The sequence below is a fragment of the Ruegeria sp. G12 genome (genome assembly GCF_056533565.1).
Map to the genome: position 1 here is coordinate 170,523 of NZ_JBQFOO010000007.1, position 115,343 is coordinate 285,865.

108 protein-coding genes (1 of these 108 only partly in view) are annotated in these 115,343 nt (G+C 59.3%); 55 read left to right on the forward strand and 53 right to left on the reverse strand.

Features of this window, described 5'->3' with window-relative positions:
- The 5 genes in view from ureC to ACR0JN_RS16455 are tightly spaced (at most 15 nt apart) and all read right to left on the reverse strand, a layout consistent with a single transcriptional unit that may run on beyond the window.
- Positions 1-19 carry the beginning of an urease subunit alpha gene (gene ureC / locus ACR0JN_RS16435; RefSeq protein ID WP_480887218.1) on the reverse strand. It extends 1,742 nt beyond the left edge of the window, so 19 of the gene's 1,761 nt are visible here — the first part of the coding sequence; the start codon lies at positions 17-19; its stop codon lies off the left edge, out of view.
- Positions 19-324, reverse strand: coding sequence for an urease subunit beta (locus ACR0JN_RS16440; protein WP_480887219.1), 306 nt, complete (start codon positions 322-324; stop codon positions 19-21). Before ACR0JN_RS16440 ends, ureC begins: the two co-directional genes overlap by 1 nt.
- Positions 321-482: a peptidase M23 gene (locus tag ACR0JN_RS16445; protein WP_480887221.1), complete on the reverse strand. Its 162-nt coding sequence runs from the start codon at positions 480-482 to the stop codon at positions 321-323. The genes ACR0JN_RS16440 and ACR0JN_RS16445 overlap by 4 nt, the downstream gene beginning before the upstream one ends.
- 15 nt (positions 483-497) lie before the next feature.
- Entirely contained in the window at positions 498-800 is a 303-nt protein-coding gene (locus ACR0JN_RS16450; RefSeq protein ID WP_152460019.1) for an urease subunit gamma, read from the reverse strand.
- Position 801: 1 nt separating this feature from the next.
- Positions 802-1,680: an urease accessory protein UreD gene (locus tag ACR0JN_RS16455; RefSeq protein ID WP_480887223.1), complete on the reverse strand. Its 879-nt coding sequence runs from the start codon at positions 1,678-1,680 to the stop codon at positions 802-804.
- 340 nt (positions 1,681-2,020) lie between these two features.
- On the opposite strand from ACR0JN_RS16455, the gene urtA reads away from it, so the two are divergent.
- The 5 genes from urtA (at position 2,021) to urtE (ending at position 7,984) form a co-directional block, all read left to right on the forward strand.
- Positions 2,021-3,301 (forward strand): urea ABC transporter substrate-binding protein, encoded by a 1,281-nt coding sequence (gene urtA, locus ACR0JN_RS16460; RefSeq protein WP_480816409.1) that lies wholly within the window; start codon positions 2,021-2,023, stop codon positions 3,299-3,301.
- A 61-nt stretch (positions 3,302-3,362) separates the two neighbouring features.
- Positions 3,363-5,315 carry an urea ABC transporter permease subunit UrtB gene (gene urtB, locus ACR0JN_RS16465; RefSeq protein WP_480887225.1) on the forward strand — a complete coding sequence of 651 codons (1,953 nt, stop codon included), beginning with the start codon at positions 3,363-3,365 and terminating at the stop codon, positions 5,313-5,315.
- 3 nt (positions 5,316-5,318) lie between these two features.
- A complete protein-coding gene (gene urtC, locus ACR0JN_RS16470; RefSeq protein ID WP_480887228.1) occupies positions 5,319-6,548 on the forward strand; it encodes an urea ABC transporter permease subunit UrtC in 1,230 nt (409 codons plus the stop codon).
- Positions 6,545-7,285, forward strand: coding sequence for an urea ABC transporter ATP-binding protein UrtD (gene urtD, locus ACR0JN_RS16475; RefSeq protein WP_480887231.1), 741 nt, complete (start codon positions 6,545-6,547; stop codon positions 7,283-7,285). Before urtC ends, urtD begins: the two co-directional genes overlap by 4 nt.
- 3 nt (positions 7,286-7,288) lie before the next feature.
- Positions 7,289-7,984 (forward strand): urea ABC transporter ATP-binding subunit UrtE, encoded by a 696-nt coding sequence (gene urtE, locus ACR0JN_RS16480; protein WP_480887234.1) that lies wholly within the window; start codon positions 7,289-7,291, stop codon positions 7,982-7,984.
- Positions 7,985-8,002: 18 nt separating this feature from the next.
- Here the strand turns inward: urtE and ACR0JN_RS16485 are convergent, their stop codons facing one another.
- From ACR0JN_RS16485 to ACR0JN_RS16510, 6 genes are all read right to left on the reverse strand, one after another.
- Positions 8,003-8,815, reverse strand: coding sequence for an IclR family transcriptional regulator (locus ACR0JN_RS16485; RefSeq protein ID WP_480887237.1), 813 nt, complete (start codon positions 8,813-8,815; stop codon positions 8,003-8,005).
- A 112-nt stretch (positions 8,816-8,927) separates the two neighbouring features.
- Positions 8,928-9,884 (reverse strand): substrate-binding domain-containing protein, encoded by a 957-nt coding sequence (locus ACR0JN_RS16490; protein ID WP_480534397.1) that lies wholly within the window; start codon positions 9,882-9,884, stop codon positions 8,928-8,930.
- An 84-nt stretch (positions 9,885-9,968) separates the two neighbouring features.
- Positions 9,969-11,252 carry an ABC transporter permease gene (locus ACR0JN_RS16495; RefSeq protein WP_480887239.1) on the reverse strand — a complete coding sequence of 428 codons (1,284 nt, stop codon included), beginning with the start codon at positions 11,250-11,252 and terminating at the stop codon, positions 9,969-9,971.
- Between the two features lie 28 nt (positions 11,253-11,280).
- Positions 11,281-12,831, reverse strand: a complete 1,551-nt coding sequence (locus ACR0JN_RS16500; RefSeq protein ID WP_480887241.1) for a sugar ABC transporter ATP-binding protein — start codon at positions 12,829-12,831, stop codon at positions 11,281-11,283.
- 155 nt (positions 12,832-12,986) lie between these two features.
- On the reverse strand, positions 12,987-14,711 hold the full coding sequence (locus tag ACR0JN_RS16505; protein WP_480887242.1) for a phosphoenolpyruvate hydrolase family protein: 1,725 nt from the start codon (positions 14,709-14,711) through the stop codon (positions 12,987-12,989).
- Positions 14,708-15,349: a phosphoenolpyruvate hydrolase family protein gene (locus tag ACR0JN_RS16510; protein ID WP_480887244.1), complete on the reverse strand. Its 642-nt coding sequence runs from the start codon at positions 15,347-15,349 to the stop codon at positions 14,708-14,710. The genes ACR0JN_RS16505 and ACR0JN_RS16510 overlap by 4 nt, the downstream gene beginning before the upstream one ends.
- A 189-nt stretch (positions 15,350-15,538) precedes the next feature.
- Between ACR0JN_RS16510 and ACR0JN_RS16515 the strand changes: the two genes are divergently transcribed.
- From ACR0JN_RS16515 to ACR0JN_RS16550, 8 genes are read left to right on the forward strand one after another with little or no spacing between them, the layout of a single operon-like run.
- Entirely contained in the window at positions 15,539-16,405 is an 867-nt protein-coding gene (locus ACR0JN_RS16515) for a branched-chain amino acid ABC transporter permease (RefSeq protein WP_480816419.1), read from the forward strand.
- Positions 16,402-17,370, forward strand: a complete 969-nt coding sequence (locus tag ACR0JN_RS16520; protein ID WP_480887246.1) for a branched-chain amino acid ABC transporter permease — start codon at positions 16,402-16,404, stop codon at positions 17,368-17,370. The genes ACR0JN_RS16515 and ACR0JN_RS16520 overlap by 4 nt, the downstream gene beginning before the upstream one ends.
- 27 nt (positions 17,371-17,397) lie before the next feature.
- A complete protein-coding gene (locus tag ACR0JN_RS16525) occupies positions 17,398-18,636 on the forward strand; it encodes an ABC transporter substrate-binding protein (protein ID WP_480887247.1) in 1,239 nt (412 codons plus the stop codon).
- Entirely contained in the window at positions 18,627-19,400 is a 774-nt protein-coding gene (locus tag ACR0JN_RS16530) for an ABC transporter ATP-binding protein (RefSeq protein ID WP_480887249.1), read from the forward strand. The genes ACR0JN_RS16525 and ACR0JN_RS16530 overlap by 10 nt, the downstream gene beginning before the upstream one ends.
- Entirely contained in the window at positions 19,390-20,106 is a 717-nt protein-coding gene (locus ACR0JN_RS16535) for an ABC transporter ATP-binding protein (protein ID WP_480887251.1), read from the forward strand. The genes ACR0JN_RS16530 and ACR0JN_RS16535 overlap by 11 nt, the downstream gene beginning before the upstream one ends.
- Positions 20,107-20,121: 15 nt before the next feature.
- Complete coding sequence (locus ACR0JN_RS16540; protein ID WP_480887253.1) at positions 20,122-21,330, forward strand: Tm-1-like ATP-binding domain-containing protein; 1,209 nt, start codon at positions 20,122-20,124, stop codon at positions 21,328-21,330.
- Between the two features lies 1 nt (position 21,331).
- Entirely contained in the window at positions 21,332-22,195 is an 864-nt protein-coding gene (locus ACR0JN_RS16545) for a phosphoenolpyruvate hydrolase family protein (protein ID WP_480887255.1), read from the forward strand.
- Positions 22,192-22,638: an SRPBCC family protein gene (locus ACR0JN_RS16550; protein WP_480887257.1), complete on the forward strand. Its 447-nt coding sequence runs from the start codon at positions 22,192-22,194 to the stop codon at positions 22,636-22,638. The genes ACR0JN_RS16545 and ACR0JN_RS16550 overlap by 4 nt, the downstream gene beginning before the upstream one ends.
- A gap of 126 nt (positions 22,639-22,764) precedes the next feature.
- On the opposite strand, the gene sstT is transcribed toward ACR0JN_RS16550, so the two are convergent.
- Positions 22,765-23,994 (reverse strand): serine/threonine transporter SstT, encoded by a 1,230-nt coding sequence (sstT, locus tag ACR0JN_RS16555; protein WP_480887259.1) that lies wholly within the window; start codon positions 23,992-23,994, stop codon positions 22,765-22,767.
- Positions 23,995-24,296: 302 nt separating this feature from the next.
- Here sstT and ACR0JN_RS16560 point away from each other — a divergent pair, with 302 nt between their 5' ends.
- Entirely contained in the window at positions 24,297-25,241 is a 945-nt protein-coding gene (locus tag ACR0JN_RS16560; protein WP_480887260.1) for a class I SAM-dependent methyltransferase, read from the forward strand.
- A 152-nt stretch (positions 25,242-25,393) separates the two neighbouring features.
- Complete coding sequence (locus ACR0JN_RS16565; protein ID WP_480887262.1) at positions 25,394-26,536, forward strand: calcium:cation antiporter; 1,143 nt, start codon at positions 25,394-25,396, stop codon at positions 26,534-26,536.
- 52 nt (positions 26,537-26,588) lie between these two features.
- On the opposite strand, the gene ACR0JN_RS16570 is transcribed toward ACR0JN_RS16565, so the two are convergent.
- Positions 26,589-27,281: a GntR family transcriptional regulator gene (locus ACR0JN_RS16570; protein ID WP_480816430.1), complete on the reverse strand. Its 693-nt coding sequence runs from the start codon at positions 27,279-27,281 to the stop codon at positions 26,589-26,591.
- A 142-nt stretch (positions 27,282-27,423) separates the two neighbouring features.
- Here ACR0JN_RS16570 and ACR0JN_RS16575 point away from each other — a divergent pair, with 142 nt between their 5' ends.
- From ACR0JN_RS16575 to ACR0JN_RS16585, 3 genes are read left to right on the forward strand one after another with little or no spacing between them, the layout of a single operon-like run.
- Positions 27,424-28,509, forward strand: coding sequence for a TRAP transporter substrate-binding protein (locus ACR0JN_RS16575; protein WP_480887263.1), 1,086 nt, complete (start codon positions 27,424-27,426; stop codon positions 28,507-28,509).
- A gap of 50 nt (positions 28,510-28,559) precedes the next feature.
- On the forward strand, positions 28,560-29,060 hold the full coding sequence (locus ACR0JN_RS16580) for a TRAP transporter small permease subunit (RefSeq protein WP_480816432.1): 501 nt from the start codon (positions 28,560-28,562) through the stop codon (positions 29,058-29,060).
- The gene (locus ACR0JN_RS16585; RefSeq protein WP_480887264.1) at positions 29,053-30,603 is read left to right on the forward strand and encodes a TRAP transporter large permease; all 1,551 of its coding nucleotides are present in this window, start codon (positions 29,053-29,055) and stop codon (positions 30,601-30,603) included. The genes ACR0JN_RS16580 and ACR0JN_RS16585 overlap by 8 nt, the downstream gene beginning before the upstream one ends.
- On the opposite strand, the gene ACR0JN_RS16590 is transcribed toward ACR0JN_RS16585, so the two are convergent.
- On the reverse strand, positions 30,600-31,496 hold the full coding sequence (locus tag ACR0JN_RS16590; RefSeq protein WP_480887266.1) for a LysR family transcriptional regulator: 897 nt from the start codon (positions 31,494-31,496) through the stop codon (positions 30,600-30,602). The two genes, ACR0JN_RS16585 and ACR0JN_RS16590, sit on opposite strands and share 4 nt — an antisense overlap.
- A 215-nt stretch (positions 31,497-31,711) precedes the next feature.
- Between ACR0JN_RS16590 and ACR0JN_RS16595 the strand changes: the two genes are divergently transcribed.
- Positions 31,712-32,224 carry a YybH family protein gene (locus tag ACR0JN_RS16595; protein WP_480887268.1) on the forward strand — a complete coding sequence of 171 codons (513 nt, stop codon included), beginning with the start codon at positions 31,712-31,714 and terminating at the stop codon, positions 32,222-32,224.
- A gap of 50 nt (positions 32,225-32,274) precedes the next feature.
- On the opposite strand, the gene ACR0JN_RS16600 is transcribed toward ACR0JN_RS16595, so the two are convergent.
- The 5 genes from ACR0JN_RS16600 to ACR0JN_RS16620 are packed head-to-tail and all read right to left on the reverse strand — an operon-like array spanning position 32,275 to position 37,548.
- Entirely contained in the window at positions 32,275-33,378 is a 1,104-nt protein-coding gene (locus tag ACR0JN_RS16600; RefSeq protein ID WP_480887270.1) for an N-acetylglucosamine-6-phosphate deacetylase, read from the reverse strand.
- 10 nt (positions 33,379-33,388) lie between these two features.
- Positions 33,389-34,654: a class II D-tagatose-bisphosphate aldolase non-catalytic subunit gene (locus ACR0JN_RS16605; RefSeq protein WP_480887272.1), complete on the reverse strand. Its 1,266-nt coding sequence runs from the start codon at positions 34,652-34,654 to the stop codon at positions 33,389-33,391.
- Between the two features lie 4 nt (positions 34,655-34,658).
- A complete protein-coding gene (locus ACR0JN_RS16610; RefSeq protein WP_480887275.1) occupies positions 34,659-35,600 on the reverse strand; it encodes an ROK family protein in 942 nt (313 codons plus the stop codon).
- The gene (locus tag ACR0JN_RS16615) at positions 35,581-36,666 is read right to left on the reverse strand and encodes an SIS domain-containing protein (RefSeq protein WP_480887277.1); all 1,086 of its coding nucleotides are present in this window, start codon (positions 36,664-36,666) and stop codon (positions 35,581-35,583) included. The genes ACR0JN_RS16610 and ACR0JN_RS16615 overlap by 20 nt, the downstream gene beginning before the upstream one ends.
- Before the next feature lie 3 nt (positions 36,667-36,669).
- A complete protein-coding gene (locus ACR0JN_RS16620) occupies positions 36,670-37,548 on the reverse strand; it encodes a DeoR/GlpR family DNA-binding transcription regulator (protein WP_480887279.1) in 879 nt (292 codons plus the stop codon).
- 187 nt (positions 37,549-37,735) lie between these two features.
- Here ACR0JN_RS16620 and ACR0JN_RS16625 point away from each other — a divergent pair, with 187 nt between their 5' ends.
- The 11 genes from ACR0JN_RS16625 (at position 37,736) to ACR0JN_RS16675 (ending at position 50,017) form a co-directional block, all read left to right on the forward strand.
- The gene (locus ACR0JN_RS16625; protein ID WP_480887282.1) at positions 37,736-39,013 is read left to right on the forward strand and encodes an ABC transporter substrate-binding protein; all 1,278 of its coding nucleotides are present in this window, start codon (positions 37,736-37,738) and stop codon (positions 39,011-39,013) included.
- A 60-nt stretch (positions 39,014-39,073) separates the two neighbouring features.
- Positions 39,074-39,958: a carbohydrate ABC transporter permease gene (locus ACR0JN_RS16630; protein ID WP_480887284.1), complete on the forward strand. Its 885-nt coding sequence runs from the start codon at positions 39,074-39,076 to the stop codon at positions 39,956-39,958.
- 3 nt (positions 39,959-39,961) lie between these two features.
- Entirely contained in the window at positions 39,962-40,786 is an 825-nt protein-coding gene (locus ACR0JN_RS16635; RefSeq protein WP_480887286.1) for a carbohydrate ABC transporter permease, read from the forward strand.
- A gap of 12 nt (positions 40,787-40,798) precedes the next feature.
- Positions 40,799-41,872: an ABC transporter ATP-binding protein gene (locus tag ACR0JN_RS16640; protein WP_480887288.1), complete on the forward strand. Its 1,074-nt coding sequence runs from the start codon at positions 40,799-40,801 to the stop codon at positions 41,870-41,872.
- Positions 41,873-42,001: 129 nt separating this feature from the next.
- Entirely contained in the window at positions 42,002-42,751 is a 750-nt protein-coding gene (locus tag ACR0JN_RS16645; RefSeq protein ID WP_480887290.1) for a FadR/GntR family transcriptional regulator, read from the forward strand.
- Positions 42,744-43,895, forward strand: coding sequence for an aminotransferase class I/II-fold pyridoxal phosphate-dependent enzyme (locus ACR0JN_RS16650; RefSeq protein ID WP_480816445.1), 1,152 nt, complete (start codon positions 42,744-42,746; stop codon positions 43,893-43,895). The genes ACR0JN_RS16645 and ACR0JN_RS16650 overlap by 8 nt, the downstream gene beginning before the upstream one ends.
- A 41-nt stretch (positions 43,896-43,936) precedes the next feature.
- On the forward strand, positions 43,937-45,196 hold the full coding sequence (locus tag ACR0JN_RS16655) for an ABC transporter substrate-binding protein (protein ID WP_480887293.1): 1,260 nt from the start codon (positions 43,937-43,939) through the stop codon (positions 45,194-45,196).
- Positions 45,193-46,128, forward strand: a complete 936-nt coding sequence (locus ACR0JN_RS16660; protein WP_480887295.1) for a carbohydrate ABC transporter permease — start codon at positions 45,193-45,195, stop codon at positions 46,126-46,128. The genes ACR0JN_RS16655 and ACR0JN_RS16660 overlap by 4 nt, the downstream gene beginning before the upstream one ends.
- A complete protein-coding gene (locus ACR0JN_RS16665; protein WP_480887297.1) occupies positions 46,128-46,970 on the forward strand; it encodes a carbohydrate ABC transporter permease in 843 nt (280 codons plus the stop codon). The genes ACR0JN_RS16660 and ACR0JN_RS16665 overlap by 1 nt, the downstream gene beginning before the upstream one ends.
- A gap of 9 nt (positions 46,971-46,979) precedes the next feature.
- Complete coding sequence (locus tag ACR0JN_RS16670) at positions 46,980-48,044, forward strand: ABC transporter ATP-binding protein (protein ID WP_480887299.1); 1,065 nt, start codon at positions 46,980-46,982, stop codon at positions 48,042-48,044.
- 149 nt (positions 48,045-48,193) lie between these two features.
- On the forward strand, positions 48,194-50,017 hold the full coding sequence (locus ACR0JN_RS16675; RefSeq protein ID WP_480887301.1) for a caspase family protein: 1,824 nt from the start codon (positions 48,194-48,196) through the stop codon (positions 50,015-50,017).
- A 21-nt stretch (positions 50,018-50,038) separates the two neighbouring features.
- Here ACR0JN_RS16675 and ACR0JN_RS16680 read toward each other — a convergent pair whose 3' ends face one another.
- Positions 50,039-51,841: a caspase family protein gene (locus tag ACR0JN_RS16680; protein ID WP_480816451.1), complete on the reverse strand. Its 1,803-nt coding sequence runs from the start codon at positions 51,839-51,841 to the stop codon at positions 50,039-50,041.
- Between the two features lie 211 nt (positions 51,842-52,052).
- Here ACR0JN_RS16680 and ACR0JN_RS16685 point away from each other — a divergent pair, with 211 nt between their 5' ends.
- The 7 genes from ACR0JN_RS16685 to ACR0JN_RS16715 all read left to right on the forward strand — a co-directional run bounded on the left by ACR0JN_RS16685 (position 52,053) and on the right by ACR0JN_RS16715 (position 60,518).
- Positions 52,053-52,664, forward strand: coding sequence for a DUF928 domain-containing protein (locus ACR0JN_RS16685; RefSeq protein ID WP_480887304.1), 612 nt, complete (start codon positions 52,053-52,055; stop codon positions 52,662-52,664).
- The gene (locus ACR0JN_RS16690; RefSeq protein ID WP_480887306.1) at positions 52,661-54,562 is read left to right on the forward strand and encodes a CHASE2 domain-containing protein; all 1,902 of its coding nucleotides are present in this window, start codon (positions 52,661-52,663) and stop codon (positions 54,560-54,562) included. Before ACR0JN_RS16685 ends, ACR0JN_RS16690 begins: the two co-directional genes overlap by 4 nt.
- Positions 54,563-54,909: 347 nt before the next feature.
- Positions 54,910-55,899 carry a glycosyltransferase family 2 protein gene (locus ACR0JN_RS16695; protein WP_480816454.1) on the forward strand — a complete coding sequence of 330 codons (990 nt, stop codon included), beginning with the start codon at positions 54,910-54,912 and terminating at the stop codon, positions 55,897-55,899.
- The gene (locus ACR0JN_RS16700; protein WP_480887307.1) at positions 55,892-57,568 is read left to right on the forward strand and encodes a hypothetical protein; all 1,677 of its coding nucleotides are present in this window, start codon (positions 55,892-55,894) and stop codon (positions 57,566-57,568) included. The genes ACR0JN_RS16695 and ACR0JN_RS16700 overlap by 8 nt, the downstream gene beginning before the upstream one ends.
- A 71-nt stretch (positions 57,569-57,639) precedes the next feature.
- The gene (locus ACR0JN_RS16705) at positions 57,640-58,749 is read left to right on the forward strand and encodes a glycosyltransferase (protein ID WP_480887309.1); all 1,110 of its coding nucleotides are present in this window, start codon (positions 57,640-57,642) and stop codon (positions 58,747-58,749) included.
- Between the two features lie 13 nt (positions 58,750-58,762).
- Positions 58,763-59,596 (forward strand): class I SAM-dependent methyltransferase, encoded by an 834-nt coding sequence (locus ACR0JN_RS16710; RefSeq protein ID WP_480887413.1) that lies wholly within the window; start codon positions 58,763-58,765, stop codon positions 59,594-59,596.
- Positions 59,577-60,518 carry a hypothetical protein gene (locus ACR0JN_RS16715; RefSeq protein ID WP_480887311.1) on the forward strand — a complete coding sequence of 314 codons (942 nt, stop codon included), beginning with the start codon at positions 59,577-59,579 and terminating at the stop codon, positions 60,516-60,518. Before ACR0JN_RS16710 ends, ACR0JN_RS16715 begins: the two co-directional genes overlap by 20 nt.
- Positions 60,519-60,688: 170 nt before the next feature.
- Here the strand turns inward: ACR0JN_RS16715 and ACR0JN_RS16720 are convergent, their stop codons facing one another.
- The 10 genes from ACR0JN_RS16720 to ACR0JN_RS16765 all read right to left on the reverse strand — a co-directional run bounded on the left by ACR0JN_RS16720 (position 60,689) and on the right by ACR0JN_RS16765 (position 70,999).
- Positions 60,689-61,597: a carbon-nitrogen hydrolase family protein gene (locus tag ACR0JN_RS16720; RefSeq protein ID WP_480887313.1), complete on the reverse strand. Its 909-nt coding sequence runs from the start codon at positions 61,595-61,597 to the stop codon at positions 60,689-60,691.
- A gap of 77 nt (positions 61,598-61,674) precedes the next feature.
- Positions 61,675-62,088 carry a GFA family protein gene (locus tag ACR0JN_RS16725; protein WP_480887314.1) on the reverse strand — a complete coding sequence of 138 codons (414 nt, stop codon included), beginning with the start codon at positions 62,086-62,088 and terminating at the stop codon, positions 61,675-61,677.
- A 31-nt stretch (positions 62,089-62,119) separates the two neighbouring features.
- On the reverse strand, positions 62,120-62,830 hold the full coding sequence (locus ACR0JN_RS16730; protein WP_480887316.1) for a glutathione S-transferase family protein: 711 nt from the start codon (positions 62,828-62,830) through the stop codon (positions 62,120-62,122).
- Positions 62,827-64,008 carry a CaiB/BaiF CoA transferase family protein gene (locus tag ACR0JN_RS16735; protein WP_480887318.1) on the reverse strand — a complete coding sequence of 394 codons (1,182 nt, stop codon included), beginning with the start codon at positions 64,006-64,008 and terminating at the stop codon, positions 62,827-62,829. The genes ACR0JN_RS16730 and ACR0JN_RS16735 overlap by 4 nt, the downstream gene beginning before the upstream one ends.
- Positions 64,009-64,096: 88 nt before the next feature.
- Entirely contained in the window at positions 64,097-65,002 is a 906-nt protein-coding gene (locus ACR0JN_RS16740) for a LysR substrate-binding domain-containing protein (RefSeq protein WP_480887320.1), read from the reverse strand.
- 304 nt (positions 65,003-65,306) lie between these two features.
- Positions 65,307-66,920, reverse strand: a complete 1,614-nt coding sequence (locus ACR0JN_RS16745; protein ID WP_480887322.1) for an N-acyl-D-amino-acid deacylase family protein — start codon at positions 66,918-66,920, stop codon at positions 65,307-65,309.
- An 8-nt stretch (positions 66,921-66,928) separates the two neighbouring features.
- Positions 66,929-68,218 carry a TRAP transporter large permease gene (locus ACR0JN_RS16750; protein WP_480887324.1) on the reverse strand — a complete coding sequence of 430 codons (1,290 nt, stop codon included), beginning with the start codon at positions 68,216-68,218 and terminating at the stop codon, positions 66,929-66,931.
- The gene (locus ACR0JN_RS16755; RefSeq protein ID WP_480887327.1) at positions 68,215-68,754 is read right to left on the reverse strand and encodes a TRAP transporter small permease; all 540 of its coding nucleotides are present in this window, start codon (positions 68,752-68,754) and stop codon (positions 68,215-68,217) included. Before ACR0JN_RS16755 ends, ACR0JN_RS16750 begins: the two co-directional genes overlap by 4 nt.
- Positions 68,755-68,819: 65 nt before the next feature.
- Entirely contained in the window at positions 68,820-69,818 is a 999-nt protein-coding gene (locus ACR0JN_RS16760) for a TRAP transporter substrate-binding protein (protein ID WP_480816466.1), read from the reverse strand.
- 242 nt (positions 69,819-70,060) lie between these two features.
- Positions 70,061-70,999, reverse strand: coding sequence for a LysR substrate-binding domain-containing protein (locus tag ACR0JN_RS16765; RefSeq protein WP_480887328.1), 939 nt, complete (start codon positions 70,997-70,999; stop codon positions 70,061-70,063).
- A gap of 98 nt (positions 71,000-71,097) precedes the next feature.
- Here ACR0JN_RS16765 and ACR0JN_RS16770 point away from each other — a divergent pair, with 98 nt between their 5' ends.
- Both ACR0JN_RS16770 and ACR0JN_RS16775 read left to right on the forward strand, forming a co-directional pair.
- Positions 71,098-72,726: an amidohydrolase gene (locus ACR0JN_RS16770; protein ID WP_480887330.1), complete on the forward strand. Its 1,629-nt coding sequence runs from the start codon at positions 71,098-71,100 to the stop codon at positions 72,724-72,726.
- Entirely contained in the window at positions 72,723-73,604 is an 882-nt protein-coding gene (locus ACR0JN_RS16775; protein WP_480816469.1) for a CobW family GTP-binding protein, read from the forward strand. Before ACR0JN_RS16770 ends, ACR0JN_RS16775 begins: the two co-directional genes overlap by 4 nt.
- A gap of 28 nt (positions 73,605-73,632) precedes the next feature.
- Here the strand turns inward: ACR0JN_RS16775 and ACR0JN_RS16780 are convergent, their stop codons facing one another.
- Positions 73,633-75,186 carry a winged helix-turn-helix domain-containing tetratricopeptide repeat protein gene (locus ACR0JN_RS16780; RefSeq protein WP_480887331.1) on the reverse strand — a complete coding sequence of 518 codons (1,554 nt, stop codon included), beginning with the start codon at positions 75,184-75,186 and terminating at the stop codon, positions 73,633-73,635.
- Positions 75,187-75,368: 182 nt separating this feature from the next.
- On the opposite strand from ACR0JN_RS16780, the gene mddA reads away from it, so the two are divergent.
- From mddA to ACR0JN_RS16810, 6 genes are all read left to right on the forward strand, one after another.
- Entirely contained in the window at positions 75,369-76,127 is a 759-nt protein-coding gene (mddA, locus tag ACR0JN_RS16785) for a methanethiol S-methyltransferase (protein WP_480887333.1), read from the forward strand.
- A gap of 29 nt (positions 76,128-76,156) precedes the next feature.
- Entirely contained in the window at positions 76,157-76,903 is a 747-nt protein-coding gene (locus ACR0JN_RS16790; protein WP_480887335.1) for an alpha/beta fold hydrolase, read from the forward strand.
- Between the two features lie 114 nt (positions 76,904-77,017).
- Complete coding sequence (locus ACR0JN_RS16795) at positions 77,018-77,497, forward strand: GFA family protein (protein WP_480887337.1); 480 nt, start codon at positions 77,018-77,020, stop codon at positions 77,495-77,497.
- A 21-nt stretch (positions 77,498-77,518) separates the two neighbouring features.
- Positions 77,519-77,884, forward strand: coding sequence for a phospholipase D-like domain-containing protein (locus ACR0JN_RS16800; RefSeq protein WP_480887338.1), 366 nt, complete (start codon positions 77,519-77,521; stop codon positions 77,882-77,884).
- Positions 77,884-78,072, forward strand: coding sequence for a hypothetical protein (locus tag ACR0JN_RS16805; protein WP_480887340.1), 189 nt, complete (start codon positions 77,884-77,886; stop codon positions 78,070-78,072). The genes ACR0JN_RS16800 and ACR0JN_RS16805 overlap by 1 nt, the downstream gene beginning before the upstream one ends.
- Entirely contained in the window at positions 78,065-78,343 is a 279-nt protein-coding gene (locus tag ACR0JN_RS16810) for a hypothetical protein (protein ID WP_480887343.1), read from the forward strand. The genes ACR0JN_RS16805 and ACR0JN_RS16810 overlap by 8 nt, the downstream gene beginning before the upstream one ends.
- 225 nt (positions 78,344-78,568) lie before the next feature.
- On the opposite strand, the gene arcC is transcribed toward ACR0JN_RS16810, so the two are convergent.
- The 7 genes from arcC to ACR0JN_RS16845 form a co-directional block, all read right to left on the reverse strand.
- Positions 78,569-79,498: a carbamate kinase gene (gene arcC, locus ACR0JN_RS16815; protein WP_480887344.1), complete on the reverse strand. Its 930-nt coding sequence runs from the start codon at positions 79,496-79,498 to the stop codon at positions 78,569-78,571.
- 4 nt (positions 79,499-79,502) lie between these two features.
- Complete coding sequence (gene argF, locus ACR0JN_RS16820) at positions 79,503-80,504, reverse strand: ornithine carbamoyltransferase (protein ID WP_480816478.1); 1,002 nt, start codon at positions 80,502-80,504, stop codon at positions 79,503-79,505.
- 30 nt (positions 80,505-80,534) lie between these two features.
- Entirely contained in the window at positions 80,535-81,761 is a 1,227-nt protein-coding gene (locus ACR0JN_RS16825; RefSeq protein ID WP_480887346.1) for an arginine deiminase, read from the reverse strand.
- A 3-nt stretch (positions 81,762-81,764) separates the two neighbouring features.
- Positions 81,765-83,117: an amino acid permease gene (locus ACR0JN_RS16830; RefSeq protein ID WP_480887348.1), complete on the reverse strand. Its 1,353-nt coding sequence runs from the start codon at positions 83,115-83,117 to the stop codon at positions 81,765-81,767.
- A 4-nt stretch (positions 83,118-83,121) separates the two neighbouring features.
- Complete coding sequence (locus ACR0JN_RS16835) at positions 83,122-84,528, reverse strand: YfcC family protein (protein ID WP_480887349.1); 1,407 nt, start codon at positions 84,526-84,528, stop codon at positions 83,122-83,124.
- A 623-nt stretch (positions 84,529-85,151) separates the two neighbouring features.
- Positions 85,152-86,663 (reverse strand): M81 family metallopeptidase, encoded by a 1,512-nt coding sequence (locus ACR0JN_RS16840; protein WP_480887351.1) that lies wholly within the window; start codon positions 86,661-86,663, stop codon positions 85,152-85,154.
- A 42-nt stretch (positions 86,664-86,705) separates the two neighbouring features.
- Positions 86,706-87,404, reverse strand: coding sequence for a GntR family transcriptional regulator (locus ACR0JN_RS16845; RefSeq protein ID WP_480887353.1), 699 nt, complete (start codon positions 87,402-87,404; stop codon positions 86,706-86,708).
- A 107-nt stretch (positions 87,405-87,511) separates the two neighbouring features.
- Between ACR0JN_RS16845 and ACR0JN_RS16850 the strand changes: the two genes are divergently transcribed.
- From ACR0JN_RS16850 to ACR0JN_RS16880, 7 genes are all read left to right on the forward strand, one after another.
- Positions 87,512-88,216 (forward strand): RraA family protein, encoded by a 705-nt coding sequence (locus tag ACR0JN_RS16850; protein WP_480887355.1) that lies wholly within the window; start codon positions 87,512-87,514, stop codon positions 88,214-88,216.
- Positions 88,213-89,040, forward strand: coding sequence for a creatininase family protein (locus ACR0JN_RS16855; RefSeq protein ID WP_480887357.1), 828 nt, complete (start codon positions 88,213-88,215; stop codon positions 89,038-89,040). Before ACR0JN_RS16850 ends, ACR0JN_RS16855 begins: the two co-directional genes overlap by 4 nt.
- The gene (locus ACR0JN_RS16860; protein WP_480816486.1) at positions 89,016-89,999 is read left to right on the forward strand and encodes a tripartite tricarboxylate transporter substrate binding protein; all 984 of its coding nucleotides are present in this window, start codon (positions 89,016-89,018) and stop codon (positions 89,997-89,999) included. Before ACR0JN_RS16855 ends, ACR0JN_RS16860 begins: the two co-directional genes overlap by 25 nt.
- 66 nt (positions 90,000-90,065) lie before the next feature.
- Positions 90,066-90,593, forward strand: coding sequence for a hypothetical protein (locus tag ACR0JN_RS16865; protein ID WP_480887358.1), 528 nt, complete (start codon positions 90,066-90,068; stop codon positions 90,591-90,593).
- Between the two features lie 34 nt (positions 90,594-90,627).
- Positions 90,628-92,154 (forward strand): tripartite tricarboxylate transporter permease, encoded by a 1,527-nt coding sequence (locus tag ACR0JN_RS16870; RefSeq protein ID WP_480887360.1) that lies wholly within the window; start codon positions 90,628-90,630, stop codon positions 92,152-92,154.
- A 73-nt stretch (positions 92,155-92,227) separates the two neighbouring features.
- A complete protein-coding gene (locus tag ACR0JN_RS16875; RefSeq protein WP_480887362.1) occupies positions 92,228-93,409 on the forward strand; it encodes a M20 aminoacylase family protein in 1,182 nt (393 codons plus the stop codon).
- 89 nt (positions 93,410-93,498) lie between these two features.
- Entirely contained in the window at positions 93,499-93,915 is a 417-nt protein-coding gene (locus ACR0JN_RS16880; protein WP_480887415.1) for a hypothetical protein, read from the forward strand.
- Between the two features lie 175 nt (positions 93,916-94,090).
- On the opposite strand, the gene ACR0JN_RS16885 is transcribed toward ACR0JN_RS16880, so the two are convergent.
- The 9 genes from ACR0JN_RS16885 to ACR0JN_RS16925 form a co-directional block, all read right to left on the reverse strand.
- The gene (locus ACR0JN_RS16885) at positions 94,091-94,999 is read right to left on the reverse strand and encodes a zinc-dependent alcohol dehydrogenase (RefSeq protein ID WP_480887363.1); all 909 of its coding nucleotides are present in this window, start codon (positions 94,997-94,999) and stop codon (positions 94,091-94,093) included.
- A gap of 120 nt (positions 95,000-95,119) precedes the next feature.
- Positions 95,120-95,941 (reverse strand): RibD family protein, encoded by an 822-nt coding sequence (locus ACR0JN_RS16890; protein ID WP_480887365.1) that lies wholly within the window; start codon positions 95,939-95,941, stop codon positions 95,120-95,122.
- On the reverse strand, positions 95,928-96,758 hold the full coding sequence (locus tag ACR0JN_RS16895) for a class I SAM-dependent methyltransferase (protein WP_480887367.1): 831 nt from the start codon (positions 96,756-96,758) through the stop codon (positions 95,928-95,930). Before ACR0JN_RS16895 ends, ACR0JN_RS16890 begins: the two co-directional genes overlap by 14 nt.
- On the reverse strand, positions 96,742-97,137 hold the full coding sequence (locus tag ACR0JN_RS16900) for a 6-pyruvoyl trahydropterin synthase family protein (RefSeq protein WP_480816494.1): 396 nt from the start codon (positions 97,135-97,137) through the stop codon (positions 96,742-96,744). The genes ACR0JN_RS16895 and ACR0JN_RS16900 overlap by 17 nt, the downstream gene beginning before the upstream one ends.
- A 46-nt stretch (positions 97,138-97,183) precedes the next feature.
- Complete coding sequence (locus ACR0JN_RS16905) at positions 97,184-98,221, reverse strand: glycosyltransferase family 4 protein (protein WP_480887368.1); 1,038 nt, start codon at positions 98,219-98,221, stop codon at positions 97,184-97,186.
- A complete protein-coding gene (locus ACR0JN_RS16910) occupies positions 98,221-99,120 on the reverse strand; it encodes a lysylphosphatidylglycerol synthase transmembrane domain-containing protein (RefSeq protein ID WP_480887369.1) in 900 nt (299 codons plus the stop codon). Before ACR0JN_RS16910 ends, ACR0JN_RS16905 begins: the two co-directional genes overlap by 1 nt.
- Positions 99,117-100,652: a sulfatase-like hydrolase/transferase gene (locus ACR0JN_RS16915; RefSeq protein WP_480887371.1), complete on the reverse strand. Its 1,536-nt coding sequence runs from the start codon at positions 100,650-100,652 to the stop codon at positions 99,117-99,119. Before ACR0JN_RS16915 ends, ACR0JN_RS16910 begins: the two co-directional genes overlap by 4 nt.
- 74 nt (positions 100,653-100,726) lie before the next feature.
- Positions 100,727-101,473 carry a CDP-alcohol phosphatidyltransferase family protein gene (locus ACR0JN_RS16920; RefSeq protein ID WP_480887373.1) on the reverse strand — a complete coding sequence of 249 codons (747 nt, stop codon included), beginning with the start codon at positions 101,471-101,473 and terminating at the stop codon, positions 100,727-100,729.
- 75 nt (positions 101,474-101,548) lie between these two features.
- Positions 101,549-102,283 carry an endonuclease/exonuclease/phosphatase family protein gene (locus tag ACR0JN_RS16925; protein ID WP_480887375.1) on the reverse strand — a complete coding sequence of 245 codons (735 nt, stop codon included), beginning with the start codon at positions 102,281-102,283 and terminating at the stop codon, positions 101,549-101,551.
- An 85-nt stretch (positions 102,284-102,368) separates the two neighbouring features.
- Between ACR0JN_RS16925 and ACR0JN_RS16930 the strand changes: the two genes are divergently transcribed.
- Positions 102,369-102,953 (forward strand): YceI family protein, encoded by a 585-nt coding sequence (locus ACR0JN_RS16930; protein WP_480887377.1) that lies wholly within the window; start codon positions 102,369-102,371, stop codon positions 102,951-102,953.
- A gap of 182 nt (positions 102,954-103,135) precedes the next feature.
- Here the strand turns inward: ACR0JN_RS16930 and ACR0JN_RS16935 are convergent, their stop codons facing one another.
- Together ACR0JN_RS16935 and ACR0JN_RS16940 are read right to left on the reverse strand one after the other, a co-directional pair.
- Complete coding sequence (locus tag ACR0JN_RS16935) at positions 103,136-105,196, reverse strand: adenylate/guanylate cyclase domain-containing protein (RefSeq protein ID WP_480887379.1); 2,061 nt, start codon at positions 105,194-105,196, stop codon at positions 103,136-103,138.
- A gap of 220 nt (positions 105,197-105,416) precedes the next feature.
- Positions 105,417-106,061: a glutathione binding-like protein gene (locus ACR0JN_RS16940; RefSeq protein ID WP_480887382.1), complete on the reverse strand. Its 645-nt coding sequence runs from the start codon at positions 106,059-106,061 to the stop codon at positions 105,417-105,419.
- A gap of 161 nt (positions 106,062-106,222) precedes the next feature.
- Between ACR0JN_RS16940 and ACR0JN_RS16945 the strand changes: the two genes are divergently transcribed.
- Positions 106,223-107,359, forward strand: a complete 1,137-nt coding sequence (locus tag ACR0JN_RS16945) for an efflux RND transporter periplasmic adaptor subunit (protein WP_480887383.1) — start codon at positions 106,223-106,225, stop codon at positions 107,357-107,359.
- Between the two features lie 8 nt (positions 107,360-107,367).
- A complete protein-coding gene (locus ACR0JN_RS16950; RefSeq protein WP_480887385.1) occupies positions 107,368-110,487 on the forward strand; it encodes an efflux RND transporter permease subunit in 3,120 nt (1,039 codons plus the stop codon).
- Positions 110,488-111,027: 540 nt separating this feature from the next.
- Here ACR0JN_RS16950 and ACR0JN_RS16955 read toward each other — a convergent pair.
- The 4 genes from ACR0JN_RS16955 to ACR0JN_RS16970 form a co-directional block, all read right to left on the reverse strand.
- Positions 111,028-111,918, reverse strand: coding sequence for a carbohydrate ABC transporter permease (locus ACR0JN_RS16955; protein WP_480887387.1), 891 nt, complete (start codon positions 111,916-111,918; stop codon positions 111,028-111,030).
- Between the two features lie 7 nt (positions 111,919-111,925).
- Entirely contained in the window at positions 111,926-112,837 is a 912-nt protein-coding gene (locus ACR0JN_RS16960; protein ID WP_480887388.1) for a carbohydrate ABC transporter permease, read from the reverse strand.
- Positions 112,838-112,900: 63 nt separating this feature from the next.
- Positions 112,901-114,178 (reverse strand): ABC transporter substrate-binding protein, encoded by a 1,278-nt coding sequence (locus ACR0JN_RS16965; protein ID WP_480887390.1) that lies wholly within the window; start codon positions 114,176-114,178, stop codon positions 112,901-112,903.
- Positions 114,179-114,206: 28 nt separating this feature from the next.
- Entirely contained in the window at positions 114,207-115,316 is a 1,110-nt protein-coding gene (locus ACR0JN_RS16970; protein WP_480887391.1) for an ABC transporter ATP-binding protein, read from the reverse strand.
- Positions 115,317-115,343 lie beyond the last annotated feature (27 nt).

Consider the following 115,343-nt stretch of genomic DNA (forward strand, 5'->3'; position numbering starts at 1 on the left):
GTTTGATTTGTGCTGGCATCAGAGCGGCCCCATGACCTTTTGATTGAACCCGTAAACCTTGCGCGCGCCACTGATCGGGATCAGCGAAACCTCGCGCGCTTGCCCCGGTTCGAACCGCACAGCGGTACCGGGGGCGATGTCCAGACGCAGGCCATGGGCGGCGGTGCGGTCGAACTCCAGCGCCGGGTTGGTCTCGGCGAAATGGTAATGCGAGCCGACCTGAACCGGGCGGTCGCCGGTATTGGCCACCATCAGCGTCACCGGTTCAGCGCCCGGGTTGAGCGTGATTTCGCCCGCGGCAGGGAACAGCTCGCCGGGGATCATTTGTTCAGCTTCACCATCAGGGCAACGGCGGCCAGCGCGACCACCGCCAGACCAACGCCCAAAGTGGCATAATCCATGCCATGCGCGTGGATATGCGTGCCGTTATGGGCGGCGGCGGGGCCGGCCAAGATCAGGGCAGGGAAGAGCATACGGGTCATATCAGTGTTCCTTTGTCAGCGAATGGGATTGTGAACAGTCACCAGCTTGGTGCCGTCGGGAAAGGTAGCCTCGACCTGAACCTCGTGAATCATCTCAGGCACGCCTTCCATGCATTGCGCGCGGGTGATCACCTCGGCCCCGGCCTGCATCATGTCGGCAACCGACCGCCCGTCGCGGGCACCTTCGACCACGGCGTCGGTGATCAGGGCAATCGCCTCGGGGTGGTTCAGCTTGACGCCACGGGCCAGCCGCTTGCGAGCGACCTCGGCGGCCATGGCGACCAGCAGTTTGTCTTTTTCTCGGGGCGTCAGGTTCATGTCAGAGCATCCAGCATCGGGGGAGGGTATTGTTGTTCAGCCGCTGCAATATCGGCATAAGTGCGCGGCGCAGGGCAAAACTGTTGTCGGCGAGCAGGCGGATCACCAGCAGATCATCGTGCAGCAGGCTGGCCCCTCCGGCATCCGGCAGCAGGTCGCGGACCGGCGTCAGCTGGCCACCGGCGGTGTCCGAAGCAAATACGACCAGGGCCATCGCACCCGCGCCGTTGGCGATTGCAGGTTTGGCGAGGTGGGCGTTCAGATCGCCCGAAGTGTTCACGGCATCAAGGAATACGGGCATCCCTGCGCGGCGCAATTCGATCCGGTCCCGAAGCTGAATATCGGTCAGGACCTCGCCCATCGCAGGGCGTCCAAAAACCAGCGGCTCAACCATCAGCGCCGAGGCTTCTGGTGCTAGGTCGATCGTCAAACGCCGGTCAAGGGCGCTACCGTTAAACAGAATCGTTTCCTGCGGCAGCCAGTTCACGCGCGCCTGCGGGGCAACCGTCAAGGCATTCCTGACCGTGCCAATCTGTCCCGGTTGCGCCTTGTAGGCCCGCTCGCAGGCCTGCGTGGTCAGCGTCATCGTCGTGCCCGAGGCCACCTTGCCCGAGAACAGAAACCGGTCGCCCCCTGTCACGCCCCCTGCCGTGTTCAGCAATACAGCATCCAGAGGGGTACCGGCGCCGCGCGGAAACAGGCATTTGAACGATCCGGACTGCCGGAACCCGTCAATAACACTGCGTTTCCCCAGAGGCTTGGAGCTAAGCGCGATTCTCCCCTCGGCACGTGGCGGTAAGGCCGCTTTTGCGGGCGTTATCGAGGACAGGTGTGTGATCGCAGCAACTTTCGGGTCTTCAACATCTGGCGCTTTTTTCACCGCTGCGATGTCGAATCTCTATGGCGCATTGCCGGTTTTGAACAATGCGCGGTCCCGTTAGTTCATTTTTTAATCACGCATCCAGCATGTAGGTTAAAAATTGGGCAGTGCGGGTGGGTCTGGCGAATTCCTGCGCCCCCGGATTTGCTTAATTCGCTGCGATGCAGAAACCGTATGGATGCCCATTACGGGGACAACCCCGAAGGGTGTGTGACGGCTGCGCGAATTGGACCTCGGACACAACCGCCACACGAAACGCAACAACAGTTGCGGGGATCAGGTAGAAGAGAAACGCGCATCTGCGCAAGCCCTCTCTCCCGGCCCCGCCCAGGAGGATTACATGAAATCTCTCAAATCCACGCTCGCCGGATCGGTTTTCTTTGCTGCCATGGCCACGACCGCGCTGTCGGCTGAAGACACGATTAAGGTCGGTGTATTGCATTCGCTGTCGGGGACTATGGCGATCTCGGAAACCACGTTGAAAGACACCATGCTGATGCTGATCGACCAGCAAAACGCCAAGGGCGGCCTGCTGGGTAAGCAGCTTGAGGCGGTTGTGGTCGACCCTGCATCCGACTGGCCGCTTTTTGCCGAAAAAGCGCGTGAGCTGCTGACCGTGCATGAGGTGGATGTGATCTTTGGCAACTGGACATCCGTCAGCCGCAAGTCGGTTCTTCCGGTGATCGAGGAACTGAACGGTCTGCTGTTCTATCCGGTTCAGTATGAGGGTGAAGAATCGTCGAAAAACGTCTTCTACACAGGTGCCGCGCCGAACCAGCAGGCGATCCCTGCGACTGACTATTTCCTCGACGAGCTGGGCGTCGAGAAATTCGCGCTGCTGGGCACCGACTATGTCTATCCCCGCACCACAAACAACATTCTGGAAAGCTATCTGAAGCAGAAGGGCATCGCGGACTCGGATATCTTTGTCAACTACACTCCGTTTGGCCATTCCGACTGGTCCAAGATCGTGGCAGACGTTGTTGCGCTGGGTGCGGATGGCAAGAAGGTCGGTGTGATCTCGACCATCAATGGCGACGCTAACATTGGTTTCTACAAGGAACTCGCTGCGGCGGGCGTCTCGGCAGACGATATTCCGGTCGTTGCCTTCTCGGTGGGTGAGGAAGAATTGTCGGGTCTGGATACCACCAACCTCGTAGGCCATCTGGCGGCATGGAACTATTTCCAGTCGGCCGATACCGATGCGAACGCCGAATTCGTTGAAACATGGAAAGCCACCATGGGCGATGAGCGCGTGACCAACGACCCGATGGAGGCGCACTACATCGGCTTCAACATGTGGGTGAACGCCGCGACCGCTGCCGGTTCGACCGAGGTCGACGATGTGCGCGCCGCGATGTACGGGCAGGAATTCCCGAACCTGACCGGCGGCACCGCGGTCATGCTGCCGAACCACCATTTGGCCAAGCCGGTGCTTATCGGTGAGATTCAGGAAGACGGCCAGTTCGACATCATCAGCGAAACCGACGTTGTGCCGGGCGACGCTTGGACCGACTTCCTGCCGGAATCGGCGGTTCTGATCTCGGATTGGAAAGAACTGGGTTGCGGTATGTACAACACCGAGACCAAGACCTGCGTTCAGACCCTGTCGAACTATTAAACGACACGCAAGGTGGGCGATCACGCCCGCCTTGCCCTCAAGACATCTCGGGTTTCACCAAATGTTACGACTATACCTTGCGGGCCTCGCAATCCTGTGCGCCTGCCTGACGGCCGACGCGCAAGAGGCCGGCCTGCAACCGATCCTGCAAGAGCATCAGCAGATCATCGCCAAAAGCTCTCGCAAGACCATCGGGCCCGCGATTGACGCGATTGCCAGCAGCGGGTTGCCGCAGGCGCAGGTGATGCTTGAGACATGGGCCGCCAAGAACGTGTGGATGCGCAAGTCGGATGGTCTGTTCTTTGCCGGCAAGAAGGGCGAAGGGCGGTCTTATGAGCTGACCGATTTCGACACCGGCGCAGTCGTCGGCACGTTCGAGAAATCCGACCTGAAACAGTTGAAACCCAACAGCGGCATCCGCGCGATGATCGGCACGGCGCTGGTGCAATTCCAACTGACCGACCCGGATCGCGGCAAACGACTGGCCGCTTTGACATCTATCCAACGTGATCCCGAGGGGGCCTTGCTGGAACCGCTGCGCGCGTCAATCGAAGGCGAACCCGCCGCGGATTTAAAGGCGCAGAAACAGCGTTTGGAACGGTTGCTGACGATTGGTTATGACGCGGACACCGCGGCCCGAGTGGCTGCGATTGAAGAGATGTCAGGTGATCTGGGCGTCGATGTCCGCGCCGCGCTGAACCCGCTGGTCGTGACCAAACGCCAAGCCGCGATAGACCTGCCTTCAGAGGCGAATATCGCCACTGTGCTGCAGCCCGGCTCGGATGACCTGTCGCGGGATGCGGCTTATGACCTGCTGGTTGCCAACGATCTGGCCGCGCCGCGTGTTTCGGCAGCCGACATTCGCGCCGCGCTGGCCGCCAATATCGACGGAGGCCGCGTAGGTGGCGTTCCGGTTGCGCAACTGAATTCGGACGCCGCCCGCGCGCAGGCGTATGAGGCGTTGGCCGAGGCCGGGGCCGTTCCGGCCTTGATCACGCAGGCCGATATCGATGCAGCACTTGCCGCGCATGTTTTCTTTGATACCTACGCAGAGCCTTCGCCCGCTGTGACCGCGGCCGCCGAAAAGGCGTTGGAACAGATCGAGTTGAAGGTCGGCCTGAACCAGACCCTCGACCTGACGTTGGACGCGATTTCTCTGGCCTCGATCTATTTCCTCGCCGCTATCGGTCTGGCCATCACCTTTGGCGTTATGGGCGTGATCAACATGGCCCATGGTGAGTTCATCATGATGGGCGCTTACACCGGCTATGTGGTGCAGCAATTCATCCCCGACCATACGCTGTCGATCATCGTCGCCATCCCGATGGCCTTTGCCGTCACCTTCGCCATGGGCGTCGCGATGGAGCGGCTGGTGATCCGTTGGCTGTATTCACGCCCGTTGGAGACGCTGCTGGCGACCTTCGGTATCTCAATTGCTTTGCAACAGCTGGCCAAGAACATCTTCGGCACGCAGGCCCGCCCGCTAACCGCGCCCGGCTGGCTGGACGGGGCATGGGTGCTGAACGATGTGGTCTCGATCAGTTACATCCGCATCGCGATCTTCGTGCTGGCGATGATCTTTCTGGGGCTGTTCCTCTACATCATGAAACGCACAAGGCTGGGGCTTGAGATGCGCGCAGTAACGCAGAACCCACGAATGGCCGGGTCGATGGGGATCAATCCGGGGCGCGTGAATATGCTGACCTTTGGTCTTGGCTCCGGCATTGCCGGGATCGCCGGGGTTGCGATTGGTCTCTTCGCCAAGGTCACGTCTGATCTGGGCAGCGACTATATCGTGCAAAGCTTCATGACTGTGGTTGTCGGCGGCGTCGGCAACATCTGGGGCGCGCTGGCGGGGGCAGGCATGATCGGCTTCCTGCAAAAGGGGATCGAGTGGATGAACCCGTCGAACACTCTGGCCGCGCAGACCTACATGATCATCTTCATCATCATTTTCATCCAGTTCCGGCCAAGGGGCATCATCGCCCTCAAAGGCCGCGCGGCGGGGGATTGAGCCATGGAACGTAGCTTTGTCGCCAAGAACCCATCCGTTTTGGTCTTTCTGGCCATCCTGTCTCTGTTCACTTTGGGCGTCACCGTCCTGTCCGAAGGGTTCGGGATCGGCGTGATCTCGACCAGTTTCGTCAAGACGCTGGGTAAGACCCTGTGCCTTTGCCTTATTGCCGTAGCGATGGATCTGGTCTGGGGTTTTACGGGCATCCTGTCGCTGGGCCATTTCGCGTTCTTCGGGCTGGGCGGCTATATGATCGGTATGTGGCTGATGTACGAACGCACCCGCCTGATCGTGGTCGAGTCATTGTCCCAAGCCGATATCCCGCCAACCCCGTCCGAGGTCGTGGATGCCATCGGCACGCAAATCTTCGGCGTCGTCGGATCGTCGGAATTCCCGCTGATCTGGGCCTTTTCGGACAGCCTGTTCCTGCAACTGGCGCTGGTCGTGCTGGTACCGGGCCTGCTGGCGTTGATCTTCGGCTGGCTCGCCTTCCGCAGCCGGGTCACGGGCGTGTACCTGTCGATCCTGACCCAAGCCATGACATTGGCGCTGGCGTTGTACCTGTTCCAGAACGACAGCGGCTTGCGGGGCAACAATGGCCTGTCGGGCCTGCAGAACCTGCCGGGCGTCACCGCCTCGCAAGACGTGGTGTCGATCTGGTTCCTCTGGGCCTCGGCGCTTGCCTTGGGGCTGGGATACATGCTGGCGGCATGGATCGTGTCGGGCAAGTTCGGCTCGGTTATTCGCGGCATCCGCGACAACGAGGCGCGGGTGCGGTTCCTCGGCTACTCGGTCGAGGTCTATAAGCTGGCCGTCTTCACCCTGACCGCCTGCATCGCGGCCATCGCGGGCGCGCTGTATTATCCGCAGGCGGGCATCATCAACCCCGAAGAGATGGCCCCCATCGCCTCGATCTACCTCGCCGTCTGGGTCGCCATCGGCGGGCGTGGTCGCCTGTACGGCGCCGTCATCGGCGCAGCGTTCGTCAGCCTGCTGAGCACATGGTTCACCGGCGGGCAGGCCCCGGACATTCCGCTGGGGTTCTACACGGTCAAATGGGTCGACTGGTGGCAGGTGCTGCTGGGCGTGTCCTTCGTTCTGGTCACGCTGTTCGCCCCGCAAGGGATCGGAGGGTTGTTTGACCTCTGGACCAACCGCCGCGCGCCGCAGCGCCACGGCGCGGCGCTCGGTCCTGATGACGGCGCGTTGCGCGAAAAGGAGGCAACGGAATGAACACTCTGCTAGAAGTCAGCGGCGTTTCGGTCACCTTCGACGGGTTCCGCGCCATCAACAACCTGTCGTTCCAGATCGGCAACGCCGAGCTGCGCGCCGTGATCGGGCCGAACGGGGCGGGCAAGACCACCTTCATGGATATCGTCACCGGCAAGACACGCCCCGATGAAGGCCGCGTGATCTGGGGTGAGAAGTCTGTCTCTCTGCTGCGCATGAGCGAGGCCAAGATCGCGCAGGCGGGTATTGGGCGGAAGTTCCAGAAACCCACGGTGTTCGAGGATCAGACCGTACAGGAAAACCTGCTGATGGCGCTAAAGAACAAACGTGGCTGGCTGGGTGTTCTGTTCTATCGCCCTTCGTCAGATGATCTGGAGAAGGTCGAGGACCTAGCCGCCGAGATCGGTCTGCAGGATGAGTTGACCCGCAAATCCGGCGAACTCAGCCACGGGCAGAAGCAATGGCTTGAGATCGGAATGCTGCTGGCGCAGGAGCCGCGTCTGCTGCTGGTTGACGAACCCGCCGCCGGAATGACCCGGCAGGAACGCGAACACACGACCGATTTGCTGGTGCAAGCCGCCAAGACCCGCGCTGTGGTGGTGGTGGAACATGACATGGAATTCGTGCGCCGCCTGAATTGCAAAGTCACGGTGCTGCACGAAGGCTCGGTTCTGGCCGAGGGCTCGCTGGATCATGTGACATCAAATCAGGACGTCATCGACGTCTATCTGGGACGCTAGGCAATGCTGAAACTGACCGATTTGACCCTGCATTACGGGCATTCGCAAATCCTCAACGGTATCTCGTTAGAGGCCGCGCGGGGCGAAGTCACCTGCGTGATGGGCACCAATGGCGTGGGCAAAACCAGCCTGATCAAGGCGATCTCGGGTACACACCCTCGGTCCGGAGGTGATCTGCGGCTGAACGGCGAGGCCCTGCCACCTCTGCCAGCCCATCGCATGGCGTGGAAAGGCGTGGCTTATGTGCCGCAGGGGCGCGAGATTTTCCCGCTGCTGACCGTGCGCGAAAATCTGGAAACCGGTTTTGCCTGCCTGCCAGCAAGTGAACATTTCGTTCCCGATGAGATCTTCGATCTGTTCCCGGTGCTGAAGAAAATGCAAAACCGGCGCGGGGGCGATCTGTCGGGTGGCCAGCAACAGCAACTTGCCATCGCCCGGGCGCTGATCACCAAGCCCCAGCTTTTGCTATTGGACGAACCGACCGAAGGCATTCAGCCCAACATCATCCAGCAGATCGGAGAGGTCGTCCGCCATCTGAGAACCAAGGGCGAGATGGCGATCATTCTGGTCGAGCAGTATTTCGATTTCGCCTATGATCTTGCCGACAAGTTCATCGTCTTGCGGCGCGGTGCCGTCCTGATGCAAGGCACGCGGGACGAGTTGTCGCGCGATCAGGTCCTGCAGGGGGTAACAGTTTGAAGCGGAACAGCAAAAAACTCAGATCGCCTGATACCACGGCGTGCGGGGCAGGGGCATATGTGTCGCAATGCTCTCTTGCAATTGCAGGGCCGTGGTGCGCAGCGCGTTGATCACAAGCTCGCGCCGATTGTCGATAAGGACATTCGCCAGATGGGGGATGGTCAGTGCCGCGATCACCATCTTTCCAGGGGCATGACGAATGGGGGCCGATACCTCGTTGATCGCCTGACTTTCCGGGCTGCCAAGCGAGATATAGCCTTGTTGCGCGCAGTCCGCGGCGTGGTCCGAGAAGGCCTGAAGGTCGCCCTGACTCTGCTTGGGGGCGATCGTGCCCAGCAGTTTGATGCGGTCCGCTTCAACATCCAGTTCGGACAGAAAACAGGCCCCCACCGATGTCGCAAAGACCGGGGTTCTGTATCCCACCTGAACCGTCACGCCATAGTTTTGCGATGACGAGACGCTGTTGATGACGATCAGTTCACCTGTATCGCTGGGCACCCAGAGGTGGTTGGACAGCTCGGTTTCTTCCGCAAGGCGCTCCATATAGGGCCCCGCCAGTTCGGCCAGCTTGCTGTTGTCGGTTCTGTCCCCGCCCAGCAGGGCGAGTTTGCCGGTCAGTTTGTACAGATCACCGTCCTGCCGGACGATATAGCCGCGTTCTTCGAGCACGATCATCATGCGGAAGATTTCGTTCTTGGACCGACCGATCCCGCTGGCCAGTTGCGACAGGCTGGGGGTGACATCCGACAAAGACAGAAACTCCAGAATATCCAGACCCTTCTCAAGTGCAGGGGCCGAGTATTTCTGTAGTTTGGTCTTGGTTTCGGACATTCACTGAACCTTTGCTGCGTGTTGTCTTACGAGAAAGCAGCAGGGGCGCAAGCCCCTGTCTGCTCTGCCGGCGCTTCTGCGGGAGAAGGAGGAATGCCGGCGGGGAGAGCCGTTACAGCCCGTTTTTCTTGAGGATCTCACCCGCATTCTCTGGTGTGATCGCCTCGGTGCCCAGAACCACCGATTTCTCGACCTCTTCGCCTTTGAGATGTTTCAGCGCCTGACGCAGCCCTTCGGCCCCCGGCGTGGGATAGAGGAAGGTCGCAGCCAGTTCACCATTGGCAACCCAGGTTACACCTTCGCCCGGCAGGCCATCGACACCGATAAAGATGATGTCATCCGCGCGGCCCGCATCCTTGGCGGCCAGATAGGCGCCATAGGCCATCGGGTCGTTGTGGCCATAGACCATGGTGATGTCTTCATAGTTGCGCAGGGCGGTCGACATGATGTCATAGGCCTGATCCTGCTTCCAGTCGCCCGACTGCTTGTCCAGCAGGAAGGTCACGCCTTCTTCGCCTTCAAACGCGGCGTGGAATGGGTCTGACCGGTCAAAGGTGGCCTGCACGCCAAGCCCGCCATAGATTTCGACGATATTGCCTTTGGCGTTGCCTTTGCCGCCCAGCAGTTCCAGCGCGTATTCACCGGCGGCCTCACCGATCAGCACGTTGTCACCGCCGACCCACTGCACGAACTTGTCGGTGTCCACGTTGCGGTCCAGAACAAAGACCGGAATGCCCGCATCGGTGGCTTGCTCAACCACACCGGTCAGACCGGCGGATTCCTTGGGCGAGATCAGGATGGCATCAACCTCCTGACGGATGAAGTTCTCGACATCCGCGACCTGCTTGTCGGTGCGGTCATTGGCGTCGGAAATCAGCAGTTCGACATTGTCGTGCAGATCAGCCTCGGCGCGCAGGTCCTTGTTGAACTGAACCCGCCACGGCTCGACCGTTGTTACCTGAGAGAAGCCGATCACATATTTGTCTTCGGCCCATGCTGCGCTGGCCGTCAAAGCCATCGACATGGCGGTGGCCGTCAGCAGGCCCTTGCCAAATGTTCTTCTTTTCATAGTCTACTCCTTGGTCATGATGCGGGTTATTTCGATGTCCCGCGTTCTGATTGCGCTCTGACCTTGGTCCGCCAAGATTTAAGGTCAGAGCCTCCTCCCTCTGCCCAGGCGTTCTTTTGCCATGACAAAGATCTCTTCAAATCGCCCTTCCTGAAGCAGGACGGCGACCACGATGATGATGCCCTTGAGGATCAGCTGCGTGTTGCTGTCGATGTTGTTGAGTTGCAGGATGTTGCTGAGGAAACCAAAGATCAGCACGCCCACAAATGTCCCCATGATCGCGCCGCGCCCGCCCATCAGGCTGGTGCCGCCGATGACCACGGCTGCGATGGCGTCCAGTTCCAGACCAAGCCCCGCATCCGGCTTGCCCTGCCGGAATTGCGCCACGTAAAGCACCCCGGCCAGCGCCGAGAGGCCCCCGGCCAGCGCATAGGTGATGATCTTGTTGCGGCCCACATTGATGCCCGCCAGCCGCGCGGCCTCTTCATTCCCACCAATCGCCATCAAGTAGCTGCCGAAGGTGGTGAAGCGGGTGATCAGGAAGAACAGCAGCAGCACGGCAAGGAAAAACAGGCCCGGCACCGGCAGGACGCCCCACAGCAGCTCGCGCAGAACCTCGAAGTTCTCGGTTGCGTTGCTGCCGGTATAGACCGGATAGACTGCCGTATCCTGCCCAGCGACGACGCGGGCCAGACCCAGCGCGCCGACCATCATTGCCAAGGTCACGATGAAGGGCTGCAACCGGCCATAGACGATCAACGCGCCGTTCACTGTTCCCATGACAGCGCCGATACAAGGCACGACGATCAGCACCGCCAGCACGCCGAATTTCGGCATCACCTGACCGGCCAGCCAGACCATGACGCCAATGGCGATTGCCGCCGCAACCAGACGGCTGAGCATCCGCGACGGCGCACTGGCCGTCGGATTGTCCGAGCTGCGGCTCAGGTTACTTTGCACGAAATAGATCAACGCTGCGATACAGACGAACAGCACGACCCCCGTGGCTGGAACCCCGAAATAGCTGGCCGCCGTCCATCCCTCCTGCGTCAGCAGCATGGCGCAGATCACCGTGCCCAACGCCATAACCGAGCCAACGGACAGATCGATCCCGGCGATGAAAATCACCATGGTCATGCCCACCGCCACAATCCCCGTGACCGAGACCTGACGCAAGATGTCCGTCAGATTGCCCAGCGACAGAAAGATGTTGTTGCCCTTGGACGACAACGGCGAGGTCAGCGCCCCGAACAGGATCAGCGCAAACAGTCCCCAGTAAAGCTTGGTCTTGTTCAAAAGCCGCATGAACATCGCGGTGCCCGGATGTTCCTGTTTCACTGTCTGGCTGTTCGGTTCCATAACGGTCATATCTTTTCTCATGTTGAGGTCGCGGCGGTCAGCGGAACTGCATCGCCAGGGCCTTGATCGAATCCACGGTCATCTCGGCGCGCGAAAGCTCTCCGGCCAGTTGCCCTTCGCACAGCACGATCATGCGGTCGCAGACGGCCATGAATTCCGACAGCTCCGAGCTGGCAAACAGGACCGAGATGCCCTGATCCGCCAGCCGTCCGACCAGATCGTAAATCTCATCCTTGGCACCGATATCGATGCCCCGGGTGGGTTCATCCAGCAGCAGGACACGGGGCTGCGTTGCCAGCCATTTGCCCAGAACCACCTTTTGCTGATTGCCGCCGCTTAAGTTGCCCACGGCGTGCTCGGGCCCGGTGGCCGCCACCTTGAGCGTTTCGATGGCCTTCAGGGCCTGCTTGCGCTGCTCGGCCTCGGAGTAGCGGCCAAAACGCGATTGCAGCGGCATCAGCGGCAGGGCGACATTCGAGGCGATCGACCGATCCAGGATCAGCCCGTTGCCTTTGCGATCCTCGGTGATCAGCGCCAGCCCGTTGCGCACCCCATCCTGAGGTTTGACCGGGCGCAGGGGCTTGCCCTCCAGCGTGATATCTCCGCGATAGGATTCACCGCGCGCGCCAAAAAGCGTCTCAAGCAGCTCGGTACGGCCAGCGCCCAGCAGGCCGCCGATGCCCAGCACCTCGCCGCGTTTCAGATCGAACGAGACATCGTCCAGCACCTTGCGATGACCCGCCCAGGCCGACAGGTCTTCGACCTGTAACACAACCTCATCGGAGGCCGGGGTCTGGCGGTCAACCGCGTTGATCTCGACCGTGCGACCGACCATCATGCGGATCAGTTCCGCCGGCGTGGTCTCGGAGGCCAGCCGTGTGCCGATCAGGTTGCCATCGCGCAGAACGGTGACGCGGTCCGAGATTTCGAACACCTCATCCATCCGGTGCGAGATATAGACGACCGCGACGCCCTGAAGGGCCAGATCGCGCACGACCTCCATCAGAATATCCGCCTCGGCCTGCGACAGGGCCGAGGTCGGCTCATCCATGATCAGCAGCCGCGCGTTCATCAGCAGGGCGCGGGCGATCTCGACCAGCTGTTGCTCGCCCACGCGCAGATTCTTGACCGGGGTATCGATATCCAGCGTGAAGCCAAACCGCGACAGCGCTTGGCGCGCCTTCTGCCGCAGCGCTTTGCGATCGATGAAAGTGCCGAATTTTCGCGGCTCATGCCCCAGCAGAACATTTTCGGCCACGGTCATCTCGGGGATCAGGCTCAGTTCCTGATGCATGATGACGATGCCGTGGTTTTCCGCATCGCGCGGCGAGTCGAACGCGACCGTTTCACCGTCGATCTGGAAGGTGCCGAATGTCGGTTTCTGCACGCCGCTGATGATCTTGACCAGCGTGCTTTTGCCCGCGCCGTTTTCCCCCATCAGCGTGTGAATCTCACCGCCATCAAAGGTCAGGTCCACATCGCGCAGCACCGAAATGCCTGAAAATGACATCCCGATCCCGTTCAGCGACAGGGTGATCTGGCTTTCCGTTCCGCGCTGTGCGCGCAATGCCGATTGCAGTTTCGTCATTACAGCGCCTCCCTTCGCCGCTCTTAACGAGTCGTTTGAAACCGTTTCATATACGAAACCATGCGTGCTGGTGAAGCGTCAAGGATTTTTTTCGGAGCACATTCGGGCTGCCATGCCTGGCGTGCGCGCGGGCAGAATTGGCCTCCAAAAGGAGCTCAGGCCTGAAGGCCGAACTTCTTGATTTTGTTGTAAAGCGTGCGCGTGGTCATGCCCAATTCCTCGGCGGTTTGCGCGCGGCGAAAGCCGTTTCGCGCCAGCGCCTCGGCAATCCAGTCGCGCTCAGACACGGCGACTCGGGCCGGCGTTTCATCCGTCTGCACCTTTGGGGCAGCCGCTGGTTTTCGGCGCAGAAAGTCGATCGCCTTGAGGTCGATCGTCGCCCCGCCCGACCGGCGCACCGCGCGCTGGACGGCGTGGTACAGCTCTCGCACATTGCCGGGCCAGTCGTGTTCCAGCATCAATCGCAACGCCGCGTTCGAGAACTTCGGAGGCTCGCCGCTGACCTGTCGGCCCAGATACAAGGCCAGTTCGGGGATATCGTCCACACGGTCGCGCAATGGCGGCAGGGTGATTTCGTGGCCCGAGATCCGATAATACAGATCCCGTCGAAACGCGTCCCTCTCGATCTGGTCAAGCAGATCCTGCGTTGTGGTCGAGATGATCCGGGCGTCCGCACGCCTAAGCGTATGGTCCCCGATCCGCTGCACCGTTTTTTCATCGGTGAATTTCAGAATCTTGCCCTGATGCTCGGGCTGCAATGCGGTGATTTCGTCAAAGATGATGGTGCTGCCCGACGCCTGTTCCAGCGCGCCGCGCTGCGTGCCCGTACTGCCCAACGCCCCGGGCGCTTTGCCCAGCAAATGCACACCGCCTTCCTCTCCGCCCAGGGCCGGGCAATCCACGACCACGGGGTGCCGCCGGGCCGCGGGGCCTGCCTCGTGCAGCCTGAGGGCCGCGCGGCTTTTGCCCGTCCCGGTCTCGCCGATCAGCAGGACGGGGATGTCTTCATAGGCCAGATCGTCCAGTTCCTCGCGGATCGTCTGCATGGCATAAGACGAGCCGACCAGATCATTTTCGGTGTTCGACGGGGCCTGTTTAATGCGTGACAGGCTGGGGATCGCGGTAAAGCCTTTGGTGACCTCGCTGAGGGTCTGTTCAACCGGCAGCCGGTCAAGCGTCGAGCCGGCAACAAACCCCTGCACACCGCAGATACGGGTGATGGCCAGCGCCTCTTCGGGCGAGGTGATGGGGCCGCCGTGGCACAGTTTGTCGACCGAGGCCGGTACGCCTTCCAGAACCCGCTCGATCTGCGCCGCTGCGGTTTCCAGCGTCAGGTGCGTACTGACGCCCGTCGCGCCGCTGGTAAAGCCCACATTGACACAGATGGCTGTTGCACCCGCATCGACCATCTTGCGGGCCTGCGCGTTGGTGTGGACATAGACGAAAGTGCCCAGACCGGCCGCCGTCGCCTCTTGCACCAGCGCAATTTCGCGGTCGAACCCCAACCCCTCGCGCTCCATCAATGCGCCCAGCCGTCCGTCGATCAGCGTCGTTGACGGGAAATTGCAGACACCCGAGAAGCCAAGCGCTTTGGTCCTTTGCACCAGCGCGCCAATGTCCAGATCGGGGTCACTAACCGAGAATCCCGCATAGATCGGTGCCGAGCAACGGCCCAGCATCTCGCGTTCGGCAAATTCGATGACCCAGTCATTGGCGGCCCGGACCGGCAGAAAGCTGGTCAGGGATGAGGCCCCCTGCACCCGGAAACGTCCCGCGTTCAACGCCAGCAGATAGTCGGCCCCGGCCTTGTCTGCCGCTTTTGCCGTCAGGCCCGACCCGACAACCGCCGCAAAGAGAAAACTCTTGTCGCGATTTGTCATGCCGCACCCTCGCACCAGATCAGACCATCCACATCAAGCGTGCTGAGCGGAACCATGCGTTCGTGCCATGCCGAGGTATAGGCAAACACGCTGACCTGCTCTGCCTCATCCCTGATCGTCTCAATCACCCTTTGCAATGAGCCCAGAACAAGTGCGCCGCTGTCGGGGCTGTCCACATCCAACAGGCCGGGATGCAGGGCAAGGTGATCCAGCCCGGCCTTTACCGCGGCGCGGGCCTGCGCCAGCGAGATGAAGAAAGCCAGCGTCTGAAACCCGGCGGCCTTGGCGCGGGCCAGAAACGCGTATTCGAACTCGGGCGAGGCCGGGATGGTCGACATCGACTGGCGCAGACTGCCATCCAGCAGGATCGACGAGGGCCAGTTCACCACACCGCGATACCCTTTCTCGTAAAGCTGCGAGAGCATGGTCGCCTCGGACCCGAACGGATCGCTGGCCAATATGGCCGCCCAGTCGCCCTGTTTCGGCGCCTCGCGCAGCGCGCGGTTGTGGTCAAGCCGGGGCATCACAAAGGCCAAATCCGCCTGAGAAACACTCAGACCACCCAAAGCAGGACAGTAAATGCGGTCGATCTGGTCCGGATCGGCCGAGGGTGTGCCGGTCAGTGTCAGGTTTTGCATGACTCTGTATAGGAAGAGATTTCCGCATTTGAGAAGAGAATTCTCATTTTTTCTCACTCTTCGGGAGGCCTTTAAACGTCACTTTGCGTTAAGGCGATGAAAAATAATAATATTTTTCTTCAACAGAAATCGACCCAACGCTGTGCCGATTTCTGAAATTCGGACATTGTCGTCTCAACGGGAGGAATCATGACCTTATTTCTGATCGTCACCCTGAACGGGTTGACGCTAGCAGCACTCTACTTTTTGGCCGCCAGCGGCTTCAGCCTGATCTTTGGGCTGATGCGGACGGTGAACATGGCCCATGGGGCGCTGCTGCTGTTGGGCGGCTATGTCGGGTACAGCATTGTCGAAGTAACCGGATCTTGGGGTCTGGGCGTGTTGGGCGGTGGATTGGCGGCGGCCTTGGCCGGTGCCATCGTGCAGGCCGGAATTCTGGGCTGGATGCAGGGGGATGAGCTGCGCCAGACGCTTGCCTCGATTGCGATCTCGATCATCATGGCTGATCTGATGTTGTGGTACTGGGGCGGGCTGACCTATCAGGTCGAGCTGCCCGATGCCTTGGCCGGGGGGCAACGCCTGCCGGTTCTAGGCGTGGGGTACGCCAATATCCGTCTGGCGCTGATGGGTTTTGCGCTGGTGGTCGGGATCGGCCTGTGGTTCCTGATCCAACGCACGCGGTTTGGCGCGGTGATCCGTGCGGGCGTGGACGATCAGGACATGCTGCGCGCGCTTGGCTATCCGATCAACCGCATCTTTGTTCTTGTCTTTGCCTTGGGCGGCATGCTGGCCGGAATGGCCGGAGTCGTCGCCGCCAGCGCGCTGTCCATAGCGCCGGGAACGGACCTGCAATTCCTGCTGTCCTCGCTGGTGGTGGTGATCGTCGGCGGCATGGGCTCGATCGGAGGGGCCGCCTTGGGCGCGCTGCTGGTCGGTCTGGCCGAGCAATACGGGCTGGCCTATGCGCCCACCTACGGCGTGGTCTTTACCTTTGCGATCATGGTGTTGGTGCTGGCGGTGCGGCCGCAAGGCCTGCTGGGAAAGGCCGAGCAATGAAACAGGCGCTGATCTTTATCCCGCTGCTGATCCTGCCGGTTGTGCTGAACGATTTCTGGCTGACGCAGGTCGCCACGCGGTCGCTGATCCTTGGCATCATGGCGCTGAGCCTCAGCTTTCTGGCCACCTATCTGGGCGTTGTCTCGTTCGCGCAGGCGACCATGGCCGGGATCGCGGGCTACACCCTCGCGTTTTTCGGCCCGAACACGGTGGGGATCGGGGTTCCGCTGCCGTTCTGGGTCTCGATCCCGCTGGCGCTGATCCTTGCGACCGTTTCGGGCGCTCTGGTCGGTCTGATCGCGCGCCGGTCGCGCGGGATCTATGCCATCATGATCACACTGGCGATTGGGGTGGCGTTTTTCTACTTCACGCGCCAGAACTATACCTTCTTCAACGGCTGGACCGGCTTTTCCGGCGTCCGCGCGCCCGAGATTGCGGGCCTCAGCCTGCGCGATCCGCTGCCGCTGTACCTGTTGTCTCTGGGCATGGCCGCATTGGCGCTTGCACTGGTCAGCGGCTTTGTCCGCTCGCCGCTGGGCCTGACCATTCAGGCCGTCCGCGACGCGCCGGGGCGCGTGCTGGCGCTGGGGATTTCCGTCACCACGCCCATCGTTGCCGCCTTTGCCTTCTCGGGCCTGCTGGCCGGGGCGGGGGGCATCCTGAACGTCTGGTATCAGGAACGCATCTCATCCTTTTCGGTCGGGCTTGGGCCCATCATCGACATCCTCATCATCTCGGTCATCGGCGGGTTGCGCCATCCGGGCGGGGCGTTCGTCGGTGCGGTGGTCTTTGTCCTGCTGGACACCTTCGCCGTCGACCTGATCGACCGCGAGCGGTTCAACATGCTGATCGGCGTTGTGCTGCTGCTGATCGTGATCGTGGCCCCGGGTGGGCTGCAACAACTGGCAAGCGACTGGATGGCGCGGCTGCGCCGTCCGGAAATCAAAGAAAAATCAACTGTCTGAGCACACTCATAGGGAGGAACCTGAAAAATGAATAAGCTCAAAATGGCCGCATCGGCGCTGGCGCTCTGCGCAATGGCGGTGCCTGCATCTGCCGAAGACGTCAAGATCGGCGTGATTTCGATCCTGGAAGGCGCGTTTGCCGCGCTGGGTCAGGACGGCATCCGCGGCGCGGAACTGGCGGTTCTGGAAGCCGGTGGAGAGGTTGATGGCAACAAGATCGAAGTCATCACTATATCCTCGGACGCCAGCCCCGACAGCGCCGTGAATGCGGCACGCAAGCTGATCGAGCAGGACGGCGTGGACATCATCGTCGGCCCTCTTTCGGGTTCCGAAGGTCTCGCCCTGCGCGACCTGTCGAAATCCTACCCTGCCGTGACATTCATCAATGGCTCGTCAGCGGCACAGGACACCACGCTGCGCGACAGCTCGGACAATTTCTTCCGCTTTGGCGGCGATGGTGCCCAGTGGATGGTCGGCGTTGGCGATTATGCCTATAACGACATGGGCTACAAATCCGTGGCCGTGATCGCCGAAGACTATTCTTTCCCCTACACACAGGTTCTGGGCTTCATGTCCGAGTTCTGTTCGGCAGGTGGCAAGGTCCCTGAGAAGTTCTGGACCCCGATCGGCAACAAGGACTACTCCTCGGTTGTTTATTCGATCCCGCAGGATGTCGACGCGATTTTCGTGGCCCTTGGCGGCGCGGATGCGGTCAACTTCTTGACCCAGTACAGCCAGGCGGGCGGCGACAAGCCGATCATCGGCGGTTCGATCACCATCGACCAGTCGATCCTGGACAGCAAAGGCCCCTTCAAGAAGCTTCTGGTTGGCGCGCCTGCGGGCACACCCACGGTCAGCGACTATGACGGTGCCGAGTGGAAAGAGTTCTCGGCCAGCTACACTGACGCCTTCCCGGATGGTTTCTCGGCCCCTTCGATCTTTGCCCATCACTACTACATGGCAGCAAAGGCAGGTCTGCTGGCGCTGGATGAAGTCGATGGCGATCTGTCCAATGATCAGGCCGCCTTCCGCGAAGCGCTGACCAACCTGACCTTTGTCACCCCGACAGGCGGTACCATGCGGCTGGACAAGAACCGCAACGGTGTCGTCGACAACTTTGTGACCGAAGTGTTTGAACGCGAAGACGGCACGCTGGGCAATCGCGTGGTCAAGGTTGTGCGCGATGTCGATCAGCTTCTGGGCCAGGACGAGGCCACTTTCCTCGCCGCAGGTCCAGTCAGCCGGGACAACCCTTCGTGCCCGTAAACCACTCACATAACACCGCCAATGCCCTGGAGGTCCGGGGCATTGGCAAACGCTTCGGCGGGTTCTGGGCGGTGCGGGATATCGATCTGACCGTCCGCCCCGGCGAGCGTCGCGCGATCCTCGGGCCGAACGGGGCGGGCAAGACCAGCCTGTTCAACGTGTTGACCGGGGATACCAGCGCCACGACCGGCCAGATCACCCTGTTTGGCGACAGCGTGACGCGCGAGCCGATCAACAAGAGAATTCAACGCGGGCTGCGCCGGACCTATCAGCACGCCCACCTGTTCAATGGCCTGACCGTGCGCGACACGCTGTTTCTGGCCGTGGCCGGGGTGCGCGGCGGCTGGCGGCAGGTGCTGCCCTTGCGGAGCGGCGATGACCGGCTGGCCGAGGCCGAACGTCTGGCCGAAGTGGCTGGCGTGACCGATGTGCTGGACCGCGAAACCTCGGAACTCAGCCACGGGCAGCGGCGGCAGCTTGAGATCGGGATTGCGTTGGCTGAGAACCCCAAGATTCTGCTGCTGGATGAACCGGCGGCGGGGTTGTCGCCTGCTGAACGTCCGAAGCTCAGCGCTTTGCTGATGTCTTTGCCCAAGGATGTGACGGTCGTGCTGATCGAACACGATATGGATATCGCCCTGCAGACCTCGGAAAGCGTTTCGGTTCTGTATAACGGGCGGATGCTGGCCGAGGGCTCACCCGACGACATCATGCGCAACGAAGACGTGCATCGCGTCTATATCGGAGGTGCGCATGGCCACTGACTTGCTGGATATTCGCGGGCTGGACCTGCGCTATAGCTCAAGCCACGTGCTGCACGGGGTCGACCTGTCGGTTGGGAACCGTCCGTTGGGCATTCTGGGCCGCAACGGCATGGGCAAAACCAGCCTGTGCAACGCCATCATGGGCCTGCACCCGCATTCGGCAGGGGAAATCCGGTTCGATGGCACCGATTTGACCGGCCTGCCGCCCGAAAAGCGCGCGCAGATGGGGATCGGCTATGTGCCACAGGGACGCCGCGTGTTTCGGTCTCTGACCGTCGAAGAGCACCTGAAGATCGTCGAACGCAAGGGTGGCGCGTGGTCTGTTGACCGGGTGTACGAGACCTTTCCGCGCCTCAAGGAACGTCGCCGCAATCTGGGCAACCGGCTGTCGGGCGGGGAACAACAGATGCTGGCGATTGGCCGCGCGCTGTTGCTGAACCCGCGCCTGATGGTGCTGGACGAGCCGACCGAGGGGCTGGCCCCGGCCATTGTCTCGGACGTGATCGATCTGATCGAACTGATCGCAAGCGAGGGCATCGCGGTGCTGCTGGTCGAACAGAACATGCACGCGGCGCTGGCCGCCGTGCAGGACGTGGCCATCATGGTCGGCGGAGAAGTTGTCGAGCGGATGACGGCAGAGGCCCTTGAAAACGATACCGCGATGCAAAAGCGCCATCTGGGGCTGGAACCCGGGCAGTCGGGCTAACGGGAGGGAGAGAGGATGACAAAAAGAGCTTACGTGATCGGCACCGCCGACACCAAAGGGCCGGAACTGCGCTATGTGCGCGATCTGATCGATGCGGCGGGGATGGAAACCGTGCTGGTCAATGTCGGCACCAAAGGCGGCGAGGCGGGCGTGGATGTAACAGCCGCCAGCGTCGCCGCCTGCCATCCCGACGGCCCGGCCTCGGTGTTTGTGAACGACAGGGGGCAGGCTGTGACCGAGATGTCGCGGGCGCTAACCGCCTTTGTGCTGGGCCGTGACGATCTTGGCGGCATCATCGGGCTGGGCGGTTCGGGCGGTTCGGGGATCATCGCACCCGCGATGCAAGCCTTGCCGATCGGGGTGCCCAAGGTGCTGGTCTCGACCTTGGCCTCGGGCGATGTCTCGGCCTATGTCGGCGCGTCGGATGTGAATATGTTCCACCCGGTGACGGATGTATCCGGCCTGAACCGCGTGTCGCGCAAATTGCTTGGCAATGCAGCCCATGCGCTGGCGGGCATGATGGCCAATGAGGTGCCCGATGCCACAGATGACCGCCCCGCGCTGGTTCTGTCGATGTTCGGTGTCACCACCCCTGCCGTTCAGGCCATCACCGAGGGGCTGGCCGATGACTATGATTGCCTTGTCTTCCACGCCACCGGCAGCGGCGGACGCTCGATGGAGCAGCTGGTCGATCAGGGCGACGTGGCCGGGGTGCTCGATATCACCACGACCGAAATCTGCGACCTGATCGTGGGCGGGATGCTGAGCGCGGGCGAGGAACGGCTCGACAGTATCGCCCGCAGCAAATTGCCCTATGTCGGGTCCTGCGGCGCGCTGGACATGGCGAATTTCTGGGCCCCGGACTCGGTGCCTGCACAGTTCAAAGGACGCAATTTCTATCACCACAACGCGCAGGTCACGCTGATGCGCTCAACCCCGGACGAATGCGCGCAGATCGGCACATGGATTGGCAACAAGCTGAACGCCTGCGACGGGCCGGTGCGGTTCCTGTTGCCGCTGCGCGGCGTTTCGGCGCTGGATATCGAAGGCGGTGCCTTCCACGATCCGGTGGCCAATGAGGCGCTGTTCCAGGCGTTGCGCGACACGGTGGTCCAGACGCCCGACCGGCAACTGGTCGAACTGGACCTGCACATCAACGATACGGCCTTTGCCGAGGCCGCGATCAACAATTTCAACGAAATCTATACAAAGAAGGATACCTGAGATGGCAGTCACGGGACGCACAGAAATCCTTGGCCGCCTGCGGGCCAAAATCGCAGCAGACAAGGTGATCGTCGGCGGCGGAGCAGGCACCGGCCTGTCCGCCAAATGCGAAGAGGCCGGCGGCATCGACCTGATCGTCATTTACAATTCAGGCCGCTATCGCATGGCCGGTCGCGGGTCGCTGGCGGGGTATATGTCATATGGCAACGCCAACGAGATCGTCGTGGACATGGGGCGCGAAGTGCTGCCCGTTGTCAAAAATGTGCCGGTTCTGGCCGGGGTGAACGCCACCGACCCGTTCTGTATCATGGACAAGTTTCTGGACGATCTGGCCGCGATGGGCTTTGCCGGGGTTCAGAACTTTCCCACCGTGGGCATCATCGACGGCCGCTTCCGGCGCGAGCTTGAGGCAACCGGCATGTCCTATGACATGGAGGTCGAGATGATCGCCAAGGCCCGCGAACGCGACCTGCTGACCACGCCCTACGTGTTCAGCGCCGACAATGCCGCGGAAATGGCCAAGGCAGGTGCGGATGTCATCGTGGCGCATTTCGGACTGACCACTGGCGGTTCAATCGGGGCCGGGGACAGCGCGCCCGATATCGCAGAATGCGCGCGGCTCTATGATGAATGGGCCGCAGCGGCACGGGCCTATCGTGATGACCTGATCTTTATCTGCCATGGCGGCCCGCTGGCCGAGCCGGAGGACGCGCAGAAATTCCTTGACCTCTGCCCCGATTGCCATGGTTTCTATGGTGCCTCATCCATGGAGCGTCTGCCCACTGAAAGGGCGATCACAGCTCAGACCGCCGAGTTCGGCAAACTGCGCCGCGGCGCACGCGTTACAGAAGGAGTGTCCCAATGATCAGAGCCTATTCCTCTACCATCATCGCGGTTCCGGTCGATCAGGTCTGGGCGCGCGTACGCGACTTTAACGGCCTGCCCAACTGGCACCCTGCGGCCACGGACAGCCAGATCGAAGAGGGCCACGCCAATGGTGAGGTCGGATGCGTCCGCAATTTCGCCCTGACCGATGGCTCGGGCCGCATCCGCGAGACCTTGTTGTCGCTGTCCCATCCGGATCGTGAGTTATCATATGACATGCTACCCAACGGTCCGCTGCCCTTCGTGAACTATGTCGCGAGGATGAAGTTCTCACCAATCACCGACCGCAATGAAACCTTCGCCGAATGGTGGGCCGAGTTCGTGGCCGGAGACGGGCAAACCGAACACTGGCATAAGTTCGTCGAAAACGATGTGTTTTTGGGAGGTTTCCGCGCTTTGGAGGCGAGTTTTTCGTCTCAGTAACTAAGTAGCGCGACGACGCGGCCTGCTACTGATCACCCCCCCAATGCATTGCGCCCGTCGGTAGACGACGGGCGCAAAGGAACGCAACAGATCCGTTGCGAGATGGAAGTAGTCGTTTTGGATGCGCTACGCCGCGACCTCTTCCAGCGGTAGTTTATGCGGGTATGGGTCACCGCGCTTGTAGGAACCGGCAGCGGTGAACAGAACGTCGGTGGACGAATTCAGTCCGGTTTCTGCGGAATCCTGCAAGACGCCCACGATGAAGCCGATGCTGACGACCTGCATCGCGGTTGCGTTGTCGATGCCGAACAGGCTGGCCGCCATCGGGATCAGCAAGAGCGAGCCACCCGCCACTCCGGACGCCCCGGTCGCGGCGATGGCTGCGATCACGCTCAGCAGCAGGGCGGACAGGAAGTCGGCCTCGATCCCGACTGTGTGCACGGCTGCTAGCGTCATCACCGTAATGGTGATGGCGGCCCCGGCCATGTTGATCGTGGCCCCGATCGGGATGGTGACGGAATAGGTTTCCTCATCCAGATTCATCCGCCGGCACAGTTCCATATTGACCGGAATATTGGCGGCGGAACTGCGCATGAAGAAGGCAGTGATGCCGGATTCCTTCAGGCAGGTGAAGACCAGCGGATAGGGGTTCTGACCGATGCGCAGGAACACAATCAGCGGGTTCACCACAAGCGCCATCACCGCCATGCAGCCCAGCAAAAGCGCCAGCAGGTTGGCGTAGCTGACCAGCGTGGCAAAACCCGTCTCCGCAATGGTTGCGGCGACGATGCCGAAAATGCCGATCGGGGCAACGCGGATGATGGCCGCGACGATTTTGGTGATCGCGCCGTCCAGATCGGACATCAGCGCCTTGGTCGTGTCGCTGGCATGGCGAAACACCAGCCCCAGACCGATGGCCCACGCCAGAATGCCGATATAGTTGGCCTGCGCGATGGCATTGACCGGGTTGTCGACGATTTTCAGCAGAATGTTCTTAACCACGTCGCCCAGACCATCCGGTGCGGTCATCGCCTCGGCCGTACCGGTCAGGTGCAAGGTGACCGGGAACAGGAAGCTGGCCGCAACGGCCAGCAGGGCGGCGGCAAAGGTGCCGATGATGTACAGCATGACAACCGGACCCATCCGGGCCTCGCTGTCCTTTTTGTGGTTGGTGATCGCGGCGCAGACCAGGATCAGCACCAGAACCGGGGCGACGGCCTTCAGCGCGTCGACAAAGAAATCCCCCAGCAGACCAACGGCCATTCCGGCCTGAGGCCACAGCGTTGCAAGCAAAACGCCTGCGACAAGGCCGACAATGATCTGGGTTACCAGACTTCCCTTCAGTATGAAATTCATCGGAGTCACCTTTGTGGATTGGGGTCCGAGGCTGCTTGATGGTACAGCCCGCGGAGTAGAGTTGACGCGAAAACTGCCTGTTATTTGGGCGGCATGCCTAAATTTTCAACACTGCTGAATAAATGAGCTGAGTCCGGTATGGAACAAAGCGGGGGCAGAGCGCCCGATCTCAATCAGTGAGCATGGCCGATCACACCCCAAATCTTAACGGTCTTTAAGGTTCGGGAAACCCGGACGTCATCCCGGCTTGCCATCTGAGGTTCAACGAAACCGGATGTTCACCGAACGGACGAGGGTGCCAGATGTATGACGAAGCTCTGAACCAGATCGCGGACCCGGTCCGCTTTTCCAGAAATGATCTGATCGAAGCCGGGTTGAAAGCCACAAAGCTCGGGCTGCGCGATCAAGTGAAACTGTGGGAGTGTCACACCGATGAGAAAGCCGACGTCGCGCGTGACCTGATGCGTGGGGTCAAAGCGCTGCTGCGCGAGCGTGCGCCGGATCAACGGCTGCGAACGCTCTCCATAGGATCGAGCGAGGAACCGCAGTTTCGGCTGCTGCATGCCCTGTCCGACGGCGGGCTGTGGCTGTACGATTGCGACCCCGCGGCGTTGGAGGCCCTGAAAACGCGGGTTGAGCGGACCCTGTTGAACGATGTGCATCTGCTACAGGGCGACTACCTTCAGGATTTTCGAACGGACCGGGCCGCCGAGGCGACCTTGCAGGACCAACTGGGTGGGGTGCCCTTCGATCTGGTGACCCTTCATCACGCGCTGTATTACTCCCGGCCCGAGGACTGGCCGGGCCTGGTCCGCGCCCTGTGCAGTCAGGTTCTCAGCGCGCCGGGCAGGATGCATCTGGCGCTGATGTCTTCTTCGACCAGGCGTCCTTACTCGGCCACCTGGCTGTACAACCGGTTCGCCGAAAAGTTCTGCGGAACCCGCAACACACAGAACCTGCTGGACCTGCCCGCGCGGGTCAAGGCGCGGCCCGAGGGCGGGGATCTGTATTTTTCAGCCCGCAGCAGCGCGGTCAGATGCCGCCCCGAGCGGTTTGAGGATCTGATGGCAGTTGTCTGGATGATCATGCTGTACCCGCAGGTTCATGATTTCAGCATCGATCAGCAGGTCGAGATCACCGAGTTTGTGCTGGATGAGTTTTGGCTGCCCGGGCGCGATCTGGTGCAGGTGCAGGATTATGTGACCATCACCAAGTCTGCGGCCGCCAAACACTCGGGTGTGGGTTGAACGGGCTGCAGCCTGTGCTGCGCGCCGGGATCAGAGGTTTGGCTGGATAGAAAAGCCCAACCCGGATATGCTGTGCGTAAAATTTGATCAGCAAAGGCAATTTCGCCCTGCGTAACCGCAGCGACCCATTCCTCGGACCAAAGCAGTGACCCATGGCCGATCAGCCAGCAAAAACAAAACCCGGCCTGCTAAGCCTGACGCGCGCTGAACTGCCCACCGCGTTGATCATCGTGACGCTGGGCATATTCCAGTTCGGCGCGGATGGCTTGCTCTACGATCTGCAGAACCTTTGGCTGGCCGGGCTTCTGTTTGTCGTGATTTTCACGGTGATGATGTGGGCCTGTTTCGCCGTTGTCCGCCACGCGGATGCGCTGGCCGAGTTGCTGGGGGAACCCTTTGGCACTCTGATCCTGACGCTGGCGGTGATCGGGATCGAGGTGTCGCTGATTGCGGCCATCATGCTGACCGGTGAGGCCGCGCCGACGCTGGCGCGCGACACCATGTTTGCGGTGCTGATGATCGTGCTGAACGGTCTGGTCGGGCTGGCCTTGCTGATCGGCGCGCTGCGCCATCGCGAACAGGACTACAATCTGCAAGGGGCGCGGGCGTTCATGGCCGTGCTGCTGCCGCTTGCGGTGCTTAGCCTGATCCTGCCGAAATTTACCGTTTCGACCGATGACCCGACATTTTCTGTGCCGCAGGCGGTGTTCTTCGGGATTATCATCGTCCTGCTTTATGCCGCGTTCCTGACCGTTCAGACCATGCGGCATCAGGGCTACTTCCTGCAGCCCGCGCGCGCGGATGAGGCCGCGCAGACCGAGGATCACGGGCACGGCCCGGTCTATTCGGTCGGCTACCACACGCTGTTGCTGCTTCTGACGCTGATCCCGATTGTTCTGCTGTCCAAGCGGATGGCCAAGCTCGTGGATATCGGGATCGTTCAGGCCGGGGCCCCGCTTGCCCTTGGCGGGGTGGTCATCGCCCTTCTGGTTCTGACGCCCGAGGGGCTGGCCGCACTGGCCGCCGCCCGCGCCAATCACTTGCAGCGGTCGGTCAACCTGCTGCTGGGCTCAGCACTGGCGACGATCGGGCTGACGGTGCCTTGCGTACTTGCCATTAGCCTGTTGACGGGCACCAATACGGTTCTGGGCCTGAGCGACAGTTCCATGGTTCTGCTGCTTCTGACGCTGGTGATGAGCGTCATGACCTTCGGCGGGGTGCGCACAAACGTGCTGAACGGGGCCGTGCATTGCGTGTTGTTCATCGTCTTTCTGGTGCTGATCTTCAGCCCCTGAACGTGCCGTGCGTCGAAGTTGGATCGAGCGACGGCCAGGGGCAACTGGCGGTTCAGTTCGCCCTCGCCGCCAACTGATACCCCGGCTTCGCGATAGCTCGAACCATGGTGATCGGGGCCCCGTTGATCCATGTGGTGCGCTCCATGACAAACAGGGCTTCGCCGACATCCGAGGCCAACAACTCGGCCTCTTGCTGCGTGGCGTTCTTGGCCAGAAACCGCACCTCGCAATCGCTGTAGGGACGGTTCAATACAAGCCATTCATTGGCGCTTTGGCGGCTCAGATCGACGTCCAGGATTTCTGGTGTCGTTGCGTGGACGATCCACCGGTCTTCGAAGAAATAGGGCTGTTTGTCCGCCATGTGCAGCGCCTCGACATGCAGCATCTCGGTCGGTTCGGCCAGACCAAAGGCCGACGCGATGCGCGGCGGAGAGACGCGGATTTCGCGCGAGACCAGAAAGTAGCTGTAGTCCTTTCCGGCGGCCTCGATTTCAAGTCGGGTGATGGGGATGTCAAACGTGGTCCGCGTGATCGGGTGCAGCGTGATGGTCGTGCCGCCCTTTCGGCGGCGATCGACGGTGCCGCTTTGGGCCAGATCCAGCATGGCGCGCTGCACGGTGGTTCTGGAGCACGCGAATTCCTCGGCCAGGTCCTGATCATTGGGAAGTTTCGCGCCCGGAAGCAATTCTCGATCCAGCACCCGGCGCTTGATCTCATCCCGTATGTCCATCCAGTTGCTGCTCATCGTCCGTGGTTCCGGTTCGCTCTTAATAGGTTTAACCGCTGTCAATCGTCGGGGCGGTTAAATTTAAATTGACTCAATTATTATGTGCATGCTTAAAAGTTTTTAGCAATGATTTAATAATTTCAAAAACCGGGAGGATACAATGAAACGCAGAGACTTTGTGACCGCAGGTGTTCTGGGCGCTGCCGCCACCTCGCTTGCGGCCCCAGCCGTGGCGCAGGACATTCGCCAATGGAACATGGTCACGGCCTGGCCCAAAAACCTACCCGGACCTGGTGTTGCGGCGCAGATGCTGGCTGATCGGATCACCACCCTGTCGGGCGGCCGGTTGGAGATCAAGCTCCATGCGGCAGGGGAACTGGTGCCGGGGCGCGGTGTGTTTGATGCGGTGTCCGAAGGCACGGCCGAGCTGTATCACGCGGTGCCCGCCTATTGGGGGTCAAAGTCGAAAGGCATTCTGTTGTTCGGCTCGCAACCCTTTGGCCTGCGCGCGGATGAGCAGTTTGGTTGGCTCTATCATGGGGGCGGGCAGGCGCTGTATGATGAGATTTACGCCCGCTTCAACCTCAAGCCGTTCCTGTGCGGCAACTCGGGCCCGCAATGGCAGGGCTGGTTCCGGGATGAGATCCAGTCGCTGGACGATCTGAAGGGCCTCAAGTTCCGTACCACCGGGCTTGCATCTGAGATGTGTTCGAAAATCGGGATGGCAGTGCAGGCGATGGGGCCGCGCGACATGTTCCAGGGACTCCAAACCGGAGCGCTGGACGCGGGTGAGTTCATCGGCCCGTGGACCGACAGCGCCGTGGGTTTCCAGCAGGTCGCCAAGAACTACTACTGGCCCGGTGTGGGTGAGCCGTCTTCGGCCGAGGAATGCGCCGTCAATGCCACCGCCTATGCCGAGCTGCCCGATGATCTGAAGCAGGCGGTCAGCTTTGCCTGCGAGAGCCTCTATAATCCGGTCTGGACGGAATACACTACCAAACACGCGCAGGCCCTTACCCGGCTGGTGGCCGTAGAGGGCGTGCAGGTGCGCGAGTTGCCCGACGATGTCATTCAGGCCATGGGCGTCGCTGCGATCGAGATCATGGAGGAGCTGTCGCAGGACGATGACGAGCTGGTGCGCCGGATCACCGACAGCTTCCTGACCTATCGCGACTCGGTCGGATCGTACATGAGCTACGCCGATAACGGTCAAATGAACGCCCGCGCAGGTGTTCTGAACTACTGAGACCTGGCCCGGAGGGCGGCTTCGCCCTCTGGGAAACCCTCGAGGCAAGCGTGCAGCACATCATCAAAACTCTGGACGGCTTCAGTCAGGCGGTCGGGTCGGTCATCCGCTGGCTGGCGCTGGCGATGGTGCTGGTCCAGTTCGCCATCGTTGTCGCCCGCTATGTGTTCGGGTTGAGCGATGTGGCGGTGAACGAATCCGTTCTGTATATGCATTCGACCCTGTTCATGCTGGGTGCCGGGTACACGCTGCTGGTCAATGGCCATGTGCGGGTGGATATCTTCTACAACCGCTTCGGTGAAACCGGGCAGCGCCGGATTGATCTGTTCGGGCACCTGTTCCTGCTGATGCCGACAATGGTCACGGTTCTCTACTGGTCGTGGCCCGCCGTAGTGAATTCGTGGAGCATTCTGGAAGGCCCGATTTCCGTTGGCGGGATCAAGGCGGTGTTCTTCCTGAAAACGCTGATCCCGGCCTTCTGCGTCCTGCTTTTGCTGCAATCCGCGTCCGAGGTGATGCGCATCCTGATCGGAGAAAAACCGCGTGGTTGAATACCTCGATCTGCTGATGTTCGCGGCCCTGATGGTGGCGGTTCTGTCTGGCTTTCCGGTGGCGTTCAGCATCGCCGGAACCGCCATCCTGTTTGCCTTTCTGGGCTGGGGACTGGGGGCGATGAACATCGCGCTGCTCGGGGCGATGTCGCAACGGATCTTCGGGCTTTTGACCAACGGGGTGCTGATTGCTATTCCGCTGTTCGTCCTGATGGGGGCGGTGCTTGAGAAAAGCCGGATTGCCGAGGAAATGTTGGAAACCATGGGCCGGTCTTTCGGCAGCTTGCGCGGGGGGCTGGGCATCTCGGTGGTTCTGGTTGGCATGCTGCTGGCGGCCTCGACTGGGATTGTCGGGGCGACCGTGATCGCCATGGGCCTGATCGCCCTGCCAACCATGTTGCGCGCAGGCTATGATCCGCGGTTGGCGGCGGGCATCGTCTGTGCCTCGGGCACGTTGGGGCAGATCATTCCGCCCTCGACGTTGTTGATCATCCTGTCCGATGTGGTTTCGAACGCCTATCAGCAGGCGCAGTATGAGCAGGGCAAGTTCGCCATCGACACCATCTCGGTCGGCCAGATTTTCGCTGCCGCGCTGTTGCCGGGCCTGACCATGGTGGTGCTGTATATCGTCTACATCCTGATCCGGGGCCTGATCCGCCCCGCCGATGTGCCGGTTCTGGCCGAGACGGGCGAGCGGCTGCCGCTACCCAAGATCCTCTCGGCCATCCTGCCCGCCATTCTTCTGATCCTCGCTGTGCTGGGCGCGATCCTGAGCGGCGTTGCCTCGCCGACCGAGGCGGCCTCGGTCGGGGGCCTCGGCGCGATCCTGATGGCGGCGATCAAAACCGGGGCATCGCGCAAAATCCTGCTGTTGGGCACGGCCAGCCTTGTCCTGCTGGCTGTTGGTGCGGGTCTGTATCCTGTTCGGCTGCAGCGCAGTGATCTTGGAGTTCTGGATTATGCGGTGGGCGGCGGCTACATGCTGCTGACCCTGCTCGGGGCGATTGCCATAGGGGTCGCGGTTAAATCGCTGATCGCCCGGCAAACCCTGCAACCGGCGCTGAATTCGACGCTGACCATGACCTCGATGATCTTTGCCACCATTCTAGCGGCGGGTATATTCTCGCTGGTCTTCATCGGCCTTGGCGGCGAAGAACGCGTGCATGACCTGCTGACCGACCTGCCCGGCGGGCCGACCGGCGCATTGCTGTTCTGCATGCTGTTCGTCTTTGTGCTGGGCTTTTTCCTGGATTTCGTCGAGATCACGGTGATCGTCCTGCCGCTGATCATGCCGGCGCTGATCCTGATGGGGCACGATCCGGTCTGGCTGTCGGTACTGATTGCGATTAACCTGCAAACCTCTTTCCTGACGCCGCCTTTCGGGTTTTCCCTGTTCTACCTGCGCGGGGTCGCCCCGGCAGAGATAAGCACCGGGCAAATCTACGCCGGGGTCGCGCCGTTCATTCTGATCCAGATCCTCGCCGTGGTCGTCATCTGGTTCCTGCCCGGGATCGCGACCTATTTGCCGAAGGTTCTTTTTTAGGCCGCTTTTGAATTCTGCGCACAGACCACGGAAAGCCAGTCCAGAAAGGTTTTGACCTGATCGGACAGGCGGCCTTTGCGGTAGAGGGCGTAGTAACAGGCGGTCCAGTCATGGGGGAAGCTCACTTGTTGTAGACTGCCGTTCAGCAAGTGCTTTCTGACCGTCACTTCGGGGCTGACATGCAGCCCATAGCCCTGCAGCGTGGCTTCAAGCTCGAATTTCGCACCACCCGGATCGACCAGTGTCAGGTCTTCAAGGCAAAACCCTGCATCGCTGACCATTCCTGCGAAGACCGGTCCGCCGATGCTTTGATCCTGAATCCAGGGCAATTCCGCCAGATTGCTGACGCGTGCCAACAGGTCGGGCGTGCCGCACAGCACAAAGGGCGAAGTGAGTAACGGAAGTTGGTTGGCGTTATTCCAGATTTGATTGGGCGCGCCGCCGCGTACTACGATGTCAAACGCATCAAGGTCTGGGTCCTGCGCGTTTTCTTCTGGGGTGAACGAGACCTGAATGCCCGGGTTTTCAGTCCAGAAATCACTGAGCTGCGGCATGATAACCGCGTCGACAAACCGGACGGTGGTTGATACGCGCACGCCACGCGCCGCCTCCTGCGTGGTCACGTCATCAATGCCCTTGGCGATTTGTGCGAAGGCATCATTCAGTATTGCTGCCAGTTTTTCACCCATAGGCGTCAGGGCCAGCCCGCGCCCTTCGCGACGAACCAGAGCAACGCCCAGATCTGTTTCCAGCTTTCGCACCTGCTGGGCAATTGCAGCAGTGGTCACATTCAGCGACCGCGCTGCCGCCGAATAACCCCCCAGACGTCCCGTCGCCTCAAACGCGCGTAGGGTTGTCAGTGCGGGTAGTTTATGCCAGTCGATCAAACTCATTCAGTAGTTTTTCTTAATAATATGAAAACATCCCTGACTCGCATTCCTTCTTATCTACAGGCATTTTGAGAGTACACAGCCGGTTTGCAGAATACAAATCAGTGTTGTGGCTATCTGAAACAGCGGTTGCGTTACCTTTGGCAGCAAGCGTCAGCCAAACGCCGGATTGCAGGGGGGACGGCCGTCGCCAACCGTTGCACATGACGGAGGGAAGGATGAACAAAGGGATCACTCAGTTTGCTGTGCTTGCCGGTTTGGTCGTTGCGACACAGGCACTCTCGGACACAGGGCCGGACACTGCGCTGGCGGCGAAGGCGGCGTATCTCGCTGCGATCAATTCGAACGATGCTGCGCGGTTTCTGGAGACCGTCACCGAGGATATCGTTTTCATCGCCCCCGGCACGCCGATGATGGAAGGCAAGGCCGAGGTCGCGCCCTGGGTGAGCGGCTACTTTGATGCGGTGCAAACTTTCTGGAGCAAGCAATCGCTGGAATTTGTCGTGGCCGATGAATGGGCGTTCGAGCGCTATGTGTTTACCGCCACCGACACACCTTACGGCTGGGGCACGACCACTGTCTCAAAGGGATATGGTATCAATCTTTACCACCGCGACCCGGACGGTGTCTGGCGGGTGGCGCGGGATATCTGGTCGCACGCGGACCCCGACGATGTGCATGCAAGCCTGTCGCCTGCCCTGACCTGTGGCGACTTCAACGGGCCATGCTGATGTCTGAAAGCCTTTCGTAGGACGCATCGGTAACTATTAGCGGCGTCCCCTCAGACTGCTGTGCTGCGCACAACTACACCTTTGATGTGCCCCAGACTATCTAACGGGCTGCCGATGATGGCGGGGCCGTGCAGCCTCATCATTTCGAAGGCGTTTGACGTTGCCATGGGCATGGCTTCTTTTGCAGGTATCCCGATGTGCTTGATCGTCCGCGCCAGCGTGTCTGCCAGGGAAATATGCGCTCCGGCCAATGACCCTTGAGCATTGACGAGCCGCCCATTGTCGACCCGGATGACCTCTCCATACAGTTCGAAGTGGTCCGGCCCGCCAACGGTGGACATCGCGTCCGACACAAGGACCATCCGGTTTGGCATCGGCCGGGCGCGGGTGGCCAGTGCCACCATGTCGTCGCTGACATGATGCCCGTCGGCGATGATGCCGCACCAGACCTCGCTGTTGATTGCAGCTCCGGTGATCATCGGGGCGCGTGAGGTCATCTGGGGCATGCCGTTGAACAGATGTGTGAAGCAGCGCAGCCCTTCCGACAGCGCCCGGCGGGTTTCATCCGCCGTTGCCGCGCTGTGCCCGGCCGAGACAACAACGCCCATGCCGGTCAAACGGGCGATCAGGCCCGGTTCGACGGTTTCAGGGGCCAGCGTCAGAAGAACCGGAACCTTCCGGTTCCGCAGACATTCCAGCACCGACATGGTCTGATCATCGAAAGGCCGGATATGGGCCGGGTTGTGCGTGCCTTTGTGGGCCAGGCTGATATGCGGCCCTTCGATATGAATGCCCAGAACGCCGTTTTGCCCCAACTCGTCAGCAACCGCCTGAGCGGCGCGTTCCATGATTTCGGGGCGGTCGGTGATCACCGTCGGCAGCAGAAACGCTGTGCCATGGGCGTTGTGAGCCTGCGCGATCTGGCGCACACTGTCGCGGGCGGGACTGTTGTTCAGCATCACCCCTCCGCCGCCATTGACCTGCACATCGAACAGGCCCGGCGTGATCAGAGCGTCGATCCGCTCGGTCTGAGCGTCCGGAGGCAGGGCGGCAATCGGCAGGATATCCGCCACAATCCCGCCCTCGCAGGCGAGAACTGTGTCGGTCCGCAGATCTTGCCAGTCAAACAGGGCGGTGGGCAGGAGGTAGCGCATGAAAGACCCCTCAGAAGAAATAGGGGCGCAGCGCCTGCTGAATTTGCGCCAGAATAAGCCCGTCTGCCCAGTCTTCACCTGAGATCCACAGTGCTTCTGCGGTTTCGATGACCGAGGGCGCGAAACACTGCGCCAGCACGGGGTCGGGCGGGCAATCCGGACCGAGTGCCGAGAACAGTGCCGATACGGCCTGCTGCGCTTTGGTGTCGGGCCAGTAGTACCGGATGCGGTCTGCATAGCCGAAATGGCGTTGCAGGCGCAGTTCATCGGCGTTGCCCACATAGTGTTTTTGCCAATGACTGGGGTGATCCAGCATGATCCGGTCCATCTGCTGCATCAGGTTAGGGCCGTCTTTGCCCAGTAGCACGCGCAGGTGATCCAGCGCATAAAGCGCCTGCCGGTAGGCGAACGTCAGCGCCGGACCAACCTTGAGAACGCTAAAATGCCGGGCGGCCAGCGCGGGATAGACGGCGGAGTTCTGGTAGTCGGTCGAATGAGCCTCGAAGCAGATATGCGGTACGTCCGTAAGGGCCTGGGACAGGTGATCGGGTGCGCTGCAGTCGAAATGGTCGATATGGGTCGGCGCAAACTCAAGCCCTGGCTGGACGACCAGCCCGATCACGCGGGGCCAGGCTTGCGCGACACCTGCGGCCTCGAAAGCGGCCTGATGGATCTGCAGGGTCTTGCGGGCATGGGCGGGATCGGTTGGGGTGACGCCCTGCCCCTCTTCATCAGCGCGCGCGCCACCGGGCGGGGGAACCTCGGTGCCGATCACATAGCTCAGGCGGTCGGGATGGGACGCGGCGGCCTCGCATACGGCCGCCAGACGCGCGGCGCGGTCGGCCGAGGTCTGGTCGTTGACCTGCGCGGGCTCACCCGCGCAGCCTTCGGAACAGTCTAGGTGGATCTTGGTGAACCCGGCCTGCACATAGGCGCGCATCAGATCCTCGGCTTTGGCCATCGCGCTGTCGGCGGGTTCGCTGCGCCAGACCTGCGGACCAAGGTGATCGCCACCTAAATGGATCAGGGCGGGGTCGGTCCCGGTTTCCTGCGCAATGCCGTTTACAAAGGCGATGAAATCGGCAGGCTGCATCCCCGTATAGCCACTGAACTGGTTGACCTGGTTGCTGGTCGCTTCGATCAGAATGGGGCGCTGCATGTCTTGTGCCATCAACAGCGAGGCTCGCAGAACGTCAGGCTGCGCCGAACAGACCGAGGCAATGGCAACCGGCGTTCCGGCCCGGTTGCGCGCATTCAGGTCCGAGAAAAAGCTCATAGGGTCAGGTCCTTCCGGGCACTGGGCAGACCAGCAGAGCCGCCCCGCGGGTGCCGCTGCTGTCGCCGAATTTGGGTTTGCGGATGTCTGGTGCGCGCAGGCCCGGCAACGCCGAGGCCGCCAGCGCCCGAGATAGTTTGCGGTCCAGCCCGTCGATCTTGCTGAGCCCGCCGCCCAGCACGATGCAATCGGGGTCGATATGCAGTTGCAGGCTGTGCAGGAGCTCTCCGGCGATATGCAGCCAAACCTCGAAGACCCGCTGCGCGTCGGCGTCGTTTTGCAGGGTGGCGGCGACAATCTGGGGGGCGGTGCGGCGCTGGCCCGTGAGTGTGTCAGACAGCCGCTCCATGCCCGCGCCGGACAGGTAGGTTTCGAAACACCCCTGCCGCCCACAGCCGCAAGGCAGGAGCGGTAAGCCGTATTGAGCCACCAGCGGGGCGGGCAGGGATGCGTGGCCGATCTCGCCCGCCAGCGCGTTCGGGCCGGGCAGCAACCTGCCGTCAATCACAACGCCGCCGCCAAGACCGGTGCCCAGGATCAGGCCAAAGACCGTGTGATGGCCCTCTCCTGCGCCGCCAATCGCTTCGGACAAGGCGAAGCACTTGCAATCATTGGCCAGCCGTATCGTGCCGCCGCTGCGGGCCTTCAGGTCGGCGCCCAGAGGCTTGCCGTTGGCGGGTAGGTTGGCGGTGACTGAATGGCCTGTGGCCGAGTCGATCAGACCCGGAATGCCGACACCCACCGGAAGGTCACGGTGCTGCGCTTCGGATCGCAACCACGCGACCTCGGCACCAAGCGTGTCGAGCAGATCGGCGTAACTGTCCCGGGGCGTGGCGACACGGCGCGAGGCGAGGTGGGTCAGGTCGCCATCAAACAGCGTCGCCTCGATCTTGGTGCCGCCAAGATCAATGCCGCCGCACACCGCTTCAGACATAGAGGCGGACATGGCTGACCACCCGGCTGAGGTTGCCGCCTTCGAACGGGTTATCCACGTTCAGGCCCAGCGACTTGGACCACGCGACCGACAGCATCTGCGCCACCAGCACATAAAGTGCGGTGTTCCAGACATCCGGCAGGCCTGTGGACAGGCTCAGGTCCGGGACGGCTCCGTGAGTGGGATCGCCGATGCTGAGGGTGCGTGTGGCGGGGAACTGGCTGCGCAGTTCGGCCACGATGTCGTCGTCATATTTGCGGGTCAGCGGGTCCGACGACAGGAACACGAACACTGTCGTTTCGTCATCGGTGATTGCCTTGGGGCCGTGACGGAAGCCCAGCGTACTGTCCCAAGCCGTCACCACCTGACCCGCAGCCAGTTCCAGAACCTTCAGCGCGGATTCCCGCGCGGTGCCCAGATACGGCCCCGAGCCCAGAAACACCGCGCGCGCCGGGCGTGGCAGGCTCGGCGCGTCTTGTAACAAACCGCGCGCGGCGTCAGCAAGAGTGGTGAGGTTGGCGGAAATCGCGGCCTCCTCGGTGCCCGACAAACAGGCCAGCGCGGTCAGCAACATGGTGGTATAGCTGGAGGTCATCGCAAAGCCCTGATCGTGGCAGGCGTCGGGCAGCACGATCACCTTTTGCTCACCCGGTCCCGGGTGGGCGCGCGTGGCCAGCGCGCTGTTGGCGTTGCAGGTGATATTCAGCCGGTCCGCCGCCGGGCAGTCCCGGTCCAGCAAATCCAGCGTGCCCAAGGTCTCGGAACTGTTGCCGGACCGGCCAAAGGACACGACCAGCGGGCGCAGCCCCGGTTTCAGATAATCCGCCGGACGCGCCACCAGATCGGTCGAGGGCACGGTGCGGACCGGGATGCCCAGCAGCCCGTCCAGATAGACGCTCAGCGCATCGCCGATAAAGGCCGAGGTTCCCGCCCCCGTCAGCCAGATCACATCCGGCTTGCACGCGGCGATCCAGCCCGAGATGTCCGCCGCAATACCGGGCAGGATGTGCGACCAAGCCCGCCAGATATCCGGCTGTGCGGCAATTTCCGTTTCGGTTGCCCAGATATTAACGCTCATGAATTACGTCCGTTCTTTTGATGGTGTTGCCGCAGCTTCTGGAATGTCGGCGAGGTAGAGCCTGACATTCCTGCTGCGCAGGTCCTGTTGCATGTCAGCCGGCATCGAGCTGTCCGAAACGATGGCGTCCACCTGAGACAGATCGCAGATGCGGTGCAGTTTGGTGGGGCCGAACTTGCTGGCGTCGGCCAGCACGATCACCCGGCGGCTGGCGCGGATCATGGCGCGGTTCAGATGCGCCTCGTCCTCGCTGAAGGTCGACAGGCCAAGCGCCGGGTCCACCCGGTCAGCACCCAGCAGGACGGTGTCGAACGACATGGTTTCCAGCGTGGTTTCGACCAGCCGTCCGCTCAGCGACATGGCGTTCTGGCGCAACACGCCGCCGGTCAGCATCAACTGATGCTGCGGGCAATCGTGCAGCGCCAACATCAGGTTCAGCCCGGTGGTCATCAGGTTCTTGGAGGGCGCGTGCCGCAGATGTTCGCCGAGGAATTGTACGGTCGATCCGGAATCGAGCAGGATCGACTGGTCGTCCGAAATCAACTCAGCTGCTAGGGCGGCCACGGCGCGTTTCGCCCGTTTGTTGACCACTTCCTTGTCTTGGATCGTGGGTTCGATCTCGGCGCTGCTGCCGCTGTCCTGCGCGGCCAGCGCCATGGCCACGGCAATGCGCAGATCGGGTAGGCCCTTGAAGCCGTAGCGGCGGCCAAACCGGATCAGGCTGGGTTCGCTCACGCCAATGGTTTCTGACAATTCGCGCAGAGGCTGGCGGATGAACTGGGTCGGATTAGCCAGCAGGAACTCGGCCACATTGCGCAGGGCGCGCGACAATTCCGGCATGTCGCGTTCGATCTGGTTCAGAATGTCAGCCTTGTCAGCCAAATGAGTGTCCTTCATGCCTTGCGATATATCAGCAAAACTACATTACTGGAACTCAGAGAGAAAACAACTCCCAATTCTGAGCCAGAAAAGTAGGTAAAATTCAAGAAATGTTGCAAAACTACATTTCGGGCCGTAAGGTTCGATTCGAAATCGCCGTCTCTGGCGCAACCTTGAGGGAGGAATTCTTGTGTCTCACATCAAACTTTCCGGCTTGAGCCTGATCGCCAGCCTGACCGCTAGCGTGGCGTTTGCGGAAACCGAAATCACGTATTGGTCGTTCTGGAACGAGCCCGAGCCGCAGGCGCAGGTTCTGAAAGCGTTGATGGACGAATACAGTGCGGCAAACCCTGATGTAACGTTCAACGTGGTGTGGAATGGACGCCAGAACCAGACAACTGTGCGGAACGCGCTGGCCGGTGGCACAAGCATTGACCTGATGGATGCGGACATGGATGGCCTGAACGGTGGTCTGGTTGGGCAGGGCGCGGCGGTTGCGCTGGACGGTCTGGTCGCGGCAGAATCCTCCGATGGCGGCACCGTAGGCGCGGCGATCTACCCCGCGCTGTTGGCCAACGCCGAGCTTAACGGCTCGGTCGGGCAGATGCCTTACGCCTTCTATACCTATCAGATTTTCTACAACGCTGCCCAATTGCGCGACGCCGGTGTGACCGAGACCCCCTCTACCTGGGCACAATATGTGGACGCCATGAAGGCGGTTCAGGCCAGCGGCGTGAACGCGATTGCGGTGGAAAGCGATATCGCGTTCTACAACATCAACTGGTTCAACTACCTGCTGGCACGCATCGCAGGCCCCGATTTCGTGCTGAAAGCGGCCGAGGACAAAACCGGCGAAACATGGCGCGACCCCGCCGTCCGTCAGGCGCTGGAGCTTGAGGCAGCCCTGTGGGCCGATGGTCTGATCCCCGAGGAAAGCAAAGGCTATCAATGGCCCGCCGGTCAGCAGACTCTGGCCTTTGGCGAAACCGCGACCGAACTGGTCGGCTCGTGGCTGCCCATCGAACTGGCCGATCAGGTCGAAGAGGGCTTTGAATGGGGTGCGATGAATTTCCCCATGGTCGAAGGCGGCAAGGGAGATGTGAACGACACCATCATCTATGCGGTCAGCTTTGCCATCCCGGAAGGTGCAGAAGATGCCGAGGCCGCGCAGGACTTCATCAAATTTGCGCTCAGCAAATCAGCACAGCAGAAGATGGCGGATGATGCGTTGATTGGTGTGGCCAATGCCTCGGTCGAATGGGCCGACGTGATCGCGGACAGCCGCGAAGCGGTGGCCAATGCGACCAGCCTGTTGTCCGAGAATCTGGGCCTCAAGGTTGCCTATGCGGATTATTCCAGCAACATCTATGAGGCGATGCACAACAAGGTGTTCCTGGGTCAGATCACCGTTGACGAGTTCATCGACGGCATGGTCGAGCAAACCAAAGGCTATTGGGAAAACCGCTGATTTCAGCATCTGACCGGCCCTGACACCGGGGCCGGTTAATCAAAGGACAGGGTGGAGCACATGATCGGCAAGAGACTTATCGGGTTCTTCGTAGCGCCCGCTCTGATCGTTTATCTGTGTTTTTTCCTGATACCCACCGGTTTCACTTTTTACTTCAGCCTGTTCGAATGGTCAGGCTTCGGTACCGATGCCAAGTTCATCGGCCTTGGCAACTATCGCCGCCTCTGGAACGATCCGACCTTCTGGCTGAGCTTTCGCAACACGTTAGCCTTGCTGTTCGTCGGCGGGTTCTTCGTCTTCTTTCTGGCGTTCCTCTACACCATCCTGATCAATTCGGGCATCTGGGGCAAAAAGCTGTTCCGGCTGGTGTTCTTCTTGCCCAACGTGGTCTCGGTCGTGGCTCTGTCGGCCATGTGGGCCTATATCTACAACCCGCGTTACGGGCTGCTGAATTCTTCGCTCAAGGCGCTGGGGTTCGAGGGGGCGGGTAAGACGCTCTGGACCTCGCCCGACAATATCTTCTGGGCCATGCTGGCCGCGCTGGTCTGGGTTTTCACCGGGTTCTTCCTGATCCTGCTGTTGGCGGGCGTCGACAAAATCCCGCCCGATATGTACGAAGCCGCCGATCTGGAAGGCGCGAGCCTGTGGCACAAGTTCTGGTACATTACCGTGCCGATGATCTGGGACGTGATGACGATTTCCTTTGTCATCTGGATCATCAACGCAGTGAAGATGTTCGAGTTTCCGTTCGCCTTCGGCTTCCTGCAAGTGCCGCAGCAGCTTTATACGCTGGGGATCTACCTTTACATTATGGGCTTCGGCCAGCGGGATCCGATCTATCAGCTGGGCTATGCCACCGCGATCGGTGTGGTGATGCTGGTGCTGGCGTTTTCGCTGATTGTCCTTGTCCGCCGCCTGATGCGCCGCGATCAGTTGGAGTTCTGAGCCATGACCCTGCTGCGCCGCCTGCCTGCATATATCGCCATCTGGGCCTGGGTCGCCTTCACCGTCGCCGCGATCCTGTGGGTGGTGATGAGCGCGTTCAAATCCAAGCGCGAGGTGTTGCGATCCGGACTCAAACCCCCCGCCGAATTACGCTGGGAAAACTTCGAGACCGCGTGGAATGTCGGACGGCTGGGTGAGTTCTTTTCGAACTCGGTCGTCATCGTCTGCCTGTCGGTGCTGCTGATCCTTGTGGTCTCGACCCCGGCGGCTTATGTGCTCAGCCGAGCAAAGTTTCGGGGTCGCGAGGCGCTGACCAACCTGTTCGTTATCGGCATGGGCATCCCGATTCCGATGTTGTTTATCCCGATCTTCGGCATCCTCGCATGGCTGCGCCTGTCCGACAGTCTGACCGGCCTGACCGTTGTGTTTGTGGCAATCTCGATCCCCTTCACCGTCTACCTGCTGACCGGGTTCTTTGCCTCGCTCCCGTCCGAGCTTGAGGCCGCGTCTCTGCTGGACGGGTGCAGCGATTTTCAGACCTTCCGCTATGTGATGTTGCCCATGGCCAAGCCGGGTGTGGCAACGGCGGCGATCCTGAATTTCATCTGGCTGTGGAACGAATACCAATTGTCGCTGGTGATCCTGAACAGCCCCGAAAACCGGACTCTGCCGCTGGGCCTTTATTCGCTGCAGAACGCGATGCAATACACCAGCGACTGGCCCGGCCTGTTTGCCGGCGTGACCATCGTCATCATCCCCACCATCCTTGTCTATGCCATCCTGTCCGAGAAGATGATCGCGGGCATGACCATGGGCGCCGTGAAGTAAGGACCGACCCAAGTGACCGCTTTCGAAGCTATTTCTCTGGATAAGCACTATGGTGACTTTCACGCGCTGAAGGACATCAACCTGAGCGTTGAACCGGGCGAGTTCATCGTGCTGGTCGGCCCTTCGGGCTGCGGCAAATCCACCCTGATGCGCACGATTGCGGGGCTGGAAAAAGTCACTTCGGGCGATCTGAAGATTGACGGGCGGTCGGTCACCGGATTGCTGCCGAAAGAGCGCGACGTGGCGATGGTGTTTCAGTCCTATGCGCTCTATCCCCACATGACGGTGGCCGAGAATATCGGTTTTGGCATGAAGATCGCCAAACGCCCCAAGGCCGAGATTAAGGAAAAGGTATTGGCGGCGGCGAAGGTTCTGAAGATTGAAAGCTATCTGAATCGCAAGCCCAAGGCCCTATCCGGTGGTCAGCGTCAGCGCGTCGCCATCGGCCGTGCCATTGTGCGCGATCCCAAGATTTTCCTGTTTGATGAGCCGCTGTCCAATCTCGACGCGGCGCTGCGCGTGGAAATGCGGGTCGAACTGGCGCGGCTGCACAATCAGCTGGACGCCACGATGATCTACGTGACTCATGATCAGGTTGAGGCGATGACGCTGGCCGACCGGATCGTGGTCATGAACGAGGGCGTCATCGAGCAGATCGGCAGCCCGCTCGATCTGTTCAACCGTCCGCGCAACAAGTTCGTGGCCGGGTTTCTGGGGCAGCCGCCCGCGATCTTCGTGCGGCTCGACGGGTATCAGAGCGATGCGCAGAGCCTGACGGTTCAGTTCTCGGACACATCCGTGGCTTTGCCGCTGCCAGAAAGCGCGGGCAACGCCCCGGTCGAGATTGGCCTGCGCCCTGATTTCTTTGAACTCGACCCCGACAACCCAAGCCTTTCCCCCAAGGTCGAGGTGGTGGAACAGCTTGGCGACACCACGCTGCTATATACCCGTTTGCCGGACGGACAATCGGCCACGGTGCAACTGTCCGGGCAGGTCAAGGCCAAGCCGGGCGATCAGGTGCCGCTGCGGGTCAATTGCAAATCTCCGCTGCTGTTTGATGAGGCGGGGCTGAACCTCTACGCCTGAGCGTAAGTTATCTATGCCCTTGTAACAGAAAGTATTTTTGTTGCCAAAATAATGTCGGACAAAATACTTGTTTTTGTCCGACATTATATGCAACGCTGATCCTACCTTCGGAATCGGAGCAAACGGTCAGTGCCACAGTCCCCCGATATCTCTCAGCCCGTGACAAAGCTCAGCACAGGCTTGCAGAAACTGCCGCGCGGCAGCACCAGCAAGGATGTCATCGACGCCCTGTCGCAAATGATCGAAGCCAACGGGCTGACCATCGGGGACAAACTGCCGACCGAAGTCGAGATTGCGCAGCAACTGGGCATCAGCCGCGCCAAGGTGCGCGAGGCGCTGACCTCATGGCAGAACATGGGCATCGTGGTGCGCAACAAGAAAGCGGGTACGCGTCTGGCGGCCGAGGTTGTTTCGAACTCAATCCACTTGCCTGTTTCCGTCAAGCTTGAGGCCGAAAGTCTGCTGCGGACTCACGCGGTGCGCCGCCCGCTTGAGATCGAAACCGTGCGTCTGGCCGCCCGTCTGGCGGATGCGCAACAAAAACGGGTAATCATGGCCCGCGCGATGGAACTTATGGCCTCGTACGAGGCCGGAGAGGATTGGCGTGACGCGGATCGCAGGTTCCACGACACGCTGCATGAAGCATCCGGAAACCCGTTGTTCCGGCAATTGATCCTGCAGATCCAGCAGGGGTTCAACGAAGTCTACGAAGCGCCGTTCGGGCAACCGCATCTGGGGCAGAGCAGCATCCCTTTGCACCTGCCAATGGCCGAGGCGGTCATCGCCGGGAATGCGGAAGAAGCGGCACGCCTGATGGAGGACATTCTGGCCCTGGTCGAAACCGAAATTCGTCGGGTGATGGAGCATCAGAATGTCTGACACCCGCGACCTTGCCACGCTTCTGGCTGCAGTAGCCGATGAGACTATGGGCGCCGTCGCGCCGCCGATCGTGCAGACCTCGCTGTTTACCTTTGACAACTACAAAGCCTTTGAAGATCGTATGGCCGGTCTGTCAGACACAGCGCTTTATACCCGCGTGCAAAACCCGACCGTTGCCGCCTTTGAGCAACTGATGGCGCAGGCCGAGGGTGGAGAGGCCGCCGTTGGCTTCGCCTCGGGCATGGCGGCGATTTCGTCGGCGCTACTGGCGTTCATCAAGCCCGGCGACCGGATCGTCTGCGTCGAACATGTCTACCCCGACACTTACCGGTTCATGGAACGCATGCTGCGACCGATGGGGGTTCAGATCGACTACTACCCGGTGGATCGGTTCGAGAATGATGGTGATCTGCTGGAAGGTGCGACACTGGCATATCTGGAAAGTCCAAGCTCGGTGATTTTCACCCCGATGGACCTACGCCGTGTCAGCAGCCATGCCCGGCGGCATGGGGTGTTGACCATGATCGACAATTCCTGGGCCAGCCCGGTCTTTCAGAACCCGATCCCGCTGGGGGTCGATATCGTGATCCACTCAGCCTCGAAATATATCTCGGGGCACTCTGACACGGTTGCGGGTGTTGTTGTTTCCTCCCTGACCAACATCGCCCGCATCCGTGATCTGACCCTGCCGCTGCTGGGGGCCAAGCTGGCCCCGTTCGAGGCATTTTTGCTGACCCGCGGGCTGCGAACCCTGACCGCCCGGATGCGCCAGCATGAGGCGACGGCGAATACGTTCGTGGACCGGTTGTCCGCCGTACCGCAGGTCACCGCCATCCACTCGCCCGGAGCCAATACGGTGCCCGGCCTGAAAGGGCGCTCGGGCCTGATGTCACTGGAATTTGACGACAGCGTCGATATCCCGGCCTTTGCTGACGCGCTGTCGATCTTTCGGCTTGGTGTCAGCTGGGGTGGGTATGAAAGCCTGATCCTGCCTGCGCGCGTTGGGCTGGCGCAGGCGGGGGAAGAGAACTCAATGCAGAAATTCGGCGTGTCGCCGAACCTTGTGCGCCTCAGCCTCGGGCTGGAGGACGCTGACGATCTTTGGGCAGATTTCGAGCAAGCACTTTCAAAAAGCACCGTCTGAACGGGCAAACACAACAGATCTTTCACGGAGGGAAACAGAGAATGAAACGCATACTGACAGGGCTAACTCTGGCGGCGACGCTGATGGGATCGGCGGCCTATGCCGAGACCAAGCTGAAACTGGTCGAGGTGATTACCAGCCCGGAACGGACCGAGGTTCTGCAAGGCCTTGTGGACAATTTCGAAGCCGCAAATAAAGGCGTTACGGTTGAGATCGTATCTCTGCCCTGGGGCAGCGCGTTTGAAAAGCTGGCCACGATGGTTGCAGGTGGCGACATCCCTGATGTGGTGGAAATGCCCGATACATGGCAGGCGCTTTATGCCGGTTCGGATCAGTTGGTCAGTCTGAAAGACTATGTGGCCAATTGGGAACATGGCGGCACGCTGACCGACAAAACCGTCGCGATGGGGTCGCAGGCCGGGGACCTCTATATGATCCCCTACGGCTTTTACCTGCGGGCCATGTTCTACAACAAGAAACTGCTGGCCGAGGCGGGCGTCGACAGCCCTCCGGGGACGATGGAAGAGTTCATGGCAGCGTCGGCCGCAGTGTCCGAGCTTGATGGCAAATACGGCTATTGCCTGCGCGGCGGGCCGGGCGGCACAAACGGTTGGATCATGTTTAGCGCGGTGATGAACGGCACCAACGAGTTCTTCACCGAAGACGGAAAAAGCCGCATCAACGAGCCCGGTTCGGTCGAGGGTCTTCAGTTCATGATCGACCTCTACCAAAAGGGATATGCCCCCAAGGACAGCGTCAGCTGGGGCTTCAACGAGATCGTCGCCGGGTTCTATTCTGGCACCTGCGCTTTCCTCGATCAGGACCCCGACGCCTTGATCGCAATCGCCGAGCGGATGCCAGCCGAGGATTTTGCCGTGATCCCGATGCCCGTCGGCCCCTCGGGCAAGGCGTTCCCGACCATCGGTTTCGCAGGCTGGTCTGTGTTCAAAGCGACTGAGCATGAGAAAGAAGCGTTCGATCTGGTCGCAGCCCTGTCCTCACCTGATGCCAACGCCACCTGGGCCAAACGCGTGGGTGTGATTCCGATCCACAAAGGCGCGGATCAGGACCCGCACTTCAAAACCGAGCAGTTCAAAGGCTGGTTCGAGGAGCTGAACGGCGCGCAATACGAACCCACCACCATGCCCACCTATCTGGAGCAATGGGGCTATTTCGCCAGCACCGTTCTGCTGGAATCCAGTCAGGAGGCCTTGCTGGGTCAACGCACCGCACAGGACGTTGCGGATGAGTGGGCCGAGATGCTGACCGACGAATACGCGAAGTGGAAAGCCGGTCAATGACCGCGCGTCTGCAAAAAACTGTTGTGCCCGGGAAAGCCCGGGCGCGACGCTCGCTCTACCTGCAATATCTGGTCGAGCCGTTTTTCTATCTGTCTCCGGCGCTGATCCTGATCGGAGCCGTTATGATGGTGCCGCTGATCATTGGCATTTCTTATTCGTTTCAATCCATCGAGTTGTTGAACCCGTTCAAAACCGGCTGGGTCGGGTTCGAGAATTATCTTGACCTTTGGGGGGATCGCAAATTCTGGATCGCGCTGGAGAACACGTTTTTCTGGACCTTCTGCTCCATCACCTTTCAGTTCCTGTTGGGCCTTGGTCTGGCCATGTTGCTGAACACCGATTTCTTCGGCAAACGCCTGTTTCAGGCACTGGTCTTTCTGCCCTGGGCCGTGCCCACCTTCCTGTCGGCGCTGACATGGGCCTGGCTGTTCAACCCCGTCATTGGCCCGTTGCCGCACTGGCTGGCCGCGTTGGGTGTATTGTCGGAGCCGTTCAACATCCTCGGCGATCCGAATCTTGCCATGTGGGGGCCGATCACGGCGAATATCTGGTTCGGAGTGCCCTTCTTCGCCATCACCCTGCTGGCCGCGCTGCAATCCATCCCGTCCGAGCTCTATGAGGCAGCCGAGATCGATGGTGCTTCGCCCTGGCAGATTTTCACCAAGATCACTCTGCCGTTTCTGGCCCCGATGATCGCCATCACAGTGATGCTGCGCACCATCTGGATCGCCAACTTCGCCGATCTGATCTTTGTCATGACCGGCGGAGGCCCGGCCAATTCGACGCAAATCCTGTCGACCTACATCTTCACCACCGCATTCCGAAAGCTGGACTTCGGCTATGCCTCGACCATTGCCGTTGCGCTGTTGTTCATCTTGCTAATCTATGCGGTGATCCTGCTGTGGTTGCGCAAAAAGTTGGTGAAGATCTGATGTCACCCGTCGCGTCTCGCAATCCGGCGTTGGTCGTTGGCAAATACGCCGCCCTTGCTTTCTATCTGCTGTTCGCGCTGTTCCCGCTCTATTGGCTGGTCAAGATCGCGATCACTCCGGATGCGCTGATCTTTTCCGAAGGCACGCGCATGTTCCCAAGCGCTGCGACCTTCGAGAACTTTTCGACCGTTCTGTTCCAGACCGACTTTCTGGCCTATTTCCGCAACTCTCTGATCGTCTCGCTGGGTACGGCCTTCGTCACGACACTGATTGCGGCAGGGGCCGGATATGCCTTCTCGCGCTTTGTGTTTGCGGGCAAGCGGATCATCATTGCAGTCATGCTGATCACCCAGATGTTTCCGCTGCTGATGATCATCGCACCGATCTACAAGATCGTGGCCGATCTGGGCCTGCTCAATTCGCTGACCAGCCTGATCATCGTCTACACGGCCTTCAACATCCCCTTCGCGACCTTCCTGATGCAATCTTTCTTTGACGGCATCCCGACCGATCTTGAGGACGCAGCGATGATGGATGGCTGTTCGCGCTTTCAAGCGCTGAGGCTGGTGGTGTTCCCGCTGACCCTGCCGGGACTGGGGGCGACGTTGGGTTTTGTGTTTACCGCTGCGTGGTCGGAACTGCTGTTCGCACTCATGCTGATCTCGAAGAATGACGCGATGACCTTCCCAGTCGGGCTGCTGACCTTCGTGTCCAAATTCTCGGTCGATTGGGGGCAGATGATGGCTGCCGGAGTGCTTGCACTCATCCCCAGCTGTTTGTTTTTCATCTTCATTCAACGCTATCTCGTGCAGGGGCTCACCTCTGGCGCGGTCAAGGGGTAGGAGGCTGCAATGGCACGTATCGAACTGCGCGACGTCAGCAAGAACTACGGCTCGGTCCAGGTGCTGCGCGATATCAACCTGGACATTCAGGATGGGGAGTTCGTGGTGCTGGTCGGTCCGTCGGGCTGCGGCAAGTCCACCCTGTTGCGGATGATCGCGGGATTAGAGCCAATCACCGGCGGCGAATTCCTGATCGACGGCGAGCGCATGAACGACGTGCGCCCCCGCGACCGGGACATCGCCATGGTGTTCCAGTCCTATGCGCTCTACCCCCATATGGATGTCGAGCGGAACATGGGGTTTTCGATGGAAATCCGCCGTGATCCGAAAGAGGAACGCATCTCGAAAGTCGCGAAGGCGGCCGAAACGTTGGGTCTGAAACACCTGACCGACCGTCTTCCCAAGGCCTTGTCCGGTGGCCAGCGGCAACGCGTTGCCATGGGGCGCGCCATTGTTCGCCAACCCCGTGCGTTTCTGTTCGACGAGCCGCTGTCAAACCTTGATGCTGCCCTGCGGGTCGAGATGCGTCTGGAAATCGCGCATCTGCACCAACGCCTTGGCGCAACGATGATCTACGTCACCCATGATCAGGTCGAGGCGCTGACACTGGCTGACCGGATTGTCGTGTTGAACGGCCGGGTGATCCAGCAAGTCGGCAGCCCGCTGGAGCTTTACGAAAAACCGGCCAACAAGTTCGTCGCGCAGTTCATCGGCTCTCCGACGATGAACGTGATCCCGATTTCCCAAACTGAAACCGGTGTGATGATGCAGAGCGGCATCGAACTGGATTTACCGCATGCAAGTGCGCTGGCGGGAGTAGCTGAGTTGGGCATCCGGCCCGAACATTTGGACGTGGTTGCACCCGGTGCCGGAGATATCGACGTCGTTGCGGATGTGGTCGAACATCTGGGGTCGGACACAAATATCTACGTGAATGCGGTTGGTATCGGACCGCTTATGGTTCGCAAGCACGGTAATATTCCGGCCAAACCTGGTGACCTGCTCGGGCTGAACATCTTGCGTGACAATATCCATGTTTTCGATGGCAAAGGTGCGTCTCTGAGCAATTTCTGACACGCACCTAAATGCTCGTGCGAAAATTGCGTCTGATTATGCATATTGATTGGGTGCGCATTTGCCTGACGGCAGCACGCTGTTCGTAAACGGCCGGTTTTATGCTAACATCTTGGCGGTTCTCAGGGCTCATCTTTGAGTGGTTACGCATGTTTCTTATGTTTGTCCGGCGATTCAGCCTTCCGCATCTGCTTTTTGTTTTGTTCTTGACGACCGTCGCTAATTTAGCTGAGGCCAAGGACAAGAACGTCGCTTTGGTGATCGGTAACTCTGCTTACCAACATGTCTCTGACCTGCGAAACCCGTCAAACGACGCCGAGGATTTATCCAAGTCTCTGAAACGGATCGGGTTCGATGTCACGGAAGGGCTGAATCTCGACTATAACGGCATGCGTATCGCGTTGCGTGACTTCGCCGAGGCTGCGGCCACCGCCGATGTCGCTTTGATCTACTTTGCCGGGCACGGCATCGAAATCGAAAACACGAACTACCTGATACCCGTGAATGCGACGCTCAAAAGTGATCGTGACGTTGATTTTGAAGCAATTCGGTTGGACGCGATTGTCAATTCGATCTCGAACTCTCCGGGTCTCAAAATCGTCCTGGTTGATGCCTGCCGGAACAACCCATTTTTGGCTCAGATGGCGCGTGTGTCGGATACGCGATCCATCGGACGTGGTCTGGCGGCGGTAGAGCCGGGGGGTGTTGTCGTTGGCTATGCTGCCCGGGGCGGGACCTTGGCGCAGGACGGGGACGGGCGAAACAGCCCCTACGCGCAGGCGCTGTTGGAACATATCGAACAGCCTGGTCTGGAACTGGGCAAGATGTTCCGCAGAGTTCGAGACCGTGTGTATGACCTGACCGAGGGGTTTCAGGAGCCTTTCATCTACGGCTCGCTTCCCGGAGAAGACATTTATCTGGTGCCCAAGGTTGAGCCGGTCGCGTTGCAGGTGCCGCAAAGTCAGGGTGCTGCCGGTCCGGGTCCGCAGCCGACGCCGGTAACGCGCCAGGACGTCATAACGGCTGCCATGAAAACCAACACAATGCGTGGTTGGAGCCTGGTGGCACAGAAATACCGCGCTGCCTCTATTACCGAGCCTGATGCCCTGAAACGAATGGCCGAAATCACGCCGAAATGGCTGGCAAAGAGTGGGAATTTGAAAAGCCTGGAAAATACTTTGCTGCCGGATCGCGAGGGCAGAAAGCGCGTTCAGGAAAGTCTCAACACTGCCGGGTTTGACGTTGGCACGGCCGATGGAGCGTTCGGACCCAAAACCCGCTCCGGCCTCAGGGCACTGCAAGCCGCCAACGGGCTTGACGAGACCGGTTATGTCGACCCCGCCATATTGGCCATATTGAGGCTGGGATCGCAGCACGAGGACAACGAGACCTTCATTAGCAATCCGTTCGCGGTACGCCAGAATGCAAAAGAACTGGAAGTGCTGGGCGAATCCGAAGATATAACAGAAGTTCTGAAATGCCTGGGGCTACGACAAAGCGTTTACGGCAAATTTCGCGGCCACTTATACATCGTAATGAAGTATTCGGGCCAGCTTCGAACTGCGCGCAGTGAAGCACAGAAATGCGGGGTTGATCTTGCGTCGATCACATCGGCTGAAGAGAACGCGTTCATCGTCAGAATGATGGCAAACGACCCCTCGTTCTTTGAAATCGGATACGATAGCCGAACGAACTACAGCTACAAAGCAGGACCCTATTTTGGGTTTAGGAAGGACCCAAAAGAAGGCAGCGCTGTCATTGGTTGGCGCTGGTATAGCGGGGAACCGGTGGACTATACGAACTGGTTGCCCTCTAAGCCCAACACGAAGCATGGACCCGGCAAAAAGGCATTCGCGCAGTTCCAGTATCAAACGCGCGGGCGTCGTGACCTGACCAATGTGGTGCCGACAGAATGGTTTGACGGTTCCGGCAACAATGCGCGCTCAGTTGTGCTTGAAGGTAGTTTGAACTGATGAGTGGGAACGACTTTTGCGCTACCTGCTGACCGAAATGGTGCATTTCGACCAGTCCGAGCCACTAAATTTGTTTGGAACGTCCGAAGGCTCGAAGAAATAGGATTGTCGGCTGCCATTTGTCGTCACATGCGTGAGTGAGAGCACACGATCCGACAGCCGCGCGCCGATTGCTCGCTTGAAAGCACCGTTTTCGTAAGCCAGCCTGCCGGAATAGACCCCATTGCCATCGTGTTTAAGCTGTATCCGCCTGAGGTTGAAACCTTTGGCCTCACCGGGACATGTGACTGTTCGAACCTTCCAGATGCCCTCCAGAAGTTTGGGTTCTTTGACAGCCCGCTTGAGGAACGAGCACTCGGCAGTTGGTTGCGCGCGCAGAACGTTCAGTGTCTGCGTATCGTCCAGCGCGGCTCCTTTTTTGAGATCCGACAGCAATGAGGCGGCCAGAGCATAGGCATTCCGCGTTTGGCCACCTATCACGCCATCTGGGTCACCCGCTCCACAGCTCATACGATTGAGCTCTTCCTGAACCGAGCGGACCACCAGGGCCGTTGGCATTGCGGCGTCGTCAAACTCGACCAGCGCGATCTTTCTCAGCTTGTAGGATTGTGCGATGCAAACCGGGTCGCTGCCGCATTCATCCCGCGACAGGCGCCAATTCCGCTGTTCAACAAGGGCCTGTCCCCGAGCGGCACCGCTTCGGACAAAATCAAGGCGTCTTTGAAACAGTTCTGAAACTTCGCTGTCTTGTTTGAGAAGATCAGGATCGCGGCATATCAGGGACTGCGCCTCGTTCTTGGGGTTTTTGCACCATTTGGGCAGGTCCGCAGGCGGTAAGGTCTGAGCGGTGTTTTTTCGATACCGATCTGCAATCGACAACGCCAGCGCGGCATAGGCTGTGTCGGGATAGGTCTTGGCAAAAGCCTCGAGCGCATCGGGCGACGTGCTGTCGCGGAAATCGTCCCAGGCTGCCTCGGCTTCTTTGTCCGGAGACCGGGGGGTGAGTGCGGCCTGTTCGATAGCAATTGCAGGCTGCGGGGCGGGTGGGGACACGAGATAGATGTCATGCCCCGGCAAGGATCCATAGGTGAATGGCTCCTGATAGCCATCGGTCAGGTCAAACACCGTGTCCCGGACCTTGCGGAACATCTTGCCCAGTTCCAGACCGGGTTCCTCGATATGGCTTAGAAGCGCCTGCGCATAGGGGCTGTTTCGCCCATCCCCGTCCAGCGCCAGGGTGCCGCTGCGCGCGGCATAGCCCACCAAAACACCGCTTGGGTCTATCCGCGCAAGCCCATGGCCAACAGACCGGGTGGACGAGGTGCGCGCCATGTTCGGCACGAACGGGTTGTTACGGCATGCATCGATAAGGATGATTTTCAGCCCATCGCCACCGGAAACCGAGCCAATCAGCGTGTCTAGCCGGATCGCCTCGAGTTCTATGTCCCGGTCACTTTGCAACTCGGCGTCGATTGGAATGAGGTAGTTGGTGTTGTCGATTTCAATACCGTGGCCTGCGAAGTAGACCACGACCACCTTGGCGTCAGCCGCAGCCTCGGCAAAGTCGCGGATCGCGATACGCATGTCTCGGAAGTTCAGGTCCAGACCACGGGTGACTTCGAAACCTATGCGCTCTAACGCGTCAGCCAGATCGCGGCTGTCATTCTTTGTATTGGGTAAACTGGAAACACTATCGTAGCCGGAATTGCCGATCACCAGCGCAACGCGCGCGTCCTCGGCCAATGACACCGCCGGAACAGCTAAGAAACACGCCAAAACAAAAGCCCGAAGAAGCAGAATGATGTTCTGAAAACCTAAATTCATACAAGAGAACCCGAGCCAGCACCGTCAAACATCGCGTACCGTACCACATCTTACCGCTCTTTTCGATACGCGGACGACGGGGCCCGGAAACTGGACTCAATCCAGAATCCGACCTAAGCTAATGTCACAAAGGGTCTTCTGTTAATCAGTTTGTTTCGCGAGGCATTGTGTGTCGTGCATTAATCTTTCCAAAAACGCCCTGTTTGCTTTTTTGATCCTGGTGGCAATTCCGGGCGGCAAGCTGGTTGCCGCCGATGAAAGTGACGCAGCCGACGGCACCGACGAGATCGTGTTCGTCCCCCCTAAAATCGGAACACCAAAAGATCGAATGGGCGCGGGCACGCGGGGCTCTGCTGCAGAAGGTGAAGAAGGCGCGCTTTTGCTATTGGCACCCGAAGACGGGGGCCTGACAACCCTGCCGTCTCCGCCCTTGGTCTGGCATCTAAAGTCCGGGCACCGAGGGGATCTGGTGTTCGCCCTGAACCCTGTTGGCGTGCCCGGAGGTGAACTGCTGCTCAACGGGCCCTTCCCGCCGGGATATTACGGGGTGGATTTGGGTCGGCTGCAGCAAAACCTGGAAACCGGCAAGATTTATGAATGGCAGATTCTGCTCTTGGACAGCAAAACAAGCACGGTCAGCGACCGGTCGATGCGTCTTGTTGAACGCGTTCCCGGGGAAGTGAACTCTGGAAACCCGTCGGCCGACGGGCTGTGGTTTGACGCGTTGTCCCCGTTGGTTGACATCAGCCTGAGCGGTCGCGTTCGACCTGTGAACCCTGACCAATTCGAGCAGCTCTTGCGATCTGCCGGGGTGGCTGATTGATATCCAAGGGCCGAAAGCAAGCTGGCCTTCTGGCCACGCCGCTTTTGCCGATGTGGCAGAGATGGGTTCTGGTCGTATCGATTACCTTGATCGTTGGCAGTTCGATCGCAGTGCTGCGCAACAATGGGGCATTGGAGCCGCTTGAGCTTGCGCAATACGATTGGACAACCTCCGCTATTTCGGAAAAAACGCAGACGGAAGATGTCTATCTTGTTGCGATATCCGATCAGGATCTGAGCACATGGGGTTGGCCCCTGCCTGACGCCCAACTGGCCCAGCTTGTCGAGAATTTGCTGGAGGCCGGCGCAGCAGCCGTCGGGGTGGACATCTACAGGGATGTGTCAACCGGCTCTGGCCGCGAAGACCTGCTTGACGTTCTGCGTGACCCCAGAGTTGTTGTGATCTCGAAACTGCCGGATGAAAGCGGCGCGGGCATTGCCGCCCCGCCGGGTGTAAGAACCGGGTTTGCGGATATACCCATCGACCCTGATGGCGTGGCCCGACGCGCGTTGCTGCTGGTCAGCGATGCGCAAGGATTGTCACTGTCGCTGCCCATGCAATTGGCAGCCGAGTTTTCGCGTCGTCCGGCATTGCAAGCGGATCCAGAAAACCCGAGCCAACTGATGTTCGGCAGCACGGTGGCACCTCCGTTGACGGTCGGGTCCAACCTGTTTCGAAATGCCGACACGTCCGGCTACCAAATCATCATCGACTACAAAAACGCGTTGCCGATTGCGCAGCGGATTCCGGCTGCGGATGTCCTGGCTGGGCGAGACATGCAGCGCATCAAGAACAAAGTCGCGATCATCGGGCTGACCAGCCAATCCGTTAAGGATTACTTTCAAACCCCGCTCAAACGCTCGACCGGCGCGAGTTTTGCGTACGGGGCCGAAATACACGCGGCCATATTTCAGCAATTGGTCGACTATACGAACGCCAGTCTTTTGCCGTTGCATTCCTTAAGCAATTCATCTGCTGTGTTGATGATCTTCGTCTGCGTCTTCGCGGGCTCGTGTATTGCCATGTTTGTCCGGGTCACTGGCCCTTCCGTAGCGATTGCGGTTTCCGGAGGCGTGGGCCTGCTGATTGCCCTGTCATTAATCCAGAAAAACGCCGTGCTGATGCCCGTTGTCCCGTCCGCGTTGGGTTGGCTTTTGGGGTTCTTGATTGCGTTTGCGGTCATCGCGGGTATTTCGCGCAACCAAAGGCATGCAATCGTTCAGGTTTTCTCGTCTCACTTGTCTGATGAGTTGTCTGCTGAGATATGGCAGCAGAGAAAAAGCCTGCTGTCTGGCGGCAAGCCAAAGTCGCGAAGACTGGTTGTGACCGCGCTTCTTGCCGACATCGAAGGCTCGACGCGCATTGGCAATTCAATGGATGCCGAAGACTTCATGACCTGGGTGTCGCGCATTCTGGACAAGATGGGAGAGGTTGCGCGCCAGCATGGCGGGTTTGTCGAGAAATACACCGGCGACGGCATACTCGTGATCTTCGGCGCGCCGATTCCCAGCGACACGCAAGAGCAAAGGCAGAACGACGCCCTTTCCGCCCTGCGCTGCGCAAGGGATATGCGCGCAGCGGCGGTGGAACTGAACCAAAAAGCGGACGGACACCCAAGCTACCGGCTGCGCATTGCATTGAACAGCGGGAAAGCCCTTGGGGGGACGTTGGGTGTAAGCGGCTCCCTGCGATATAACGTGATCGGTGACACGATAAACGTAACCGCTCGGCTGGAGAACTGGATAAAAACGTTGGACCCGGACGCCGATGGTATGCGCCCAGTCTGCATGTCGATGGAGACGGCAAAAATCATAGATCCTTCAAAAAACTGGCCAGTCTACTCCAGTTTTGTCCATGATGACGGCGTGACCAGGATCGAGGTCATCAAAGTCGACTAGGCGTCAGGGCTTTCAAGTTGGCTGCTGGGTGATGAGCCTTGGATTGAGTGCGCGGATCCTCCACGCGACGCTTAACCAGTATAGATCAGCCATGTTCCCTGCTCGTTTTCGAGCCGTGAATTGTGCCACCTCGCTTAAACCATTCGTGCTGATCAAACCGGATTTAAGGACGCGCCTTGGCCGCTCTAGATAGCGCCCGAAAAAACAGGCCGTGTCGTACGGTTGGTGCCAATTTCAAAGGTGTACGGCAATCGTTTCAGATTGCGTAACAATTACCCTTTTTGGACATAATTCTGTCCAAAAACGAAGGGTATCTGTAACCCTGAATTCATCTATGTGGCATGATCATGAAACTTGTCGTTCAAATACCGGCGCTAAACGAAGAGGAAACCCTCGCAGAAGCGATCGCGGCGATCCCGCGATCCGTTCCTGGCTTCGACAGAGTTGAGGTGTTGGTCATCGACGATGGCTCAACCGACCGCACCGTTGATGTCGCGTGGGAAGCCAAGGCCGATTACGTTTTGGAGATGAGCAGCCATGTTGGTCTGGCCCGCGCGTTCAGCGCCGGCATCGAATATGCGCTGTCTCTGGGTGCGGATGTGATCGTCAATACTGACGCCGACAACCAGTATTGTGCGGATGACATTCCGGCCTTGGTTGCTCCGATCCTGAACCGTCAGGCGCAGATCGTGGTCGGGGCCCGCCCGATCACCGAGATTGAAAGTTTCTCTCCGTTGAAGAAAATCCTGCAACGGTTGGGCAGTTGGGTCGTGCGCCTTGCCAGCAAGTCGGAAATTCCCGATGCGCCCAGCGGGTTTCGTGCCTATTCCCGGGATGCCGCCGCCCGGCTTTGTGTGGTCAACACCTACACCTACACGCTTGAAACCATCATTCAGGCTGGCCGCAAACACATCCCGATGACCTCGGTGCCGGTCCGGGTCAACAAGGTGACACGCCCGTCGCGTCTGTTCAGGGGTATCCGCGAATATGTCACCCGCTCGGCGCAAACGATCCTGCGCGTCTTCGTGATCTACGCGCCACTGCGGTTTTTCTTTACGCTTGCGGCAGTCTTTGCCCTGCCGGGCCTGATCGGCGTGGGTCGGTTTCTTTACTATTACGCGACAGATGGCGGGGCAGGGCATGTGCAGTCGCTGGTTCTGTCCGGTGTGCTGTTGGCCATGGCCACGATCCTGTTCGCCGTTGGCATCCTGGCCGATCTCATCGCGGCAAACCGCAGTCTGCTGGAAGACATCCGAGCCCGCGAGTTGCTGCGCGTGTCCCGCAAACCCACCGAGGTGATCCCCCTCGGCCCGGTCAGGGTAGTGGAGAATGGATAACGCCACCACTGGAGGTCAGAAAATTGCTGATCTAGAAGGGGTTATCACCCTTGATCGTGTGGTGCGTGTCGGCATCTTCGCCGTCTTCGCACTGCTTCTGGTGTTGACGAACACCCACAATGTGAACTGGGACGAGTTCTATTTTCTGTCTCATGTCCACGCCTTTATTGATGGTCGGCTGGACCGTCCGATGCAGACCTTCTTTGTCCGTGGCTTCACCTGGCTCGATGGGCTGCCGGGGCACGAGATGGAACAGATATTTGCCGCCCGGATTGTCATGGTTGCATGTTTCGGACTGACCACGTTTTCGGTTCACCGCATCGCCCAGCATTTCACCGACCGGCGTTTTGCCGATATCGCGGCTCTGGGTTTCGTGACCTCGGGTTTTGCTCTGGCCCACGGTACCAGCTTCCGGGCCGACCCGATTGCAGCGGCGCTGGTGACATCTTCGATTGCGATTCTGCTGACCTCCCGCCTGTCCGTTTGGCAGATAATTGCAGCAGCGCTTCTGAGCGCCCTGGCGGTTCTGGTCACAATCAAATCCGTTCTCTACCTGCCTGCATTTCTGGCTGTCCTGTTGTGGAGGATCGAGGATCGCGCAGCGGCCCTGCGCATCATCGTGGCGGGTCTGCTGGCGGGTGGTATATGCGTCTCGCTATACCTCTGGCACGCGTCCGGAATACGTGTCGCCGAAGGCAACGAGACTGCGAATAACGCCAAGGACGCGCTGAACACCACGCTTTTGAAGAGCGGGGTGTTCCCGCGCGGAACAGAACTTCTCAGCTGGGCGATGCTAAGCCTGCCGCAGATCATTCTCGCAGGGATCGGGCTGAGCGCCGGACGGAACGCCCGGCGGACTATTTTGTTGCTGCTTTTCTGCGCGCCGCTTCTTTCGGTGGTGATCTATCGCAACGCCTTTGTTTATTTCTTTCCCTTCGCCGCGCCGCTTCTGATGGTCGCTGTCGCGATTGGGGCACAGCGGTTGGGGTCATCACGTCGTCTGATGCAGCTTGTTGTGGTGATGCTGGCGGGTGTTGGTATTCAGGCGGCTCAAACCCTGTCCGATCGCGTCGACGCCCAGCATGCCACCATTGCAGAGGTGCATCGCCTTTTTCCTGAGCCGGTGCCCTATATCGACGACAGCCACATGATCTCGACCTTCCCGAATTCGGGGTTCTTCATGTCCGGTTGGGGCGTCGCGCGCTATCGGGCGGCGGGTCAGCCCGTTTTTGCCGACATCATAGCCGAGCATCGGCCGCCCCTGCTTATCGCCGGCAAAATAGCGCTGTCGCGCACGATGGATCCAACCTTGCCAGACGGCAGCGCGCCGGTTCTGCTGCCCGAAGATCATGCTATATTGCGCGAGTCATACCTGCACTACGCGGGACCTATCTGGCTTGCCGGGCGTGCGGTCACGCTGACCGGAGGACCGACCCAGTTGGCGCTGCCATTCCCCGGAAACTATCGGGTGGAAACCAGCCAGCCAGTACAAATAGACGCAAATGTTGTCGCGCCTGACGCCGTGCTCAGCGTTGGGACGGAACCAGTGACAATAGTCGGGCCGAAAGGCGTTACCGTCAGGTTGATCTGGGATACCGGGTTGGCTCCGGTTGCGCCGGGCAGCCTGGACCCCAATATCTATGTCGGCTTTCGGATGCTGTCCCTATGAACACCGATATGTCTCTCACTCCGCCAGCGGAAATCACGGGTCCAGGGGCGTCTGAACCCCGTGATAAACGGGTGGTTTTCTGGGGCACATATGACCTCAGCAAACCGCGCACCCGGATTCTGCGCGCGGGGATGCAAGAGCTTGGAGTGGAAGTGATCGAAATCCACGCCGAAATCTGGCCTAAGCATGCGGACAAAAGCCAGATGAGCTTGGTCGTGATGATCCAGGTGTTGCTGCGCGCCATTCTGGCCTATCCGCTTCTGATCCTGCGCTATATGCGTGCACCCCGGCATGATGCCGTGCTTGTGCCATATCTTGGGGCGCTTGATACGTTGGTGCTGTGGCCTTTTGCTCGGTTGCGGCGGCAACAGATCACCTGGGACATGTTCCTTTCGCTCTACGACACCGTCGTCAATGATCGGCGCATGGTTGCGGCTAGATCACCGGCGGCATGGTTGCTCTGGTTCACCGAATGGCTGGCCTGCCATGCCGCGCATCGCGTTTTGCTCGATACAAGGGCGCATGCTGACCACATTGCAGGGATTTTCAATTTGCCCGAGCGTAGGTTGGGTGCCGTGCCGGTCGGAAGTGAGCCGGGGTCTTTCCATCGTTTGCCCGCTCCCGCGCTTCATGACGGCCCCGCGCGGGTGCTGTTTTATGGTCAACTCATCCCGCTGCACGGGCTTGAAACGATACTGGCTGCGGCGACTTCGGACCGAGGCCGTGCGGTCAACTGGCATCTGATCGGCACCGGACAGGAGCATCAACTGCTCGCCACAAAACTGGCGGATGCAAATCACGATCACATCGTCTGGCAGGACTGGGTGCCCTATGAAAAACTGACCGAAGCGATCTCGCGCGCAGATATTTGCCTCGGCATCTTTGGTGCCTCTGGCAAGGCTGCGTCAGTGGTGCCGAACAAGGTATACCAGGCGCTTATGTCTGGGCGTTCGGTCATCACCCGCCAGTCACCTGCTATGACAGAAACCTTCGGCACCGACACTCCTGGGTTGAAACTGATCCCCCATTTCGACCCCGACGCGCTGCTGGATGCTATCGCTGACTTGCAGGCCGAGGGTTATCCGGTGCTCCCCGCAGACAGGTTGGAAATGGCACAACCGCAAGAGATCGCCCGGACATTGTGTGATTACCTGTTTCACCGCGCGCTTCAGGCGGGATAGAATCGTGACTGATATGACAGATACCCACCTCACCGCAGCGCCCCAACCAGCAGGCGTCACCCGACACAGGCATTTCGGCCCGGCCTTGCCGCATGACAATTGGGTACCAGCGCCGCGCTATCTGTTGAGACGTGACAGGGTTAACCGGCATGTCGGAAATCTGACGCAGTGCAAAGTGCTGGACATCGGATGTGGACCGGCTGCGCTGTTATCTGAACTGGCTACACTTGGTTTTGAGGCCTATGGCGTGGACCGTTCCCGGCAGGCTCTGAACCTTGCGGAGAAGCTCAATACCCCGGCTAGCCCCATGACGCTTCAGCCCGAGCTTGATCCGGAATGGAAGAGTTCCTTTGATCTGATCATGTCATTTGAAGTGATTGAGCATCTGGAGCAAGATGTCGAGGCCATGAGAGAATGGCGGACTTATCTAAAGCCGGGTGGACATATGATTTTGTCGACACCCGCGCACCCATCCCGCTGGAACGCGGCGGATGTCTGGGCCGGGCATGTTCGGCGCTATGACAAAGAGCTTCTGGTACAGTCGATTCAGGACGCGGGCTTTGCTGTCGAAGTGACCGAATGTTACGGCTTCCCGCTGGCCAATATCATGGAGCATTGGCGGGCCCGAGCCTATGGAAAGATATTGGAAACCAACGCCAAGGCAGGGAAATCAGCAAGCGACCTTACAGATGAAAGCGGCAGCGATCGTTCTGTCGAAAGCCGCTTCTGGCCTTTGTTTTCTTCACTTCCTTCGGTGTTGGCAATGCAGTTGTTTTGCCAATTGCAACGTCCGTTCCTGAAGACAGAACTCGGAAACGGGTTTCTCGTTGTCGCTCGCAAAGTCTAAAGAGATGGCCACCGCCCTGCGCTATATCGGAACGGCAGCCGCCCTGGTTTTCATCGGCATTATCCTGATGCGGCATGCGGATGACATGGCATTGCTGAACCTCGGGTCAGGCAGTGCCCGGGTTGCGCTGGCAGGCGGATTCATTCTGTACGTGTTATCGCAACTCGTCGGCGCTACCGCGTGGCGCGTGACGCTGAGCATTCGTGACGTGGACTTGCCGCGTGCCCGTGCCGAAAGTCAGCTTATGGTTTCGCAGATCGGGAAGTATATCCCCGGGAACGTGGCGCACCTTGTGGGGCGGTTCGCGCTTGCGCGCGGCGATGGAGTGCCATCCGCCATTATCGCATCATCGCTGTTACTCGAACTCGGTTTCCTGCTGACCAGCGGTGTTCTGATCGTCGGGATTTTAGTGCTGATCATGCCCGATTTCGTTGCCGCGATGACGACAGACCTTCCTGAAACTTGGCTCGACGCGTCAAAGTTGACACTGTTCTTCGGGCTTCTTGCCTGCATCGCAATCGGTCAGATCGTCATCTGGCGCAAGGCAGGGCACCCAAAGCTTCCACTTTCAAAATGCTTGATCGTGTTTTTGCTGCACAGCCTTAACTTCTTGGTGCTGGGCATATCGCTCTGGTATGTCGCGCAGGCGATCGACCCCAATGGCGGTGCCAGCATCTGGCAATGCGTCGCGATTTTCACGACAGCCTGGGTCGCAGGTTTCATGATGCCCGGAGCACCGGGTGGTATCGGCGTTCGGGACGGTATTATTGCTTTAGGGCTTGGGCTTTTCATCGACCAGGGCGCCGGTCTGGGAGCAGCAATTGCACACCGTGCGATCTCGGTTCTGGGGGATGTCAGCGTGTTTGGGTTGGGTCTGGCTTTGCGTCGAAACCGAAACGGTAGTGAGCAAAAATCTGCATAGGCGACGGGCCCCGTTCGCCAGGCTTGTTGCGAAGGTGATGTTGGCCGAAGGGAGCACACCGTTGAAGGAAGTCACAGATCGAGCTGTAACCAGATAGCGTCGGCTGCCATGCGGCCGCCAAAGTGAAGAAGGTCAACGTTCAAAAGCCTGCGATAGATCCAAACTCCGCCCTAACCCATCCGCTGCCTGTTGTGATTAAGGCTTAGAATGTCTTTCCGGCTGTAATGCCCGGCCGGGTCTAGCTTCATATGCGCGGCGACAACCTGATCCACGTCGATCTCGGCGTAGAGTGAGGTTTCCTCGCCCATGACCGGCCCTGCGATCACCTGACCGCCGGGTGCGGCGATCATGCTGCCGCCGTCATTGATGACATCCCGCCCGTCGGTCACGTATTTGCGCAGGGGAAAACTGTCGGGAATGTCGCTGCTGCGCAGAAGGCCCGAGACCGAGACCACATAAATCCGCCCTTCCATCGCGATGAACTGGGTGATGTGGTCGGTGACATCCAGATCGCCGGGCCAGGTCGCAATATGCAGTTGCTCGCCTTGCTGGTAAAGCGCCTGCCGGGCCAGCGGCTGCCAGTTTTCATAGCAGTTCAAGCCGCCAATGCGCACACCCTTCCAGCTTTGAACCGTCAGGCCGTGACCGTCGCCATCGGCCCAAAGAAGCCGCTCGTGAAAGGTGGGTTTGAGCTTGCGGTGCACATTCACGACGCCTCTGTCCGGGTGGATCGTCACCAGTGTCGCATAGACCGACCCGCCCGAAGACGAGCGTTCGACGATGCCGGTCATGACCGCCACGCCAAGCGCCGTCGCCTCGGCGCAGATCGCAGCGATCTCTGGCCCATCCGTGGTGATGGCGGATTTCAGATAGGCCACATGCCCGATCTTCAGCAACTCGTCATTATGGGCCACGGCGCTGGCCCGCAGCCAGACGGGATAGCCTGACAAAAACACCTCGGGGAAGACCACCAGTTCGGCCCCGTTGGCGGCGGCCTCGCGCAGCAGGGCGATCAGCTTGTCGGTGCTCGCCTGCGGGTCAAGAAAAACCGGAGCGGCCTGAACGGCGGCAACTTTCATCAGCGTATTCCTGCAACTGGACCTGCATCTTCCGCGCCGATCTCAACAGGCGCGGAACGGAGTGTCAAATCGCGGGCTTAGCCCGGATTGGCCGGGGCTTTGGCCATGTCGTCGCTCAGCGTACCCCAGGGCTGCGCGGAATCGCACCAGATCTGGATCGTCGGCTTGACCCAGCTGCTATCCTGCAGCGTCCCGGCCTTGACCGCTGCCAGATTCTCAAAAGCAGGCAGTTCCGTGGCCAGCGGAGACCCGCAGTTCTTGCAGAAATTCCGCGTCACCGGCTGACCCGAGGCCCCGTTGACCACATATTGACTAAGGCTATCGCCGGTAAAGGTAATGGACGAGGTCGGCACTAGAACATTGGTGGAATAGGCGCAACCGCTTTGTTTCTGGCAATCGGGGCAGTGGCAGACCACCATCATCACAGGTTCTTCCGCGCTTGAGCTATAGGTGACCTGACCACACAGGCAGCTTCCTTCGATCTTGGGCATTGGGTTCTCCTTGCTGGTTGATTGGGTGGTTTTATCCGGACGGTTCCCGCTTGGGCATAAGATGGGCGGCGGACTGGTTGAACAGCGTGGTGTTTTGCCCGGCGGATGTCTTGTCGCTGAACTGCGCGTCCTTGTGCAGGTTGATCGCGTCGATGACGGCGGGGCGCGTCTTGATGCGCTGCCGCCAGGCGGTGACATTCGGAAAGGCCTCGAGCGACACGCCCAGAGGTTTGGCGATGAAGGCCCAGGGGAAACACATCATATCCACGATGGTATAGCGGCCCATGATGTAGTCGCGCCCGTCCAGCCAGGTCTCCATCACGGCCAGGGCGCGTTCGAACTCACCCTTGTAGCGCTGGTGGGCATAGTCCTGGCCGTCGGGGGCGTAGTTCACGAAGTGGCTCAGCTGCCCGCCCATGGGCCCCTGATTGGCCGCTTGCCAGAACAGCCATTCGTGAAAGGCGATTTGTTCCCGCGGCGTCTGCGGGCCGAACTGCCCGGACCGCGCGGCGAGATACAGCAGGATCGCGCCGCTTTCGAACACGGTCTGCGGCCCGCCCTCGGTATCATGGTCGACAATGGCGGGCATTTTCGCGTTGGGGCTGATGGCGCGGAATTCGGGCGTGAACTGGTCGCCCGCGCGCAGGTTCATCAGGATGGTCCGGTGCTCCAGCCCGGCTTCGCCCAGCATGATCGCCACTTTCCAGCCATTCGGCGTGGGAGAGTAATAGAAATCAATCATGACGCATCCGCCAGGTTTCCGCTGCCCAGTTCGGCCCGCACCTCGGCCGAGTGCTCGCCCAGTTCCGGGGCCGGGCGCAGATCGGTTGCGGGCGTGCCGTGGAACACCGCCGCAGGGCGTGTCTGGCGCAGACGGCCCGCCGTGGGGTGATCGTATTCGACAAACATGCCATTGGCCTGCAGTTGCGGATGCTGTCGCATCTCGCGCCGCGTCAGAACCGGGGCGCAGGGCACGCCGGCCTCTTCCAGCGCGGCCAGCAGCGTGTCGCGGTCGACATCGCGCACAATCGTCTGGGTCAGATCAAGGCGCGCATCGCGGTTGATGTCGCGCAGTTCGGTGGTTTTGAACCGCTCATCCTGCAGGATATCGGGGCGTCCGGTGGCGCGGGCCAGCGCCTCCCAATGCTTGTTCTGCATGATCGAGATGCTGAGATACCCGCCTTTGACCTCGTAGATCAGATCATGGAAGGACTGGCTTTGCTCTTTCTCCATCTCGTCGCCCACAAAGGTGTGACCGTTCATGTCGGATGCCCACAGGAACGCCGCCACCGTATCCAGCATCGACAGGGTCACCTTCTGCCCCGTGCCGCTGCGTTCGCGCGCAAACAGGGCGGCTGTGACCGCCTGGCTGGCCTGCACGGCGGTCAGCTTGTCGGGCAGGATCGTGCGCACCAGACGCGGGCGTTCTTCGTCCGAGCCCGCCTGAACCGTGGTCAGCGCCGACAACGCCTGAATCAGTGGATCATAGACCGGTTTGTGCGCCAAAGGCCCGTCGAACCCGAACCCGGAGATCGACATATAAACCAGCCGCGGGTTGAGCGCGCTTAAAACTTCGTACCCCAACCCCAGACGCTCCACGACACCGGGCCGGAAGTTCTGGATAAAGACGTCTGCCTCTTCGACCAGCCCTTTGATCATCGCGATGTCGTCGGGGTTCTTGAGGTCGGCAACCACCGACCGCTTGTTGCGGTTGTTGTTGAGGAATGAGGCCGAATGACCGCCCCGGCGCGTTGCCACGTGGCGGGTGAAATCGCCGTCTGCACGTTCGATCTTGATAACGTCCGCGCCCTGATCGGCTAGTATCATCGTGCACATGGGGCCGGATACAACCGTGGTCAGATCAATGACCCGAATGCCCGACAGGGGGCCGTTACGCTGAATGTCACTGTTCGGGGCCATCGCCAAACTCCTGCAATCTTAGGGTTGAAGCTAAAATGCGGGGGGCGGGGGCGGTACTGCAAAATCCTCATCAGGAGATGAAGAAAATTCAACTCTTCTGGCCCACCAGCCAGTCATGAAATCGCTTTAGATCAGACCGCATGGACCCTTTGGGTCTCACCACGTAATAAGCGATATTGTCGGCATCCGGAACATCGAAGGGGGCGCACAGCACCCCTGCGGACAGCAGCGGGTCGACCAGCGGCCTGCGCCCCAGCGCGACGCCCAACCCATCCTGCGCGGCCTGAACGGTCAGCTCATAGGTCTCAAGACCGTAGCGCTGACCCGTGGCCGGAGGCTGAAGGCCACGCGCCTTGCACCATCCGTTCCATTCGGCATCCACGGTGGTGTTCACCAGAATGCGTTGGGTTTTCAGAACCTCAGGCAATGGCATCTCGCCAAGGGAGGTCGCCAGTTTTTGGGACATCACGGGCACGATCTGTTCGGGCAAAAGGGGTGTAACCACGGCCCCGGGCCAGTTCCCTGTCCCGCGCCGGATCGCCAGATCGACATTCTCGCGTTCCAGATCGACCACGCGAGTCGTGGTGACCAGATTGACCTCAAGATCCGGGTGGCTGCGTTCCAGCCCGGCCAGCCGGGGCAACAGCCACCCGGCGGCAAAGGAGGGCGTCAGCGTCAGAGAAATCCGTTTTCGACCCGGCATCGACCGAATGGCCTCGGTCGCGCGCAGAATCTCGGACATCGGGCCCTTTATCCGGTCGAAGAACTGGCTACCGTCGGCGGTCAGATACAGCCGCCCCTTGCGGTTTTCGATCAGCCGGACACCCAGTTCGGCCTCAAGCGATTTGACCTGATGGCTGATGGACGAGGCCGACACGTTCAACCGCTCAGCCGCCTTCACGGCGCTGCCTGTCAGGGCAACCTCGTAAAAGGATTTCAAACCACCGAAAGGCGGGAAATAATCATGCTGATCCGTAGGTTTATTTGATGGCATGCCGGTATGTTAGCGCGAGAGTATTCAAATGGCAGCCGCTGAAGTGGTGGGTCGCTAAAATCTTATTGATATGTTTTCCCCAGCCCGGCGCAACGAAGGGTATCGGCAGCAAAAGACCTTTCATGGAGGGAGGCAAACTCAGCTGATCACGTTGGTAACCTCGATGTCATCTAAGGTAATGGATGCGAACCAACTCCTGTGCCGGGGCTGTCATTTTGATAAACCGTTGAGCCTGCTCAACAGCGTTGTTCAAACAACTTAGGTTTGATGATTGGCACTTTGGGTAGGCGGCCAAGGCGACAGATCACGCCAAGCTACTGAAATCGCGCAGAACCCGGCCCGAGTTATTGGCAGTGCGTTGGCCGTTTTTCATCGCAAATTGTCCATTAACCAGAACATGGGCGATGCCAGATGCATAGCGCCGCGGGTTTTTGGCTGTTGCATTGCTTGCAATGTTGGCTTGATCGAACACGCAGATGTCAGCCTTTTGCCCTTGGGCCAGAGACCCTCGGTTCTTCAAACCTAGCCGATTGGCGGGGATCGATGTCAGCTTGGCCACACCTTGTTCCAACGTCAGCGCCGCTTTGTCGCGCACGTAGAACTGCAAGAACCGGGCCGCCCAGCCATAGCCCGAAAGCGAGCCGATATGGTCTTTCAGGATGCCTTCGTTCGCGATAGCAACCGTGTCCGAGATCACCGCGCATTCTGGTTGGCCCAGACACAGTTCGACATCTGAATTGCGGAAAGACTTCGAAGACCACATGCAGGCCATCAGGTTCTCGCCTTCCTCCAGCAGGATATCCAGTACGGCATCGTAGGGGTGGCAATTGCGCATCCGTCCGATCTCGGCAAAGTCGGCACCGACGATGTCTTTGTTGACGGTGGCGTTCAGCAGGATGATGTCTGACCATTTCTCGGCCTTGACGATCAACCACATGGGCTGCGGGTTGGCTTTGATCTTTTCGCGGCACTCCTGGTCGGCCAACCGTTTGAGGACATCATCGACTGACCCCGCCTGCGCCCATTTCGGCAGGATCGCGGCCATCAGCGTATGGTTCCAGTCGTGCGGTATGACGTCGAACGCGATGTCCACGTCGTGACGACGGGCCAGATCGATCATCTCGAGCGTATGGTCCATTGCGTAATCCGGCGCGCCGAATTTGGGCTGGATATGACTGATCTGCAGTTTCGCGCCCGATTGCCGTGCTGTGGCGATGGCCTCGGCAAAGCCCAGATCATAGTGGGTGTCGCGGTTGCGCACATGGGTGGCATAGAGGCGTTTGTACTTCGCCGCGACCTCGCACATCGGGACCAGATGCTCAGGAGAAGCCAGACTGCCGGGGAAGTATTCCAGACCCGAAGAGAACCCCGCCGCGCCTTCATCCATGCATTGATCGACAAGACGTGCCATTTCGGCAATGTCCTCGGCCTCGCCCGGGTGCAGTTGATCGCCCAGAACCGCGCGATGCACCGTGCCGTGGCCGACAAAGGCCATGACGTTCACGCCAAGGTCGGTTGCGTCCAGCACGTCGAGGTAATCGCCGAACCCGAGCCACGTGTCGTGCTTGGCCTGATCGGTGTACCACGGTGCCACGCGGCTGATATCCTCTGGGTTGTTCACCGGTGCGCAGCTGATGCCGCATTGGCCGATCACCTCAGTCGTCACCCCTTGATGTACTTGGCTTTCCGCGCGCCCATCCGCGATCAGGGTGAAATCGGAATGGGTGTGCATGTCGATGAAGCCAGGCGCGACCACCAGACCTGAGACGTCGATCTCTTGCGCGGCCTTGCGCTCAGATAGCTCACCTGTGGGGACCACAGCGGTGATTTGTTCACCTGTGACCGCCACGTCGCCGACAAACCCGTCCCGCCCTGTGCCATCGACAATCGTGCCGCCTTTCAGAACAAGATCGACCATGTCGCCTCCTATTTCGCTTCTCCGTACAGCCAGTCGGGCAGGAAAGTGGTAAGGTCGGGGAAGAATATCAGGATCACCATGCCGATGACATAGGCCAGAATGAACGGCAGCACTGCGACGGATATCCGTTCAATCGAGATGCCGGATATCCGCGCCGCAACCGTAAGGTTCGCGCCCAAGGGGGGCGTCAGGAAGCCGATCTCGCAGGTGATGACGGTGAAGATGCCGAACATCACCGGATCCACGCCCAGCGAACTGACCAGCGGCAGGAACACGGCGGTGAACAGGACGATCTGGGCCAGCGACTCCATGAATGTGCCGATGAAGATGTAGAACACGCCGATCAGCAGCAGCACGAGGAACTTGTTCTCGGTGATCGAGGTGATGCCGTCCTGAACCGCCGTGGGCACGTCATAGAACGCGGTCAGTTGCCCGAAGGCCAGCGTGGGCGTCAGCAGGATCAGGATGCCGGTCAGCAATGAGGTAAAGCGCAGGGCCTCGATCAGTTTTTTGATCGTCAATTCTCGGTAGATGAAGAAGCCCACGAACAGCGAATAGAACACGGCAACGCCTGCGGCCTCGGTTGGGGTGAAGGCCCCGCCATAGATGCCGCCCAGGATCAGAACCGGAGCGCCGATGGACCATTTGCCATCCCACGCCGCGCGCAGGAAAGGACCCCAGGAAAACCGCTCACCGTCGCCTCCGTACCCGCGGCGGCGGGCGACGATGTATGTGGTGATCATCAGCAGGATCGTGACCATGACCCCCGGAATCAGCCCGGCCAGAAACAGACGCGGGATCGAGGTTTCCGAGACCAGGCCATAGATGATCAGCAGGTTCGAGGGCGGGATCAGGCTGCCCAACGCGCCCGCACTGGCAGTGATGGCGGCGGCAAAGGGCACGTCGTAGCCTTCGCGCTTCATCGCCGGAACCGTGACCGACCCAATCGCCGCCGTGGTGGCGGGGCCGGAACCCGAGAGCGCGGCAAACAGCATGCAGGCAAACACTGTCACCAGCCCCATTGACCCGCGATAGGCCCCAACAAGGTTGGTCGCGATCGAGATCATGCGGGTCGCCATGCCGCCCACTTCCATCAATCGCCCGGCCAACACGAACAGAGGAATGGTCAGCAGAGGAAACGGCGTCAGGCTGCCATAGCCGGTCTGCGCCATCAGCGTGTAGGGGATGTCGATCAGGTACAGTGCCAAAGCCGTGGTCAGACCGACCGACACGAACAGCGGCACGCCAATGACCGTCAGCACCACAAAGGCGACGGCCAGAACCATCAGAGAGCTCATATCTGATGCTCCTGATCTTTCGTGGTGGCTTCCCACTCCTCATTCAGCATGCCCGGCAAACCGTTTCGCCCGTCACGCCACCAGTTGACGTAAGTCTGCAACAGACGGATCAGCATCAGGGCGTAACCGATCACGAGAATGGTCTGCGGATAGAACTGATTGATGCCAAGGCTGGGGCTGGTTTCAGGAAACCGCCAGAAGATCGCCAGATAGTCCCAACTGATCCGCAGCATGAACAGGCAGAAGAAGGCCCAGAAGATGTCAGCGATGAAGATGACGATCTTGCCAAACCCGGTGGGCAGCGCCTGTACCGCGACCATGATGCGGATATGGAACCGCTCGCGCACGCACAGCGACGCGCCCATATAAACCGCCCAGACCATGCACATGGCGGCGGTTTCCTCGGTCCAGTGCAGGGCGACCTGAAACACATAGCGTGCCACCACCTGTGCAAAAACCGCCACGGCGATCACCGCCAGGCAGGTGCAGCAGATCAGTTCCTCGAAATGCCGTTCGAGCCACTTCAGAGCAGCCATCATTGTCCCTCGTCCGCTTTACGGGCCGAAAAAAAGGGCGCCTTCTTGGGGCGCCCTTGTTCAGTTTATTGGGCTGCAGCCTGAATGGCGTTCACCAGTGCGATGAAATCTTCACCCCGCTTTTCAGCGAATTCCTGCTGAACACCCTGAGCAGCGGCAATGAAGTCAGCGCGGTCCGGATCGGTGCGCGCCATGCCGCCCTCATCAACCAGCCACTGGCGCACTTCTTCCGTTTCGGTTGCAACCTGGGCCGCGAACTCTGCGCCAGCCTCTTCGGCGGCAGCCATGATCTGCGCGCGCTGCTCATCATTCAGCTTCTTCATGAAGTTGTCCGACGCAAAGAGCGGTGCAAATGCCACGAAATGTTCTAGGATGACCAGATGCGGCTCGAACTCAAAGAACTTCATGTCGCGGATGAAGGACGTGCCGTTGTCGCCGCCATCCACAGTACCGGTCTGCAGCGCAGTGGGGGTTTCGGACCACGCCAGCGGCACCGGGTTCGCGCCAAAGGCCTCGAACGTGGCAATCATGACCTCATTTTTGGGCACGCGGATTTTCAGGCCTTCCATATCAGCCATGGTGTTCACCGGGCGCACCGAATTGTAGAAATCCCGATAGAGCGCCGGACCAAAGGCCAGAAGGTGCACGCTGGTGTCGGCCTGTAGCTGGTCTTTCATCTGCTGGCCCACATCGCCGTTTAGCACACGATCCAGATGTTCGGCGTTCTGAAAGATGTAGGGCAACACCGTCACATCCATCAGCGGCCAATGGGGTGAGACGTTGTTGGCGGTGATAAAGAACCCATCGACCGTGCCCAGCTGCATGGCCTTGAACGCTTCATCCTCGCTCGAAATCTGGTTGCAGCAGCGTAGTTTGACCTCAATCGCGCCGTCCGTGTGTTCGGTGACCTTTTCCTGGAAGATTTTACCGAAACGGCCGTAAAGGGACTCCTCCGGGGCTCCAAAACCCACATTCATCGTGATGTCGGCGGCCCAAACGGATGTCGCGGATAGCGCAAATGCCAAAACCGGCATCGTCACTTTTCTAAAATTGCTCAGTTTCATAAAGTCCTCCTGGTTGGTCGCGTGTATTATCTTGCCGTTTGTCGCCCCGATTTTATTTTAGTTTCACGCAAGGCTAGTACGAGAAGGTCGAATTCTGCAAATCCAGCACGTTGATGGTCTTGCCAAAAGCTGGGGTTTTGAAACCTTCTTCCGGGGTGAGTGTTGTGGGCAAACGCTACTCAATCCTGATAAATGCAGAAAACCATTGTTTTGTCGGGGTATTCATACATTTTTTGGCGCAATCAGAGAGCGTTAGGCTCAGTGGTTGAAATAAGATGGTCAAATCCACCCTGTTCCGCGATTTCACCGCAGGTTTCCAGCACCGTCCGTACTAGGGCCGATCGTTTACCGGCGCCGGTATAAGCCACCCCGTAATACGGCGTGTCTTGGTGCCCCGAAATAGGGCGCGCTACGTACCCATTCTGACCCATTCTGTCCAAGGGCCCGCAAATGTTCAGGATCGCATAGCCCAGATCAGCCCCGACCATACCACGCAAAACGGATGAGCTTTTGGTAGTGTGCGCAACGCGCGGCCGCAGTCCTTCGGCGGTGAAGAGCGCCTCAAAGTAGTCAGGCGCGCCGGGTAGGTCCAAAAGGATCATGGGCAGATCAGCCAATTCGGACAGCGCGACCTGCGCTTTTTGTGCCAGTGGCGAAACATCCGGGATCAAGGCAATCGGCGCAGCTTTGAACATCGCCAAAAAGGGTTGGGTTTTGGGTGCGGCACGGCGATAGGTCAATGCCAGATCAACGACACCACTGTTCAGCATCTCAGCAATGCTGAGCATATCGCCCTCTTTAATCTCAACCCTGATCTTCGGAAAGTCCTGAGAGATGCGCTTCAGGATCGGTGGCAAAACATATGGGGCGGTGGGTGCGTAACACCCCAGGCGCAGAGTGCCCGCCGGATCGCCGGTCAATGTCAGCAAATCAGATTCAAAGATCCGCGCCTGCTCCAGGAAACTGCGAATTCGCGCCCCGATTTCGATCCCCTTGTCGGTGGCCACGATCCCTTTGGCGGGCATACGGCGCAACAGTTCAGTCTGCGTGGTGCTTTCGATCATGTCGATGGCAGCGGTGATCGAAGATTGGGAAATATTCATCTCGACCGACGCCCGGGCGATTGAACCGGTGCGCAGGGCTGCGTCAAAATACTGAAGCTGTTTGAGGGTGAAGCGCACAGCCTATCCTTCATTTTTTGTGTGATACTCAGATGGTAATTCTATTTTTCCATGTGACCAAGCTTGGATAGCTGTGGGGAAACAACGACAGGACGGCGATGCAAAAAACCCTTCTTTTCTGTGCAAAATCGGTTGTGACGATGGACCGGACCCAGCCCTATGCAACGCATGTCGCGGTACGGGACGGACGAATACTAGCCGTCGGCGGCCCGGATTGCGCGGTGCCATGGGGGGGTGCCGACGAGATTGTCGACCTGTCCGATCACGTGCTGATGCCCGGCTTCGTTGAAGGCCATGCCCACATGATGGCAGGGGCCATGTGGAATTATGTCTATTGCGGCTACCACGACCGGATTGATCCGCAAGGGCAACAGCACAAGGGCATGACCGAGATCGGGCAGGTCATAGATCGGCTCAGGCAATTCGATGCAGACCAGCCGGCGGATCAGCCCTTGGTGGGTTGGGGGTTTGACCCGATCTTTCTGACCAGCGAACGGCTCAGCCGGCACAATCTGGATCAGGTCAGCCTGGATCGACCGATCGCAATCCTGTTTTCGAACTTTCACCTTCTGTGCGCCAACACTGCCGCGTTAAAACTGGCCGGGTACGACCGGGACACCAATGTGGAGGGCGTCATCAAGGATGATGACGGAGAGCCCACCGGCGAGTTGCAGGAGATGGCGGCGATGTTCCCCGTCATGCGTCGGCTCGGAATTGATTTCCGGGCGCTGACCCAGACTGACGCCGCCCTTCGCACCTATGGTGAAGTCTGCAAGCGCGCGGGCGTGACCACGGTTACCGACCTTTTTGCTACGCTTACGGAAGACGATGTGACACGACTGAACACCGCGACCAACCGTGCGGATTTTCCCGTTCGTCTTGTCCCCGCTCTGGGCGCGATGGGGGCAACGCCCGAGGATATCGCGGTTGCGGCTCTGAAGATGCGCCAGGCATCGACCGACAACCTGCGTCTGGGGGCGGTCAAATTGATGACAGACGGGTCAATTCAGGGCTGGACCGCCCGGGTCCGCGCGCCCGGATATATCGGTGGGCAACCCAACGGGCTTTGGAACACCGCGCCTGACCTGATCTTTCAACTGTGCGAAGCGATGCAGAAACACGGGTTGCAGATGCATATCCATGTGAATGGGGACGAAGCGGCAGAGGTGACGTTGGATGCGCTTGAGGCCGCCGCGCGAAAACACCCTTGGCCCGGTGCGCGCCACGTCTTGCAGCATTGTCAGATGATGGATGCAGCCTTGTTCCGGCGCGCCGCCGAACTGGGCGTTGCCTGCAACATCTTTGCCAATCACATCTGGTATTTTGGCGACCAGCATGCCGCGTTGACCATCGGTCCGAACCGGGCTTGTGCGATGGATGCCGTACGCGATTGCCTTGACGCCGGGGTTGTCACCGCGATCCATTCTGACGCGCCGGTGACGCCAATGGGGCCTCTGTTCACCGCCTGGTGCGCTGTGAACCGGCAAACCATGAGCGGGCAGATACTGGGCCCCGCCCAATGCATCACCGTTGAAGAGGCGCTTTACGCGATCACCCTCGGAGCCGCGCAGACGTTGAAAATGGATAATGAGATCGGCTCGATCGAAACCGGAAAGCGCGCTGATTTCGTCGTGTTGGGCGATGACCCTTTGGGCGTTGACCCGGTCGCGCTGAAAGACATACCGGTTCTGGGCACCGTTCTGGGCGGCGAGGTCCATCGCCTATGAAGCGCTTGCCTCTGACCGTGATCGGCGGATATCTGGGTGCGGGGAAAACAACCCTGATCAACCGGATATTGGGGTCGGATCACGGGCTGCGAATTCTGGTTCTGGTGAACGATTTCGGTGCGATCAACATTGATGCCAGCCTGCTGGTCTCGGCCAGAGAAGACACGCTGGAACTGTCCAATGGCTGCGTGTGCTGCACCATGGGTGCGGACTTGTTTCTTGCCGTCGGCGACGCGTTGGACCGTCACCCCCGCCCCGATCACATGATCATCGAAGCCAGCGGCATCGCCGATCCTGCCCGTATCGCAAACGTCGCCCATGCCGAACCCGACCTGCTGTATTCCGGAATCGTCACGGTTGTGGATGGCCTCCAATTCGACGCCTTGACCCGCGATCCGTTGATCGCGCCGCAGTTCAACCACCAGATCGCTTGCGCGCAACTGGTCGCGGTCAGCAAAGCGCTGTTGGATCAGAGCTTGCGAAAAAACCTGTCAGCATTGAATTCCGGTGCAGAGATAACAACAAGCGAGCAGCTTGGGGTCGAGCAGCTTCTACTGACAGGGCAAGCCCAGACCGACATGACGCACGCGGCCCATCCGGCTTATGTAAAATGGTCGTACGCCGGGCCCCAATCCTTTGATCAGGCAGAGCTTTCCCTGATACTGACATCCCGGCCTGAGGCTCTCTATCGCTTCAAAGGCCACGTCCGGGGAAGACATGGCGCTGGCTTCGCGGTTCAAATCGTCGGTTCCGTCGTCGCGATTAACGAGGTTGCCCAGCCACAGCAAACCGAACTCATAGGCATTGGCCTTTCGGCCCGACTGGACGTTGAAACCTGCGATGCGTGGTGGGCCGAGGCGTCTGTCGGGACTAGATAGACGAGCCCACGCCGCATTCAGATGCATGTTATAGCGACAGCTTGTTCAGGGATGCGGTCAAGGCGTCCAGCCGATCCGTTTGACGCAGATTGAAATGGGTCAGGAACTCGGGCTTTCCGAACGGCACGTTTTTGGCGCGGATGGCCTCAACGCAGGTTCGGGCCTTGTCCGGGTTCCCGGCTTCGGCATGCACGACCGCGCCGATCATGAAGACATAGAGATGCGGATTGGGCGCGTTCAGCGCGTGGTCGGCATAGGTGCTGGCTGCGGTCAGGTCGCCCGAGGCGAAGGCGGCCAAAGCGCGGGTGCCGTACATGGATTGCAGATGTGGGTCTAACGGGCTGAGCCGCAGGGCTGTCTGCACTTTTTGGTCGGCTGTTTCACCGTTACACAGCACCGTGTTCAGCGTGGCATTGTTGTAAAAGCCAAAGGCGTAGTTGGGGTTCAGGTCGATGGATCGGTCCACCCAAACCAGCCCTTGTTCGGCGTCCCCAAGCAACCATTTCGCGCGCCCGTAGATCAGATTGCAGAACGGGTCCAGCGGGTCGAGCTGCAGTGCATCTTCGGCATGTCCCAGCGCCAATCTGGCATGCAGGCCCGTATCTGCTGCGAAATGCTGAAAGGCGTTTTTGAACTCGGTATAGGACAGCCCGCAATGGGCGCGGGCAAATCCCGGGTCTTGGGCAATTGCCGTTCGAAAGTGACCGGCAGCGACCTGATTGTCGGCATGATTGTATCGGTACATATGCCGTATCCCGAGATGATAGTGCCCCCATGCATCAAGGTTTTCCGAAGGGATGTGGGTCAGGCGGTCGGCTTCGTGTACCGGCAGGCGCAATTCAAGCGCGATGGCGAGGTCGCGCGCGATGCGGGCGCGCATCTCGTACACGTCCGCGATGGCTCCGGTCACTCGGTCGCTCCAGATCACCTGGCCGGATCGGGCGTCGGATAATTCGGTGTGGATGGCAATCCGGGTGTCCTGCCATTCCACGGTGCCCGAGGCCACAAACTGCGCGGCCAGTTGCGAACCCATGCGGGTCAAATCGGTGTCGGGTCCCGAAAACCGAAAGCTGGACCCGCGAGCGATGATATTGATCCAGCGCAGCCGGGACAGGGTGGCGATCAATTCCGCAGGTATCGCCTCGGCTATCGCGATTTGGGTGGGGTCACCACCGATCAGTTGAAAGGGCCGGATCGCCAACGTGGGTTTACCCGCCGCCGCGACAAACCCGCCCGGGTTGGGTTGGCGGGTGTCAACGGACCCGGCGCTGTGTTTTTCGGAAACCTCGGCCACGAACCGAAAACCGTGGCCGCGAATGGTGCGGATTATTGCCTGACGGTTTCCGTCATCGCCCAGGGCCTTTCGTATTTGGCGAATGGCGGTCGATAGCGATGCTTCGGTCACGATCAGATCGGGCCAGACCGCGGCAAATATCTGTTCCTTGGATACGGCGCGATTCCTGTTGCGGATCAGGAACTGCAGCAGGGCAAGGCATTTGGGCTCCAACGCAATGGGGCCGTTTGGGCCGGTCAGCTCCAAAAGCTCGGTATTCAGCCGATACGCGTCAAACTCATACAGCATTAAGTGTTTCTAGCCCGATCTTTGCGGCCGACACAAACCGCCTGATTTCAAGAAACCCTAAAATCTTCAGGAAATCCTCAGGCACCACTCAAGCAGAGGGTCCTGTCCCCGCGTAATCCTGTCATGGCCCGCCGACAGTTTGCGGGTCGCGTAGAACTTACATTTAACAACAGGAGCCAGAGATGAAACGTCCCGGCCTTATCCTCTATGGCATTACAGCCTATGTCTTTTTTAACATGGTCTTTCTTTACATGATCGCGTTTCTGCTTGGGCTTCCGGTGGCCAAAACGATCAACAGTGGCGCGCCCGGCCCCGTTGGTATGGCCGTGTTAATCAATCTTGGATTGGTCTTTCTGTTTGGCTTCTTCCACAGCCTGATGGCGCGGGACCGTTTCAAACGCTGGTGGACAACGATTGTCCCGGCTGAGGCTGAGCGCAGTACTTACGTTCTGCAATCGGCACTGTTTCTGGGCCTGGCCCTGTGGCAGTGGCAACCGATGCCCGCAACGATCTGGCAAGTCGGCGGTATCTACGCGTGGTTTGCCTACGCGGTCTGCGGCGCGGGTGTCGTTCTGGTCCTGCTGTCGACCTTCCTGATCGACCATTTCGAACTGTTCGGCCTGCGCCAGATCTGGTCGGCGAATACCGGTCGGGCGATGCCCAAGCCGCAGTTTCGCACCCCGGCGCTTTATCGCTTTGTGCGCCACCCGATGCAGTTGGGCGTCATTCTCGTGTTCTTTGGTACGCCCCATATGACGGCTGGCCACCTGCTGTTTGCCGGGGCGATGACGACCTACGTGCTGATCGGCTTGTGGTTTGAGGAGCGATCTCTGGTGCGCGAATTCGGCGACACCTATCGCGCCTATCAGAAATTGGTTCCGATGCTGATCCCCCGCCTGATCCCGATTGCCCGCAATGCGCTGAAATCCCCGGCGAGTTGACCGGGCCAATCGTGACTACGAGGTTTATGATGATACAGAATCTCCCCGTTATTCTTACCCTGCACGGCTCGGCCAGCACTGGCAAGCAGTGGCGCGCCTTGTCGGATGCGGTTTCAGGTCAGGCGACCGTGCTTGCACCGGACCTGCCCGGTTATGGTTCAGCGTCCTCGGACAAGTCGGACCGGCTGGACATGTTGTCTGCCCTGTTGGAGGGGCAGACGTGCCAGACCCATCTTGTGGCGCATTCCTTTGGCGGTGCAATTGCCTTGCAGTTGGCCAATACCTTACCGGACCGGGTACAGAGCATAACACTCTACGATCCGATCATTGTGTCGAATGAGGGTACGCAACATCTGTCGCCCGAATTGGATACGCTCTGGTTTGAACTGCGCGACCAGCCGCCTGTGACCTTGATCCGCGCGTTTATCGAGTTCTGGTCGGGGCAGGGAAGTTGGGCGCGATTGAACGCTGATCAGCAAAACCGTCTTTTGGCACATCACCCGGGCATGTTGCGCGACATGGCCGAGGTGTTCTCGGGTCGCTGGACGCCGGATCAGGTCCGCTACGCAGGTCCTCTAACCATTTTGCGGGGTGGCCGTTCGCCGAGGGCGACGGAGACCATGTGCCGGGCCTTGGCGCGGGCGCATCCCCAGGCCGTCGAATTGCTGCTTCCCGATCAGGGGCACATGGCCCCGCTGACCCATGCTGGCGCAATGGCTGAGGTCTTTGTCGACTGCCTGACACCGTATCTGGCGGGCAGCGCTTTGGCGGCGTGATCGAAACTCGGAAAGGCGCGGGACGGTTGCAGAAATTTGGCAGGCCCGGGCACGGCCAGAATCGACCCGGAATTATGAAACACGGCTCGAAATCCAGATGCAGGAGACTTGATCATGTGTGACGCTCGGTTGGACGGGGGCTGCGATTGTGGCGAGGTCCGCTACAGGCTTTTGGCTTCACCCTTGATCGTGCATGGCTGCCATTGCCGGAAGTGCCAGCGGCAAACGGGCAGTACACATGCGATCAATGCTCTGATCGAGGCCAGCAATGTTTTGCTGTTGTCCGGTGATATCGTTGCAGACATAGCCCAAACGCCGTCTGGTTGCGGGCAGAGGATTTCGCGCTGCGCAAACTGCCATGTGGCCGTCTGGAGCGAGTACTTGCGGTTTTCCAAGGTTGTCTCTGTCCAGATTCTGTTCATTCGCGCCGGGACCCTGGACGCGCCGCAACAGGTCCCGCTCGATGTTTACATCTATACCGACAGCAAACAGCCCCATGCGATCCTTCAAAACGGAGTTCCGGCCTTCGAGGCTTTCTACGATCTAAGACAGGTCTGGTCGCAAGAAAGCCTGAACCGCTTGCGGAGCAGGTGATGTTATGCACGTCGCGCGGGCTTGCATAAAAAGGCATATACCATCGACAACCGATACCTGTTTGTCGGGTCGTTCAACTGGAACCCCCGGTCGGTCAACATCAACACCGAAATGGGCGTGCTCGTTGACTATGGCGATTTGACAACCCGAGCCATGGTCGTACTTGATGAAGCTTTGAAGGAAAAACCTATTCGGTCCAGTATGATGAGGATGATCGTGTCACCCAGAGATCGCGCTGTGCGGATAGTGCGATCCTGCTGTATCGACATGAACCGACCGGCGGTTTCTTCGATCACATCAAGGCAGAGATTTTGGCCAATCTGCCCATTGGCTAGCAGCTTTAGGCCAGGGGGATACGCTGCGGAATTGGTGTTAGAGGTCTGTTGATGGATTTCTTTGTTGATGGGCTGAAGGGTATTCTATGGAACTATGTCCTTGTTTACGGTCTGTTGGGGGTGGGTCTTTTTTTCAAAATCCGGCTGGGTGCCCCGCAGTTCCTGCACTTTGGCGAGATCAGGACCATTGCCCGTGTCGCCGGGATTCTGGTGCCATTTGGAGAGTTCGAAGATGCTTAAACATGTCCTTCTGATATCAACGCTCAGCCTCGTGGGGGCCTGTTCAAGCAAATCGGATCAGGCTGTGACTACCCTGTCATGGAAGCAGGCCGTGGATCTGATCAACAGCGGCGATGTGGTCTCGGCCATACAAGCCCACAGCCGTCTAGTGACGCTCAGTTTGCGGGACGGCTCGGTTGAGACGGCAATGGAACCCGAACTTGACGATTTGTTCGACGTGATCCGCGAGTGCGGCAGCCCGTGTGATAGTATCGCCCTGGCATCGGAGTAGCGTTTTACAGCGCTTTGGGTCGTGCACGAAGTTCTGTCGGAAACAGTGCCTCCATCAATCAAGTCGACAACACTTCCGGCATTGCTTGCCCGCATTTGATCCGGGTGAGCCGGACCTATGGGTAAACGGGCCCGTAAGCACCACTGAACCACAAAGCCGCCGCCTGACGTCAGGCACAAAAAAACCCCGGCTGGAATACAGCCGGGGTTGCTTTCAAAGGTTCCCTCAGTGGAACTCGATCTCGGTGCAGTCGGTCGAGATCGTGGTGCCTTTGGTGCCTGCGACGATGCCTTCCAGATCGGCCAGCGCGCCGATGGCGGCGGCTTTGCCAGTGGATTTTGCGAACTGGCAGGCGGCCTCGACCTTGGGACCCATCGAGCCGGCGGCAAAGTCGTATTGCTCGATCATCTCGGGCGAGGCTTTTCGGATCGCGCGCTGGTTCGGGGTGCTCCAATCCAGATAGACCGCATCGGCGTCGGTGGCGGCCACGAACACGTCGGCATCGACCTCACGGGCCAGCAACTCGGTCGCCAGGTCCTTGTCGATCACGGCTTCGACCCCGTGCAATGCGCCATCCGTACCGTACGAGGTCGGAATGCCGCCGCCGCCTGCACAGATGACCACGGTGTTCTTCTCGACCAGCCACTTGATAGGCCGGATCTGGAAGATCCGCTTGGGCATCGGCGAGGCCACAACCCGGCGCCATTTGTCGCCGTCGGCCTTGATGATCCAGCCTTTTTCGGCGGCCAGACGCTCGGCTTCTTCCTTTTCGTAGACCGGACCGATGAATTTGGTCGGATCGGAAAAAGCCGGGTCTTCAGCATCGACCTCGATCATGGTCAGGATCGTGGCCAGCGGCGTTTCGGGCGGCAGCAGGTTTCCCAGCTCCTGCTCGATCATATAGCCGATCATGCCTTCGGTTTCAGCGCCCAGAACGTCCAGAGGATACACCTCATCGGGGTTATACGCATTGCCCTGAAGGGCCAGCAGCCCGACCTGAGGGCCGTTGCCATGGGTCACGACAAGTTCATGATCCACAGCGATTTTCGACAACGCTTCTGCAGCAACAGCGGTGTTTTCCCGCTGGTTTTCCGCGGTCAGAGCCTGACCGCGGCGCAACAGGGCGTTGCCACCAAGAGCGGTGACAACACGCATTTACTTAGCTCCCCAATGTGGCGACAAGAACCGCCTTGATGGTGTGCATCCGGTTTTCCGCCTGTTCGAACTGAACGCCGGCGGGGCTTTCGAAGACTTCCTCGGTGACTTCCATTTCCGAGATGCCAAACTGTTCGGCGATCTCTTTGCCGACCTTGGTTTCGGTGTTGTGGAAGGCGGGCAGGCAGTGCATGAACTTGACGTTGGGGTTGTTGGCCGCAGCCATCAGTTCCGCGTTCACCTGATAGGGGCTCAGCTGCTTGATGCGGCTTTCCCAGACCTCGGCGGCCTCGCCCATCGACACCCAAACGTCGGTGTGGATGAAGTCGACACCGTCCACAGCGGCTTTGGGGTCTTCGGTGATGGTCAGCTTGCCACCGTAACGCTTGGCCAGTTCCTCGGCGGGGCCGCGGAACTCGTCAGCGGGCCACAGCTCTTTCGGGGCAGCGATGCGCACGTCCATGCCCATCAGGCAGCCTGCGATCATCAGCGAGTGACCCATGTTCGAGCGCGCGTCGCCCACATAGGCATACTTGATGTCATGCAGCGGCTTTTCGCCGTATTCCTGCATGGTCAGCAGGTCGGCCAGCATCTGGGTCGGGTGGAACTCGTCGGTCAGACCGTTATAGACCGGCACACCGGCATAGTCGGACAGGGTCTGCACCAGCTCCTGGCCGAAGCCGCGATATTCGATGGCGTCGAACATGCGACCCAGAACGCGTGCGGTGTCCTTCATGCTTTCCTTGTGACCGATCTGCGACCCTTGCGGGCCCAGATAGGTGACACCGGCACCTTGGTCCATGGCCGCCACTTCGAAGGCGCACATGGTACGAGTCGAGGTTTTTTCAAAGATCAGGCAGATGTTCTTGCCCTGCAGGTGCTGGATTTCCGAACCGGCATATTTGGCCCGTTTGAGGTCGCGCGACAGGTCCAGCAGGTAGCGGATTTCGCGTTGTTCGAAGTCGAGCAGTTTGAGGAAGCTACGTCCTTTGAGATTGAAAGCCATTGTGATGTTTCCTTATGTGTGAGTGTGGGTTCAGTCGAGCGGATCGCGCGAGATGGGGCAGGTCATGCAGTGACCGCCGCCGCGCCCGCGGCCCAGTTCCGAACCCGAGATGGTGATGACTTCGATCCCTGCCTTACGCAGCAAGGTGTTGGTATAGGTGTTGCGGTCGTAGGCCACGACAACGCCCGGCTCCAGCGCCACGACGTTGTTGCCGTCATCCCACTGTTCGCGTTCCTGGTTGAAGCTGTCACCGCCGGTCTGGACGATGTGGAACTTCTTGATGCCAGCCGCGTCGGCGGCAACGTCAAACAGGTGGCCGCTTTCCTTGCGGAAATCGATAGAGCCTTCTTTGTTGCCGGGACGCAGGCTGTAGCATTCGACCTCGTCGCAGACTTCGACAAAGGCGGTTGCGATGTCGCGGTCGCACTGGCTGAACACGGTGTCCAGGTGCATCGCGGCGCGGGTCTTGGGCATCTGGCAGGCCACGACGCGTTCTGCCGCGCCTTTGGCGAACAGGGCCTTGGCAACCTGACCGACCGCTTGCGGTGTGGTGCGTTCGCCCATGCCGATCAGGACCGATTTGTTGCCCCAGGGCATGACATCGCCGCCTTCGACGGTGGCCGGGCCATGGTCGGTGTCGGGATCGCCCCACCAGATCTCGAAATCGGCATCCTTGAAATCGGGATGGAATTTGTAGATCGCGGTCACCAGCAGCGTTTCAGGCTTGCGGGCGGGCCAGTACATCGGGTTCAGCGTGACGCCGCCGTAAATCCAGCAGCTGTTGTCACGGGTGAACTGGGTGTTGGGCAGCGGCGGAATGATAAAGCCGTGCTGGCCAAGGTAGTTACCGAACATGCCGCTGGGCGAGAAAGGCAGGTCTTCGACGGCGATACCGCCGATCAGGAAGGTGGCCAGCGCATCGGCGGGAAGCTCGTCCAGCCACGAGCGCAGATCGGCCAGCATTCCAACGCCAACCTGGTCGTTGGTGATACGGCGGTCCAGAATCCACTTGCGAGCTTCGGGATCGCGGACAGTTGTTTTCAGCAGGCTCTGGAATTCAAGCACCTCGATTCCGCGTTCTTCCATTTTCATGCGGAAATCGGCGTGATCGGTGCGAGCCTTGTGGACCCAAAGGACGTCATCATAGAGAAGCTCGGAAGCGTTCCCCGGCGTCAATCGCGAATGGGCAAGACCAGGCTCGCAGACCAGAACTTTTCGGAGTTTTCCGACTTCGGAATAAGCACCAAATCCGTTCATTTTTCAGTTCCTTTTAAGGTTGTTTGAGATGTCAGAACACCGTTGCCAAACGTAGATCGGCAGGCCTGCCGTAAGCAGCAGGAACCCCCAGAACACGACCTCTGCGCCGGTTCCGTAGATGGCCCAGAGCGAGTAGAAGAACCCGATGGTAGCCAGTGCTATGACTTTGAAAGACTGCGTCTTTTCAATTTTCCGACCTGTCATCGCGTTGATCATCAGTTCTGCCAACGAGCAGACAAGGTAGGGAAACAGGGTTGAAAGCGTGGCCAGCAGGATGATGAACTCAAACTGCTCGGACAGGCTTTCGGTGTAGTTCATCAGGATCAGACCGCTGGCCATAAGGCTGGACACGATCAGTCCGAATGCAGGGGTGCCAGTGCGCGACAGTTGCGCGAACCGGCGCGGGAACAGCCCGTCGCGAGCAGCCCCCAAGGGAACCTGACCCGAGATCATGGTGAACCCGTTCAGTGTTCCGAATGTAGAGACACAGGCACCAAGCGCGATAAAGCCTGCGCCCGTCAGCCCCCACATGCTTTCGGCGACCAGGGCCAGCGGCGCGTTGCTGCCAGCCAGATCGGACGCGGGCAGAACACCCAGCGCCACGATGGTCACGCCGATATAGACCGCCGCCGCGATGCAGGCCCCAAGAATTGTTGCCCGCGGGATGGTCTTTTCCGGTTCGGCCACCTCGCCCGCAGGCACGGTGGCGGATTCCAGTCCGATAAAGGCCCACAATGTCAGGGCGGCACAGGCCGCGATGGCAGAAATAGAGCCTTGGCCGCTGGTGTTGACCGGAGTGAAATTCGCACTGTCGATATAAGCGATGCCCAACACGATAAGCGCGACTATAGGCAGGAGTTTCATCAGTGTTGTGACAAGTTGAATCAGACCTGCCTCTTGCACACCACGGATGTTCATCCATGTCAGCAGCCATATGGCGCCGAGCGATGTGGCCAGACCGGCCAGATGGCTCTCGCCGATGGCCGGAACCATAAAGCTCAGGTAGCTGGCAAAGGCGACGGCCACCGCCGCATTGCCCGACCACAGAGCAATCCAGTAGCCCCAAGCGATCAGGAACCCGGCGAAATCGCCGAAGCCTTCTCGTGCATATGCATAGGGGCCACCGGTTTTCGGGCTGAGCACAGCGAGCCGCCCGAAGATCAGGGCCAGCGTGACCGCGCCGATGGCGGTCACGATCCAGCCCACGAGTGAGATGGGACCGAACTCTGCCAGTGCCGAAGGCAGCAGAAAGATGCCGGACCCGATCATGTTGCCGACAACGAGTGCCGTGCACATCCACAAGCCGAGGGACGGCTGGCGGGCATTCATGCCATTGGAGGTGACAGCGGCACTCATCGGATCACACCATTGCTGCGGCGCTGAGGCCGATGACGATGATGATGGTCACGATAATCAGCAGCGGCCAGACGAACTTGAGCCAGCGCTGATAGGGCACGCGACCCAGGGCCAGACCACCCATGACAACGGCCGAGGTCGGAGTCACGAGGTTCACCAGACCCGAAGCGGACTGATAGGCGGTGACGACCAGGTCACGACCGACGTTCGAGAAGTCCGCCAGCGGTGCCATGATCGGCATGGTCAGAACGGCCAGACCCGAAGAGGACGGCACGAGGAACGACAGCACGGCCTGCAGACCGAACATGGTGTTGATGAAGGCCACCTTGCCAAGACCGTTCACTGCGCCTTCAGCCCAGTACAGAACGGTGTCGGTCATGTTGCCTGCGTCCATCACCACGACGATACCGCGGGCGATACCGATCACCAGTGCCACGCCCAACAGGTCGCGCGCACCGTCGACGAAGGTTGAGGTGAACTCTTCCTCGCCCATCCAGTCGATGACGCCGACCACTAGCGAGGCCGCGATGAACAGAGCCGACATCTCGGCCATCCACCAGCCACCGACAGACACACCCCAGATCATGACGCCAAAGCTGGCGGCAAAGATCGTCAGGATGATTTTCTGCTTGCCGGTGAATTCAACCGGACCATCGGCATCTTTGCCGCCGGTCAGGAAGTGCGCCTCGTTCGATTCTCGTCGGTCCGCTACGATCGACAGGTCTGGATTGGCGCGAACACGTTCCGCATATCGCATCACGTAGAACACGCAGGCCAGCCAGCCGACGATCAGGATGGCAAAGCGCAACAGGATACCGCTGGTGAACGGCACTTCGGCGGCGTTCGATGCGATAACGGTGGCGAAGGGGTTGATTGTGGACCCCAATGTCCCGATGCCCGCGCCCAGCATGATAATGGCGACCCCGGTCAGCGCGTCATAGCGTGCCGCGATCATCACCGGAATGACCAGCGCATAGAAGGCCAGCGATTCTTCGGCCATGCCGTAGATGGTGCCGCCTGCGGCGAACATCGCCATCAGGATCGGGATCATCCACTTTTCACGGCCTTTCATCTTGGCCATGGCGCTGGCGATACCTGCGTCAATCGCGCCGGTTTTGGTGACGACACCCAGGAAGCCGCCGATGACCAGCACGAACAGCGCGATGTCGATGGCACCCGCTTCGTAGCTGGCTGGGTTGTAGAACCCGGCGATCGGCGCCATCAGAACGTCATAGATGCCCTGAGGTGTAGATTCGACCACCGAATATGTGCCCGGAACCGGAACATCCCGGCCCAGATCTTCATTCAGAACTCTGTCATACTGTCCTGCCGGAACAATCCAAGTGGCCAGCGCGACCACGGCGATCAGGGCAAACAGAATAGTGTATGCGCTAGGGAATTTGAGCTTCATATCGAGCCCCCCTCTGAGAGATTAGCGATTTTTTGAGAGATGCTATGCTGCGACTCATGTCGGCCACAGCGTTGGCAGGTCGCCGCCCTGATAGGCCGGAAGAGAAAGAGATTCTTTGAGGTAAATCAAATTCTGTAAATCTCCGACACGTTGGCCTGAAAATTTTTGAAACCCTGTAAGCACTTTGATTTACGTCAAAAAATAAATTCGCATTTTTGCTCAATATTTTAGGATTCAATGATTTGGACCGTAACGTCAGCGCCGGGTGAGAGAGGTGCTGGCAGGTAAGACGGCTGTGCTAAGGGCAGCAGAATCATGAGCTAGACAGGGAAAGGCGGGCTTGTGACGCAGCCTTTGGCAGCGAAGAATACCAGTTCATCTAATGGCGGATCAGGTCCATGTTTGGTCTTAGGCACCCGTTTGAATTGTAACTGATCTCGTCTGCATCGAATTGATCAACGTGATCCGGAAAACTCGGTTCACGCACCGGCCGCAGCCCGTTCGAGCAATTTGTCCAACTTGCAGTCAAGGCCCACACGTAATTCTGCTTTCAAAGGGATCTGCAACGGAACCAACGGCCGAAGCGGCTAAATCCGAGGCTTGTCCAACGGGCCAGCGCGCCTTTATTGAACGCCTTCCACGACCCCCTCAGTGTCGGCTGACCAGTTCACACCTGTATCAATGGGGTGAATTGGGCGCGGTGTTTTTTTGAAATCTATTCGCGACAATTCGGGAGAGGTCAGGCCCGGACCGTCGATTTCGACAACGCGGTCAGGTGGGAAAAACTCGTCGAACCCCGCTCTGAAATGGCCGCGGGATTTAACGACGATTGCGTTGAATTCCGCGATGTCCAATCCAAATCGCTCTATGAAGGCAGGCTCGCATAGCTGGCGACGAATGCTGGAAACGATGATCAAAACGCCCTCGCACCTCAGAAGCGCGCATTGGCCAAGGTCTTGCTGGCCGCCCGCGTAAAGGCCGCGTCGGCAATTTACTGGGCCATCGGCCAATTTTACGACCTCGACCTCGGCCACATGACGCCCGGACTGGGGGTCGATTTCAGAGCGGTTGAATTCAGCCCGAAAGATTGCGCCCTCGCCAAGTTTAACAGCTTCTGCGGCGAGTTCGGGATCAAAAAGCATTCCGACCAAGGCGTTTTCGACGCCTGCTTCGAGCATGGCTTGCAGAATGGCCAGCGTGTTGCCACGCCCTCCACCGCCCGGATTGTCTGCGACGTCCGCAAAAATGCGAGAGGTGCTTGCGTCCGACATGTACCTGACGGCATCCGGTATCGAGGTGAGGTCAATTTGAAATTCACCTCGTGCATCCCAAAACGCCTGTGCAATGGTGCGTGCCGTTTCAAGCGCTGATGTGGAGTTGTCCGCCGAGACAGTCACGTTCACGCCAGCTTTCGAGGAATCGCCGACAGAAAAGCCAGCGCACAGCGAAACGTTCCAGATCGGACCGGTCGCTTGCGAAACGGCGAAATTCATCAAGCGGCCGTATGGTCCGCCAGTCGTATCCAGAGTGGTCGAGGGCGGAATGAACGGCAAGCGGACCAGTGCGCGTCCTGTCTGCTCTCCGTTCAGAAGCCGTTTCATCGCGGCGGCGGCTTCCTGTCCCCGTTCAAACTGGTCCACATGCGGATTGGTTCGATAGGCGGCAATAAAATCCGCGCCAGCAATCATGGCCGGGCTGACATGGGCATGTAAGTCCAACGTGACCACAAGTGGAGTGTCCGGCCCTACGATGCTACGGATCAGGGCAATCAGGGTCCCATCCGGGTCTTCGTCATTGGTTGCGATGCAGGCCCCATGCGCATCCAGATAGACGCCATCCACATCCGCCGGAAGCCGATCCCGAACCTCCTGCAAAAGGTCGTCGAAGAAGGGGCCTTCCATCATGCCGCCCGCGCCCGCAAAGGCCGCGAAGACCGGCACGGGTTCGAAATTGCCAAAGCTCTCTCTGAACCCTCTTGTGCCTGCTGAGGCCAACTCGGGTCTTTCTTTCAGGTCCCGGGCAAAGTCTTCGCCGATGACCAGGCGTTGGGCGGCAAAATCCGCGCGCGCCGTTATTGGAGCAGCGCGATTGCTTTCCAGGTGGAAATGGATCAGGGCAATCCGTGGCAGAGTCATGTTTTCGGTTTCACTTTATGTGGTGGCTGCTCTGGTTACTGGCTAGCGACGTTCCAGTGCGATAAGCAGATCGGTCCGGGATCTCGACCGGTGTTTCTTCAGGGCTGCCGCCGCTTCTTCGGCGCGGCGTTCCATCGCCAGACCCATGATCAGCGCGTGTTCTTCATCAACCAACTGGACGTATTCTGGTTCGAAGATCCTCTTGGGCAGCAGAATCCGGCGGTATCGTTCGGAATGCAGGCTGAGTGTGCGGATAAAGAACTGATGCCATTCCGAGGTATGGGCGCCGATCAGGGCCAGATGGAATTCCCGGTGGAAATATTCCCGTTCGATCAGCGAGGTTCCTTCCCGCGCGCGCTCGCGTTCCAGCCGGTGAAACGCCAGAACCATGCGTTCTTCCCATTCGGTATCTCCATGCTGGATCGCCTTGATAAAGGCCTGCGTTTCCAGCTGGTCCCTTAAATCGAGCACTTCGACCAGATCCTCGGATGACAGATCGCGGACGCTGAAACCGGTCATGCCTTTGGTTTGCACAAAGCGTTCACCCGCAAGCCGGTTCAGGACTTCGCGGCAGGACCCGGTCGAGCCGCCATACTCGGATGTCAGCTCACGCACCTTCAGCTTTTGCCCCGGTTCCAGCTTGCCCGACCGAATGTCCTCGAGAATCGAATCGTAGATTCGGTTCGTTATGGGCTCTTTGGCGGTCGAGGCCGCCGAGGTGGGCAAAATTTCCGTGCGCATTATTCATGTTTAACATGCGATCGGGCATCAGAAAATAGTCGAATTTGAAATTATTGACCGAAAATTATGCTTCTGATACAAATCCTGTAATCATCGAAATAAAAAAAATGTTCGAACATATGACTGGCCACTACGACATAACCCCCATGCCGGACCAGATCGACGGCGATATCTTGTCGATGCTGTCGGGTGTTTCGGTCGCAACGGTCGGTCATCTGACCTGGACCGGCTTTCTGGATCATCACCGCATCACCCCGCGCCAGTCCGACAAGCGCATCATGGGAACAGCCGTAACGCTGCGTTTGCCGACGCCGGATTCGACGCTGTTGCACTATGCGTCGGGGAGGGTGCGCCCCGGCGATATCGTCGTGATTGATCGGGCAGGGGATAGCCGTCTGGCCTGCCTTGGCGGCAATGTTGCTTTTGGGTTGGTACAGGCGGGTGCGATCGGTGCCATTGTCGATGGTCCGATCTGCGATCCCGACGAGATCCGCGAACATGATTTTCCGGTGTGGTCCCACGGTGTTTCGCCTATCACCACGCGTCGGACCGGCCCAGCTGGCAGCCTGAACCTGCCCGTCAACTGCGGCGGCGTTGTGGTTCATGCGGGCGATCTGATCATGGCCGACGAGAGCGGCGTGATCTGCATCCCTCGCGCTCAAGCCGCAGAGCTCGCCAAGGCTGCGGCGGCGAAAGAGAACACCAGCACCCAGCGCCGTGCTGAGATGAAGGCCGGGGCCACGCTCGGTGCCTTGTCCGGTGCCGATGATCTGGTCGCGCAATACGCCGTGACCATGGAGACAGCGCAATGACCCAGCTTGCCGCAACCACCATCTTGAACGCCCGCGCGGCTGTTGCCGCCGACACGCCCTTTCTGATCCCGGTGGGGTCGACCGAACCGCACGGGTGCTATACGCCCATGGGGGATTACCGGCTGGTCGATGTGGTCGCGAAACGTCTGGCCGAAGCGACAGGTTGCGTCGCCGTGCCGACGCTGCCCTTTGGCCATGCCACTTACTTTCAGAACGCCCCTGCAGGCATCGCCCTGTCGGCCGAGACATTTGCGGCGGTCTTCTCGGAGATCGTAGAGGGCCTCATTCGGGACGGCGTTCGCAATATCCTTGTCCTGAACGGGCATGGCGGCAATTCCGGGATCATCGCCAATCAGCTTCGGCTGGCGCGCGCCAAGCACGGCATCATCATTCCGTCGGTCAATGTCTGGGGCAAGTTCGACGACGACGTGTGGAACCGCGCGCAGCCCGAGTTCGGCATTCGCGCCAAAGGCCACGGAACCGAGCCGATGGGCTCGCTCAGCCGGTATCTGTTCCCCGATGACTGCCCCCCGCAACAGGATGTGTATCGTGAGGGCAAGGGCGAGATGAACGGTATCCCCCTTGTCTCGATGCATCAGGGCAAGTTCGAGGATCTGGATGTAAACCTACCCGTTTATGCTGAGGACATCAGCGAAGACGCAAAAATCAACGGCGAAAATGTGCCGTTCCGTGCCGAAGCAGGCAAGATCTTCTTCGACGACATCCTGCATAAGCTGACCCGCTTTGTGGATGCTTACTTCAACCTCAAATCTGCGCGTACCAATCAAGGGAGAACACCATGTACAGAACACTTAAAAGCGTAGCCGCAAGCGCGACGATCGCGCTGGCCGCGATGGCCGGCGCCGCAACCGCAGCCGACAACTTTCCGAACGGGCCAGTCACAATCGTTGTGGGCGCGAAACCCGGTGGCGGGCTTGACACATTGTCCCGCATCTTCGCGCCGGCGCTGACCGAAGCGCTGGACGACCAGCCCATCGTCGTTGCAAACCGTCCGGGCGCGGGCCAGTTGATTGGCCTGAAATACACCAAACCTGCAAAGGCTGACGGCCAGACGGTCGTGATGATCTCGGGCTCGGCCATGATCGCGACCATGGTCAAGGAAACCGGCGTTGATGTTCTGAACGACTTCAAACCGGTGGCCCATGTCGCCGTGGCGAACCTGGCCGTTGTTGCGCCCAAGGCGCGCAACCTGAACTCGGTTGCCGATCTGAAACAAGCCATTCTGGATGCGGATGCAGCGGGCGAGCAGCTTCGCTGGGCCCATACCGGCAAGGGGTCGATCACCGATGTCGCCATGACCAGCTGGCTGCTGGCCAACGGTCTGCAGGACAAGGTGCAGGACGTGCCCTTTGCGGGCGGTGCCCCGGCCCGTGCTGCGATCATCGGCGATCAGGTGGCCTTTGGCGTGGTTGGCACGCACCACTATCTGGCCAACCTCGACACCATGAGCGCCATCGGCGTCATGGCCGAAGAACGTGATGGTCTGGCCCCCGACATGAAGTCTTTTGCCGAACAGAACACCGAGTTCGTCGCCATGCCCGCGCCCTACATCGTGCTGGCCCCCAAAGACACGCCGGACGAGGTTGTTGCCGAACTGACGGCGGCGTTCAAATTCGCCATCGACGACCCTGCGACGCAGGAAAAAGTCAAGAACGCGAACCTGAATGTCGTGTTCATGGATGGTGCTGAAACCCACGAGCACATGAAGGTCCTCATGGATGCATGGCGTCCGACGACCGACTCGGTCGCAGGCTCGCTGTAAGAGCATCTTGATCAGGACCAGAGGCGGTGCGCTGCCTCTGGTCAACGGAATGAGGGAGAGAGAGAGATGCCTAGGTGGCTTGACGGCGAGATCCTGTTCGGGATCTTCATGATCGTTGTTTTTCTGGCGGGCGCGTATGATCTGCTGTCCGTTGGTGGCTTGGCCGGGATTGCGCAGGACAGCGGAGTTGCCTTTGCATTGGCCATCATCGTCCTGTCGGTCATCTTGCTGGCCGTGGTTATCCTGTCGCCCGCAGCACGTGCCAGTCTGGAAGAGCGCGAGGACCCGGATGCCTATTTTCCGTTCATGACACGGCGCGGCGTTCTGATTGGGCTGGTGGGCTGTGCCTATCCGATCCTGTTCTGGGCTGCCGAATACATCATCGCCACCACCATCGTGGGCTTTGTCGCGGTCAGCCTGTTTACCGGAGCGTTCGGTCGCAAGCAGGCAACGATCGCGGTGTGTTTCACCCTGATTTCCTACCTTCTGTTCTTCTTTGTGCTGGGCATCACCGAAGGCGACGGCGCGCTGATTTCGACCGGGTTGAACGACAAGGTGCCCACATGGCGCCGCGACTTCTTTGCCGCGTTCTGAACGCATCCGAAGACCGATCAAAAGGACCTAGAATATGTCTCCATTCCTGGAAGGTATGTCGGCGTTCATCACCAGCCCCAGCGCGGTGATTGTTGCCATCATCGGCTCGGTTGCGGGTATTCTCGTCGGCGCCGTGCCCGGCCTCAGCGGTACCACGGCTGTTGCTCTGCTTCTGCCCTTTTCGTTCTATCTGGATCCGCTGATCGCGTTGATCCTGATGTACACGATCTCAAAATCATCGGATTTCGGCGGCTCGATCCCCGGAATTCTGTTCAACACTCCCGGGACCCCTTCCGCGGCGGCAACCATGATCGAAGGTCATCCGCTGGCGCGGAAGGGATACCCGGTAAAGGCGCTGCGTGCGGCCACGGCGGCCTCGGCCACGGGCGATTTCTTCTCGGAATGTCTGCTGATCTTCGGTGCGGCCTATCTTGCCGTTTACGCCGTGAAAATCGGCCCGCCCGAGCTGGTGACGATCTATATTCTGGCCTTTGTGGTGATCTCGTCGATCATCGGTGAATCGATGATCAAAGGCATCATCAGCACCTTGTTCGGCATCACTCTGGCCTTGGTCGGGTTCGACCCGATCTCGGGCAACCTGCGCATGACCTTTGATCAGCTGCCGCTGATGGATGGCCTGCCGCTGGTTCCGGCGCTGATCGGTATCTTTGTGGTCGGCGAAGTGTTCCACCGCTTTGACGTTCGGGATTTCGGCGCGACCTCGCACAAAGACCAAGAGAACCAGAAAAACGAAGTCAGCAAACCCGACGACACGTTCGGCCTTGCGGATTATCTGCGGGTTCTGCCGACGATCGTGCGGTCGATGTTCATCGGGGCCTCGGTCGGCATGTTCCCCGGCATCGGAGCCTCGGTTGCGTCGTTCCTGTCCTTCGGCGAGGCGCGACGTCAGGCCAAGCCCGATGATGAATGGGGCGATGGCGAGGTCAAAGGCGTCGCAGCATCCGAGGCGGCCAACAACGCAACCTCGGGCGCGAACCTGATCCCGCTGCTGACGCTTGGGATCCCCGGTTCAACGCAGGCAGCACTGCTGGCGGGTGCGATGCTGATCCACGGCATCACAGTGGGCCCGCAGGTCTTCACCGAAGATGCCAACCTGATCTATGCGCTGTTCAGCGCCGGTCTGTTCTGCATCGTCGCCTATTTCGTGGTGGGCTTCTGGTTCAGCCCGATGATCGGACGAATCATTCTGGCGGTGCCGGCGCGGATCACCTATTCGCTGATCCTGATGATCTCGGTCTCGTCGGCCTACGTGCTGCATTCGTCGCTGTTCGACGTGTGGATCATGGTTCTGTTCGGAGTGCTTGGCTATCTGTTCCGGCGCTACAACTACAACATCCCCGCCTTCATGATTGCCCTGCTTTTGGGCGGCGGGATGGAGCGTGCGGTGCGCCAGACCCAGCTGCTTGCCAATGACGGCCTCTGGATCATCTTCCAGCGCCCGATTTCGCTGACGATCCTGATCCTGACGGTGATCATGATCATCATGCGGATCAGAAAAGCCCGGATGAACAAGGCGCTTGCCGCCATTCAGGACGATTGATGCCAAACACGGGTCTCCGCCCTCGGCCAGACGCAGGCAGAGGGCGGGGCCTTTTCAATGCATGAGGTTTCTTATGGCCATTCCTTCTGAAATCGCTGCTTATGCCGGTGAAATGACCAGCTGGCGCCGACATCTCCATGCCCACCCCGAGCTGGGCTATAAGGAATTCGAGACCTCGGACTTCGTCGCTCGACACCTCACGGAATGGGGCATCCCGTTCGAGCGCCTGACCGAGACCGGCATCGTCGCAACCCTACGCGCAGGCGACGGCAACCGAGCCGTGGCGCTGCGGGCCGACATGGATGCCCTGCCGATGGTAGATCAGGGTGATGCGCCCTGGGCCTCGACCGTGCCGGGGGTCATGCATGGCTGCGGCCATGACGGGCATACCGCGACGCTGTTGGGCGCGATGAAATACCTGTCGCAGACGCGCCGGTTCTCGGGCACGGTTCACGCGATCTTTCAACCCGCCGAGGAAGGGCTGGCTGGCGCCAAAAGCCTGCTTGATGCGGGCCTCTTCGAGAAGTTTCCCGCCGATATGGTGTTCGGCCAGCACAACGATCCACTATTGCCCGAAGGTGTGATGAGCGTGGTCAAAGGCCCGACAATGGCCGCGTCCGACCGGTTTTCCATCACAGTCACGGGCAAAGGCGGGCACGCCGCGCGCCCGCATCTCACCGTTGATCCGCTGATCGCCGGGGCGCAGGTTGCTTTGTCGCTGCAGACGATCCTCTCGCGCCGCATCGATCCGTTGGAGAACGGCGTGATCTCGGTCACGCAGTTTCATGCAGGCACCACAGGCAATGTGATCCCCGAGGTGGCTGAACTGCAAGGCACCGCCCGCAGTCTGACGCCCGAGGTTCAGGACGAGCTTGAAAGGCTGATTTCCGAGGTTGCCCGCAACGCGGCGGCAACGATGGGGGCCGAGGTCGCCGTCGATTACCGACGCGGCTATCCGCCTGTGATCAACGCGGACGCGCCGACTGATTTCGGCATGGATGCCGCGATTGCCGTTGTTGGCGGCGAGAATGTGATGCTGAAGCGGCCACCGGCAATGGGGGGTGAGGATTTCGCCTTTTTGGCACAAGCGCGCCCCGGTTGCTTTGCCCGGATCGGCACCACCAAACCCGGAGAGCAGGCCGTGCCGCTGCACAATCCGCGTTACGATTTCAACGATGATGTCCTGCCCGTCGGCGCGGCGTGGTTTGCCGAGATCGTTGAGACCGTGCTGGCCCCGACCAGCATGCCCAACTGATATGGGCACTGTTCTGGAACGCTTCGCGGATTGGTGTATCTTTTCCCAATCGACAGAACGTCAGCGCGCACTTACGGCCGCTGCAATCAATAGAACCGCATCCCGAATGCGAAATGCAAGCCGGGTTTTCCATGTTCTATTGCATCGCGCGTGCCGTGCGGGCGGGCCGGTTGTACGTCGCGGATTATACCCCTGAAGGGATCGAGGTCTATGCGGACGAACCTCTGCTGGGCCAGATCAAGATGGCTCACTACACAGTCGAGGAAGAAGCGTTCGAAGACTTTCTGCCGCGTATCCTGACCGCGGCACTCGTGGACGGATCGTTAGTCGAGCGGGTTACGCGCAATCCAAAGGGCAACATCACCAAGCCATTCTTGGAGACGCAGAAACGTGAAAAATTCCTCGACTGTATGGGTGGACACTCAAGCGCAGAGGGTCTTTACGAACAGTTGCAACACTTGGTTGCGCTGAGGTCTCTGGGCGTCTTCATCCCATTGTTTTGGTGAAGTCGCTGGGCCTGAGCCCATCATCAGGTGCGCAGCAGATTTCGGACGGTGCTTCAAAGCAAGCCTGCGTGAATATCGCGTGGGATTGCAGAGTTACTTGCCAACGAAGAGGCCACGCGTTTCCTCTCCCGTCCAGCCTAAAAGTACTATGCAGCGGTCAGTTCCGGCAGGACCGTTACGTGCTGGCGTACCTTATCCGGTGGCAAAGGGTGGATGGGTCATCCAGTATTGCCCCGTAGTTTTGCGGCAAATCGTCAAACACTGTTTCACCTGAAATAAGCGCGTCCAGAGCCGGGTCTTTCAATAACGCGATAGCCTTGCCCAATCGCCTGCGGTGATCCCAGCGTGCGGCCATATGCGCGGGGATGCGCCCAACCTGACTGCTGACGATCCGCAACCGTTCCTGGTGAAACTGGGCACCCAAGGGCACGTTGCTTATGCGATTTCCGTACCAACTGGCTTCTACGATTGTCGCCTCGGTCCCTGCGGCGGCTATGGCGGTTGCCAGCCCTTCAGAAGTCGCAGAAGCATGGATCACTACATCCGAGTTCCGAGGTGCCGCGTCCGGGGTCGCAAAGTTACAACCAAATTGCTGCGCAAGCAGGGCCTTGCCGGGGTCGATATCCACGACGCAAACCTCGGTTCCCGGAATCTTTGCGCAGAGATACCCGGTCAAAGCCCCCACAACTCCGCCGCCGACAATGGTGACCCTGCTTCCAGCAGACACGCCCGCATCCCAAACAATGTTCAACGCTGTTTCCATATTGGCCGCCAAAATGGCGCGGGCGGGCGGGATGTCGGGGCTGACCGTGACAGCTGAGAGCGAGGGTACGCTGAACTGCGTTTGATGAGGATGCAGAACAAAAACGACCTCACCCGCCCGTGGACCGGATTGCACGGTTCCAACCGCCGCATAGCCATATTTGATCGGGAATGCGAAACTTCCCTCCTGAAACGGTGCGCGCATGGTGTCAAAAACGCTCGGCGGAACCTGCCCCCGGTACACCAGACGTTCCGTGCCCCGGCTGATGCCGGAGTACAAAGTTTTGACCAGTATGTGGTCCGGTTGTTCTGTAACAGCCACGTCCCGGAATTCAGCGATTTCAGCTTGAGTGATCCAAAAAGCTCTGGCGGTTGGGTTTGTATCGGCTGTCATTGTCCAGATTTGGTTTGGCGGGTGTCAGGGTCCGTAGGCAAAGGAACGTCAGGGCGCATGGGCTGCTGTGCGACATGGAAGAGGATACGACATTCCTTGCACAAGTGCAGGTTCAAGCGTGCAGTCAAACAGCACATCCGTACCAAGACCATAGGCATCCGTTTTGGGGCGCAGCGCTTGCGCCAGACTTGCGACCGGCGACGTGGTCAACCCTTGCGGGCCAGCGCCGATCAACAAGGGCGCAACCGCGACGTGCAGCCGGGTCAGCAACCCGCCCTCGAGGAATTGCGCAATCGTTATCCCGCCACCTTCGACCAGAATCCGGTTCAACCCACGCTGACGCAATGCTTCAAGAATCTGTTCAGGTGAAATCCAGCGGGTTCGCGGCAGCTTGATCACCTCGATATGGTCCGGGCGTGGCACATCCACGGATTGGACGACGATGCAGCGTGCAGTGCGGTCCTGCATCAGGCCAAGGTCGGCGGGCATGCGTCCGTTTGGGTCAATGATCACACGAACCGGGTTTTGCCCCTTTACCATGCGGACCGTAAGGCGCGGATTGTCATGAAGCGCTGTTTTCACGCCAATCACAACCGCATCGGACAATGCGCGCAGCCGATGCAGGTGCAAAAGGCCGTCACGCCCCGAGATATCTTTGGCGTCCCCCGAAACAGTCGCGATGCGTCCGTCCAAAGACTGCCCGATCTGCGCCACCACCTGGCCTGATCCCTGCGGCTGCGCCAATGCACCATAAAGCGCGATGGCCCGCTTTTCGCCCTCGGTCCAATCCGGTCCGCACAAACAGCCCTGACCAGCCCGCACGGCGAGAATGCGGTCCCAAACCCTGGCGGTTACGTCAACGTCGTGCATCGGGGCCTCCGGGTTCTGCTGCGCTTTGACGGGTCTTTCGCTTCGGGATTGCCAAGTGGTCGGTATGGCCAATTATCCCCTCGGTGTCAGAGACGGCGTTTTGCCTGTCCCGGCACCATCCCGGCGCTTGCATGGCACCTGCTTCGTGCGCGGCGCGCCCAATTCCGGTCAACAGCATGTGGTGGAGGGCTGTTTCTTCCACCCCGAGCCGCCACGGGCTGTCAGCTGAAATGACATCGCAGCCCCTTACCTGGCACAGTTGGGCGAATCTTGAACCCGAGTCCGGGCCGAGAGCCGGGCCCATGCCTTTGTCTTTCTTCTGATGTCGGTTGAACGCCTGGGTAATGGCATCGTCGCGCAGGTCGCTGGGGGACCAACGCATGATGCCGTTATAGTTGAGGGCGGTGTAAATCGGTATCCCTGCGCTGAACGCCTGTGTCATCAGTGCACCGACCCAGTCTTCCGGCATAAGGTCGAACAGGGCCGATGCAGTAATCAGCCCCACCCCGTCAAGGGGCAGATCGCCAGCATGGCGCAGGTCGCCCAGAACACACTCTGCCTTGGGATGGCGGGCATTGGCGATGCTCAGCAGGGCCGGATCATTGTCAAAGAACCGCCAGTGCAAATCCGGGAACCCGGCGGCCGCAAAGGCCCGCGCAGTTGAACCGGTGCCGCTACCCAGATCAAGGATCGTCATCCCGCCATCTACGCAGGCGGCGGCCTGCGCCAACAATCCCGGCGCGCGCGCTGCGTGATCGACCGGTTCCCGCAGGCTCAGCCAATCCGGTTGGAAAAGGGTCTCAGATGTCTGCTTCATACCATCCACGTGCCACATGGCTTTCGTGCAGTTGGACCCGGATTCGCCGGACACGGCCATTGTCACCAAGCCCGCTGGTTTTGGCGACAGTTCTGAGCTGATCCCAGATGTGGTGGCACAGGAATTCCGTCGTGGTGATTTTCCCCTTGAACGCAGGCACGTCGTCCAGATTGGCGTAGCGCAGGGGGGCCAGGGTCTGTGCCAGGGCTTCGGTGGCCAGACCGATATCAACGACCAACCCGTTTTCATCCAGATCTTCGGTGTAAAAGGCCGCATCCACAACAAATGTGGCCCCGTGAACCCCCTGGGCAGGGCCAAAAACGGGTGAGGGCAGGGAATGTGCGATCATCACGTGGTCGCGGACTTCGACGGCAAACATAAGCGTTCCAGTTCATTGCAGGGGAATGGGAGAGTAAAAGGGCGACTCATCGGGCAACCTTTGTGATCACATCTATGAAAGCCTGCGTGGTGTCATGCCAGGTCGGCAACTTCGCGGCCCTCTGTTCCGAGGCCCGCGCAGCCTGAGCCAGTAGATCGGGATGTTCCAGAAGGTTGCGTAATTCTGCGGCAAAGGCTTCGGGTCGGTCCGGGGGCACCAGACAACCCGCATCGCCAACCGTGTCCGGAACTGCACCAACCGCGCAGGAGACTACGGGCAACCCGTGCAACATCGCCTCGCTCAGGACCATTCCGTAGCCTTCGTACCGCGTGGCCAAGGCAAAGATACTGGCGCGCCGATAGGCACCCTCGATCGCGGCGGCATCCACTTCGCCCGCCATATGGAGGCGGTGCCCGAGGCCTGCGCTGTTGATGCGTTCCCGCAAAACAGCCGTGTAGTCAGGATCTTGTGGTCGGCCTATGATTTCAGCTTGCCAGGGCAGATCGGCAATTTGCTCCAACGCGGCGATCAGCACGTCATGCCCTTTGCGCGGGGCCAGCAATCCAACGCTCAGGATAAGAGGCGGCGAAACGGGCGCGGGTATGGTTTGTGGACGGTTGAAGCCGGGTTGGGCCACAGTTATACGATCCGAAGAGACCTCGAAATCGGCCGAAAGCGTCCGCGCGATATGGGTGCTGGTCACGATGACATGCGCGGTATGCTGCAGAACGGCTGCCTCATTGCGGATCAACTCCGCCGCACGTGCCGGGGGCACACCGGTTTCAAGGCCAAGCGGATGGTGAACAAGCGCGATGACCGGCGCGTCGATGTTGGCAACTCCGTCGGGGGGCATCGCGCCCAAAGCCAGGCCATCTACGATGATCGGGGCAGAGCCCGGAACGGATTGCAAAACATCCAGAGCGGTTTCCATATCCCCGGGCGGTGCGTCCGGGAAGCTGCCCGGCAATTGCAGATGCGTGGTCGCACATCCGGTCTTGTTCAGCAAAGCCAGCACCATCGCGTCATATATATAACCTCCGGTGCGCTGATCCTTGTCTCCGGGTATTGCAAACACTGCGTTCATTATGCTTTTTCCAATGATCTGGTTTCTAAAGAAGACTCTGTTCGAACGAACATAAAACCAAAGGCGGGGAAAGCGGCCAGCAGCATGACCGCACCGTAGCAGATGCCCATGGCGATCCCGGCCTCGGCCGGAGCGCCCGCCAATGGCAAGAGGGCAGCCGCGGCGCCTTCTCTCCACCCCCATCCCGCGATTGAAAGCGGGATGAGCATCGCGCAAAGGACCAAAGGCAGGATCGTAAAACAGGCCTCAAGAGGTAATACGGTGCCGGTCGCCCGCGCACTGGCGTAAAGGCCAAAGATCAACAGGGCGGCCGCCGTCACCGCATGCAACGCGATATCCGGCCGGGCCATAAGGCCAAGGCTGAATCGTGTGAATCTTGCAGTCACTCTTGCCTTTGCCAACCACACGATGGCGCTTGTCGCAAGGATCAGGCCGGCGCCCAGAATCCATCCTGTGGCATTGGGCCACTGAATTCCCCCGGGCAAGATCAGCGCGGCGCTCAGGCCAACGACGAGGATCATCAGCAGGGCAGCCTGCCCCAGAAGCCGTTCCGCCAGCACGGAGTGGGCCGCGCGTTTCAAGTCGCCGTGGCGCCGGGTTCGTATGGCGCGGCTGACATCTCCGACAACGCCGCCGGGCAGGATCGAGTTTGCGAGCAGGGAAATATAGTACTCCCTCAGCGCTTTAAAGTAGCTGATGTCCAACGCAAGGGCGCGCGCCGTGATCTGCCACCGGCGCGCCATGGACAACGTGCTGCAACTGAGCGCCAGAACGGCAATCACGATCCAGACCGGGTCGGCATCGCGCAAACGTAACCAGACATCTCCGGCCGCGCAGTACCACAGCAAGCCGCCCAAGAGCGCAAGCGATCCGAGTAGCCGTAGCAGGCGTCCGGTCATTGCCCCGCCTCCGCCAGTTGAGCAGAAGAGGTGAACGCTGCAAGGAAATCATCCCGGAAGGAGTCCATACGGCGCACCGGTCCGTCTGCCTGCGGCACTATCCCATTTGTCCACCCCCATTGATCGATAAGCGACAGCACCTCGGGCGGGCCGATCACGTGGACTGGGACGTCGCGATTATCGCTGCCAGCCACAAATCCAGCGGCCTGATGATCCCCTGCTACAATGACGAGGGGGGCTTGCGGGCCCAGAGTGGCGACGTGGGAAAATACGGCCTGCAGGCTGTAGTCGACCGAACGCCGATAGGCGTCACGCACCGCGTCCCGATCCTTCCACAACTCACGCGGCGACGGGCCCTGTTCGGCCATCGGGTTGAATATGGTTCCATTCCCCACATCCGTCCAAGGGATCATATGTGGCACCGGCGTCCATGGCGCGTGTGACGAGATCAGAGCCACCTGAACAAAGTCGGGCCGCAGATCGGGGGGCAACAGGTCGGGATATGCCGCAAGCGTAAACTGATCGGGCATTGTCACCCAGTTGAATCGCTTGCCCTGATAAGGAATGTCTGCTGCCGCAAAAACATGGTCGAACCCCATCGCGCTGCTTTCTAGCCACGCCAGTGTGATGGCTGGCATGATCGCTGACGTGCGGTACCCGGCATCCTGCGCGTAATGGAACAACCACTTGCGACCGCTTGCGATCATCGCGTTGTACCGACCGTTGTCCGAGGCCCACAAGCCCGTGGCCAGCGTGCCATGTGCCAACCAGCTTTCGCCGCCCGCCGTGGGGGAGGTCAGCCAGCCGCTTTTGATGGACATTCCGGTCTGCGCAAGGGCCGCCTCGGCCTGCAGCAGGGTTCTCTTATGCGTTTCCGAATACAATGGGTTGTCGAAGCTAGCGCGTCCGTAGCTTTCGATCCACACAAGCAGCACATCGCGACCTTGCAACCGGTCCAGCAAGCCTTGGGCCTGTCTCATCCGATCCGATTGCGCATCGTTCCGGAACTGGGCAAGATCCGCTGCAGTCGCTCGCATTTCGGTGCCTCGTTTATAGACAAGGCGTGAGGTCCAGGCGGTACCGGGTGGGCTGCGTTCAAAGCGCCACTGGTTGAGGTGATGCCCGATATCGGCCACGGCCCATGCGCCCGTGACCAGAAGGCCTGCTGCTGCTGCGGCCTTGGCCCAGCTGGGGGTTGGCAGCGAGCTCCACGCCGTCAGCGCCACCCGCAGCGAGACGAAAAGCAGGATCACAAGGGCGCATCCGACAAGCGCCAAGGCAATTGCCATTGGCTGGCCGATACTGTCCTGCAACAATCCAAACCCGGCATCGACAAGGAACGTATCAACAATCGGATTAAACGTCCGGTTATACGCCGTGAATGTTGCGTAGTCCGCCAGTTTCAAAAGGGTTGCGACGACCAGAACCAGGGCCAGACCTGTCGCTAGACCCCGGACCCTGCCCAGTGTGATCATCAGCAGCAGGATCACGGGCAATTCCAGCGGCCAGCGCTGCAGGGCAGACCAGGTCATCGTTCCGGGATGATTGGGCAGAACCAGAACGCAAAAGATCAAGCCAGCACCGAGGCAGAGAGATAGCCACATCCTCATGAGGCGCGGCGCAGCAGCCAGTGGATATCGACCCCGAAGGAATAGCACAACGCAATCGACGCGCCGATCGATAGCGGTGCGATCAGCACGACCGGTGTCAGCGGGCATACGAGTATCAGCAAGGCGGCGATCTGCACCACGCAGATGACCTTGCGCCGGAACGAAGGCGGAAGGTCTCTGCGCAATTGCGGCAGTGCCCATCCGGCTACGACAAACGCGTAGCGGGCAAAGCCGAGGATCAGCACCTCGGCCTGCGTGGTTCCCGACAACATCAGCCAAAGCGCCAGAGTGGCCCCCAGCGCGGCGTCCGTTTCCATGTCGAACCGCGCGCCGAAATCCGATTGCAACCCTGAGCGGCGCGCAAGCCATCCGTCCAGCCCGTCCATCGCAAACGCAATCACGCCGATGCAGAAGACCAGCCAAACAGGGACAGCATCCGGTGCAAACAAGATGCCGAACAACAAGGCGACCAGAGCGACCCGAAACAGCGTGACGGTGTTGCACAAACCCAGCACATCATAGGGATATCGATTGGCAAGACCCCAACCGGCCGCCGCCGACGCTGCAAAGAAGGCTGCCAGAGCCCACAGCGCTGATGGCAAAATCCACAAGGCGACAAGCGCCAGCCCAAACGCGATCAGAACAGTCTGACCTGCAAAGACGAACAGGGGGGACAGCGGGCCGTCGAAGTGATGCGCCTTTGTCGCGGAGTATTGAGTTTGGGCTTTGGATCGAACTGACATAACTTCTTGTAAACTAGCGCGGGTTTTTGATGTGGCTAATGTAATAACAACCGGTGCGCGCGATTATTCAGGTGATCACGAAACCGTTACCTTGGCAATCAAGGGCAAATGGTCGGACGCCATGCGCAGATTTGGTGTGTTGCAGGCCGCGGCGTTGGATATCGCATCCTGACGGTCCGTTAGAATCCGGTCCAGCGGCAGGATGGGGCGTTGTGCCGGAAAGGTGGCGCGCGCTGGTCCCCAAAAGGGCTGCCCGACAAGGCGCGGATGAAACATCAGACCACCCCAGGGCCGCCATTCGTTGAAATCCCCCAACAAGATGTTTTTCGTTTTGGGGCGGCGGCGCAGGTATTGTCCGATAATACGCATCTGTACGATCCGCAAAGGTTGAAACAGGGACAAATGGGTCGAAAGGATGCGGACCGGAATGCCGTCACACCGTGCCTCGACAACCACGGCACCGCGATGACAATGACCTGGAAGATCAAGAACGTCCTTGTGGGTTATCTCGTATTGCGGGTTTAGAAACAGGATTGTCCCTAAAAAACCGTCGCTTTCGGGCCCCCACCGCATCCTCGGTTCCCGGTTCTGGTACGACAAGCCGGTGTTGGCTCTGATCCGGTCCATGTCCAGAATGCGCGCATGCGGGCGGCATTCACCATCGGCTTCTTGCAACGCCAAAACATCCAGCCCGAGCGGAGCCAGATTTTGGGCAATGGCCTGATGGATACGGTCAGGATCGACAAGCCCGTCGCCCCCTTTGGCGCGGTGAATATTCCATGTTGCGCAGATCAATCGGGTCGGGCTCATGGTGTTTGCTTTATCGGCGCGGTTTGCGGACTATATCAGAGTTTCGACACAGTCATTTAGTTCAACGACCTGTAAGGGGCCAGCCATGCGCAATCTTGCTTTGGGATTTCTGATCGCAACCACTCCATTTGCTGCTGCTGCCGAAATGGCCAGTTACGAACTGGACCCCGATCACACCACGGTGTTCTTTACTGTGGATCACGTCGGATATGCCAAGACGCTGGGTGTTTTCGGAACGGTCGAGGGTACGTTCGACTATGATGCCGAGACTCAGGAACTGGCGAATGTACGAGTCTCTATTGATGCCAACAGCGTCGATACCTTTCACGATGCGCGCAATGGGCACGTAAAGAACAAGGACTTTCTGAACGTACCAAAATTTCCAGAAATTACCTTTGTGGCCAGCTCGGGAACGGCGCAGACTGAAAACGCGGGCACGGTTACTGGTGATCTGACGATTCTGGGAGTCACCCGGCCAGTGACGCTGAACGTGACGCTGAACAAGGCGGATGCCTATCCGTTCGGGCATAAACGCTTCGTGCTTGGTCTTTCAATTGATGCGGTTGTCCAACGCAGCGATTTTGGCATGACCTATGCCGTCGACAATGGATTGGTCGGCGATCGAGTGGATATCACCATTGAAACGGAAGCGATGCAGGTCGGGTCCTGAACCGGCCTTGTTTCACGGTGCCGAAGCGATGCAAAAGACGTGTTTCGATCTGGTTGACCCCATCATTCGGCATCGGCGATTCGGTCAACTGCAAACCGCATCTCGTAATTGCTGCGTTGGGCAGAGTCCCTTCGTAGTTGCCGGAATACACGTTGCGCAGGCGCGGGTCGCCTGAACCCTAGCTACCGCTTCTTGTCTGTATTCGTGACCGCGTGCCAATTGTCTGATGGAGGGCTGTCCAACAGGTCCTGGGCGCGAGACATCATTACGACTGAGGCAGGATCACCGTTTCGGGCCCGGTCGGTGGCTTCAAATGCGGCAATAGCCTTGTCGAACCGTCCGGCTCGATAGTGTGCAAGGCCCTGTTCATAGCTCTGTATCCAGTCCAGCGACCCGTGGAATCCATCCGCCATCGCAACCAGTTCATATACCACCAATTCTTCGGTGCGCCCGAATACCGTCAGCGTATCCAACTCGCGCGAGACGATTTTATCGGCCGCCTGGCGTCTTGTTTCCGGGCCAATCAGAATCAGCGTGCCATAGTCCTTGTTAGCCCCTTCCAACCGGCTGGCCACGTTGACCACATCGCCAATCGCTGTGTAGTTCAACCGTTGCTCTGACCCGATATTGCCAACCAGCGCCTCGCCGCTGTTCAGTCCGATCCTGACATGCAGGGGATTGCCATCGTCGTCTTTGATCCCGGCCTCCTTCACGGCGGCAACAAGGTCGAGCGCCGCGCGGCAGGCGTTTTGGGCGTGGTCGACATCTTTGCGCGGCGCACCCCAAAACGCCATCACAGCATCACCCATGAATTTGTCGATCGTTCCACCGTTCTGCGCGATGGCTTCGGACGCTTCGTTGAAAAAAGGCTCCATAAGCTGGACAATCTTCGGGCCAAGTTTCTCGGACAGTCCGGTGAACCCGGTGACATCGCAGAACAACACGGAAATCTGTTTCATGTCTCCGCCCGGCTGGGTCTTGATGCCCTCGGCGACCAGCATGCGCACCAGATCAGTGGGGACATACTTTCGAAAAGCAGAAAGACCCGCGGCCATGCTGGCGGTCGCGGCAGAGAGGTTGGCAAGCTCGGACAGTTTCGAGGGCCTGCGCGATATGCGTTCAACATCAAAACGCTCGATTTTGCTCAGGTCTTCGGCAATGTATGCCAGCGGCTGCGCGATGACTTTGCGGACAAGCCAGATTGCCATTCCGGTCGCGACCACGACCACTCCGATCAAAATATAGAGCAGGTTAATCAATGTCTTGTCGATGCCGGACAGAAAGGCGGATTCTGGAATGACTGTGGCGACGCGCCAACCATAGAACCCCAAAGGTGTCAGGGCCACGGCGTAAGGCACGCCGTCGATGACGACGCGATTTGTTAAAGTGCCCGGAGCGTTCGTGCCGGGGGCACCCAGCAGGTTTTCCCCTGCGATCATGGCGACCTCATAAAGTTTGCCTTCGCCCATGCGGGCCGGTGTAACCTCATCCGCCTGGGCATCCGGTACGGCAATCACTTTGCCATCGGCGTCCAGAATGAATGCGGCCCCGAATTCGCCCGGCGCAAGGGTCGCCAGAAAGCGCGAGAGGCGGTCGGTTTCAATCGCAACCGCAAGAACGCCTTGCCGCCTTCGGTTGACATCTATGGGACCGGCATAGGTGTAGACGGTCTTTTCGCTTCCCGGCAGGTCGCGCGCTTCGATCCAGCCTGTGGATTCGAGGCCCATGAAGTTCTCAAACCAGGCATGTTCGCGCGGGTCATAAGTTGTTTCGGTAAAACTCCGCTCTTCGAACTGGATGTCACCGGGAATGAATATGTAGCGATCCTTTCGCAACTGCCGGTCGCGGATATTCTTGTCGATTTCGATCATCTCAAGCCCGCCGTCGCCCAAACGATGCGACGCGAAAAAATTCCCGTCCGGCCAGCCAAAGAAAATCCATGAAATATTCGGTTGTGCCTGCAATTGCGACAAAAACACGAACTCTCGCTTGTCGGCTTGCCGCGTCGCGATGACGTTCTGGACAAAGATCGTACGCACGGCGGCCCAGGCGGCCTCGGCTGATCGGAGCGTGACGCCCACTTCGATGCGGACCGTGTTCGCAATTTGGCTGTTGATTTCAGCCGCAAGCATACGGCTGTTGTCGCGCGCCGTTGTCCACCACAGGGAATGGACAATAATGGTTGATACGCCGATGGAAATGGCAACCAGTATTGATACGGCGATGCCTACGCTAATTCGCATCAAAGCTCCGCAAGTAGGGACAGGTGGCTCAGTATTGAATTGAGACAGCCCAGAGAGCAAAGCCTAGTTTGCCATAGCGTTGAAATCTCACGCAACTGTTAGGTGAAGCGATCTGTACCGCTTGTGAAACAGGCAACCGAGCCGCTTTTACGAAACATCGCGTGGATTTTGTTACATCGTAGATCGCAACACAGTCTAAGGCCGCGCGCCCGGCTTCAGGTTACGCCGCAAAAAGGTTCTGACATATATCTCGATCCAACTGCCTGTCTTCGTCGATCAAAGCCCCGATGGCGCGCCGTCCCAAAACACGCTCGCGATAAGCGTCGAGATTCGGGAACATGGTGTGATCGACCCGCGCATAACCGGATAGGACAAAGAACCAGGCCAGATACGCATCGGCGGCTGAAAACCTGTCGCCCAGAAGATATTTCCGGTCCGTCAGATGGCTATCCAGCAGCTTTAAGCGCGACGGCATCAGGCCGCGTACGCGGTCTTTCACCTCGTCCGTTGCTTCTTGATAAAAAACAACGCGAAACAGACCCTTGTGCAGTTCGGTCGCGCAAAAGGCCAACCAGCGCAGCATCTGGAAATAGGCGGGATCAGACGGCGCGATCCGGAAGCCTGGGTTGGTGGACTGCGATTGAATCCAAGTTAGGACGGTCGAGGTTTCGGTCAGTTTCGTGCCGTCCTCAAGCTGCAGAACGGCAACCTGACCCAGCGGGTTTATATCGTACAGCGAGCCTCCGGCCTGTGTTTTCTTGGTGGTCAGGTTCACCAGCGCAAGATTCAGACCAACCGCCCCTTCGGCCGCGGCGAACCGGGCCGCCAATGAGCATGTGAGCGGCGCGTGATAGAGGGTTGTCATATGCGCCTCATTCCCTTTTTACGGCCGTCAGTCTAGCCAGGCTCGTACGATTGCCGCCGCGCAGTTTTCGCACGACAGGCTTTCAACCCTAGCGCAAGCCGTGCAACTACAACAGCCACATTTACGTTGCGCCGTTGCAGCGCGGCGTAAATAGTGAACCCATGAAACCTTATGCTCAGAGCGTCGCGTGCTGGAAGAAACGGACCGGCTGGCTGCTTTGCGTCCTCGCCGCAACAGCAATTGCGGACATGGCCGCCGCGCAGGCACAAACGTCTTCCCCTCCCAGCGTGATCGTGGCGTCTGCTGCGATGCAGGATATCAAAAAGCAGGACGATTTTGTGGGTCGGGTGGTTGCCGATCAAAGCGTTGACCTGCAAGCCCGGGTTGAAGGCGTCCTTGAAGAGGTCAATTTCACCGAAGGTGGAATGGTGGCCAAGGATGACGTTCTGTTCAGAATCGAGAGGCGAACATACCAAGCCAGCGTGGCCAGAGCCGAGGCGGAGCTAAAAAGCGCGCAAGCCGCAGCGCAACGCGACAAGACGGCACTGGAACGACAGCAGGCCCTGTTTGAGAAAGGCGACATCTCGCAGTCCGTCCTGGACGCGGCACGTGCCACCTATGCCGAGGGTCAAGCTGCGGTTGATGAGGCTGAGGCCAATCTGAACATTGCCCGGATCAACCTGGATTATACTGAGATTGTCAGCCCTTTGGACGGACGTATCGGATTGTCGACGGTGGATGCCGGAAATATCGTCAATTCGGACAGCGGCGTTTTGGCGACGGTCACAAGCATCGATCCGATGTTGGTCAGCTTTTTTGTCAGCGAACCGGTCTTGCTGCAAGAACGCCGCAACGGTTCGATCACTCCGCAAGGTATCAAGCTGAAAACCCGGATCACTCTGGCCGATGGTGAAAGATACTCTGCTGAAGGTCAGGTCTCTTTTGTCGGTGACTCGGTCGGGCAAGACACAGATACGATTGAATTGAGAGCCACGTTCCCGAACCCCGACGGTCTTTTGATCCCGGGCCAACTTGTCACTGTTGGCGTTATTGGTTCCGATGACAACAAGGTGCTGACAGTGCCGCGTAACGCGGTGCAATTTGACAAGCAGGGGTATTTTGTTTTCGCGGTCGATGACAAGAACGCCGTTCACCGCAAGGATATCGAGATCGGCCTTCAGACCGCCACCACAACGCAGGTCACCTCAGGGATCAAAGAGGGCGATCGGGTGGTTGTGCAGGGCTTGCAGAAGATTCACGATGGATTGGTCGTAAAACCGGTTGATAGCCAGGGATAGGAACGGGCTTGATCTCTCATTACTTTATCGACCGACCGCATTTTGCTGCCGTCATCGCGATTCTGATGGTGTTGTTCGGCGCGGTATGTGTCCGGTTGATGCCGATTTCAGAATATCCCGACATTACGCCAACACAGATCTACGTGACCGCCAGCTATCCGGGGGCAGATGCGCAGGTCATTCAGGAATCGGTTGCAACGCCCATTGAGGAACGCGTCAACGGCATCGAGGGTATGCTCTACATGCGGTCCAAAAGTTCGAACGATGGTCAGTATGATCTGAGTGTGTCGTTCGAACTGGGTACAGATCCAAATGTTGCCGCGGTCGAGGTGCAGAACCGGATTGCTTTGGCCAGTTCGGAACTGCCGTCGATTGTGCTGCAGCAGGGCATCGAAGTTACAAAACAATCCGGCAATATGATCGTGGTGATCAACCTGACCTCGCCCGATGGATCACGGGATGAGTTGTATCTGAGCAATTACGCTGCCGATTTTCTGCACGACCCCCTGCAACGCCTGCCCGGTGTTGGCGGTGTCTCGCAGTTCGGCCAGTTGGAATACAGCATGCGGGTCTGGATCAACCCTGTACGCATGGCCGCGTTGAACATCACGGCGGCCGAGATCGCCGAAGCGATAAGGAACCAGAACGTCATTGCTACGGCAGGGCAGGTTGGTGCCCCTCCGTTTGGGGACGCGCGCACAGACTTTCAGTTCAAGTTGCGCGCCGAGGGTCTGCTGCGCGATGCCGAGGCGTTCGGACGGATTATCATCGCGACCGGCGACAACGGATCGGTCACGCGGCTTGAGGATGTGGCCCGGATCGAACTGGGATCGGCCACCTATTCAGGATCGTCCCAGTTGAACGGTCAGGACACTGCGGCAATTGCCGTGCATCAGGAAAGCACGGCCAATGCGCTGGAAATCTCGGACCGCATCCAAGCGCTGCTGCAAGAGATGTCGCCAAAGTTCCCGCAAGGCGTTTCCTACAAGATCACCTATGACGTTACGGATGCCGTTAGGGTGTCAATTGCGGATATCCTTAGGACGCTCGCGCTGACCGCCGGTCTGGTGATTGCCGTGACCTTCTTCTTTCTGGCCAGTTTTCGCGCAACCCTTGTGCCCGCAATCGCGGTTCCGGTGTCTCTGCTGGGGGCGGTTGCACTAATCTATGCCATTGGATTCAGCGCCAACATGATCACTTTGTTTGCGCTGGTGCTGGCGATCACACTGGTCGTGGATGACGCGATCATCATCATCGAAAACGCCGAGCGCATTCTGAAAGAGGAAAATCTGGAACCGCGCGCGGCCACGCTAAAGGCAATGTCGCAGGTGAACCGGCCAATTGTTGCAACCACCTTCGTTCTGGCTGCGGTGTTCGTGCCGGTTTGCTTCTTTCCTGGCGTGACTGGGACCATCTATTTTCAGTTCGCAGCGACCATCATTTTTGCGTTTGTCCTGTCCGCCGTAAACGCACTGACGCTAGCCCCGGTTTTGTGTGCGATGGTTCTGAAATCCGGAACCAAACCCATCGGGCCGTTAAGGTTCGTCCCCGCAGCCGTTGGGTGGATCAGGCGTTTGTACATGCGTCTTGTCGCATTGATGTTGCACTACATTGTTCTGTCGCTGCTGGTATTCGCGGTTTGCGTCGCAGCAACCGTCTATCTTTTCAAGACGGTTCCCACTGGCTTGATTCCGCAGGAAGACAACGGCGTTCTGCTGGCTTCGATGCAATTGCCGGATGGGGCGTCGTTGCAACGGACGCAAAGGTTCATGTCGAAAGCTGGTGAGGTGATAGAAAAAGTGCCCGGCGTAGAAACGGTGACCACGGTATCCGGCGCAAGCATGTTGGCCGGGGGCAGGTCCAATGCGGGCATGGCGATTGTCACCTTGTCCCCCTGGGACCAGCGGACAAGCCCGGATCTGCAGTGGCATGCCATCATGAAAAATCTGGACAGGCAATTGGCTGCTTTGCCCGAGGCCGAAAGCTATGTCTTTCCCTTCCCGACCATTCACGGGCTGGGCTCGACCGGAGGTATCTCGGTCGAATTGCTGGATCTTCAGCAGGACGACGGCAGCAATTTGGGCTCCGTGATGAATGCACTCGTAACCGCGCTGAACGCCGCGCCCGAATTTGTCCGCGCGCATGGCAGTTTTTCGGGTCAGACACCGCAATATCGCTTGTCGGTAGACCGAGACCGTGCCGAGACGCTGGGCGTCAGTGTTTCTGATATCTTCACCGCCTTGCAGGCCAACCTCAGTTCCTACTTCGTCGATAATTTCATTCTGTCCGAGCGGGTCTATTGGGTCATCATCTCTGCAGACGCACAGTTTCGGCAGACGTTGAGCGCTGTAGACAACATCTATGTCAAAAACACCGCCGGTGAGTCGTTGCCCCTGCGCAACTTTGTCAGTAGTGAGCCGGTTCTGGCGCCGGACTCCATCCCACGTTACAACCTCATAACGGCGGCCTCGGTCAGTGCGCAACTGGCGGATAATGTCAGTTCGGGCGCGGGGATTGAAGCTGTGCAGCGGATTGCAGACCAAACGCTGCCGGACGGTTTTCGGATAGAATGGTCCGGCGTAACCCAGCAAGAAGTGAAGTCGAAAAACCTGGTGCCCTATATCATGCTGTCGGCGCTGATCCTGGCTTATCTGTTTCTGGTGGTGCTGTATGAAAGCTGGGTCCTGCCTTTCGCGATCATCACCTCAGCCGTCTTTGCCTTGCTGGGCGCGCTTATTCCACTGGCGTTCTATCCGTTTCTGACCAGCAACATCTTTGCGCAGGTCGGGATGGTTCTGCTGATCGGTCTTGCGGCCAAGAAAGCCATTATGGTTGTTGAATTTACAAACCAGGAACGTCTGTCCGGGGTCAGCATCAAGGACGCAGCCCTGAAAGCTGCTGAGATCCGCTTTCGCCCTGTCACCATGACAGGTCTGTGCTTTATCATCGGTGTTCTGCCGCTGGTCCTGGCCAGTGGGGCCGGTGCTGCAGCCCGGACGTCTATCGGTTATCCGGTCCTGTTTGGAATGATCGTTGACAGTACACTTGGCCTACTGATGATCCCGGTGCTGTACACGGCGTTTCAGTCACTTAGGGAATATCTCGTGCATCTGGGAAACAGGGCATAGCCCTATCATCATGGGTGCCGGTAAAGCCCGTGGCGCGGGTTGCGACGATTCCAGAGTGTCTATGTCCGACGGTCCTGCAACATCGTACAGTGTGGGGGGCTTGACCCTGTGGTTTGATGATGTGGTTCTTTCGTAGGACTGGACGGAAACACTATGGGAAAGAATTGCTTAAGGTAGCCTCGACGACGCACGCCATCCGAACCCACATACAGCGATAACGCGCCGCTTATTTCGGAAATCACTTGTCCTCATTGGACCTTCTTTGAAGAAATAGAGCTTCACTCAGACATGTTGAAGATATTCGAAATGCCAAATCACTCGTCTGACGCGCTGCTGACAGTTTACGCCGCGATGTAGGACGCCGAATACTATTCTTTTGAAGATGACATGTTTATCGGAAACTTGAACCAGAGCGAATTCAAAAGCCTCGGTCTTGATCTTGTTGGTAAGCGGAAGGGTCAGCCAAGTTTCGCCAGCAAGTTAGATGGTAAGACGGGTTCCTGGTTCAGGCGCTAAAATGCGTCTGACATTGATGAAACGTCACCCTTTCTCGGCACCTGCATTGAGGCCGGATCTTACGTATTTCTGTGAGACGAGGAAGACCAGAATAATGGGCAGCACCACCAGAATTGCGGCCTGAATGGCCTCTGGTTGGCCAACGGGCAGGTTGTTTGCAGCCTCTTGCGGATTCAGCGCGCCGGACGAGTTGATCAGCGTTGTCAGCCCGACGGGAAGGTTTTGCTTGTCGTCATCCGAGATCAGTACGAAGGCCAGAAAGTAGTTGTTCCAGTTGTTGACGAAACTGAAAAATGCCACCAACGCCAGCAGGGGTTTTGCCAGCGGTAACGCCATATGAATGAAACACTGGAAGTGGCCACACCCGTCGATCCGCGCGCTTTCTACGACACTTTTGGGCAGTGACGTCGTGTAATAGATATAAGACAGGTAGACACCGAAGGGAAAGAAAGACGACGCAAGGATCAGGCCCAGATACGTGTTCGTCAGGCCCAGCATCGTCATCTCAAGAAAGATCGGAAGGATAATCGCCTGCGATGGCGTGATCATCGCCACCAACGTCATGATGAGGATCATCTTGCGACCGCGGAACTCCGACATTGCCAACGCATATCCGGCCGGGACGCAGGACACGAGGGTCAGTGTCACGCTGCCAACCGTGTAAATGACCGAGTTCGCAGCCCAGGTCAGCATCTGGAAATCGTTGTAGCCCGCCAGGTTCAGAAAGGTCTCTTTCATTGCCGCGAAGCTGCCCAAGGCAAGGGGTGGGTCTGAGATCAGAGAGCTTTCGGATCGAGTTCCTGCGATGAACAACCACAGCAATGGCAAGCCATAAACGACAACAAAAAAGGCCAGAATCGACCGGATCACAAAGGAACTCAGGCGCAGTTTGTTTTTTGGAAGCAACGTATCCATGACGGGTCTAGTCGATTTTGTAGAAACGGGTGGCGAAGATCAGCGTGAAGGCGATGATCAGGGGCAGGACCAGCGACAAAGTACTGATCGCGGCGGCGACACCGAAATCGCCAAAGCGGAAAGCATAGAAATAGGCCAACTGTGTGACCGACCAGTCAGGCTTGTCGAATTGACCACCTGCCAGGGACATCAGATGCGGTTCGACGAAAATCTGCATACCAACCGCCAGTGTCATGATCGCCATCAGCGTGATTGTCTTCGAGATCATGGGGATCTTGATACGCGTAGCCATTTGCCAGGGGTTCGCTCCGTCGATCCGCGCGGCCTCGAGGATGTCGCGCGAAAGGCCGGACAATGCGCCGCCCAGTACCACGATCCAGCCACCGGAATTCCCCAGGAACCCCATCAGCGCAAATATCCAGACCTCACCCAGGCCGCTGATCGTGCTTTGCCGGTTGTCCCAACCGACCGCCTCGAACACAAAACCGAAGGGTGAGACCAGCGGATCCAGAAGGAACAGCCACAACACCACGACAGCTGATGACGCAATCGCGCCGGGCATGAAATAGACCGAACGGATCACTGCGGCGGGACGCTCGGATAAGGTGTCCAGCAGCAGCGCCAGCAGCGTGACACCGATCACCATCATAGACACCCAAATGACAACATACTGCAAAACATTCCAGATGGCGGGTACGAGGCGGTAGTCGTTCAGAGCTTCGCGATAGTTGGTCAGGCCCCAGAACACGTTCTCGAAAGTGTCAAAAAAGCTGAGCCCGAACGCGTAAAGCACAGGGAAAACCGCAAACATCACCATCAGCGCCAGATAGGGAAGCAATAGGACATAAGACACCAAAGTCTGTCGGCGCGCCGCTTTCCGCTTGCGGTTCTCTCGCTCGGTTTTCGTGAGTGATGACATGGTCGCCCAGCCTGTTGCGATGGACGCGCCGCAGGCTCTGGCCCGCGGCGCGTTTCGTTTTGTTTAGTCGGTGACGACCTTGTAACCCGCTAACTGCGCGGCGTTCACAAACTCTTCCTGCAGCTGTGGCAGCAAGGATTCAAAGGTTGCACCGCTGGCCAAATCGTTGACCACTGCCTTGGTGAAACTGGCGCGGGTGTCCAGCCGCAGCGAGGCATAGCCGGGATGCCCGAAAGCGGCGGCGTCAACCATGGTGCCGAACGAGCCGTCGGTGGCGTAGTAACCAGAGCCGTCAAACGCCTCGCCCCACTCGACCGAGGCGGGCTGATAAGCGGGCATAGTGACAGCGGTGCGGTTCACGTCTGCATCCGTCGTGACGAATTTCAGCAGATCGATGACCTCGTCCGGGTGCTCGGTGTCTTTCCAGCCGCCCCAGACGCCGCCACCCCAGCTCCAGATCAGCGGGTCGTCCTGTGCCGCCCATTTCGGGGTCATTGCGACACCAGTCATGCCATCGGTGAATTCGTAGCGACGTTTGATGATGAATTCACCAAACCAAGTCGGACCGGGGATCATCAGAAGCTTGTTGGATTTCGCCAGTTCCAGGAACTCTGGATCGAATGGGGCGACACGCGCCAATGCGCCCGAGGCCAGCATCCGGTCTACCAATTGTGCGGCCTCAACGCATTGCGGGGCCGTGGCATTGATCTTCAGGGTTTCAGGGTCATCCGCCAGCGGAACTGCCAGTTCGCACCCGTTAGAATAAAGGAAATTCATCAGCGGAATATGCATGGCAGCGGCACCAGAGACGATACCGGAGCCATCGGAGGCAGCAGCGGTGCCAACGGCTTCATATTCTTCCCAAGTGGTCGGGACGTTCAGCCCGAGCTCCTGCATCAGAGGTGCGTTATACCACAGCATGAAATGAGCCACATCGTTGCGCAGGCAGATCAACGACCCGTTGGCCTTTTCGCAGGGGGCAAGCGACGTGGGATAGAAACCATCCACTGTGTCCTTATCCACCTTGTCCGAAAGCTCCATCAGGTAGTTCGCGCGCCGGGTCGAAAGTTGGGCGGCGAAATTGACGTCTTGCATGAATATCGCATCCGGAACACCTTCGCCGGACCGCAGGGCCAGCTGTAATTTGGCCACCATTTCGTTGCGCGCGATCGAGACGAACTCGACGTCGATGTCGTCTCTAGCCTCGTCAAAGGCCTGAAAGAACGGCTCGCGGACAGGATCGCCCCAAACCAGAAGCTTGACCTTGTCCTGAGCGAAACTGCTGGTCGCGCACAGCACGGCAGCGCATCCGAACGCTAGTGTTTTTATGGTTTTCTTCATCCCAATTCCTCCCTCTTGGGGTGTCTGTCTATGGCTTGGCTGGCGAGCACCGGTTTCCCTGCGGATTGAAAACATCAATCCGATCTGCGGAAACCGTCAGAGTGACGGTCGTGTCCGTCTGAATCTTGCGTTTCTGAAAAGTCTGAACTGTCAGGTTCGTCCCCAGCCCCGCGTTGACATAGGCGTAGGTGATGTTGCCCAGCCGGTCCGCGATTTCGACGGTTCCGTGCAGGTTCAGGACGTTGTCTTGGTCGCTGTCTGCGTCGGTAATGTGAAGTTCTTCGGGGCGAATGCCCAAATCAATCTTGTCACCCTCAGAAAGGCCGGAGGCCGTCAGGGTGATCTGGGCATCCGGAAGCCCGTCGATCCGGGCCACAACGCTGTCGCCCACGGACGACAGAACGGTAGCGGCAAGAAAGTTGATTTTGGGCGAGCCGATGAAACCTGCCACAAATTTGTTCGTTGGCGCATTATACAAATCGTCAGGTGTGCCGATCTGCTGCACCTCGCCGTAGTCCAGCGCAACGATCCGGTCGGCCAATGTCATCGCTTCGGTCTGGTCATGGGTTACATAGATCATCGTGGCCCCGATTTCACGGTGCAGAGTCTCGATCTCCAACCGCATCTGAGTGCGAAGGGCTGCATCGAGATTGGACAATGGCTCATCAAACAGGAACACTTTGGGCTTACGCACAATCGCGCGACCAATGGCGACGCGTTGGCGTTGCCCACCGGACAATTGCGCAGGCGACCGGTCCAGAAGCTCATCCAGATGCAGGATACGGGCCGCTTCCATCACGCGCTCATGCACTTCGGTCTTGGGCATTTTTGCAAGACGCAGGTTGAAGGCGATGTTGCCGTAGACGTCCATATGCGGATAAAGCGCATAGTTCTGGAACACCATGGCGATTCCGCGATCCGAGGGCTCGTCGTAAGTGACATCCCGGCCTTCGATCTCAATGACACCGTCCGTAACCGATTCAAGCCCTGCAATCATGCGTAGAAGTGTGGATTTTCCACTGCCGGACGGGCCTACAAACACGACAAACTCGCCCGTGTCGATTTCAAGGTCCACGCCGTCGAACAGGTCGACGGTCCCATAGGACTTTTTGATATGCGACAAAGTCACCTGAGCCATGTTTCAGGCCGCCTCCCACGCTTAAAT

Bases quoted from the DNA above. Each gene is read 5' to 3' on its own strand.
- ACR0JN_RS16495 (WP_480887239.1), bottom strand. From the start codon at position 11,252: ATGACCGTTATGGAACCGAACAGCCAGACAGTGAAACAGGAACATCCG.
- ACR0JN_RS16910 (WP_480887369.1), bottom strand. From the start codon at position 99,120: ATGACCGGACGCCTGCTACGGCTACTCGGATCGCTTGCGCTCTTGGGC.
- ACR0JN_RS16760 (WP_480816466.1), bottom strand. From the start codon at position 69,818: ATGAAACTGAGCAATTTTAGAAAAGTGACGATGCCGGTTTTGGCATTT.
- ACR0JN_RS16745 (WP_480887322.1), bottom strand. From the start codon at position 66,920: ATGGTCGATCTTGTTCTGAAAGGCGGCACGATTGTCGATGGCACAGGG.
- ACR0JN_RS16490 (WP_480534397.1), bottom strand. From the start codon at position 9,884: ATGAAAAGAAGAACATTTGGCAAGGGCCTGCTGACGGCCACCGCCATG.
- ACR0JN_RS16550 (WP_480887257.1), top strand. From the start codon at position 22,192: ATGATCAGAGCCTATTCCTCTACCATCATCGCGGTTCCGGTCGATCAG.
- ACR0JN_RS16665 (WP_480887297.1), top strand. From the start codon at position 46,128: ATGTCACCCGTCGCGTCTCGCAATCCGGCGTTGGTCGTTGGCAAATAC.
- ACR0JN_RS16895 (WP_480887367.1), bottom strand. From the start codon at position 96,758: ATGAAGCAGACATCTGAGACCCTTTTCCAACCGGATTGGCTGAGCCTG.
- ACR0JN_RS16680 (WP_480816451.1), bottom strand. From the start codon at position 51,841: ATGAATTTAGGTTTTCAGAACATCATTCTGCTTCTTCGGGCTTTTGTT.
- ACR0JN_RS16525 (WP_480887247.1), top strand. From the start codon at position 17,398: ATGAATAAGCTCAAAATGGCCGCATCGGCGCTGGCGCTCTGCGCAATG.
- ACR0JN_RS16535 (WP_480887251.1), top strand. From the start codon at position 19,390: ATGGCCACTGACTTGCTGGATATTCGCGGGCTGGACCTGCGCTATAGC.
- ACR0JN_RS16615 (WP_480887277.1), bottom strand. From the start codon at position 36,666: ATGAGCGTTAATATCTGGGCAACCGAAACGGAAATTGCCGCACAGCCG.
- urtC (WP_480887228.1), top strand. From the start codon at position 5,319: ATGGAACGTAGCTTTGTCGCCAAGAACCCATCCGTTTTGGTCTTTCTG.
- ACR0JN_RS16540 (WP_480887253.1), top strand. From the start codon at position 20,122: ATGACAAAAAGAGCTTACGTGATCGGCACCGCCGACACCAAAGGGCCG.
- ACR0JN_RS16780 (WP_480887331.1), bottom strand. From the start codon at position 75,186: ATGCTGTATGAGTTTGACGCGTATCGGCTGAATACCGAGCTTTTGGAG.
- arcC (WP_480887344.1), bottom strand. From the start codon at position 79,498: ATGCGTGTTGTCACCGCTCTTGGTGGCAACGCCCTGTTGCGCCGCGGT.
- urtE (WP_480887234.1), top strand. From the start codon at position 7,289: ATGCTGAAACTGACCGATTTGACCCTGCATTACGGGCATTCGCAAATC.
- ACR0JN_RS16650 (WP_480816445.1), top strand. From the start codon at position 42,744: ATGTCTGACACCCGCGACCTTGCCACGCTTCTGGCTGCAGTAGCCGAT.
- ACR0JN_RS16740 (WP_480887320.1), bottom strand. From the start codon at position 65,002: ATGCCATCAAATAAACCTACGGATCAGCATGATTATTTCCCGCCTTTC.
- ACR0JN_RS16610 (WP_480887275.1), bottom strand. From the start codon at position 35,600: ATGTCCGCCTCTATGTCTGAAGCGGTGTGCGGCGGCATTGATCTTGGC.
- argF (WP_480816478.1), bottom strand. From the start codon at position 80,504: ATGGCTTTCAATCTCAAAGGACGTAGCTTCCTCAAACTGCTCGACTTC.
- ACR0JN_RS16835 (WP_480887349.1), bottom strand. From the start codon at position 84,528: ATGAAGCTCAAATTCCCTAGCGCATACACTATTCTGTTTGCCCTGATC.
- ACR0JN_RS16510 (WP_480887244.1), bottom strand. From the start codon at position 15,349: ATGCAAAACCTGACACTGACCGGCACACCCTCGGCCGATCCGGACCAG.
- ACR0JN_RS16945 (WP_480887383.1), top strand. From the start codon at position 106,223: ATGAAACCTTATGCTCAGAGCGTCGCGTGCTGGAAGAAACGGACCGGC.
- ACR0JN_RS16520 (WP_480887246.1), top strand. From the start codon at position 16,402: ATGAAACAGGCGCTGATCTTTATCCCGCTGCTGATCCTGCCGGTTGTG.
- ACR0JN_RS16660 (WP_480887295.1), top strand. From the start codon at position 45,193: ATGACCGCGCGTCTGCAAAAAACTGTTGTGCCCGGGAAAGCCCGGGCG.
- ACR0JN_RS16600 (WP_480887270.1), bottom strand. From the start codon at position 33,378: ATGCGCTACCTCCTGCCCACCGCCCTGTTTGACTGGCAAGATCTGCGG.
- ACR0JN_RS16930 (WP_480887377.1), top strand. From the start codon at position 102,369: ATGCGCAATCTTGCTTTGGGATTTCTGATCGCAACCACTCCATTTGCT.
- ACR0JN_RS16970 (WP_480887391.1), bottom strand. From the start codon at position 115,316: ATGGCTCAGGTGACTTTGTCGCATATCAAAAAGTCCTATGGGACCGTC.
- ACR0JN_RS16935 (WP_480887379.1), bottom strand. From the start codon at position 105,196: ATGCGAATTAGCGTAGGCATCGCCGTATCAATACTGGTTGCCATTTCC.
- ACR0JN_RS16850 (WP_480887355.1), top strand. From the start codon at position 87,512: ATGTTCGAACATATGACTGGCCACTACGACATAACCCCCATGCCGGAC.
- ACR0JN_RS16840 (WP_480887351.1), bottom strand. From the start codon at position 86,663: ATGACTCTGCCACGGATTGCCCTGATCCATTTCCACCTGGAAAGCAAT.
- ACR0JN_RS16630 (WP_480887284.1), top strand. From the start codon at position 39,074: ATGATCGGCAAGAGACTTATCGGGTTCTTCGTAGCGCCCGCTCTGATC.
- ACR0JN_RS16485 (WP_480887237.1), bottom strand. From the start codon at position 8,815: ATGTCCGAAACCAAGACCAAACTACAGAAATACTCGGCCCCTGCACTT.
- ACR0JN_RS16905 (WP_480887368.1), bottom strand. From the start codon at position 98,221: ATGAACGCAGTGTTTGCAATACCCGGAGACAAGGATCAGCGCACCGGA.
- ACR0JN_RS16900 (WP_480816494.1), bottom strand. From the start codon at position 97,137: ATGTTTGCCGTCGAAGTCCGCGACCACGTGATGATCGCACATTCCCTG.
- ACR0JN_RS16605 (WP_480887272.1), bottom strand. From the start codon at position 34,654: ATGAGCTTTTTCTCGGACCTGAATGCGCGCAACCGGGCCGGAACGCCG.
- ACR0JN_RS16545 (WP_480887255.1), top strand. From the start codon at position 21,332: ATGGCAGTCACGGGACGCACAGAAATCCTTGGCCGCCTGCGGGCCAAA.
- ACR0JN_RS16515 (WP_480816419.1), top strand. From the start codon at position 15,539: ATGACCTTATTTCTGATCGTCACCCTGAACGGGTTGACGCTAGCAGCA.
- ACR0JN_RS16865 (WP_480887358.1), top strand. From the start codon at position 90,066: ATGCCTAGGTGGCTTGACGGCGAGATCCTGTTCGGGATCTTCATGATC.
- ACR0JN_RS16500 (WP_480887241.1), bottom strand. From the start codon at position 12,831: ATGACGAAACTGCAATCGGCATTGCGCGCACAGCGCGGAACGGAAAGC.
- ACR0JN_RS16860 (WP_480816486.1), top strand. From the start codon at position 89,016: ATGTACAGAACACTTAAAAGCGTAGCCGCAAGCGCGACGATCGCGCTG.
- ACR0JN_RS16755 (WP_480887327.1), bottom strand. From the start codon at position 68,754: ATGGCTGCTCTGAAGTGGCTCGAACGGCATTTCGAGGAACTGATCTGC.
- ACR0JN_RS16505 (WP_480887242.1), bottom strand. From the start codon at position 14,711: ATGACAAATCGCGACAAGAGTTTTCTCTTTGCGGCGGTTGTCGGGTCG.
- ACR0JN_RS16770 (WP_480887330.1), top strand. From the start codon at position 71,098: ATGCAAAAAACCCTTCTTTTCTGTGCAAAATCGGTTGTGACGATGGAC.
- ACR0JN_RS16920 (WP_480887373.1), bottom strand. From the start codon at position 101,473: ATGTCAGTTCGATCCAAAGCCCAAACTCAATACTCCGCGACAAAGGCG.
- mddA (WP_480887333.1), top strand. From the start codon at position 75,369: ATGAAACGTCCCGGCCTTATCCTCTATGGCATTACAGCCTATGTCTTT.
- urtA (WP_480816409.1), top strand. From the start codon at position 2,021: ATGAAATCTCTCAAATCCACGCTCGCCGGATCGGTTTTCTTTGCTGCC.
- ACR0JN_RS16635 (WP_480887286.1), top strand. From the start codon at position 39,962: ATGACCCTGCTGCGCCGCCTGCCTGCATATATCGCCATCTGGGCCTGG.
- urtD (WP_480887231.1), top strand. From the start codon at position 6,545: ATGAACACTCTGCTAGAAGTCAGCGGCGTTTCGGTCACCTTCGACGGG.
- ACR0JN_RS16825 (WP_480887346.1), bottom strand. From the start codon at position 81,761: ATGAACGGATTTGGTGCTTATTCCGAAGTCGGAAAACTCCGAAAAGTT.
- sstT (WP_480887259.1), bottom strand. From the start codon at position 23,994: ATGAATTTCATACTGAAGGGAAGTCTGGTAACCCAGATCATTGTCGGC.
- ACR0JN_RS16955 (WP_480887387.1), bottom strand. From the start codon at position 111,918: ATGGATACGTTGCTTCCAAAAAACAAACTGCGCCTGAGTTCCTTTGTG.
- ACR0JN_RS16450 (WP_152460019.1), bottom strand. From the start codon at position 800: ATGAACCTGACGCCCCGAGAAAAAGACAAACTGCTGGTCGCCATGGCC.
- ACR0JN_RS16670 (WP_480887299.1), top strand. From the start codon at position 46,980: ATGGCACGTATCGAACTGCGCGACGTCAGCAAGAACTACGGCTCGGTC.
- ACR0JN_RS16700 (WP_480887307.1), top strand. From the start codon at position 55,892: ATGGATAACGCCACCACTGGAGGTCAGAAAATTGCTGATCTAGAAGGG.
- ACR0JN_RS16595 (WP_480887268.1), top strand. From the start codon at position 31,712: ATGAACAAAGGGATCACTCAGTTTGCTGTGCTTGCCGGTTTGGTCGTT.
- ACR0JN_RS16870 (WP_480887360.1), top strand. From the start codon at position 90,628: ATGTCTCCATTCCTGGAAGGTATGTCGGCGTTCATCACCAGCCCCAGC.
- ACR0JN_RS16445 (WP_480887221.1), bottom strand. From the start codon at position 482: ATGACCCGTATGCTCTTCCCTGCCCTGATCTTGGCCGGCCCCGCCGCC.
- ACR0JN_RS16845 (WP_480887353.1), bottom strand. From the start codon at position 87,404: ATGCGCACGGAAATTTTGCCCACCTCGGCGGCCTCGACCGCCAAAGAG.
- ACR0JN_RS16590 (WP_480887266.1), bottom strand. From the start codon at position 31,496: ATGAGTTTGATCGACTGGCATAAACTACCCGCACTGACAACCCTACGC.
- ACR0JN_RS16695 (WP_480816454.1), top strand. From the start codon at position 54,910: ATGAAACTTGTCGTTCAAATACCGGCGCTAAACGAAGAGGAAACCCTC.
- ACR0JN_RS16735 (WP_480887318.1), bottom strand. From the start codon at position 64,008: ATGGCCCCGAACAGTGACATTCAGCGTAACGGCCCCCTGTCGGGCATT.
- ACR0JN_RS16440 (WP_480887219.1), bottom strand. From the start codon at position 324: ATGATCCCCGGCGAGCTGTTCCCTGCCGCGGGCGAAATCACGCTCAAC.
- ACR0JN_RS16790 (WP_480887335.1), top strand. From the start codon at position 76,157: ATGATACAGAATCTCCCCGTTATTCTTACCCTGCACGGCTCGGCCAGC.
- ACR0JN_RS16720 (WP_480887313.1), bottom strand. From the start codon at position 61,597: ATGAAAGTTGCCGCCGTTCAGGCCGCTCCGGTTTTTCTTGACCCGCAG.
- ACR0JN_RS16560 (WP_480887260.1), top strand. From the start codon at position 24,297: ATGTATGACGAAGCTCTGAACCAGATCGCGGACCCGGTCCGCTTTTCC.
- ACR0JN_RS16855 (WP_480887357.1), top strand. From the start codon at position 88,213: ATGACCCAGCTTGCCGCAACCACCATCTTGAACGCCCGCGCGGCTGTT.
- ACR0JN_RS16965 (WP_480887390.1), bottom strand. From the start codon at position 114,178: ATGAAGAAAACCATAAAAACACTAGCGTTCGGATGCGCTGCCGTGCTG.
- ACR0JN_RS16575 (WP_480887263.1), top strand. From the start codon at position 27,424: ATGAAACGCAGAGACTTTGTGACCGCAGGTGTTCTGGGCGCTGCCGCC.
- ACR0JN_RS16655 (WP_480887293.1), top strand. From the start codon at position 43,937: ATGAAACGCATACTGACAGGGCTAACTCTGGCGGCGACGCTGATGGGA.
- ACR0JN_RS16710 (WP_480887413.1), top strand. From the start codon at position 58,763: ATGACAGATACCCACCTCACCGCAGCGCCCCAACCAGCAGGCGTCACC.
- ACR0JN_RS16915 (WP_480887371.1), bottom strand. From the start codon at position 100,652: ATGACCTGGTCTGCCCTGCAGCGCTGGCCGCTGGAATTGCCCGTGATC.
- ACR0JN_RS16830 (WP_480887348.1), bottom strand. From the start codon at position 83,117: ATGAGTGCCGCTGTCACCTCCAATGGCATGAATGCCCGCCAGCCGTCC.
- ACR0JN_RS16805 (WP_480887340.1), top strand. From the start codon at position 77,884: ATGGATTTCTTTGTTGATGGGCTGAAGGGTATTCTATGGAACTATGTC.
- ACR0JN_RS16565 (WP_480887262.1), top strand. From the start codon at position 25,394: ATGGCCGATCAGCCAGCAAAAACAAAACCCGGCCTGCTAAGCCTGACG.
- ACR0JN_RS16750 (WP_480887324.1), bottom strand. From the start codon at position 68,218: ATGAGCTCTCTGATGGTTCTGGCCGTCGCCTTTGTGGTGCTGACGGTC.
- ACR0JN_RS16940 (WP_480887382.1), bottom strand. From the start codon at position 106,061: ATGACAACCCTCTATCACGCGCCGCTCACATGCTCATTGGCGGCCCGG.
- ACR0JN_RS16675 (WP_480887301.1), top strand. From the start codon at position 48,194: ATGTTTCTTATGTTTGTCCGGCGATTCAGCCTTCCGCATCTGCTTTTT.
- ACR0JN_RS16730 (WP_480887316.1), bottom strand. From the start codon at position 62,830: ATGATTGATTTCTATTACTCTCCCACGCCGAATGGCTGGAAAGTGGCG.
- ACR0JN_RS16795 (WP_480887337.1), top strand. From the start codon at position 77,018: ATGTGTGACGCTCGGTTGGACGGGGGCTGCGATTGTGGCGAGGTCCGC.
- urtB (WP_480887225.1), top strand. From the start codon at position 3,363: ATGTTACGACTATACCTTGCGGGCCTCGCAATCCTGTGCGCCTGCCTG.
- ACR0JN_RS16810 (WP_480887343.1), top strand. From the start codon at position 78,065: ATGCTTAAACATGTCCTTCTGATATCAACGCTCAGCCTCGTGGGGGCC.
- ACR0JN_RS16875 (WP_480887362.1), top strand. From the start codon at position 92,228: ATGGCCATTCCTTCTGAAATCGCTGCTTATGCCGGTGAAATGACCAGC.
- ACR0JN_RS16570 (WP_480816430.1), bottom strand. From the start codon at position 27,281: ATGAGCAGCAACTGGATGGACATACGGGATGAGATCAAGCGCCGGGTG.
- ACR0JN_RS16775 (WP_480816469.1), top strand. From the start codon at position 72,723: ATGAAGCGCTTGCCTCTGACCGTGATCGGCGGATATCTGGGTGCGGGG.
- ACR0JN_RS16960 (WP_480887388.1), bottom strand. From the start codon at position 112,837: ATGTCATCACTCACGAAAACCGAGCGAGAGAACCGCAAGCGGAAAGCG.
- ACR0JN_RS16725 (WP_480887314.1), bottom strand. From the start codon at position 62,088: ATGCCCAAGATCGAAGGAAGCTGCCTGTGTGGTCAGGTCACCTATAGC.
- ACR0JN_RS16925 (WP_480887375.1), bottom strand. From the start codon at position 102,283: ATGAGCCCGACCCGATTGATCTGCGCAACATGGAATATTCACCGCGCC.
- ACR0JN_RS16890 (WP_480887365.1), bottom strand. From the start codon at position 95,941: ATGCACGACGTTGACGTAACCGCCAGGGTTTGGGACCGCATTCTCGCC.